Annotated in this window: 101 protein-coding genes and 4 pseudogenes (2 of these 105 running past the window's edge); 58 read left to right on the top strand and 47 right to left on the bottom strand. The window is 40.5% G+C overall.

Features of this window, described 5'->3' with window-relative positions:
• A protein-coding gene (locus tag NDQ71_RS20560) for an IS30 family transposase (RefSeq protein WP_086959932.1) crosses the window boundary here: on the bottom strand, positions 1 to 162 show its beginning. Its footprint begins 807 nt before the window's first position; the window shows 162 of its 969 coding nt (coding positions 1-162); its start codon is at positions 160 to 162; its stop codon lies off the left edge, out of view.
• A 14-nt stretch (positions 163 to 176) separates the two neighbouring features.
• Between NDQ71_RS20560 and NDQ71_RS20565 the strand changes: the two genes are divergently transcribed.
• Complete coding sequence (locus NDQ71_RS20565; protein ID WP_301563052.1) at positions 177 to 3,320, top strand: RHS repeat-associated core domain-containing protein; 3,144 nt, start codon at positions 177 to 179, stop codon at positions 3,318 to 3,320.
• A 526-nt stretch (positions 3,321 to 3,846) separates the two neighbouring features.
• On the opposite strand, the gene NDQ71_RS20570 is transcribed toward NDQ71_RS20565, so the two are convergent.
• A complete protein-coding gene (locus tag NDQ71_RS20570) occupies positions 3,847 to 4,860 on the bottom strand; it encodes a hypothetical protein (protein WP_301563053.1) in 1,014 nt (337 codons plus the stop codon).
• A gap of 180 nt (positions 4,861 to 5,040) precedes the next feature.
• On the opposite strand from NDQ71_RS20570, the gene NDQ71_RS20575 reads away from it, so the two are divergent.
• The 9 genes from NDQ71_RS20575 (at position 5,041) to NDQ71_RS20615 (ending at position 11,179) form a co-directional block, all read left to right on the top strand.
• On the top strand, positions 5,041 to 5,307 hold the full coding sequence (locus NDQ71_RS20575; RefSeq protein WP_301563054.1) for a pyocin activator PrtN family protein: 267 nt from the start codon (positions 5,041 to 5,043) through the stop codon (positions 5,305 to 5,307).
• 265 nt (positions 5,308 to 5,572) lie between these two features.
• On the top strand, positions 5,573 to 7,129 hold the full coding sequence (istA, locus tag NDQ71_RS20580) for an IS21 family transposase (protein WP_301563055.1): 1,557 nt from the start codon (positions 5,573 to 5,575) through the stop codon (positions 7,127 to 7,129).
• Position 7,130: 1 nt separating this feature from the next.
• Positions 7,131 to 7,892 carry an IS21-like element helper ATPase IstB gene (istB, locus tag NDQ71_RS20585; RefSeq protein WP_008137805.1) on the top strand — a complete coding sequence of 254 codons (762 nt, stop codon included), beginning with the start codon at positions 7,131 to 7,133 and terminating at the stop codon, positions 7,890 to 7,892.
• Positions 7,882 to 8,346, top strand: a complete 465-nt coding sequence (locus NDQ71_RS20590) for a hypothetical protein (RefSeq protein ID WP_301563056.1) — start codon at positions 7,882 to 7,884, stop codon at positions 8,344 to 8,346. Before istB ends, NDQ71_RS20590 begins: the two co-directional genes overlap by 11 nt.
• Positions 8,339 to 9,298, top strand: coding sequence for a tyrosine-type recombinase/integrase (locus NDQ71_RS20595; RefSeq protein WP_301563057.1), 960 nt, complete (start codon positions 8,339 to 8,341; stop codon positions 9,296 to 9,298). Before NDQ71_RS20590 ends, NDQ71_RS20595 begins: the two co-directional genes overlap by 8 nt.
• A gap of 150 nt (positions 9,299 to 9,448) precedes the next feature.
• Positions 9,449 to 9,823, top strand: a complete 375-nt coding sequence (locus NDQ71_RS20600; protein ID WP_301563058.1) for a type II toxin-antitoxin system RelE/ParE family toxin — start codon at positions 9,449 to 9,451, stop codon at positions 9,821 to 9,823.
• Positions 9,816 to 10,124 (top strand): DNA-binding transcriptional regulator, encoded by a 309-nt coding sequence (locus NDQ71_RS20605; RefSeq protein ID WP_010553980.1) that lies wholly within the window; start codon positions 9,816 to 9,818, stop codon positions 10,122 to 10,124. Before NDQ71_RS20600 ends, NDQ71_RS20605 begins: the two co-directional genes overlap by 8 nt.
• 111 nt (positions 10,125 to 10,235) lie before the next feature.
• The gene (locus NDQ71_RS20610; RefSeq protein WP_301563059.1) at positions 10,236 to 10,871 is read left to right on the top strand and encodes an RHS repeat-associated core domain-containing protein; all 636 of its coding nucleotides are present in this window, start codon (positions 10,236 to 10,238) and stop codon (positions 10,869 to 10,871) included.
• On the top strand, positions 10,871 to 11,179 hold the full coding sequence (locus NDQ71_RS20615; protein WP_301563060.1) for a hypothetical protein: 309 nt from the start codon (positions 10,871 to 10,873) through the stop codon (positions 11,177 to 11,179). The genes NDQ71_RS20610 and NDQ71_RS20615 overlap by 1 nt, the downstream gene beginning before the upstream one ends.
• A 156-nt stretch (positions 11,180 to 11,335) precedes the next feature.
• Here NDQ71_RS20615 and NDQ71_RS20620 read toward each other — a convergent pair whose 3' ends face one another.
• Positions 11,336 to 11,581, bottom strand: a complete 246-nt coding sequence (locus NDQ71_RS20620) for a hypothetical protein (protein WP_301563061.1) — start codon at positions 11,579 to 11,581, stop codon at positions 11,336 to 11,338.
• An 84-nt stretch (positions 11,582 to 11,665) separates the two neighbouring features.
• On the opposite strand from NDQ71_RS20620, the gene NDQ71_RS20625 reads away from it, so the two are divergent.
• A protein-coding gene (locus NDQ71_RS20625) for an IS3 family transposase (RefSeq protein ID WP_192543254.1) occupies positions 11,666 to 12,846 on the top strand; the annotation gives its coding sequence in 2 pieces (ribosomal slippage) (positions 11,666 to 11,924 and positions 11,924 to 12,846; 1,182 coding nt in all).
• Positions 12,847 to 13,631: 785 nt separating this feature from the next.
• Here NDQ71_RS20625 and NDQ71_RS20630 read toward each other — a convergent pair.
• From NDQ71_RS20630 to NDQ71_RS20640, 3 genes are all read right to left on the bottom strand, one after another.
• On the bottom strand, positions 13,632 to 14,252 hold the full coding sequence (locus NDQ71_RS20630) for a hypothetical protein (protein ID WP_301563062.1): 621 nt from the start codon (positions 14,250 to 14,252) through the stop codon (positions 13,632 to 13,634).
• Positions 14,253 to 14,419: 167 nt separating this feature from the next.
• A complete protein-coding gene (locus tag NDQ71_RS20635; RefSeq protein WP_301563063.1) occupies positions 14,420 to 17,482 on the bottom strand; it encodes an efflux RND transporter permease subunit in 3,063 nt (1,020 codons plus the stop codon).
• Between the two features lie 2 nt (positions 17,483 to 17,484).
• Positions 17,485 to 18,567, bottom strand: coding sequence for an efflux RND transporter periplasmic adaptor subunit (locus NDQ71_RS20640; RefSeq protein ID WP_192541742.1), 1,083 nt, complete (start codon positions 18,565 to 18,567; stop codon positions 17,485 to 17,487).
• 124 nt (positions 18,568 to 18,691) lie between these two features.
• On the opposite strand from NDQ71_RS20640, the gene NDQ71_RS20645 reads away from it, so the two are divergent.
• Together NDQ71_RS20645 and NDQ71_RS20650 are read left to right on the top strand one after the other, a co-directional pair.
• On the top strand, positions 18,692 to 19,585 hold the full coding sequence (locus NDQ71_RS20645; RefSeq protein WP_301563064.1) for a LysR family transcriptional regulator: 894 nt from the start codon (positions 18,692 to 18,694) through the stop codon (positions 19,583 to 19,585).
• A complete protein-coding gene (locus tag NDQ71_RS20650; protein WP_301563065.1) occupies positions 19,578 to 19,892 on the top strand; it encodes an MGMT family protein in 315 nt (104 codons plus the stop codon). Before NDQ71_RS20645 ends, NDQ71_RS20650 begins: the two co-directional genes overlap by 8 nt.
• A gap of 1 nt (position 19,893) precedes the next feature.
• On the opposite strand, the gene NDQ71_RS20655 is transcribed toward NDQ71_RS20650, so the two are convergent.
• Positions 19,894 to 20,523, bottom strand: coding sequence for a hemolysin III family protein (locus tag NDQ71_RS20655; protein ID WP_301563066.1), 630 nt, complete (start codon positions 20,521 to 20,523; stop codon positions 19,894 to 19,896).
• Between the two features lie 250 nt (positions 20,524 to 20,773).
• Between NDQ71_RS20655 and NDQ71_RS20660 the strand changes: the two genes are divergently transcribed.
• The 15 genes and pseudogenes from NDQ71_RS20660 (at position 20,774) to NDQ71_RS20730 (ending at position 32,035) form a co-directional block, all read left to right on the top strand.
• Positions 20,774 to 21,070, top strand: a complete 297-nt coding sequence (locus NDQ71_RS20660; RefSeq protein ID WP_064664998.1) for a hypothetical protein — start codon at positions 20,774 to 20,776, stop codon at positions 21,068 to 21,070.
• A 215-nt stretch (positions 21,071 to 21,285) separates the two neighbouring features.
• A complete protein-coding gene (locus NDQ71_RS20665) occupies positions 21,286 to 21,864 on the top strand; it encodes an LON peptidase substrate-binding domain-containing protein (RefSeq protein ID WP_301563067.1) in 579 nt (192 codons plus the stop codon).
• 66 nt (positions 21,865 to 21,930) lie between these two features.
• Positions 21,931 to 22,553: pseudogene (locus tag NDQ71_RS20670) on the top strand (sigma-70 family RNA polymerase sigma factor).
• Entirely contained in the window at positions 22,546 to 23,208 is a 663-nt protein-coding gene (locus NDQ71_RS20675; RefSeq protein WP_301563068.1) for a ChrR family anti-sigma-E factor, read from the top strand. Before NDQ71_RS20670 ends, NDQ71_RS20675 begins: the two are co-directional and overlap by 8 nt.
• 20 nt (positions 23,209 to 23,228) lie before the next feature.
• Entirely contained in the window at positions 23,229 to 24,182 is a 954-nt protein-coding gene (locus NDQ71_RS20680) for a DUF523 and DUF1722 domain-containing protein (protein ID WP_301563069.1), read from the top strand.
• Positions 24,182 to 25,576 carry a deoxyribodipyrimidine photo-lyase gene (gene phrB / locus NDQ71_RS20685; protein ID WP_301563070.1) on the top strand — a complete coding sequence of 465 codons (1,395 nt, stop codon included), beginning with the start codon at positions 24,182 to 24,184 and terminating at the stop codon, positions 25,574 to 25,576. The genes NDQ71_RS20680 and phrB overlap by 1 nt, the downstream gene beginning before the upstream one ends.
• Before the next feature lies 1 nt (position 25,577).
• Positions 25,578 to 26,009, top strand: coding sequence for a nuclear transport factor 2 family protein (locus tag NDQ71_RS20690; protein WP_064664992.1), 432 nt, complete (start codon positions 25,578 to 25,580; stop codon positions 26,007 to 26,009).
• Positions 26,006 to 26,716 (top strand): SDR family NAD(P)-dependent oxidoreductase, encoded by a 711-nt coding sequence (locus tag NDQ71_RS20695; RefSeq protein ID WP_283709218.1) that lies wholly within the window; start codon positions 26,006 to 26,008, stop codon positions 26,714 to 26,716. The genes NDQ71_RS20690 and NDQ71_RS20695 overlap by 4 nt, the downstream gene beginning before the upstream one ends.
• Complete coding sequence (locus NDQ71_RS20700) at positions 26,713 to 27,969, top strand: NAD(P)/FAD-dependent oxidoreductase (protein ID WP_301563071.1); 1,257 nt, start codon at positions 26,713 to 26,715, stop codon at positions 27,967 to 27,969. Before NDQ71_RS20695 ends, NDQ71_RS20700 begins: the two co-directional genes overlap by 4 nt.
• Complete coding sequence (locus NDQ71_RS20705) at positions 27,962 to 28,699, top strand: DUF1365 domain-containing protein (RefSeq protein WP_301563072.1); 738 nt, start codon at positions 27,962 to 27,964, stop codon at positions 28,697 to 28,699. Before NDQ71_RS20700 ends, NDQ71_RS20705 begins: the two co-directional genes overlap by 8 nt.
• 29 nt (positions 28,700 to 28,728) lie before the next feature.
• Entirely contained in the window at positions 28,729 to 29,991 is a 1,263-nt protein-coding gene (locus NDQ71_RS20710) for a cyclopropane-fatty-acyl-phospholipid synthase family protein (RefSeq protein ID WP_301563073.1), read from the top strand.
• On the top strand, positions 29,969 to 30,487 hold the full coding sequence (locus NDQ71_RS20715) for a DUF2878 domain-containing protein (protein WP_283709319.1): 519 nt from the start codon (positions 29,969 to 29,971) through the stop codon (positions 30,485 to 30,487). Before NDQ71_RS20710 ends, NDQ71_RS20715 begins: the two co-directional genes overlap by 23 nt.
• Positions 30,488 to 30,573: 86 nt before the next feature.
• Positions 30,574 to 31,020: a chalcone isomerase family protein gene (locus tag NDQ71_RS20720; RefSeq protein ID WP_301563098.1), complete on the top strand. Its 447-nt coding sequence runs from the start codon at positions 30,574 to 30,576 to the stop codon at positions 31,018 to 31,020.
• Positions 31,017 to 31,550 carry a DUF3833 domain-containing protein gene (locus tag NDQ71_RS20725; protein WP_301563074.1) on the top strand — a complete coding sequence of 178 codons (534 nt, stop codon included), beginning with the start codon at positions 31,017 to 31,019 and terminating at the stop codon, positions 31,548 to 31,550. Before NDQ71_RS20720 ends, NDQ71_RS20725 begins: the two co-directional genes overlap by 4 nt.
• Before the next feature lie 209 nt (positions 31,551 to 31,759).
• Entirely contained in the window at positions 31,760 to 32,035 is a 276-nt protein-coding gene (locus NDQ71_RS20730; RefSeq protein ID WP_145235830.1) for an HU family DNA-binding protein, read from the top strand.
• Positions 32,036 to 32,102: 67 nt separating this feature from the next.
• Here NDQ71_RS20730 and ilvN read toward each other — a convergent pair whose 3' ends face one another.
• Positions 32,103 to 32,600 (bottom strand): acetolactate synthase small subunit, encoded by a 498-nt coding sequence (gene ilvN, locus NDQ71_RS20735; protein ID WP_064664983.1) that lies wholly within the window; start codon positions 32,598 to 32,600, stop codon positions 32,103 to 32,105.
• Positions 32,600 to 34,324, bottom strand: coding sequence for an acetolactate synthase 3 large subunit (locus NDQ71_RS20740; protein WP_064664982.1), 1,725 nt, complete (start codon positions 34,322 to 34,324; stop codon positions 32,600 to 32,602). The genes ilvN and NDQ71_RS20740 overlap by 1 nt, the downstream gene beginning before the upstream one ends.
• Positions 34,325 to 34,886: 562 nt before the next feature.
• Between NDQ71_RS20740 and NDQ71_RS20745 the strand changes: the two genes are divergently transcribed.
• On the top strand, positions 34,887 to 37,898 hold the full coding sequence (locus NDQ71_RS20745) for an immune inhibitor A domain-containing protein (protein ID WP_301563075.1): 3,012 nt from the start codon (positions 34,887 to 34,889) through the stop codon (positions 37,896 to 37,898).
• Positions 37,899 to 37,959: 61 nt separating this feature from the next.
• Here the strand turns inward: NDQ71_RS20745 and NDQ71_RS20750 are convergent, their stop codons facing one another.
• The 6 genes from NDQ71_RS20750 to NDQ71_RS20775 all read right to left on the bottom strand — a co-directional run bounded on the left by NDQ71_RS20750 (position 37,960) and on the right by NDQ71_RS20775 (position 44,953).
• A complete protein-coding gene (locus NDQ71_RS20750) occupies positions 37,960 to 38,967 on the bottom strand; it encodes an isocitrate dehydrogenase (protein WP_064664980.1) in 1,008 nt (335 codons plus the stop codon).
• Between the two features lie 183 nt (positions 38,968 to 39,150).
• Positions 39,151 to 40,839 (bottom strand): hypothetical protein, encoded by a 1,689-nt coding sequence (locus tag NDQ71_RS20755; protein ID WP_301563076.1) that lies wholly within the window; start codon positions 40,837 to 40,839, stop codon positions 39,151 to 39,153.
• A 10-nt stretch (positions 40,840 to 40,849) separates the two neighbouring features.
• Positions 40,850 to 41,233, bottom strand: a complete 384-nt coding sequence (locus NDQ71_RS20760; protein WP_064664978.1) for a DUF3192 domain-containing protein — start codon at positions 41,231 to 41,233, stop codon at positions 40,850 to 40,852.
• Between the two features lie 69 nt (positions 41,234 to 41,302).
• Positions 41,303 to 42,076 carry a flap endonuclease Xni gene (xni, locus tag NDQ71_RS20765; RefSeq protein ID WP_301563077.1) on the bottom strand — a complete coding sequence of 258 codons (774 nt, stop codon included), beginning with the start codon at positions 42,074 to 42,076 and terminating at the stop codon, positions 41,303 to 41,305.
• Between the two features lie 14 nt (positions 42,077 to 42,090).
• Entirely contained in the window at positions 42,091 to 43,434 is a 1,344-nt protein-coding gene (gene ppnN, locus NDQ71_RS20770; RefSeq protein ID WP_192541755.1) for a nucleotide 5'-monophosphate nucleosidase PpnN, read from the bottom strand.
• A gap of 40 nt (positions 43,435 to 43,474) precedes the next feature.
• Complete coding sequence (locus NDQ71_RS20775) at positions 43,475 to 44,953, bottom strand: GGDEF domain-containing protein (RefSeq protein ID WP_301563099.1); 1,479 nt, start codon at positions 44,951 to 44,953, stop codon at positions 43,475 to 43,477.
• 275 nt (positions 44,954 to 45,228) lie between these two features.
• On the opposite strand from NDQ71_RS20775, the gene NDQ71_RS20780 reads away from it, so the two are divergent.
• Positions 45,229 to 47,013, top strand: coding sequence for a M61 family metallopeptidase (locus NDQ71_RS20780; protein WP_192541756.1), 1,785 nt, complete (start codon positions 45,229 to 45,231; stop codon positions 47,011 to 47,013).
• A 21-nt stretch (positions 47,014 to 47,034) separates the two neighbouring features.
• Here the strand turns inward: NDQ71_RS20780 and NDQ71_RS20785 are convergent, their stop codons facing one another.
• Entirely contained in the window at positions 47,035 to 47,832 is a 798-nt protein-coding gene (locus NDQ71_RS20785; protein ID WP_192541757.1) for a glycosyltransferase family 25 protein, read from the bottom strand.
• A 204-nt stretch (positions 47,833 to 48,036) separates the two neighbouring features.
• On the opposite strand from NDQ71_RS20785, the gene NDQ71_RS20790 reads away from it, so the two are divergent.
• Complete coding sequence (locus NDQ71_RS20790) at positions 48,037 to 50,196, top strand: S46 family peptidase (protein WP_192541758.1); 2,160 nt, start codon at positions 48,037 to 48,039, stop codon at positions 50,194 to 50,196.
• A gap of 146 nt (positions 50,197 to 50,342) precedes the next feature.
• Here the strand turns inward: NDQ71_RS20790 and NDQ71_RS20795 are convergent, their stop codons facing one another.
• Entirely contained in the window at positions 50,343 to 50,522 is a 180-nt protein-coding gene (locus NDQ71_RS20795; RefSeq protein WP_157586616.1) for a DUF1289 domain-containing protein, read from the bottom strand.
• Positions 50,523 to 50,596: 74 nt separating this feature from the next.
• Here NDQ71_RS20795 and NDQ71_RS20800 point away from each other — a divergent pair, with 74 nt between their 5' ends.
• The gene (locus NDQ71_RS20800) at positions 50,597 to 51,637 is read left to right on the top strand and encodes a trypsin-like peptidase domain-containing protein (protein ID WP_192541759.1); all 1,041 of its coding nucleotides are present in this window, start codon (positions 50,597 to 50,599) and stop codon (positions 51,635 to 51,637) included.
• A 31-nt stretch (positions 51,638 to 51,668) separates the two neighbouring features.
• On the opposite strand, the gene NDQ71_RS20805 is transcribed toward NDQ71_RS20800, so the two are convergent.
• Both NDQ71_RS20805 and NDQ71_RS20810 read right to left on the bottom strand, forming a co-directional pair.
• The gene (locus NDQ71_RS20805) at positions 51,669 to 52,181 is read right to left on the bottom strand and encodes a hypothetical protein (RefSeq protein ID WP_192541760.1); all 513 of its coding nucleotides are present in this window, start codon (positions 52,179 to 52,181) and stop codon (positions 51,669 to 51,671) included.
• 160 nt (positions 52,182 to 52,341) lie between these two features.
• Complete coding sequence (locus NDQ71_RS20810; RefSeq protein ID WP_301563078.1) at positions 52,342 to 53,001, bottom strand: hypothetical protein; 660 nt, start codon at positions 52,999 to 53,001, stop codon at positions 52,342 to 52,344.
• Positions 53,002 to 53,139: 138 nt separating this feature from the next.
• Between NDQ71_RS20810 and NDQ71_RS20815 the strand changes: the two genes are divergently transcribed.
• Positions 53,140 to 54,261: an ISAs1 family transposase gene (locus NDQ71_RS20815; RefSeq protein WP_301563079.1), complete on the top strand. Its 1,122-nt coding sequence runs from the start codon at positions 53,140 to 53,142 to the stop codon at positions 54,259 to 54,261.
• Positions 54,262 to 54,472: 211 nt separating this feature from the next.
• On the opposite strand, the gene NDQ71_RS20820 is transcribed toward NDQ71_RS20815, so the two are convergent.
• The 4 genes and pseudogenes from NDQ71_RS20820 to NDQ71_RS20835 form a co-directional block, all read right to left on the bottom strand.
• The gene (locus tag NDQ71_RS20820; protein ID WP_301563080.1) at positions 54,473 to 56,731 is read right to left on the bottom strand and encodes a nitric-oxide reductase large subunit; all 2,259 of its coding nucleotides are present in this window, start codon (positions 56,729 to 56,731) and stop codon (positions 54,473 to 54,475) included.
• Between the two features lie 433 nt (positions 56,732 to 57,164).
• On the bottom strand, positions 57,165 to 58,139 hold the full coding sequence (locus tag NDQ71_RS20825) for a transposase (protein ID WP_192543131.1): 975 nt from the start codon (positions 58,137 to 58,139) through the stop codon (positions 57,165 to 57,167).
• A gap of 132 nt (positions 58,140 to 58,271) precedes the next feature.
• Positions 58,272 to 58,541, bottom strand: a pseudogene (locus NDQ71_RS20830) (peptidase); the annotation flags it as partial.
• A 122-nt stretch (positions 58,542 to 58,663) separates the two neighbouring features.
• Positions 58,664 to 59,191, bottom strand: coding sequence for a helix-turn-helix transcriptional regulator (locus NDQ71_RS20835; protein WP_301563081.1), 528 nt, complete (start codon positions 59,189 to 59,191; stop codon positions 58,664 to 58,666).
• Positions 59,192 to 59,350: 159 nt separating this feature from the next.
• Between NDQ71_RS20835 and NDQ71_RS20840 the strand changes: the two genes are divergently transcribed.
• The 5 genes from NDQ71_RS20840 to NDQ71_RS20860 all read left to right on the top strand — a co-directional run bounded on the left by NDQ71_RS20840 (position 59,351) and on the right by NDQ71_RS20860 (position 65,618).
• Positions 59,351 to 60,427, top strand: coding sequence for a hypothetical protein (locus NDQ71_RS20840; protein WP_301563082.1), 1,077 nt, complete (start codon positions 59,351 to 59,353; stop codon positions 60,425 to 60,427).
• A complete protein-coding gene (locus NDQ71_RS20845; protein WP_301563083.1) occupies positions 60,428 to 63,502 on the top strand; it encodes an efflux RND transporter permease subunit in 3,075 nt (1,024 codons plus the stop codon).
• Positions 63,495 to 63,800: a DUF3240 family protein gene (locus NDQ71_RS20850; RefSeq protein ID WP_214553249.1), complete on the top strand. Its 306-nt coding sequence runs from the start codon at positions 63,495 to 63,497 to the stop codon at positions 63,798 to 63,800. Before NDQ71_RS20845 ends, NDQ71_RS20850 begins: the two co-directional genes overlap by 8 nt.
• Positions 63,801 to 64,211: 411 nt before the next feature.
• Positions 64,212 to 64,634, top strand: coding sequence for a hypothetical protein (locus NDQ71_RS24465; RefSeq protein ID WP_367318020.1), 423 nt, complete (start codon positions 64,212 to 64,214; stop codon positions 64,632 to 64,634).
• An 84-nt stretch (positions 64,635 to 64,718) separates the two neighbouring features.
• Positions 64,719 to 65,618, top strand: coding sequence for an IS982 family transposase (locus NDQ71_RS20860; protein WP_283710313.1), 900 nt, complete (start codon positions 64,719 to 64,721; stop codon positions 65,616 to 65,618).
• Positions 65,619 to 65,781: 163 nt separating this feature from the next.
• Here the strand turns inward: NDQ71_RS20860 and hisIE are convergent, their stop codons facing one another.
• Genes hisIE through hisG form a run of 8 tightly spaced genes read right to left on the bottom strand, consistent with a single transcriptional unit; the run spans position 65,782 to position 72,847 of the window.
• Positions 65,782 to 66,396: a bifunctional phosphoribosyl-AMP cyclohydrolase/phosphoribosyl-ATP diphosphatase HisIE gene (gene hisIE, locus NDQ71_RS20865; RefSeq protein ID WP_192542085.1), complete on the bottom strand. Its 615-nt coding sequence runs from the start codon at positions 66,394 to 66,396 to the stop codon at positions 65,782 to 65,784.
• A complete protein-coding gene (gene hisF / locus NDQ71_RS20870) occupies positions 66,387 to 67,166 on the bottom strand; it encodes an imidazole glycerol phosphate synthase subunit HisF (RefSeq protein WP_064664967.1) in 780 nt (259 codons plus the stop codon). The genes hisIE and hisF overlap by 10 nt, the downstream gene beginning before the upstream one ends.
• On the bottom strand, positions 67,148 to 67,882 hold the full coding sequence (locus tag NDQ71_RS20875; RefSeq protein ID WP_301563084.1) for a 1-(5-phosphoribosyl)-5-[(5-phosphoribosylamino)methylideneamino] imidazole-4-carboxamide isomerase: 735 nt from the start codon (positions 67,880 to 67,882) through the stop codon (positions 67,148 to 67,150). The genes hisF and NDQ71_RS20875 overlap by 19 nt, the downstream gene beginning before the upstream one ends.
• 26 nt (positions 67,883 to 67,908) lie before the next feature.
• On the bottom strand, positions 67,909 to 68,499 hold the full coding sequence (gene hisH / locus NDQ71_RS20880; protein ID WP_192542083.1) for an imidazole glycerol phosphate synthase subunit HisH: 591 nt from the start codon (positions 68,497 to 68,499) through the stop codon (positions 67,909 to 67,911).
• Positions 68,496 to 69,557, bottom strand: coding sequence for a bifunctional histidinol-phosphatase/imidazoleglycerol-phosphate dehydratase HisB (gene hisB, locus NDQ71_RS20885; RefSeq protein ID WP_192542082.1), 1,062 nt, complete (start codon positions 69,555 to 69,557; stop codon positions 68,496 to 68,498). The genes hisH and hisB overlap by 4 nt, the downstream gene beginning before the upstream one ends.
• Positions 69,554 to 70,639, bottom strand: a complete 1,086-nt coding sequence (gene hisC, locus NDQ71_RS20890) for a histidinol-phosphate transaminase (RefSeq protein ID WP_064664963.1) — start codon at positions 70,637 to 70,639, stop codon at positions 69,554 to 69,556. Before hisC ends, hisB begins: the two co-directional genes overlap by 4 nt.
• A complete protein-coding gene (gene hisD / locus NDQ71_RS20895) occupies positions 70,636 to 71,943 on the bottom strand; it encodes a histidinol dehydrogenase (protein ID WP_064664962.1) in 1,308 nt (435 codons plus the stop codon). Before hisD ends, hisC begins: the two co-directional genes overlap by 4 nt.
• Positions 71,944 to 71,947: 4 nt before the next feature.
• Positions 71,948 to 72,847: an ATP phosphoribosyltransferase gene (gene hisG, locus NDQ71_RS20900; protein WP_064664961.1), complete on the bottom strand. Its 900-nt coding sequence runs from the start codon at positions 72,845 to 72,847 to the stop codon at positions 71,948 to 71,950.
• Positions 72,848 to 73,206: 359 nt separating this feature from the next.
• Here hisG and NDQ71_RS20905 point away from each other — a divergent pair, with 359 nt between their 5' ends.
• Positions 73,207 to 73,440 (top strand): hypothetical protein, encoded by a 234-nt coding sequence (locus NDQ71_RS20905; RefSeq protein ID WP_064664960.1) that lies wholly within the window; start codon positions 73,207 to 73,209, stop codon positions 73,438 to 73,440.
• Positions 73,441 to 73,526: 86 nt separating this feature from the next.
• A complete protein-coding gene (locus tag NDQ71_RS20910) occupies positions 73,527 to 74,492 on the top strand; it encodes a diguanylate cyclase (RefSeq protein ID WP_301563085.1) in 966 nt (321 codons plus the stop codon).
• Positions 74,493 to 74,510: 18 nt separating this feature from the next.
• On the opposite strand, the gene NDQ71_RS20915 is transcribed toward NDQ71_RS20910, so the two are convergent.
• Together NDQ71_RS20915 and NDQ71_RS20920 are read right to left on the bottom strand one after the other, a co-directional pair.
• Positions 74,511 to 75,785 (bottom strand): sodium:proton antiporter, encoded by a 1,275-nt coding sequence (locus NDQ71_RS20915; RefSeq protein WP_301563086.1) that lies wholly within the window; start codon positions 75,783 to 75,785, stop codon positions 74,511 to 74,513.
• 185 nt (positions 75,786 to 75,970) lie between these two features.
• Positions 75,971 to 76,309, bottom strand: a complete 339-nt coding sequence (locus NDQ71_RS20920; protein WP_301563100.1) for a MarR family winged helix-turn-helix transcriptional regulator — start codon at positions 76,307 to 76,309, stop codon at positions 75,971 to 75,973.
• Between the two features lie 461 nt (positions 76,310 to 76,770).
• On the opposite strand from NDQ71_RS20920, the pseudogene NDQ71_RS20925 reads away from it, so the two are divergent.
• The 7 genes and pseudogenes from NDQ71_RS20925 to NDQ71_RS20955 form a co-directional block, all read left to right on the top strand.
• Positions 76,771 to 78,372 (top strand): annotated as a pseudogene (locus NDQ71_RS20925) (M4 family metallopeptidase); the annotation flags it as partial.
• 96 nt (positions 78,373 to 78,468) lie between these two features.
• Complete coding sequence (locus NDQ71_RS20930; RefSeq protein WP_301562640.1) at positions 78,469 to 79,686, top strand: IS4 family transposase; 1,218 nt, start codon at positions 78,469 to 78,471, stop codon at positions 79,684 to 79,686.
• 24 nt (positions 79,687 to 79,710) lie between these two features.
• Positions 79,711 to 80,307 (top strand): annotated as a pseudogene (locus NDQ71_RS20935) (PPC domain-containing protein); the annotation flags it as partial.
• 95 nt (positions 80,308 to 80,402) lie between these two features.
• Positions 80,403 to 82,265 carry a M28 family metallopeptidase gene (locus tag NDQ71_RS20940; RefSeq protein ID WP_301563087.1) on the top strand — a complete coding sequence of 621 codons (1,863 nt, stop codon included), beginning with the start codon at positions 80,403 to 80,405 and terminating at the stop codon, positions 82,263 to 82,265.
• A 196-nt stretch (positions 82,266 to 82,461) separates the two neighbouring features.
• A complete protein-coding gene (locus NDQ71_RS20945; protein WP_301563101.1) occupies positions 82,462 to 84,288 on the top strand; it encodes an ATP-dependent DNA helicase in 1,827 nt (608 codons plus the stop codon).
• Positions 84,289 to 84,301: 13 nt separating this feature from the next.
• Positions 84,302 to 85,012: a tRNA (adenosine(37)-N6)-threonylcarbamoyltransferase complex dimerization subunit type 1 TsaB gene (tsaB, locus tag NDQ71_RS20950; RefSeq protein ID WP_192542077.1), complete on the top strand. Its 711-nt coding sequence runs from the start codon at positions 84,302 to 84,304 to the stop codon at positions 85,010 to 85,012.
• Between the two features lie 75 nt (positions 85,013 to 85,087).
• The gene (locus NDQ71_RS20955; RefSeq protein ID WP_192542076.1) at positions 85,088 to 85,417 is read left to right on the top strand and encodes a hypothetical protein; all 330 of its coding nucleotides are present in this window, start codon (positions 85,088 to 85,090) and stop codon (positions 85,415 to 85,417) included.
• Between the two features lie 224 nt (positions 85,418 to 85,641).
• Here the strand turns inward: NDQ71_RS20955 and NDQ71_RS20960 are convergent, their stop codons facing one another.
• Complete coding sequence (locus NDQ71_RS20960; protein WP_192542075.1) at positions 85,642 to 86,931, bottom strand: alkaline phosphatase; 1,290 nt, start codon at positions 86,929 to 86,931, stop codon at positions 85,642 to 85,644.
• Between the two features lie 101 nt (positions 86,932 to 87,032).
• On the opposite strand from NDQ71_RS20960, the gene NDQ71_RS20965 reads away from it, so the two are divergent.
• From NDQ71_RS20965 to rnd, 3 genes are all read left to right on the top strand, one after another.
• Positions 87,033 to 87,884: an alpha/beta hydrolase gene (locus tag NDQ71_RS20965; RefSeq protein ID WP_192542087.1), complete on the top strand. Its 852-nt coding sequence runs from the start codon at positions 87,033 to 87,035 to the stop codon at positions 87,882 to 87,884.
• Positions 87,885 to 88,005: 121 nt separating this feature from the next.
• Positions 88,006 to 89,658 carry a long-chain-fatty-acid--CoA ligase FadD gene (gene fadD / locus NDQ71_RS20970; protein ID WP_064664950.1) on the top strand — a complete coding sequence of 551 codons (1,653 nt, stop codon included), beginning with the start codon at positions 88,006 to 88,008 and terminating at the stop codon, positions 89,656 to 89,658.
• Between the two features lie 50 nt (positions 89,659 to 89,708).
• Entirely contained in the window at positions 89,709 to 90,839 is a 1,131-nt protein-coding gene (gene rnd, locus NDQ71_RS20975) for a ribonuclease D (protein WP_064664949.1), read from the top strand.
• 50 nt (positions 90,840 to 90,889) lie between these two features.
• On the opposite strand, the gene NDQ71_RS20980 is transcribed toward rnd, so the two are convergent.
• The 8 genes from NDQ71_RS20980 to NDQ71_RS21015 all read right to left on the bottom strand — a co-directional run bounded on the left by NDQ71_RS20980 (position 90,890) and on the right by NDQ71_RS21015 (position 99,601).
• Positions 90,890 to 91,711: a sugar phosphate isomerase/epimerase gene (locus tag NDQ71_RS20980; RefSeq protein WP_301563088.1), complete on the bottom strand. Its 822-nt coding sequence runs from the start codon at positions 91,709 to 91,711 to the stop codon at positions 90,890 to 90,892.
• A 74-nt stretch (positions 91,712 to 91,785) separates the two neighbouring features.
• A complete protein-coding gene (locus NDQ71_RS20985) occupies positions 91,786 to 92,754 on the bottom strand; it encodes an IS30 family transposase (protein ID WP_086959932.1) in 969 nt (322 codons plus the stop codon).
• A 218-nt stretch (positions 92,755 to 92,972) separates the two neighbouring features.
• On the bottom strand, positions 92,973 to 93,731 hold the full coding sequence (locus NDQ71_RS20990) for a gluconate 2-dehydrogenase subunit 3 family protein (RefSeq protein ID WP_192542072.1): 759 nt from the start codon (positions 93,729 to 93,731) through the stop codon (positions 92,973 to 92,975).
• A gap of 2 nt (positions 93,732 to 93,733) precedes the next feature.
• Positions 93,734 to 95,413: a GMC family oxidoreductase gene (locus NDQ71_RS20995; protein WP_064664946.1), complete on the bottom strand. Its 1,680-nt coding sequence runs from the start codon at positions 95,411 to 95,413 to the stop codon at positions 93,734 to 93,736.
• Between the two features lie 2 nt (positions 95,414 to 95,415).
• Positions 95,416 to 96,108: a DUF1080 domain-containing protein gene (locus tag NDQ71_RS21000; protein WP_192542071.1), complete on the bottom strand. Its 693-nt coding sequence runs from the start codon at positions 96,106 to 96,108 to the stop codon at positions 95,416 to 95,418.
• Between the two features lie 36 nt (positions 96,109 to 96,144).
• On the bottom strand, positions 96,145 to 97,362 hold the full coding sequence (locus tag NDQ71_RS21005) for a sugar MFS transporter (protein ID WP_064664944.1): 1,218 nt from the start codon (positions 97,360 to 97,362) through the stop codon (positions 96,145 to 96,147).
• A 15-nt stretch (positions 97,363 to 97,377) separates the two neighbouring features.
• Complete coding sequence (locus NDQ71_RS21010) at positions 97,378 to 98,433, bottom strand: sugar phosphate isomerase/epimerase (protein ID WP_064664943.1); 1,056 nt, start codon at positions 98,431 to 98,433, stop codon at positions 97,378 to 97,380.
• On the bottom strand, positions 98,426 to 99,601 hold the full coding sequence (locus NDQ71_RS21015) for a Gfo/Idh/MocA family protein (protein WP_064664942.1): 1,176 nt from the start codon (positions 99,599 to 99,601) through the stop codon (positions 98,426 to 98,428). The genes NDQ71_RS21010 and NDQ71_RS21015 overlap by 8 nt, the downstream gene beginning before the upstream one ends.
• Positions 99,602 to 99,763: 162 nt before the next feature.
• On the opposite strand from NDQ71_RS21015, the gene NDQ71_RS21020 reads away from it, so the two are divergent.
• Positions 99,764 to 100,489 (top strand): AraC family transcriptional regulator, encoded by a 726-nt coding sequence (locus NDQ71_RS21020; RefSeq protein WP_064664941.1) that lies wholly within the window; start codon positions 99,764 to 99,766, stop codon positions 100,487 to 100,489.
• On the opposite strand, the gene NDQ71_RS21025 is transcribed toward NDQ71_RS21020, so the two are convergent.
• Both NDQ71_RS21025 and NDQ71_RS21030 read right to left on the bottom strand, forming a co-directional pair.
• On the bottom strand, positions 100,486 to 101,361 hold the full coding sequence (locus NDQ71_RS21025) for a BadF/BadG/BcrA/BcrD ATPase family protein (RefSeq protein WP_064664940.1): 876 nt from the start codon (positions 101,359 to 101,361) through the stop codon (positions 100,486 to 100,488). The genes NDQ71_RS21020 and NDQ71_RS21025 overlap by 4 nt on opposite strands.
• Complete coding sequence (locus NDQ71_RS21030; protein ID WP_192542069.1) at positions 101,354 to 102,097, bottom strand: copper homeostasis protein CutC; 744 nt, start codon at positions 102,095 to 102,097, stop codon at positions 101,354 to 101,356. The genes NDQ71_RS21025 and NDQ71_RS21030 overlap by 8 nt, the downstream gene beginning before the upstream one ends.
• 394 nt (positions 102,098 to 102,491) lie before the next feature.
• On the opposite strand from NDQ71_RS21030, the gene NDQ71_RS21035 reads away from it, so the two are divergent.
• Positions 102,492 to 103,544: a TonB-dependent receptor plug domain-containing protein gene (locus NDQ71_RS21035; protein WP_301563089.1), complete on the top strand. Its 1,053-nt coding sequence runs from the start codon at positions 102,492 to 102,494 to the stop codon at positions 103,542 to 103,544.
• A 3-nt stretch (positions 103,545 to 103,547) separates the two neighbouring features.
• Here NDQ71_RS21035 and NDQ71_RS21040 read toward each other — a convergent pair.
• A protein-coding gene (locus tag NDQ71_RS21040; protein WP_192543254.1) for an IS3 family transposase occupies positions 103,548 to 104,728 on the bottom strand; the annotation gives its coding sequence in 2 pieces (ribosomal slippage) (positions 103,548 to 104,470 and positions 104,470 to 104,728; 1,182 coding nt in all).
• Between the two features lie 160 nt (positions 104,729 to 104,888).
• Between NDQ71_RS21040 and NDQ71_RS21045 the strand changes: the two genes are divergently transcribed.
• Entirely contained in the window at positions 104,889 to 106,553 is a 1,665-nt protein-coding gene (locus NDQ71_RS21045; RefSeq protein ID WP_301563090.1) for a TonB-dependent receptor, read from the top strand.
• A gap of 177 nt (positions 106,554 to 106,730) precedes the next feature.
• Here the strand turns inward: NDQ71_RS21045 and NDQ71_RS21050 are convergent, their stop codons facing one another.
• Positions 106,731 to 106,871 carry a hypothetical protein gene (locus tag NDQ71_RS21050; protein WP_157586614.1) on the bottom strand — a complete coding sequence of 47 codons (141 nt, stop codon included), beginning with the start codon at positions 106,869 to 106,871 and terminating at the stop codon, positions 106,731 to 106,733.
• 395 nt (positions 106,872 to 107,266) lie between these two features.
• Between NDQ71_RS21050 and NDQ71_RS21055 the strand changes: the two genes are divergently transcribed.
• The 3 genes from NDQ71_RS21055 to NDQ71_RS21065 all read left to right on the top strand — a co-directional run bounded on the left by NDQ71_RS21055 (position 107,267) and on the right by NDQ71_RS21065 (position 114,229).
• Positions 107,267 to 110,248 (top strand): TonB-dependent receptor, encoded by a 2,982-nt coding sequence (locus tag NDQ71_RS21055; RefSeq protein ID WP_192542067.1) that lies wholly within the window; start codon positions 107,267 to 107,269, stop codon positions 110,246 to 110,248.
• Between the two features lie 57 nt (positions 110,249 to 110,305).
• Positions 110,306 to 113,155: a discoidin domain-containing protein gene (locus tag NDQ71_RS21060; protein ID WP_192542066.1), complete on the top strand. Its 2,850-nt coding sequence runs from the start codon at positions 110,306 to 110,308 to the stop codon at positions 113,153 to 113,155.
• Between the two features lie 69 nt (positions 113,156 to 113,224).
• Positions 113,225 to 114,229, top strand: coding sequence for a N(4)-(beta-N-acetylglucosaminyl)-L-asparaginase (locus tag NDQ71_RS21065; RefSeq protein WP_192542065.1), 1,005 nt, complete (start codon positions 113,225 to 113,227; stop codon positions 114,227 to 114,229).
• Between the two features lie 141 nt (positions 114,230 to 114,370).
• Here NDQ71_RS21065 and NDQ71_RS24470 read toward each other — a convergent pair whose 3' ends face one another.
• On the bottom strand, positions 114,371 to 114,574 hold the full coding sequence (locus NDQ71_RS24470; RefSeq protein ID WP_192542086.1) for a DUF2200 family protein: 204 nt from the start codon (positions 114,572 to 114,574) through the stop codon (positions 114,371 to 114,373).
• Between the two features lie 72 nt (positions 114,575 to 114,646).
• Between NDQ71_RS24470 and NDQ71_RS21075 the strand changes: the two genes are divergently transcribed.
• Together NDQ71_RS21075 and NDQ71_RS21080 are read left to right on the top strand one after the other, a co-directional pair.
• The gene (locus tag NDQ71_RS21075; protein WP_301561660.1) at positions 114,647 to 115,105 is read left to right on the top strand and encodes a winged helix-turn-helix domain-containing protein; all 459 of its coding nucleotides are present in this window, start codon (positions 114,647 to 114,649) and stop codon (positions 115,103 to 115,105) included.
• A gap of 25 nt (positions 115,106 to 115,130) precedes the next feature.
• Positions 115,131 to 115,343, top strand: partial view of an IS630 family transposase gene (locus NDQ71_RS21080; RefSeq protein ID WP_301561659.1) — the 5' end (the start) only. The gene runs 321 nt beyond the window's last position; only the first 213 of its 534 coding nucleotides appear in the window; the start codon lies at positions 115,131 to 115,133; the stop codon falls past the right edge of the window.

Raw genomic sequence — 115,343 nt, forward strand, 5'->3', positions numbered from 1 at the left:
GTTAGGCCGATAGCCTTTAAGTCCTTTATTGCGTTTTAGCTCTCTAGAAATAGATGACGGTGAACGAGTTAGTTCTTCAGCTATCTGCTTTTGGTTATTTCCTGCTTTTATTAACGCGTAAATCTGGTATCTTTCTTCTTGTGTCAGCTGTTTATATTTCATTAAAGCAATTTCCTTTGGCGAGAAAATGGCCGAATTATAACAGCTGGCCATCTAATCTGAGAAATTGCACTTATTATCCGAATTTAGGTAATAATTATGAAGCGCCTGAACAAATTAATTTATCTGGCCCATCGGGGCACTTTTATAAGCAACAATTTTATCAACATGATACATCAAATTGGATACTTAATTTACCCACAAAAACTAATGTTTCAAAGGATGGGCAAAGCTATACAGAAGTCAAACTAATTAACTATAGCACTTTTCCAAATAGTTATTTTTCGAATCAGCAATTACCTTCAGAGGTTTATCTGTTTGGTCAACTACAGCGCACATTCACCAATTATACAAATGAAGGTAATGTGGCACGAATAGAATTTAACACCAAGCGTACCGTCGGTAATGAGAATAGATTTATTCAATATGCTAACTACAAGCGCGGTTTACCGCAGCTAATAACGGTGCCAAATAGGTCAACCTCAGGGAGCATGAGTGCGAGTAGGGTTGTTGATAATAACGGGTGGGTAACGCGTACAACCGATTATAATGGCATATCAACTAATTACACCTATGATGACATAGGGCGTATTAAATCCGTAGATTTAACAAATGATGCAGTTAATGGCAACTGGTACGACACCTTATATACTTGGAATAACGATACCAACACACGCACTGTGTCAATGTGTACGTTAGATAGTTCACGGACAGCATGTGCAGGTAACGCTGTATTTAAAACCACAGAGTACTATGACAACTTACTGCGACTGACAAAAACAAAAAGTCAAGATTTAGTTAATAGCACAGCCGCAAATAGTACCCGCTATCAGCGTTTCGAATATGACTACTTGAATAAGCCCACGTTCCAATCTTATGCAAGCGCAAATGTAAATGAAGATAAAGGTACTACAACCGTCTATGACCCACTGGGTAGGCAGCAAAGTGTGACAAAAAGTGGATTAGGCACCGTTAATTACGCTTATCTATCTGATAATCGCATAGAAGTAACGGATGCAAAAAACCATGTAACCACCACAACGTATCAAGCGTTTGGCTCACCAAATTACTCACAAGTGGTGAAAATAGAATCTCCCGAAGATGTAACAACACAAATGGATGTTGATATATTTGGTTTAACACACTCGATAACGCAAACAGCGGCTAATCAACACGGAAATACAGTGAGTGTTACCGAGCACCGCTATTATGATGATACAAAGCAGCTATGTTTAACCACCCGACCAGACGTTGGTAATACAGCATATAGATATAATGCGTTAGGTGAACTGAGTTGGCACAAAGCTGGCGTTAGTAACACCCAATGTACAACAACAAAACCTGCTGGCGCCAGTAATTACACTTATGACAATTTAGGCGGCCTCAAACATGTTAATTATCCAGATAACTCAGGTGATGTTAGTTACGAGTATGATAACAACGGCAATGTGCTTAGCTTAACTGCAGGAGATGTTATTCATCGCTATGCCTATAACAATCAAAACTTATTAGAAGAAGAGCAGCTTTTTGTTGGTAATCAATTACCGTTAATGCTTAATTATAAATACAATGCGTTACAGCAGCGGAAGCAATTAGTGTATCCAGATGGTACAATTGTTAACTTCAAGCCCAATGGCTTTGGCGAGCCAACGGAGGTTCAAACTTATAAAAACGGTGCAGTTGAGCTAAGTTTTGCCAAAGGCACTAAATACTATGCAAATGGCATGCTTGACTCATTCACTTATGGTAATGGTGTAACGCATAAAACCACATTATATTTAGATAGCTTGTTACCTAAGCAGCTAAAAGATACCGGTCCAGCAGGCAGTAATCTACCGAGTACCGTTATGGCATTGACGTATGATTACGACAATAACGCGAATATTACTTCAATCATTGATGGGCAAAACAGTGCACACAGCTTAACTTACCTCGGGTATGACGACCTTGACCGGTTAACCAGTACAACGGGTGGCACAGGTATCGGCTCAAGTACATTACGCTATGATGGTTTTGGTAATATCACTTATTATAAAAATAAGGGTAAAACACTTAACTATACGTATGACTACGCTAAAAATCGTTTATCTAAAGTAACAGGTGTCAGTGGGCGCTATGGCTCAATAGGCTATGATAGCCGTGGTAACATCACCAATAATGGGGCATATAGTTTAGATTTTAATGAAGCAAACCAACTTACCACAGCAAAAGGTAATAGTTACTTATACGATGGCCATAACCGCCGAGTAAAACAAACTGATGGCAATGGCACCAGTTATTCAATGTACAGCCAAAATGGTATGCTGCTGTATAGAGAAAAAGGCGAGAGCATAACAGGCAACGGCACTAACTATATTTACTTAGGTAAAAAACTGATTGCTAAATATGGTGATGTTACACCGCAAACGGTGAATGCAAGCCGTCAGCACACTCGTCCATTTGGTGAATCGATAGAAGCACCCAAAGATGACGTAGGGTACACAGGGCATAAATTCGACACCGATTTAGGGTTGAGTTATATGCAGGCACGATACTATGATCCAGTCATAGGTCGTTTCTATTCGAATGATCCGGTTGGAACTCTAGGGCATTTATATGGAAGCAATGGTATACACGGCTTCAATAGGTATGCTTATGCGAATAATAATCCGTATAAATATATAGACCCAACAGGTATGGCTCCTGAATCATTAGAAGAATGGGGGAATCTTGGAATTGGCGCTTTGGGAGCCGTGGGCGCCTTAGGAGAGGCAGGTGCTGGAGTGGTTTTGACAGGAGTCGGGGCTGTTGATTTAATCGCTGGATCGAAAGTCGGTGGATCGCTAGCGATTGCTGGAGGGATTTATTTAGTCCATGATTCTAAGTACACCTTTGATAACGCTTCAAATAAGATAAAAGATGCATGGAACAATGAAACAGGCTTGAACAAGACTTCAGCTCCTGAGGGACCTTTACAATCCACAGCTCAAGATCTAGGGTGTTCAACTTCTTGTCAGTCTATTGCTGGTAATATCGATAAAGGAATCGAGGTAGCAGCGGGCAGAGGTGCATCTAAAGCAACTAGCGGGATGACTACAATTCAAGTAGCTAACACTGCAGGAGATGCAGCTTCAGCAGCAGATAAATTACAAAAAACCACTGAAAATTTTAAAGAGAGGTAAAGTATAACCATGATCAATGCAGTAATATTAATAATTGTAGCTATAGTAGGTGGGGCGATCTGCCTTGGATACATCCAAATAAAGACGAAATCCTACGTTGCAACTTTTCTAAAAGGTAATAAGTTTATGCTGGTTTGCTTTTCTCTAGTTTTGTTGGTCGGTGTTTTACGGATAATGAAACTAATTTAGTCATACAGACTGTTTTTTAAATCAATAAAAAGTTCGTAAAGGCTTTTACTTATAGTAAGTATCTTCAAGCTGAAATTAGAATAGAAATATGGCATCTATTGTGAGTCGTAAACTAGATCGCAAAGCCATATTTACTATGGGCAATATTAGCAGCAGACTAGGCTGCTTATTTTGGTTGTCGTTGGCAGGTGTTACCAGCGCAGTAGGCAAATGAATGCAGCGCCACTATTTGGTGACACCAGTGAAGCTGCCTACGCTTGCTGTTATTCGTTGCCTATTTAAACCAGTGTTGCCTGCTCAGTAAAGTGCTCTGCTGTGTGATCATGAGGGTTAATATTTATATGTTTAAAAACTCTGAACTATTAATGTGCCTACGTGTATTTGGATCTGAGCAGGCCTTTATTAATTTTTTAATTAATGGAGGTTGTTGCGCTGTTGTTTGAAATTCATTAAATGCACGATGAACTTTTAAAAGGTTATGCTCTGAGACCCAAAACAAAAAATCCAGTTGTGCCTCTTTTGTGTCACCAATATTTATTACTTTTTGTGCATGCAACAACGTCTGCTTTAACAGCCGGTGATAAAGTGAAAAATCGTCAATTAAATTCGGTGATTTAAAGTAACTTTTAAAATGTTGGTAAACATCCTGTTTTTCAATTGAAAAATAATCTGCTGTTATAGGGTTATTTTTAGCTAAAAAGTGAGTATAGATTAGCGCATAGAGTTCAAGGTGTATCGCCGATAAGGGTTTAAAATACGTGAGCCGAATAAACAGGTCATGAACATACCACTTTACCTGAACATAGGTATGCCATTTTTTTAATAGTTCCATTTCTCTTATCAGTATTATTAAGCATGCCAGTGCGTCTAAATTATTGTACATACTGAGCCGCGAAAAGTGCGTTGAGTTTGTCCAATATTTTCGTTTGTATACGTTGCTCGCTTTATTAAATTTGAATAAGCGTGTCTGCATTGTTGGATTTAATGTCTGCATTATTTCCCACAGGCTTGCTATTGACGCGTGTGGGTTTTCTAATATCTGCCATAAAGGGTGACTTAAGATATATTTGCAGCCTTGGTATTGCTCATCTTCCTCAATACGCTCAATTAATGAGTGATCTTTAATTCTGACACTCCCTTTTGCATATTTATAAAATGTCCCTGTGTGGCTTCCCCAATAAGCTTGTTTGGATTGCGAAGGTGCTCTTTTGAAGTGCATTTCTATTGAACCAAATGATAAACCACCTGATTTTTCTTGCAAACAGAGCATGTATAACTGCGTTGCGACGTAGCGAACTCTCTTTAAATTAGCGGCATTTTTTATCATCAACGCTCTCTGAAAATTGTTCATAAATCTGTGCTAAACGATACGGATAAGTGTAAGTTATTGTAATTAATTTGTATTTTAACTTTCTATAATTAAAAACTGTGTCCTAAACCTAAAAAATTAGACACTACCAGATTAGCTGAAAATATGCCTAAAATCTAAACACTTTGTCACGGTTAGTTATAAACATAAAAGGTAATAAAAATGAATGATGTTGAGGTGCTGACAGTTGCTTTAGAAAGTGACCTATTAAAGCTTCATGGCCCTATTATGACAGGCGATCATTTATTGAAAGCCTTAGGGTATGCTTCACAAGAAGCACTGCGACAATCCATTGTACGTAATACCGTGCCAGTGCCTGTTTTTAAAATGGAAAAACGGCACGGGTATTTTGTACTTGTTAAAGATGTAGCAAATTACTTAGCACAAAGGCGATATGCAATAAAAGCGGGAGGGAGTTATATTGATTAAGTAAAACACGTAAAGATAACTAAATTATTTAACAAAGGCCTAGAAAGCAAAAAGCTTTGGACTAAATTGGCAGCAACCAATTCCCAAAGCTCAGTGCGTTGTCGTTTGACGTCGACTAACTCACTATAAACTTTCTGCGTAAAATATCAAGCGCTGACTTAATTTTAGTCAGCGGATAGTTACGTCTGTGTCTTTATTTTTGAATCACATAGTCCATCAATGTAAACGTTGATGGACTATGTCTGAGTTAAAGGTAAACAACACCATGAAAAAATCAAATACAATTAGCATCGTGCTGATCAAAGAAATAGTGAGGCAAATACTCACAACAACCTACTCAAACCATCATATTGCACGAGTGCTCGCGGTAGCACCTAATACAGTGAGGCGTTATAGACAGCATTTGACTAAGCTAAGTTTTGATTGGCAAACATATCAGTCTATGAACGATGCGGTGCTGTTAGCACATTTCAATCGCAGGAAGACCCCAGATAAAGATAAAAGACAACCTGATTGGTCGCATATTCACACACTTATGCAGATGCACAAACATCAAACCTTAGCGCAGTTATGGGAAGAGTATTGTGTTGTAGATCCTGAAACCGCTTATTGCCAATCGCAGTTTAACTTTTATTACCGCCGTTATTTAAAATCAATAGATGTGTCTATGCGCCAAACACATTATGCAGGTGAATGTGTTTATGTTGATTACGCAGGTAAAACCATTGGTTACATTGATAATAATACAGGAGAGTGCAGGCAGGCTCAGGTATTTGTTGGCGTTTTAGGTTGCTCTCAATACACCTTTGCTTTTGCCTCAAAGAGCCAAAAGTTAGAGGATTTTATCGAAGCGCATAATCGCATGTATGCCTTTTTTAGTGGCGTACCACAAGTTGTTGTGCCTGATAACTTAAAATCAGCGGTAACGAAGCCTGGTTCATTGCCGATCATCAATCGTACCTATTTGGAGCAATCAAGGCATTATAACTGTGTGATTGAACCAGCTAGGGTTCGCCGACCACAAGATAAATCACTTGCTGAAATAGGCGTATTAATTGTAACTCGTTGGATAGCTGTAATCCTTCGCAGAAGACAATTCTTTAGCGTTGAGGAGATCAATCTTGCGATTATCGCTTTGTTGGAAAAACTTAATCGACGTCCTTTTAAGCGCATTGATGGCTGTCGTCACTCTCGCTTTATGGCTTTAGATAAACCTGTTTTGCAACCTTTGCCCGAGCACCCCTTTGAGTTTGCTAGTTGGGTAAGCGCTCAACGCGTAAATAGTGATTATCATGTGGCCGTGGAGAAACATTATTACTCAGTACCGTATCAATATGTTGATCGACAGGTTGAGGCACGCATAACATCTAAAAGTGTTGAACTCATTTGCGCTAATCAACGCATAGCCAGTCATGTTAAAAGTGATATCGTAGATGGTTACACCACCAAAAATGCACATCGCCCTTCGAGTCATCAGGCATACGCAGAGCAAAACCTTGAACATTATCTCGTTTGGGCTAAAAGCATTGGTGAAGCTGCAATTGCGCTTGTAGATAGTCAATTTTTAGGTAAGCCGAATTATGCAATGACAGCAAGTAAAGCGTGTTCACAGTTAAAAAGTTTAGCTAAGCTCTATGGAGAAGAACGCTTTGAGATTGCATGCCAATGTGCTGTAGATATTAAATCACTAACGGTAAAAAGTGTTCGGTCAATTTTACAATGCAAAATTGATCAACGCCGTAACGCCTTACCTACACAAAGCGAGCTACCGCTTCATTATAATATTCGGGGTGCTCAATACTATCAACAAGGAGGGTTGTAATATGTTGCTACAACAAACGATAGAGCACCTTAATACTTTAAAGCTCTATGGGATGACGGCTGAATTACAACGACAGCTTAACAGTCCTGACTCATTACGTTTAGTATTTGATGAACGCCTGGCTCTATTGAGTGATGCTGAGGTTAACGACCGTGAAGCACGGCGACAAAACCGAGCAAGAAAAGCTGCCAAGCTAACGTTAACGCATGCCTGCGTCGAAGATATTAACTTTCAGGCATCACGAGGCCTTGATAGAGAGCAAGTAAAATCACTGTTTGACTGTGAGTGGTTAACACGGTCGCAGCATATTTTGTTAACAGGGCTAACCGGAGTTGGTAAAAGTTATATTGCGTGTGCATTTGCGCAACAAGCAATGCGTAAAGGCTATGCGGTCTTGTTTTATAGAACGCCACGATTGTTAGAGGATATGGAAATTGCGCGTTTAGATGGTTCACTTCCAAAATTTAGAATGAGATTGTTGAAGTTTAAGTTACTCATATTGGATGATTGGGCACTTGTGCCTCTTAATGATTATGGTAAACAAGACTTGCTGGAAATTATTGAAGATAGAACAGGGAAAGGCTCTTTAATTATCACCTCTCAGCTGCCCGTTGAAAAATGGCATGAGTACATTGGTGAGCCAACATTTGCTGATGCAATAATGGACAGGATCATTCATCGAGCACATAAAATTTCTATGCATGGTCAGTCCATGCGAAAAGAATTTGATCCCACCACGGGAGTACACTGCGATGGTGAATGACAATCCACTTATAAAGCCCGTCAATATTGATGACAGTTATATCCAGCAGGTTTTTAATTACTACATGCAATGCTATTTACACGATCCTGCAATGCAATTATTTGTTGGGCAGTCATCGCGTATACCCCATGCCTTTCGTTACAGTGCTCATGTAGGTGTATGTAATCGTACACTTGGCAAACACATTTTAGCTATGCGTACATTAACAGGTGGTGCAATGCGAGGCAGCTTAAAGCGTAGCCAACTATTAAACCCAAGTGGGCATGAATTATTTCGCAGCTGCATTATTTTTCCCACAATGGATAAGCACAACCATGTAATTGCAGCCATTGGGTATCGTTATGGTCAACGTATACGCCATTGGCAATCACCTATTATACAGTGGCATAAACCTGAGTCTGATAAGTATATAACCCAAGGTTTCAAATTAATACAGGAGATGATTTATGGATAAGCCAACCAGCAGGCGCATTTGGCTTTGCGTTAAATATTATCTTTGGTTATGCGAGGCTAGAGGGCAATCACCAGACACAATTCGCGGTAAGAAAGCAGGACTTAAAAAGTTTGCTCGTTGGTGCATAGCACAGCGTATTTATAGTGCTGACAAAATAGATTTAGACTTAATGGATGATTATATGGCTTACCTTAATTGCTATCGTAAAGCGCTTGATGGTAACCCGTTATGTTTAGCTCAAAAGCGAAACCTACTTACTTTTGTTAAAACATTTATTGAAAAACTTTATATGAAAGAACTGCTTTCTACGAATGCATTGCAGCATATTGAATTACCAAGCAAAGGACGCGCATTACCCAAAGCGTTGTTCAGTGAAATTGAGATTGAAAAAATACTCTCACAATCACTCCTGTTCGGTGTCTTAGGGTTACGGGATCGCGCTATTTTAGAAACCTTTTATGCCACAGGTATTAGACGAACAGAATTGATGAACTTAGATATTGATGATGTTGATCTAACCGCGCATTTACTTCGGGTTAATCGAGGCAAAGGGAATAAAGATCGTATTGTCCCCATCAGTAAACGAACTTGTGAATGGATCACTCTCTACTTAGGGAAAATACGCATCAACATGGCTAGCCTTAGTACAGGAAGCGCATTATTTCTTGCTAATAATGGTAGGCGTTATTCTGCCAATAAATTATCTGAAATGGTTGCGCGGTATGTCAAACTAGCAGGGCATAAACGAGCTGGAGCATGTCATTTATTTAGACATGCCACAGCGACTATTATGCTTGATAACGGTGCTGAGCTTCGTCATGTTCAAGAAATGTTAGGGCATGCCAATATATCAACAACGCAAATATACACACACGTATCACGGAGTGTTTTAACAAGTACCTACCAGCGCAGTCACCCGTCTGCACTATCAAAATCATCATTTTACTTGTAATAGCGACAGGATAAACCCAAGGCTTCAATGAGCAATACATTGAAGCCTTTGATATTAAGTGAGTAATGCTCTTTTGTTATTAAATAATGTGATTGCACGTGGAAAACTATAACACTGAGTGGTATAGTTAGCCAAGAGTAAGGAATTTAAATGTATATCTTTAAATCAAAATGGTTCAGTAAGTGGGCTGAAAAAGAATGTTTAACCGATCATGCTTTGCAAGAGACGGTACGTGAACTTGGAGAGGGACTTAATGATGGTGAACTAGGCGGCCATGTTTATAAAAAACGAGCTGCAATTCAAGGCCAAGGTAAACGTGGCGGGTTTCGTACTATTGTAGCGTTTAAAGTGGGTGATAAATCATTCTTCATGTTTGGTTTTTCTAAAAATCAACGAGATAATATAGGTAAAAAAGAGTTAAAGACACTGAAGTTGATGGCAAAAGAATTACTTGGTTATTCAGATATTCAACTCAAAAAAGCCATTGAATCAGGTGAATTAATAGAGGTAATAAATCATGAGTAATAGTATTTTAGATGTCATGCACGACACCGCAAAAGGGTTGACTGATGCGGGTGTAATGGATGTGCAAACAATGCGGGAATTTGATGTGTTATGCCTACCAGAAATAGAGCGCTATGATGCTGCACATATAAAAGCGATACGAGAGAGAGCTCATGTTAGTCAAGCCGTGTTTGCTGCTTATTTAAATACAAGCCCTTCGACGGTTAGATCATGGGAGCAAGGTGGGAAATCACCAAAAGGAGCGTCTTTAAAATTACTCAACCTAGTGGCGCACAAAGGGCTAGGTGTACTTGCTTATTAAATTCATTGTACACTGAGCACTTAATATCACTAAGACGTTCATTTAAATCATTACTTTAAATCATTACTTTAATAAGATTGACCCTGTGGATCATAAAGCCAATTACTGTATATGCAGGCACGATACTATGATCCAGTCATAGGTCGTTTCTATTCGAATGATCCGGTTGGTTTTAAAGGTATACACAGCTTTAATAGGTACTCATACGCCAATAACAATCCTTATAAGTATGTTGATCCAGATGGTAGAGAAGTAAAATTACAATGGCATGAAGTTTCAATAGGTCCGTATGATTCTGGTAAAAACCATACATTATTGACAATTACGCCAAACAATCCATCTCATTTTAACAATTATAAACGAGTTACTTCTATTGGGAAATTGACTAATTCAAGTGGTAAAAAGTATGGAACAATGGGAGCAGGCCCTAATGGTTCATGGGATCTTCAAAGTGACTATAATAGAGAAAATGATGCGGCTGAGCATACAGGGGGGATAGTTATCACCCCTCCTAACGGTATGACAGAGGAACAGTTTGTTGATAACCTAATGAAGTTCGATGGAAATTATAAAGACAATAAAGAGTATTCTTTCGATCCAAATGGGAAGGATACTTTCAATTCTAATTCTTACGTTTCTGGCCTTCTGAATGCCGGTGGTGTTGATACAAGTAAGCTGAGTGTACCTAATGCACAAGGGTTTGATAAACCTTTGCCTAAAGAAGCGTTTGAAGAGGAGAAAAAGTAATGAAAACTTTTTTTAAGAATTTTTTTCTCGCATTAACATTGATTAGTTTGATGGCATCATTCTTAATTGATAGCTTTGAGCTGCAATATGATGATGGTGCTATTGGTGGAATTACTGTAGTTGTAATGTTTGTTTTTGGCTTTATAAGACAAATTGTACGAGAATTGTTATCAATACTTAGTGATGGTGGAATTCAACACTGGGGGATATTAATAGAAATAGGTCTATCAATTCTGATTGCTATCATTTTTGACCAAGTTTTGAATCGGGCTAGAAAGTTAATTAAATCTAAAAAGGCTACTAGCTGAGTAAACTGTTTATCTCAATCCAAAGCCCCGCAGAAGTTCCTCAAATTAGTTACTTCACAAGGGGTTTTATTTTTGGCTGCTTTTGAAGTCAAAGGATTGAAAATCAGCCGTGGCTCAATGAAAAAATCCGTTTGGTGCCAAATTCAATTGGGTGATCTACTTAGGTGAAAATCCGTGGCGAAGTAGTTGGAAGTCTTTTAATTGCACTTGAGCAACATCACCACTGCCGATCACATTATAGCAACTGCCACTCGCTGTAATGATTAATCTTTTGTTAGGAAAAATCTTTTCAATCTTTGATGTACTGATATAGCTTCCCGGTGAAAATCGGTAAGTCTCATCTTCTTCGCAAGTGCCCCATAAAATTTTACCGATCAATTCTTCACCTTCAGAAATAGACACGATGTGCTGTAGTGGTACAGTGATTTTGGCCACCCATTAAGAAAGAAATGTTATGCTAATAAGCATACAAATTTGGGTGAAAAAATGACGAAATTAAAACGCGCAACGTATTCTGCGGCAATCAAATTAGAAACGGCTCAGCTTGTAGTCGACCAAGGTTATACGCAAGAAGATGCAGCCAAGGCTATGGGTGTTGGTAAATCAACCGTAAGTAAGTGGGTTACTCAATTAAAGCAAGAGCGTAATGGTCAGTCACTATCGGCTTCACCAATGACGCCCGAACAAATTGAAATTCGTGAACTTAAAAAGCAAATCCAACGCATTGAATTAGAAAAGGACATATTAAAAAAGGCTACCGCTCTCTTGATGTCCGACTCCCTGAACAATTCTCGTTAATCGAGAAGTTAAATCAACGAGAGCATTATCCCATTAGCGTGCTATGTGGCGTATTCGATGTGCATCGCAGCAGCTATAAATATTGGGCTATACGCGATACAACGCCGACACCTGAGCAAGTAAGGTTAGAGGCTGAAGTTAAAGCAATACATAGAATGAGTGGAGGCTCAGCAGGTGCAAGGACAATAGCTACAATAGCGACAAACAATGATTTTGAATTGAGCCGTTATCGTGCTGCTAAGCTAATGGTTAAGTTAAAGCTTGAAAGTTGCCAAATTCCTCAACATTCATATAAGCGCGGTGGTAATGAACACCTTGAAATCCCAAACCTGCTTGATAGGCAGTTTGATGTTATTGAACCGAATACTGTGTGGTGCGGTGATGTAACGTATATTTGGACAGGCAATCGCTGGGCTTATTTAGCGGTCGTTATTGATTTATTTGCGCGTAAAGTGGTTGGTTGGGCAATGTCGTTGTCGCCAGATACTAATTTAACACTAAAGGCGCTTGAACTCGCTTATGAAAGTAGAGGTAAGCCAAGTGGGTTGATGTTTCACTCAGATCAAGGGAGCCATTATACGAGCTTGAAGTACCGCCAACGTTTATGGCGCTATAAAATTACACAAAGTATGAGTCGACGCGGAAATTGTTGGGATAATGCGGCTATGGAGCGATTTTTTAGAAGCTTTAAAACGGAATGGATGCCAAAGGTTGGATATGAAAACTTTAAAGAAGCTAAATATAGCGTAAGCGATTACATAAATGGATATTACAATAATGTTAGACCGCATCATTATAATGCTGGTTTAGCGCCAAATGAATCTGAGGTTAGATACCAAGATTCTAAAACTGTGGCCAAAATTAGTTGACCACTACAGTGCCAGTTTTTAACGACTGTATTCATGATCTGAACTCCATCAATATTTGAGATGATCATAGAAAAAGTTCAGTTAAAAAGATAATCAAAGCGTGGATCTAATCTCGACTTTTTCCTCTAAAATTGGCGTTGGCGATTGACTGCTGCTATGGTCATGATCAGACAGCTGAACATTTTGTTAGTCATTAATTTTACAAATATTAATTAAAATTTCGGTGGTTAAAACATGCCTTGTACCACGATAATACAAATCGTGTTTCAGCTTAAAAATGTCTGTTGTTCCAAAGGGTGATGTTTGGTGTGCCATTCGGATGAGAATTTACATATATATTCCCATTAAAAAAGACAGTTTGATCTTTTAAGGTGTGACAACGTGTTTACTATGGTGGAACAGGAAAAGCATATAAGTGGAACAAACTTAAAATTAGGTATTGCAATTTGAACAACTAAATTGCTTAAGTAATTTTTTTGTAAAAATAAAGGTGGTTAGGTTTTGATAGGATATTTTTTTAAAATAGCTTCACTAACAAATTGATCTAAGTTTTCAACTTTGCTCATCATAAATGCTAAAGCGAGCTGTTGTGATTGAATGATAGTTGCGTTGACGTTTTTCATACCGCAAAAAATCAACACACTCTATTACTAATACGTAAAGGCAAAAAGAAAAACCTTATAATCATATAGAAAAGTTTCTCGAGTTTTTCGACAAAGTTGTATTGGTAAGGCAATTAACTAAACAGCTGTTACGGCGTACCGCTATAGCATATTTTTTATCATTTATCGTAACTGTAATAACCAGTTTTTAAAGCTATAGAGCCAGTTTTTATTCGGCGCCTTGGCGTTTTTTAATAAGCTTTTAATTTTATTATTACGTGCTTTGCTGACGTGTTCACGATGGCAATGTTCGCTTGCCAGTAACCAGTCTTGTTGTTTTATTGCGGTGTGAAAGTCAGGGTATGTGTCGGCAAGCGATTGCTGTTTTAGCTCGTATGTCATATCTAATAAGCTAAGTTGTACTGCTAAGGGTAACTGCTTAAACGCGGGTTTTTTATAGCTGTCTTGCAGCTCAGTAATGAGTGCACTAACACGGTTTGACAGTAACTTAAGTGATTCGCTATGAGGTAAATAGAGCTCACCAAAGGGTTCATAAAAGTTCACTGCATAGCCTTTAGGTAAACGACTGCTACGGATAAATTCTGCTGTTTTTTCATCCCTGCCAGCAAGTTGTTTGGTATGTTTATTGCGTAAGTTTAATTTTGCAAATTCGGTTTTATTGGCGATATGAAAAGCAATGCCAATTAATCCATCCCCGTGCTTGTTGAAGTACAAGTAGGGTATGTCGGCAATGTAGCGAGTAAAATGTTTTTCAACTCGTGCGATGTTTAAGCTCTGTTGCATTTTTAAGTTAGGCTTACTTTTTATATTTCGTTACTACAGTAATAGCGGTTTTTTATATAAGCGCAATATTTGTTGCTAATTGGGGGTCTATCAACCTATTTTCGATAACAAAATAACCAGCGTGAATTGACCTCAAGTAACGGCTGTTACTTGAGGTGTTTGTTACTCTAGGCCTTTTTCGGCACCTTAATTTTAAACAGTACGGTATAAAGCACTGGCACAACAATCAGCGTTAGTATAGTGGCAAAACCTAAACCAAACATAATGGTTACTGCCATGGACTGGAAGAACACATCAAATAACAGTGGGATCATGCCTAAAATAGTAGTGATTGCAGCCATGGCAACAGGACGCACACGGCTGACACCTGAATCAAATACAGCCTGATAGGGGTCTTTGCCTTCACTGAGTTCAAGGTTGATTTGATCGACTAACACAATGCCGTTTTTGATCAGCATGCCGCTTAAGCTCAATAGGCCTAATAAAGCCATAAAGCTAAATGCCGCGTTCATTAGTAATAAACCAGCGCTTACACCAATTATGGCAAGCGGTACGGTTGCCCAAATCACTAATGGTTTTTTAACAGAGTTAAATAGCAACACAGTAACCGCAAACATTGCTAAATAGCCCAGTGGTAATGAGCCAAAAATGGCTTTTTGCGCTTTAGTGGAAGATTCAAACTCGCCGCCCCATTGCAATTCATAACCGTGGGGTAGTGCAATCGCTTCAACCCCAGCTCTTACTCTGGCAAATAGCTTAGCGGGTGTTTCATCGCCAATGACATCGTGATCAGCCATGACGGTGATTGTACGTTTACGGTCACGGCGCATAATCAAACTGTCTTCCCACTCAACAACAAAGTCATCCACCACTTGAGTAACGGGCACAAATACACCTAATACTGGGCTGTAGATTTGTAAATCACGAAGACTTTCAACATTCAAGCGCTCTTCAGCAGGGGAGCGGGCAATGATCGGTAATTGTTGAGTGCCATCTTTATAAACGCCCACTTTCTTACCCGATAAACTAGTTAACAACAGTTGGTCTAAGTCTGTTTTAGCAATGCCTAAACGTCTGGCTTTTTGCTCATTTAATTGTGGCCGAATAAGTTTCGAGCGTTCACGCCAATCATCGCGAATATTGTAGGCCCCTGCATCCTGACTAAATACCTGTTTGGCTTGTTTTGCTAATTGGCGAAGCACGACAGGATCCGCTCCCGAAAAACGCGCTTCTATCTTAGCATCAGTAGAGGGGCCAATTTCCATACGTTTAATTTTAAGCTTGGCATCAAATACATGGCTGTACTCATAGTCTCGTACTTTGGCAATCATGGTTGCAACGGCTTCACGGTCTTTAACTCGAATAATCAATTGGCCATACGCTGGATATGATTTTTCGGGCGCATAGGTCAACATAAAGCGGGGCGCACCTTGCCCTATTGTTGAAGTTACTTCTTCGACCAGCTCATCTTTTTGTAAAAAGGCCTCGAGTTTTGCAACGCCATCTAATGTCGCGTGAATATCAGCGCCTTGCGTATGCCAATAATCAACGTAAAACATCGGGGTGTTAGAGGCGGGGAAAAATGCTTGTTTAATAAACTTGAAACCAAACACGGAACTGACAAGTAGCACCACCATCAGTAATAAAGTGGTTTTACGAAAACGCATTGCGGTACTTAATAGGCTTTTATAGCTGTTAAATATCACACCTTGGTATGGATCTTCAGCGTGACTTTGCTCTGTTAACTCAGACTCTTTAAACATTAGATCAGCAAAAAATGGAGTTAGGGTAATTGCTGTGATCCAACTCAGTAATAACGAGATAAATAACACCCAAAATAAACTACCCGCAAACTCACCACTGGCATCAGAGCTCAAACCAATTGGTGCAAATGCAGTTATCGCAATCACGGTTGCACCAAGTAAAGGCCATTTTGTTTGCTGCACAATATTTGTAGCCGCTTGGACTTTTGTTTGCCCTCGTTTTAGGTTTATTAATATACCTTCGGTGACCACGATAGCGTTATCAACCAGCATACCTAAGGCGATGATCAGCGCGCCTAACGAAATACGCTGTAAATCTATGGCAAATAGCTTCATGAATATGAAAGTACCAAGCACGGTAAGCAGTAAGATTGCGCCAATCAGTACGCCACTTTTAAAGCCCATAAATACCAGTAATACAATGATCACGATAGCAACGGCTTCCAATAGGCTGACAATAAACCCGTTTACAGACTTTTCAACTTCTACGGGTTGGTTGTATACCGTGTTAATTTCCATTCCATGTGGGCGCTGGTATTCAAGTGATGCTAAATGCGAGTGAATGTTATCGCCAACATCCACTACGTTAACGCCGTTGCTAAAAGAGATACCCACCAGCAAAGCTTGCTGCTGATTAAAGCGCATCACATTATTAGGCACTTCTGCGTATTCTCGGTATACCGTTGCAACATCGCCTAAGTAGATAAGTTCACTGGCACCAGGTTTTGAGATCAATAGGTTTTCAAGCTCTTTTACGTCTTTAAACTCCCCCGTTGGGTGAAGGCGGATTGACTCATCACCGACACGTACTTTACCTGCGTTCGATACTGTGTTTTGTGATTGTAATAATTGATAAATTCTATTGGGTGCAATACCTAGTTGGGCCAGTTTACGGGTTGATATTTCCACCATAACTTGCGCTTGCTGTTCTCCGCTAACAGTGACTTTACTGACTCCTTCAACAAGGACTAGCTCACGTTTTAAGAAATCCACGTAATCTTTTAATTCATCGTATGAATAACCATCACCCGTCACCGCATACATTACGCCGTACACATCACCAAAGTCATCCAAGATAGTACTTGGGTAAACGCCGCTGGGCAGTGTTGCTGCGTTATCGTTAATCTTACGGCGCAACTCATCCCAAATTTGTCGTAAGTCTTGTTTGCGATAGGTACTTTTCATTTCAACGGTGATTTGGGATTTACCAGGAGATGAAATACTGGTTACGTAATCAACGTAGGGTAATTGTTGAATTGCATTTTCTATTGGGAAAGTAACTTCTTCTTCCACTTGCTGAGGTGACGCACCGGGGTACAAGGTGATCACCATGGCTTTTTTGAGTGTGAACTCTGGATCCTCAAGTTGTCCAAGGCCAAAATAAGACACCGCACCACCGACTAACAACAGCAGTGCAAACATCCAGCTAACCACTTTTTGTTTAATGGCAATTTCTGCAAAACTCATTGTTATAAGCCTCGCTCTTTTTGCCACGGACGCACTTGCATCCCTTCTTCTAAATAATGTACGCCGGCGGCAACCACAGTTTGCCCTTGTTTAATACCTGAGAGCACTTCAATGCCACTGCGGTGCAATTGCCCTACAGCTACAGCTTGCTTATTAACTTTGCCAGTTTCTGGGTTATATACCCAAACATAGCTGTTATTTGCAGATTCAGTGGGTTCAGAAAACACCGCTTCAACAGGTAATAAAACATACCGAGATTGGGAATGGGTTATCTTGCTCAAATCTATATCGACACGACCGGTCATACCGGCGAGTAAATTAAAATCCTCTGGGACAGGTAATGAAAAAACCACCTTGTACGTGAGTGTGGCTGGATCGGCTTGTGTATCATATTCTTTGATTGTTAATGTGTATGATTTATTGGGAAAACCGTCAAATACAACGGTTGGTTGATAGTTCGCGTCTTTATCTATACGAGCAATCAGCTTTTCGGGTACTTGGATAATAACATCCATTAAATCACGTGTTTCTAAACGTAGAATATTTTGCTTGGCTTGAATATTCTCATAGTTTTTAACAAATACTTTCGCCACAGTGCCGCTAAATGGCGCACGTAACTCGCTATTATCTAAATTTGTTTTAGCAATTTTTAACGCTGATTCTGCTACTTGTTTATTAGCGAGCGCTTGATCAAGCTCAGATTGGCTAGTGATAGATTTATCGAATAGGGTTGCCACGCGCTCTAATTGCGATTGCGCTAATTCAAAACGCGCTTTACGCTCTTCATACTGTAGTTGAAAATCTTCCGGATCGAGCTTTGCAAGGAGTTGACCCTTTTCAACATGTTGACCTGCCAGTGCAGGGAATTTTAATAACTCACCATTGACCCGAAAAGCTAAGTAAGAGCCTTGATTTGCCACCACTTCGGCTGGAAAACTACGAATTGTCTCGTCGGAATTGCTATTTATAGCAAATAATTTTACAGGGCGAATTGGCTGCTCGACCTCTGCATCAGTATTGGCTTCCTTACAAGCGACTAAACTCAGCATTAATGTCGTTATGATTAAAACTGGCGACAGTTTCATGGTCTTCTCCGTGGTTATGAAAACATAAATTGAGTGCAGCATACGCCGCAAACATATAAAATAAAAATTATTAAATTTTAAAAAGATCATAAATAAAATTTATGAAGATTCACGAGAGTCCGCTATGAACCTGGTCCAATTAAAAATGCTTGATGCCATTGTGCGTACCCAAAGCCTTTCAAAAGCGGCGAGTGTATTACATAAGTCACAGCCGGCATTAACGTTAGCAATCAAGAAGCTTGAAACAGAAATTGGTTTTGCATTGCTCGATCGCAATCAATATCGGTTAGCCCTTACTGAAAAAGGTCGGCTATTTCATCGTGAAGCACAACTGTTGCTCAACGCGCAATCTCATTTAACGCAGTTAGCCAATGAATTAGCCCTAGGTAATGAAGCTAACTTTAAAATTTGTTACGAACAATTGTGCCATGCGCCAAAATATAACGATATAATTTGTGACGCTTTTACTCAGTATCAAAGCACAGAGTTTAGCGTAAGCAGTGGAAAACGCTTTACCTCTTTGGAGCAAGTGAATAAATCACAGGCTGATTTAGGGATAGGGCCGTGGTTTGATTTGTTTCATGCCACTGGTGATTTAGAAAGTATGCCCATAGGTAAGCTTGATATTGGTTTGGTGTGTGCTAATAACTTAATGCCAAAGCAACTTAATTATCAACAGCTACAGCACTATCCATGCTTAGCGATGTTTGAAAGTGAGATGAGTTTTGATTCTGAGCGGTTATCATATTCAAAAGGCTCAGCGATAATGAAAATAGATGACATAGCTACGCTAAAATCATTTTTAATTTCCGGTGCAGGGTGGGCGATGATAAGCTTAGCTCATTGCCAAGCAGAGCTTAGATCAGGACTTTTACAACGAGTTGAAGTACTTGATAGAGAGCATACATTTAGTGCTCAAATTAGAGTATTTAGGCAGTACTCTGTACACCATGGGCCAGTTGCACGTGCGATCTGGCAAGGTTTTAAACAAGCAAGTGAACGATTTTTAAATGAATGATAGCCAAGCAAGCAAAGAAGATAAAATTTATACTGTGATGGCGAATATTCCCCTTGGCTGCGTTGCAAGTTATGGACAAGTCGCGGCAATGGCTGGACTTGCAAGTAATGCACGTTTGGTGGGGCGATTGCTTAAATTGATGCCTAAAGATTCAGTTATCCCGTGGCATAGAGTGATCAATAGCCAAGGTAAAATTTCGTTTCCTGAAGGCTCCCCTCAATATCTTAAGCAATACCAATTATTGCAAAGCGAGGGGATCATCTTTAAAAATGGTAAAGTGAATATGCGTATTTATGGTTGGCGGTAATTTAATAAATATATTCACTGATCGCAAGATAATGGCAAACACAGCCCAAAATAACAAATACATGCCATATAGCATGGCTAAACTGGCGTTGTTTCGCACTGTAAAACAGTGTTCCTAGGCTATATAAAATCCCGCCTGCGAGTAACCACCATAATGCATTGATCGGCACACTTAAATACAGCGGATAAATAATCGCCACTGCAAACCAGCCCATTAATAAATAGGTAGCTAGCGACACTTTTTTGTTTTGTTGTACTACAAATAGTTTATAGCACACCCCACCTACTGCCAGAGACCATATAAATATTAAAGGTAAAATAGACCACAGCCCAATCAATGATAAAACTAAAAAGGGAGTATAAGTACCTGCAATTAATATATAAATAGCACAATGATCACACTTTTTATAGATAGCGCGTGCACGCAGGTTGAGACTGCTGTGATAAAGCGTAGACGATAAAAACAGTAAAAATAAGCTCGCACCATATACTAGAGCACTGATGATATGCGCAGAAGTTTGCGATTTTGTCAGCAGTTCCCACAGTACATAAATTGAAAAAATAACTCCAGCACCGTGTGAAAGCGCATTTAGTTGCTCTTCCTTTGCAGAATAAGCAGGTACAACACTCATAGTGTACTCAATGGTAGTAAAAAAGTGAGTTCAGTGTACAAGTGTACGCTGAAATTATCAATGCCAAAAAAATCCTAAATAGTGGTTAATTTGACTAAAATAATTGGTCAAAATAAATGCGTGTGAACATGCGCTGAAATTTTTTTAATAATTCTTTTATTTTTCAATGTGGTACAATTTATTTTTCACTTGGCACAACCTTTGATTAAGTAATAGCGACTAACTTAATAACACAATAAGGAATACCATTATGAAAAGCATTATCAAACTATCTGTTGCAGCACTATTGGTTGTTGGTTCTACACAAGCAAGTGCAAATGACGGTCAATTAGACATTACTCAAACACTTTCAAACAACATCGCGCACTACATTGAAAGTGCAGGTAATGAATTACAAAGTCAATTAAAAGAATCTTTGTTCAATGATTCACAAAAAATGTTAAACGAGTTCTTTTCTGTAAAAAGCGAGCAACTCGTTGAAGCTAACGCTGTTGAAAACACTCCCCAGCTTGTTGTCGCTAACAATGATGCAAAGGTTGAGGGTTAAGACAATGAGCAGTGAACTTGGATTATTAGCTTTAATGTTAGCACCTGTGGTGAGCTTGTTAAGTGCCTATGCATCAGTTGAACTGTTACGTAATGTGGGACAATGGCTAAACTTAGGTTGATTGGGGTATAGCTAAGTAATGATCGGTAACATTGATCTTATTCGCTGCGGTGCACGTAACGTAATGCATAGTTAAATTGATGTAGTAAAGCCTTATGAAACGTGCAATCTTTCCATTACCAGTGTTTATTTTACCTAGCGGGTATACGCGGTTACGTATTTTTGAACCTCGCTATCTTGACATGGTTAAAGAAGCATTAAAGGCCGAGCATGGATTTGTACTGTGCCAATATGATGTTGAGAGTTATCTCAATGTTCCTCAATACGGCTGTTTAGTTGATATTATTGACTTTTCCCAAGACGAGCAAGGGCAATTATTAATTGATGTAGCTGCTAAATCGGTGGTTAAAATTAGTGATGTAAGCCAAAACAAACAGCAACTCCGTTATGGTCAGTTAACGGCAACTGAAGACATTTTTTGGTTTCAACAACCTCGTCAACTAACAGACAAAGATAAATGCTTACAAATGGCTTTAGAGCAGTTATTTGCTAGCAATGTGCAGTTAAATGAACTTTACCGCGAAACTCATTTTGATGAGCTTAACTGGGTTGTTGCTCGCTGGCTTGAGCTGTTACCTATCTCAATTGATAAAAAACAACAACTTGCCTTTAAATCTGACTTTGCGAATATTCACTCTTTCCTCCATACTGTGATTAATAACGAATTTTCCTAATTAATATGATCCCTCTGTATTTTTGCAGCGTATTGCATCTGTAAGAAAACTAATAGGAATATTAAGATGGTAAGTCAACAACCAGCTACACGTTGTGAACCTAACACAGGTAACTTACTGCCATGCCAGAAACGCCGAGCAAAGAGCTCGCAGATGCCTTATCGGCTGTCGCCATTAAGCGCGATAAACAAGCGTTTGCTTATTTATTTGCTTATTTTTCGCCAAAAATTAAACGTTTTGGTATTAAACAATTTAATTCTGATGCGCAAGCTATGGAGCTTGTGCAAGAAACCCTGACCTCAGTATGGCGTAAAGCTCACCTGTATAATAACGATAAAGGTGCAGCAACGACCTGGGTTTATACAGTGATGAGAAATGCTTCATTCGACATGCTCAGAAAAATGAAAAGTAACAAAGAAGGGCATATCAGTGAAGATATTTGGCCATTGGTTGAGCAACACGCTAACTCAGACTACGAGTTTAGTGATCACCTTGAAAATCAACAAATTAAAAATTACTTGGATAAATTACCTCAAGCACAACGAGATGTGGTTAAAGGGGTGTACTTTCAAGATATGTCACAAGAACAACTGGCAGAGCAGTTAAATATTCCTGTCGGTACTGTTAAATCACGTTTACGGTTAGCGTTACAAAAATTACGCAATGAAATGGGAGACCGCCATGATTAAACATCACCCAAGCAATGCGTTATTAGCGCAGTATTGTAATGCGTCACTGCCAGCAAGCCTCAGTGTTGCCGTGGCTATTCACCTAGAAATGTGTGAATGCTGTAAAGCCGAGGTTAAACGCTTAGAAGCACACAATGCAGACGCTATTTTTACTCAAGCTGATCTACCTGTTGATGAAGAGCTGAGTGTTGATGAAATGTCATTATTTGCAGCTATCACAGCCAGCGATGAAGTTGATGAAGTGTACGAAGTGCCGCCGCAAACCATTGCCATAACAAAGCAATATAGTTATCAATTGCCACGGGCACTGGCACGTATTCCACACGGTAAATTTATGCAAGTGGGGAAATTATCACGTTCACGTATTAACCTCGAAGATGGCGCACTGCGCTCTAGCTTATTGCATATCGATGCGGGTGGCGAGATCCCAGAGCACACCCACACAGGTTTTGAACTCACTTTGTTACTTGATGGCGAATTTAGTGATGAAGACGGTGATTATGTTGCTGGTGACTTTATGTGGCTAGATGGCCGTCATCAACATACCCCAACCACGAAAGATGGTTGCTTGTGCTACACAGTTGTCAGCAGTGCACTACACTTTAATAAAGGCTTGAGTAAGTTACTTAATCCAATTGGTAATTTAATTTACTAGGACTATTTACTAGGAATATCATGGCGCAATCGATTATTAAAATAGGTATCAGTGCCTGTCTTGCAGGTGAAAAAGTACGTTTTGATAGTGGTCATAAAAAATCTAATTTTTGTATGGATGAATTGGCAAAACATGTTGAATATAAACGCTTTTGCCCAGAAGTTGCCGTCGGATTACCGATCCCACGACCGACAATTAGACAAGTCAGAGTAGGTGATACCATAAAAGTGTGTCGTCCTGATGGCAGCGAAGACGTGGGCCCTAAGTTGACCGAATATGGTAAGCGTGTTGCTACAGAGCAATCGGCAGAGCTGAGTGGTTTTGTATTTTGTGCGAAAAGCCCGAGTTGCGGTATGGAGCGCATCAAAATATACAATGAGGCAGGCACCGGTAATACCTCTGAAGGGGTTGGTTTTTTCGCTCAGCAAATAATGGCGCATAACCCATTACTGCCTTGTGAAGAAAATGGCCGATTAAACGACATGCATTTACGCGAAAACTTTGTAATGCGAGTGTTTACCTACAAAAATTGGCAATTACTACGCGAACACCCTGTGACGGTTCATCGCTTAACTCAATTTCACGCTCAGTATAAATACTTGTTGATGGCCCACAATTACCAAGCTTATCGTGATTTGGGTAACTTGCTAGGTACTTATGAAGGTCGTGATTTTGAAGCGCTAGCAGATAATTACATCAGTGGTTTGATGACTGCACTGAAACGACCTGCATCACGTAAAAATAATAGTAATACCTTGATGCACTTACAGGGTTACTTTAAAAAACAGCTGTCTAAAATTGAAAAACAAGAACTACGCGATGCGATTGATGAATACCGAGATGGTTTAGTGCCATTATACGTACCGTTAACGCTGTTAAAACATCATTTAAAAGTGCACCCAAATGAATACTTAGCAAAGCAAGTGTACTTTAATCCTTATCCTAACGAATTAAAACTACGCTACGGAATTTAATGAACACTGTATTTTGGTTTAGGCGCGATCTGCGCCTTTTTAATAATCTTGCCCTTTATCAAGCAATCGAAAATGGGTGTAAAGATGCTATTTTTTTTATCACTGAGCAACAATGGCAGCGCCATGATGTTGCACCGATCCAGATTGATTTACTCAAACGCAGGCTCGACTACTTAGGTCAATTATTAGCTGATAACGGCATTACATTACATATTATCGATGGCGGCGATTATCACGGCTGTGTGCAGCAGTTGACGGCATTTTGCAAGCAACATGCTGTATCAAATATCTATGCGAATAAAGAATATGAAATTAATGAAGTTGAACGTGATCAGGCTTTTTTAAAAGGTGCTGATGAAGTTGGCATTTCACTGAGGTTATTTGATGGTGATGTAATAGCGCCACCAGGCACTGTGCTTAATCAAAGCGGTGAAATGTTCAAAGTATTTACGCCATTTAAAAATGCTTGGCTAAAGCAGTATCAAGACACGCATTTTTATTTTCAGCCCCTGCCGACAATGTTCAGCCCAATTACTTGGCAGGGCTGTGCGTTATTAAGCACTGATAACACTTCCCAGAAATGGCCGGTAGATGACGAGTCTCTCAGTCAAGTCTGTAACCGTTTTATCCACGATAAGCTACTCAGTTATAAAGATCAACGAGACATTCCAAGTATTAAAGGCACATCGGGTTTAAGTCCGTATTTGGCATTAGGGATAGTTTCGGTCCATCAATTAATCGCCTTGGTACAGCAACAGCATATTGATGTATTAAGCAGTTCTAAAAGCAACGTATTTACTTGGGTGAACGAACTCGTGTGGCGTGAGTTTTATCGTCATTTAATCGTGGCTTATCCAAAGCTTAACAAATACCAAAATTTTAATGAAAAGTATGATCCTGTGCAGTGGCGCAGCGCTGACGCTGATTTTACTGCTTGGTGCCAAGGTAAAACGGGTTACCCACTGGTTGATGCCGCAATGAGGCAATTGTTACAAACGGGTTGGATGCATAATCGACTGCGTATGGTGGTCGCCAGCTTTTTGACCAAGCATTTATTGATTGATTGGCGTAAAGGCGAGCGCTTTTTTATGCAGCATTTAATTGATGGTGACTTAGCATCAAACAATGGTGGTTGGCAATGGGCGGCCAGTACTGGCTGTGATGCGCAGCCTTATTTCAGAATATTTAATCCCATTACACAAAGCGAACGTTTTGATCCAGAAGGTGAATTCATTCGTAAGTATATACCTGAGCTTACGTCAGTACCGAACAAGCACATTCATTTCCCGCATGCATATTTAGCGCTACAGGGAAGCGAGAAAAATAAGTATTGGCCAGCAATTGTAGATCATAAAGCGGCTCGTCAACGAGCACTTGACGCATTTAAGGTATGACATGGGTAACCACAAAACGGAAAAATTTATTGAAGTTTATCAGTCACTCAATAAAGACAATTTATATTTATTGGATGAGATTTATGATCCGGATATTGCGTTTAAAGATCCTCTCCATGAGGTAAGTGGCTTAACTGAATTAAGCGATTATTTTTCAGGTCTTTATAGCAATCTGAATTATTGTCAATTTATCATCAGTGATACCGTCAGCACGGATGATAGGGCATTTGTGTACTGGACGATGCAATACGCGCACCCAAAGCTCAATGGTGCACAGCAAATAAGTGTTGAAGGGCACAGCCACTTACGCTTTGCTGGCGAGAAAATCATTAGTCATCGAGATTACTTTGACGTTGGTGCTTTGTTATATCGCCAGATCCCACTCCTTGGGTCTGTTATTAAATACATAGACAAAAAGGCAGCACAATCATGATCACCCTGATAACTGGCGCGACCTCTGGAATAGGGGAGCAACTAGCAAAACAATACGCGAGAGCAGGTGATACTGTGATAGCGTGTGGTCGAAACCAAGACAAATTAAATGCGCTTGCACAGTTTGACAATATTGCAGCATGTCAGTTTGATGCCACCGATATTCAACAGATACGTCTTGCTACTGCAGCTTATCCTAATTTAGACCGAGTGATTTTAAATGCCGGTAATTGTGAGTATATTGATGATGCGCGTAACTTCGATAGCAGCTTATTTACCCGCGTTGTGACAACCAACTTACTCAGTATGGGTTATTGCCTAGAAGCACTGTTACCTAAAATTAAAGCCGGTGGCCAGCTGGTGCTAGTCAGCTCAAGTGTTACTTATTTACCCCTGCCGCGCTCAGAAGCGTATGGTGCGTCCAAGGCTGGAGTTAGTTATTTAGCTAAAAGTTTAGCCATTGATTTAAACGATATTGATGTCACCTTAGTACACCCAGGATTTGTTAAAACGCCACTCACAGACAAAAACGACTTCCCCATGCCAATGGCCGTAACAGCTGAAAAAGCGGCTGATTATATTATTAAAGGCGTAGCAAAAAGACGCAAAGAAGTGCATTTTCCTTATCGATTTACTCTTATTTTAAAATGTTTACGTATATTGCCATTACCACTTTGGCTTAAACTTGCAAAAGGATTAACGCGTTGAAAAAAATCGCTATTATAGGGTCGGGAATAGCCGGCCTAAGTTGTGCTCAGCTACTGCATAAGAAGTACGATATCACCGTTTTTGAAAAAAACAATTACATTGGTGGACATACAGCGACAGTCGATGTGCTTGTAGATGGCAATGAATACGCAGTAGACACCGGTTTTATCGTGTTTAACGACCGCACTTATCCCAACTTTGAGAAATTGCTAAAGCGTATTGGTGTTGAGCGCCAGCCCACGCAAATGAGCTTCAGTGTGCATAATGAGCAAACGGGCTTTGAATACAATGGACATACCTTTACCAGTTTATTTGCCCAAAAACGTAATATATTTCGTCCGCGGTTTTGGAAATTACTCAGTGATATTGTGCGTTTTAATAAATTATGTAAATCATTACACGCAGCTAACCAATATCAACAGGGTCAAACATTAGGTGCGATACTTGATCAACACGGCTTTAACGATTTTTTCCGTTATCATTACATTTTGCCAATGGGGGCGGCGATTTGGTCTACCAGCATTAAAGAAATGAGTAATGTGGGGGTTGAGTTTTTTGTAAAGTTTTTCTTTAATCATGGCTTACTAGATATTACTAACCGACCGCAGTGGTATGTGATCCCCGGCGGTTCGCGTGAATACATCGCTCCACTTATAAAAGGTTTTGCAGACAAAATTCAGCTTAATAGTCATATAAAAACAGTAACAAGAAATGAGCAAATGATCACCATTGAGTTTGCTGATGGGCACAGTGAAACTTTTGATAAAGTGATTTTTGCGTGTCATTCAGACCAAGCGCTGACCTTAATCGATGAGCCAAGCGCGGATGAGCAAATGGTACTCGGTGCGATTCCTTACACTGAGAACTCAGTGATCTTACACACCGATACAGGTTTATTGCCAAAGCGAAAAGCAGCGTGGGCCAGCTGGAATTACTTGCTAAATGATCATACTGACAAGGCCGCAGTGGTAACTTATCAAATGAATATTCTGCAGGGTATACAAAGCGATATTCAGTTTTGTGTGACCTTAAATCATCGTGAAGGCATTGATAGAGCAAAGATTTTACGTGAATTTACTTATCATCATCCGGTGTTTAACAAAGCATCAATTGCCGCTCAGCAGCAAAAACCGTTGATAGATGGTGTTAATAATAGCTTTTTCTGCGGCGCATACTGGTACAACGGTTTTCATGAAGACGGTGTCAGAAGTGCGGTTGATGTAGCATGCCAGCTTGGGGTTGAGTTTGACTAGCGCGGTTTATATTGGCGATGTTAAACATCGTCGATTTGCTGTAAATGCACATCAATTTAACTATCCCATTTATATGATGTGGGTTGATTTAATGGCACCGGATTGTTTGGATGGCGTGCACCCTTGGCTTGGGACGAATGGATTTAAGGCACTGAAGTTTTGTCAACAAGACTATCTAGCATACGCAGAGCAACCGCAACACACTATCAGTCAACGTGCATTTACTAGAATTGCCCAACTTGGCGTTTCAGACTCATTTACGGGTGTGTATATGCTAGGGCAATTACGTTGCTTAGGGGTTTACTTTAGCCCGGTAAATTTCTATTTCTACCAAATCGCAACAGGTGACTTTACTCACATGGTTGCTGAGGTGAGTAATACTCCATGGAATGAACGACATTACTATTTAGTACCACTTGAAAAAAAAGTGAACTTTAAAAAGACTTTTTCCGTATCACCTTTCATGGATCTTGATATGAACTATCATTGGCATATCCGTTTTAATAAAGATAACACCATGATACATATTGAAAATAAAAAAGATGACCAATTGTTGTTTGACGCCACACTGAGGCTTGAACGACAAACATTAACTAAGGCAACGATCAGTCGCTTGTTAAAACGGTTTCCAGCAATGACGTGGACTATTTTTAAAGGTACCTACGTCCATGCGTTTAAGTTGTTTTGTAAGCGAGTGCCTTTTATTGGTCATTCAGGTAACGGCAGTTAAGACACTGCAATAAAATTTTAGGTGAAGTTATGGAAAAAGTGTCCAATCTAGAAAGTGGGCAATCGCGCGATTGGCTAGTAAAAGTATATAAAAAGCTTGTATTTGGTGCGTTTAGCAGCCTCAAAGTTGGCCATATTACTTTAGTTCATGGCAATGATATTGTGCATTTTGGTGATCAGCACAGCCAGCTCAAAGTGCAGTTAACCGTAAATGATCCTGCAATGTATAAAGCATTTGCTTTATCTGGTAGTGTTGGTGCGGGGGAGTCCTATATTCTTGGCCATTGGGACTGCGATAATTTAACTGCATTAATTGAAATTTTTGCGATAAATCAGGCAGAGTTGGACGCCTTTGAGAAGAAGTTTGCATTTTTTAGTAATATTTATTTTCGTCTTAATCATTTTAAAAATAAAAACTCGCAGCATGGTTCGAAAAAAAACATTGTTGCCCATTATGATTTAGGCAACGACCTCTATTCATCGTTTTTAAGCACAGAGATGCTGTATTCATGTGCTGTTTACCCGACAAAAGACGCAACCCTTGAGCAAGCGCAAAGTCATAAATTGGATTTAATTTGTCAGCAAGTAGATTTACAACACGGCGATAGCGTAATTGAAATTGGCACAGGCTGGGGAGCATTTGCGATACATGCGGCAACTCATTACGGCTGCCATGTAACCACCACGACGATCTCTGATGAGCAACATGCCTATGTAGCACAGAAAGTAGCCGAATTAGGGCTTGAAGATAAAATCACATTATTGAAACAAGATTACCGCTTACTTGAAGGACGGTATGACAAGCTTGTTTCAATAGAGATGATTGAGGCTGTTGGTCATGAGTTTTTGCCAAGCTTTTTCCAAAAGTGTAATGAGTTACTAAAAGAGACTGGCGCTATGTTGATCCAGGCCATCACTATCGGCGATCAACGCTACCAGCACTATTTAAAAAACTCAGATTTTATTCAGCAATATATTTTCCCTGGTGGTTGTTTGCCATGTATTGATGAGATGAATAAGCAAATCAAACAGCAAACAGATATGGTTGTACACAGTATTAAGGACATTGGTGTTCATTACGCTAGAACGTTGGCGGATTGGCGAACGCGGTTTATTGCAAGCAGGCCAGAGATTGACAAAGTAAAGTTTGATCAGCGTTTCTATCGTTTATGGCTGTTTTATTTAGCATACTGCGAAGGTGCATTTCGTACTCGAGCAACCAGCACAGTGCATTTAGTTGCGCGTAAACCTCGTTTCAGCCACTCGGGTGATGATATTGCACTCGGTTATTAATTTCGCTCTTTTTCAAGGTGTTTGGTTTATGGCCTTACTCCTTGAAGACAGCGCAAATTTAGCTATTGCGGCAGTGGTAGTGCTGATGCTGTTGTTATCAAAACAACGTAAGCAAGACTCACTGCTATTATTGCTCGGCCTTAGTATCGCGCTTGGCTTTGAATACCTTATGGTGCAATTAAATTTCCTTGGCTTTAAATCAAACCCTTATCCAATTTGGTTTGTATTATTGTGGAGCGCACTGCTTTTGACCGTGAATACCTCAATGCAATTTTTAACTCGACTACCTTGGTATTTATCAGTTGTTGTGTGCGCTATGTTTGCACCGGCAAGTTACTGGGCTGGTGCAAGGTTTGAGGTAATAACAATTGCACAGCCATTATGGCTGTTTTGGTTGGTGTATGGTCTTAGCTGGGCACTGATGTTTAATTGCATTATCTTTGTGAATAAAAAAATTGCGACCTATTTTCTTTTAGGCGATCAATCAAAGCAGTGATTGTGTATCAATACCGACTACTAACAGGATCCGTTATGCGTAAATCTATCATTTCTGTACTAAGTATCCCTTTGTTACTGTTATCAATGAATAGCATGGCAATTGAGTTTAAACAGGTAGGGCAGAGCCGTTTTGAGTATTATTTTTGGGATGTCTATGATGCAAAGCTTGCGACTCCTTCTGGTAAATATCAGTTTGGCCAACATCCGAGCAAGTTATCGTTAACTTATTTAAGGGACTTTGCTGCTAAAGATATTGTTAAAGCCACTAATGAGCAATGGCAACATTTAGGTAAAATAAACTTGATCGGCAAGTACGATAAAGAACTGCTTGCTTTATGGCCAGATATTAAAGAAGGAGAAACACTGTCATTTATAACTGATGAGCAAGGTGACGGCACCTTTTATCATAATGATTCTAAGCTTGGTGGAATTGATGACAGTGAGTTTGCTGATAACTTTTTAGCTATTTGGCTATCACCACAAACGTCTGAACCAACAATGCGTAAACAATTAATCGGGGAGCAAAAATGAACAAGCTAACGTCAGTCTTCACACTATTTTTTTGTTTTTTATTAGTCAGCTGTGTTGCTCCTGATGTGGAGCATTATCAAGGCAGTAATCCTGAATTTAATTTTAAGCAATTCTTTAATGGCAAATTGAAAGCTTATGGCGTTGTGCAGGATTACAGCGGCGAATTAACCCGTAAGATGGTCGTTGATATGAACGCTAGCTGGGATGGCAATCAGGGGGTGATAGAAGAAGATTTTGTTTATGATGATGGTGAGACTCAGCGACGAGTATGGAAAATCACCTTAAACGATGATAATACACTTACGGGTACCGCGTCTGATGTCATTGGTATTGCCAAAGGAAGCAGTAATGGTAGTGTATTTCATTGGCAATATACCCTCGAATTACCTTACCAAGACGACACCATCGAAGTTAATTTAGATGATTGGATGTACTTGGTTACACAATCGCGCTTGATTAACCGCACTGCTATTGATAAGTTTGGTATCGAGGTCGGGGAAGTGACCTTAGTTATCGAAAAAGTGGAATGATAAACAAATTGTCATATTGATTTACTAACAAAGTGATTCTATTCACTGTTGGTTAATGTTTAAATCAGTATTTATTTGGGCAATTATTTAAAATTTGCTCATTTTTTAAGAATTTACGTAAAAAAGGCAATTTGCTGTTGCCAATCCTTAAAAAATGCATAAAGATAGGTTTTGCGAAGGCAAAATAATAACGAATAGGAATTTAACAAATGAATAAAGCTCAATTAGTTGAAAAAATCGCTACTGATGCAGAAATCTCTAAAGCAGCAGCTACACGTGCACTTGATGCATTCACTGGTGCTGTTACTTCTTCATTAAAAGAGGGTAATTCAGTTGCACTCGTTGGTTTTGGTACTTTCTCTGTAAAAGAACGTGCTGCACGTACTGGCCGTAACCCACAAACTGGTGCAGAAATTCAAATTTCAGCGGCAACTATCCCAAGCTTTAAAGCGGGTAAAGGTCTTAAAGATCAAGTTAATCCTTAATCGAGTTAATTGATTAATTAAAAAAGGGCTAATTAGCCCTTTTTTTGTGTCCGCGATAAATCTTGATTTAGGCTTTTAACGCTTTATCACCACGACCAATACCAACGGCACCAGAGCGTACAACTTCGACTATGTCTGTTTCATGTCGCAGAGTATCTAAAAATGATTCAATTTTATCAGTGCTACTCACAAGCTGTAATGTATAACTGTTACGTCCCATGTCTAAAATAGCACCTTGAAACACATCAACAACTCGCGTTACAGCGGCACGTTTAGTTTCATCTTGCGCAAATACTTTGACTAATAACAGCTCACGCTCGATGTGTGCCATTTCCGTCAAATCAATAATTTTTAATACATCGACTAACTTATTCACCTGTTTGGTGATTTGCTCCACCACGCGGTCATCCCCCATAGTGGTGATGGTGATCCGCGATAACGAATGATCGTCAGTTGTGCCTACGGTTAAGCTATCGATGTTGTAGGCGCGTTGTGAAAACAGGCCTACGATGCGCGATAAAGAGCCAGGCTCATTCTCAAGTAAAATAGATAATATACGGCGCATTATGCTTTCACTCCTTTACGTAACCACATGTCATCAACGGCCCCAAGTTTAATTTGCATTGGGTAAACATGTTCATTTTCATCAACTAAAATATCTAAAAATACTAAACGATCATTTATCGCCATTGCTTTATCAATAGCAGGTTGTAGCTCTTCAAGCGTGTTAACGCGAATGCCTACATGACCGTAACTTTCAGCAAGCTTGACGAAATCCGGAAGTGATTCCATATAAGAAGATGAATGGCGACCACCATAAACCATATCTTGCCATTGACGAACCATACCAAGCGAGCGGTTATTCAGTGACACCACTTTTACCGCTAAGTTATATTGCAAACAGGTTGATAGTTCTTGAATGTTCATTTGAATCGAACCATCGCCGGTTACACACACTGATTCTTTATCTGGAAAGGCAAGTTTTACCCCCATTGCAGCTGGTAAGCCAAAGCCCATAGTGCCAAGCCCGCCTGAGTTTATCCATTGACGCGGATTTTTAAACGGGTAGTACTGCGCTGCAAACATCTGATGTTGACCAACGTCAGAGCTAATATAAGCATCGCCATTGGTGGCTTTATAAATTGCCTCAATGACCGCCTGTGGCTTAATTTTGTCGCCTTCATGGTTGTAGCTTAAGCATTTTTGCTCACGCCAACTGATGATTTGACGCCACCAATCTTCTTGCGCACTACGATCAATTTTGAGCGGGCTGTTATCGATTGCCGTCTGTAATTGCTCAAGTACCGTGGATAAACAACCCACCACAGGTATGTGCGCTTTAATGGTTTTAGAAATTGAAGTCGGATCAACATCAACATGGACTATGGTGGCGTTCGGGCAGAACTTTTTAACGTTATTGGTTACCCTGTCATCAAAACGCGCGCCTAATGCTAAAATTACATCTGCATTGGCCATCGCTTTATTTGCTTCAAGACTGCCGTGCATACCAAGCATGCCAACGAAATTAGGATGCACACCGGAAATGCCCCCTAACCCCATTAAGGTATTAGTGATTGGCGCATTGAGTGACTCAACTAAGTGAGTTAACTGCTCTGAGGTATTTGAAATAACAATCCCGCCGCCGGAATAGATGACTAATTTCTTTGCCTCTAAAATAGCCGTAACTGCTTTGCGAATTTGTTTTGGATGGCCTTTGGTATTTGGGCTGTAAGTTCTAAGCTCGGTTGTTGCAGGGAAATTAAAATCAAATTTCAGTGCCGGATTTAACATATCCTTTGGCAACTCTACAACTACAGGGCCTGGACGGCCTGTGCTGGCAATGTAAAAAGCTTTCGCTAAAATGGCCGGAATGTCTTTCGCGTTGCGACAGTTAAAACTATGTTTAACAATAGGTCGAGAGCAACCAACAATATCGGTTTCTTGAAACGCATCATCACCAATTAAATTAGTGGGTACTTGACCAGATAACACTACCATTGGAATTGAATCCATATAAGCCGTTGCAATGCCAGTAATGCAATTAGTCGCACCAGGACCTGAAGTGGCTAAAACAACACCTACTTCGCCGGTAGCGCGAGCATAGCCATCAGCCATGTGGGTTGCCGCTTGTTCATGGCGCACTAAAATATGCTCAACATCATCTTGTTGAAATAATGCATCATATAAATCTAATACTGAGCCACCAGGGTAGCCAAATATATATTTTACCTTCAATGCTTTTAATGCCTGAACAACTAGTTCGGAGCCATTATATTGTTGTGTACTCATCCTCATTCCTCTGCGTGCCTAATACCTTTGTTAAAATAAAGAGCAGAGTAGCTTCACTCTTCTCACTATTTAATCGCAATGGCATTGTATTTTAAATGCATAAAAAAACCCCCGCTGAAAGCGGGGGTTTTTAAAAAGCGTGTTCACCTTCTAATACATCCCCGCTGGGCTTAAGACTAAGACCAGTACGAGTACATTGACAAGGTGACGTTGAATATTCATAGCGCTATTTTTCTTCTATTTGTGCTGTTATAAATTATTTAATGACTGATCTCATTGCGCTACTAAAAGAACACAATTCATTCACTAATTTTAATACCCTTATTTTTAAAGCTTTTGCTATTCGATGTCAACCGAGAATCTGCAAACTTGCATTAAATTTGCAAATTAAATGTATTTTTATTTTAAAGTTGCTTTAATTTGTAATTAAAATGACAAAAACAAAAGAAATTATGCGACTTTTCGTAAGTAAACCATTTGTTCGTTCATCACGTAAAATAACATGTGCGTTGTGAAATTGTTCGCTATGATAGCAACAATAAAATGGTAAACAGGTGATAAAGTGAAATACGCCCCATTGTTCCTTGCCTTGATCTTGGCATCGTTAAGTCAATCGACTGTGGCAAAGCCGCAATCAAGTAGTCCAACAGATATTGGAATAATCAATAAAGAGCGGATCCTCTATTGGTTAGATAAACGCGGGCAACTTGATGGCCAGCCAGACTCGCATGTTGTGTTAACTGATTATATTGGTCACGGTGGTACGCACCTTTTTCATCGCCCGCGTACACCAGCAATATTAAATCAGCAGCGAGTTATGCAAAAGCGTATGGCAAGCATGTCTGCACAGCTACCTAATGCGCAAAAAAACACCGTTAAGGTACTCGCTATTTTAGTTGATTTTCCTGATCTGCCGCATGACGAAAACGGCTTAGTGGCTGCTGATACTGATATGTACTATACAGACTACAACATTGATCACTATCAACAAATGTTATTCGCAACCGCTGGCTATACAGGGCCTGAGCAACAAACGTTGCAAACTGCATATCAATATTATCAGCAAGCTTCAGGGCAAAGTTTATCGTTCACAGGTAAAGTGTATGGCTGGGTCAGAGCTGATAATGAGGCTAAAACATACGGCGCACGCCAAGGTGAAAATAATGATATAGATGCCCCCAGTTTAGTACATGAAGCGGTAGAAAAAGCGGTAGCCCAGTTTAACATCAATTTAGCCGATTACGATTTAACAGATCTCGATGATATAGATGGCGATGGTATAACTAATGAGCCTGATGGCATTATCGATCATGTCATGATTTTTCATTCGAGTGTGGGTGAAGAAGCCGGTGGTGGTTTACTTGGCACCGATGCAATCTGGTCTCATCGCTTTTATGTGTACGATGAAAATAATCAACCAACTGCGGTTGCGGGCAGCGCAACACGTTTATTTGGTTATACGATCAATCCTATTGATGCTGGAATAGGCGTGGTAGTGCATGAGTTTGGTCATGATTTAGGTTTGCCTGATGAATATGACTTAACAGGGAGTAACCTTGGTGAGCCGGTGGCGTCATGGTCAGTAATGTCGGGGGGCAGTTGGGCAGGGGCTCCCCGAGGCTCACAGCCTGTGATGTTTAGCCCCTATGCTTTAGAGTATTTGCAAAATCGTTATCAGGGTAATTGGCTTAATCAAAAAAGTATTACCTTAGATGAAGTTGCCACCAATAAACAACAGGTATTACAGCACAGTAGTGGTACATCAACCCAGCTGAATCAGCTAAAAGTAACATTACCCGTTGCATTGGAGCCATTTTATGATGCGGTAGAAGGGCGCTTTCAGTATCACTCTGGTAGCGGTGATAATATTGCTAATAGTATGACGTTTACTATTGAACTACCCGCAAGTTCGCAGCCTACTTATCTTGATTTAACTGCGTATTACAGTATTGAAGTGGATTATGATTATGTTCAAGTACTGGTAAATTCACAGCCAATTGCTTCACAATATACTGAAACGGACAATCCATTTTATGGCGATATTGGACCTTATATCACAGGCTCATCAAGCGCTAAACCAGGTAGTCAGCAGCCGAATAATTATTTACGCCATCGCTTTGATTTGTCTGACTTTGCTGGGCAGACTATCACCATCAGTTTTACATACCAAACTGATATTTATACAAATTATTTTGGCTTTGTGGTTGATGATTTAAGTATTAGCCAAGGTAATACCTTAGTTTGGCACGATAATGCAGAGCAACCATCGTCTGCACAATTAGCTGGTTTTAGTCGTGTTGGTGCTTATATTTATGCCAAGCCACAGCACTACTACTTACAATTACGAAGTTACTTTGGCATAGACAGTGGCCTGCAAGTTGAGCAGTATTCGCCAGGTTTATTACTGTGGTCTGCTAATGAAGCGTTTACCGATAACAATGTTCCGGAGCACCTAGGTGAGGGAATGATACTGGTTGTGGATGCAGATCAAAGTAGCATTAATCGCGGCTCAACCAACAGCCCTGCAAATACTAGCATTCAGTTACGGGATGCGACGTTTGGCCTTTATGAACAGCGCCAAGGTTTAGGTGATCAGCAGCTTAGCGGGATCACCGAGTTTGATGATCGTAATGATTACAGCTTTGCCCCGCAACCGGCATCTGGCGTAAAACTTTCTCCCTATGGTTTTAATTTCTCTATTGTTGATCAAGCTGTTGATAATAGTTCAATTGAATTGAATTTAGGCTATACACCACAATCTGGGATCACTGTGGTAACTAATGATCTTGAAGCGAACTTTGAAATTAATGGCATGACGTTTACCCCGACTGATAGTTTTAACTGGCAGTTTGGAGATGGTCAAAGCAGTGAAGAATTAAGCCCTAGCCATAAATTTGCCGACTACGGTAGCTATACCGTTAATTTTACCCGTACTAACGAACAAGGCCAACAGTTTGCAGAAGTCACGACTTTTCAGTTGTTAGAGCCATTATCGATTCAGAAAATAGAGACTAGTGTAGATAAAGGAAATGTAACTGCACAAGTCACTATTTCTGGCGGGCAAGCACCATATAGTTACAGATGGCAACTTGGTGATGGTTCTACGGCTACTGGACAAAATATTAGTCATAGTTATCAACACAGTGGTGACTACACAATAAACGTAACCGTAACGGATGCTAACGATGCAATGCAGTCTTTTGTAACATTAGTGTCTGCACAGGTTTTATTCGCCGCGCAGGCTCAGTATAGCGCAAACGATTTACGGGTTAATTTTAGCAGTGATGTGCAAGGTGGTTTTAATAACTATGCTTATAGCTGGAACTTTGGTGATGGCAGTGTTGTCAGTGAGCTTGCCAACCCTTCTCATACATATACCCAAGCGGGAAGTTACACTGTGACTCTGACAGTATCTAATACTTCTCCAAGCGGTATTGAAGAAATATTGCCTCCGATTCTGCTTACAGTGACAGTGCAAAAACAAGCGGCTAGTTCAGGATCCAGCGGCGGAAGCTTATTTTGGTTGCTGCTAGTGCTACTGCCAGTGAGCTTCTTGCGAAGGAAAATACGATAAAACAAAGACAAAAAAGCCAGTCGAAACTGGCTTTTTTATTAGCGATTATTGTTCGTTGTAATTATAAACGGTCAATAACAGCTTGTGTGAAATCAGTCGTACCGTGGCTGCCGCCTAAATCGCGTGTAGTACGGTCGCCAGTTCTGATCACGTCAGCAACAGCACTGCGGATACGCTCTGCTGTATCGCCCATTTCTAAATGCTCTAACATTTGGATAGACGCTAGAATTACAGACGTTGGATTAGCTAAATTTTTACCTGCAATATCCGGTGCGCTTCCGTGAACGGCTTCAAAAATGGCGGCATCTTCACCAATATTTGCACCCGGCGCCATACCTAAACCACCAACAAGACCTGCACATAAATCAGATAAGATATCACCAAATAAGTTTGTAGTAACAATAACGTCAAACTCTTCTGGACTCATTACCAGTTTCATACAAGTTGCATCAACAATCATTTCAGTTGATTCAATTTCAGGGTAACGCTCAGCTACTTCACGGGCAACTTTAAGAAATAAACCTGACGTTGATTTTAAAATGTTGGCTTTATGAACTGCGGTTACTTTTTTACGGCCTTCACGTACAGCAAGTTCGTATGCAAACGTAACGATTTTTTCAGCACCTTCACGGGTGATCATAGACATTGCTTGTGCTTCATTACCATCTTCAGAGGTTATTTGGCCTAAACCTGAATACATACCTTGGGTGTTTTCACGTACCGTGATGATATCAATATCTTCATAGCGTGCTTTAGTCCCAACAAATGATTTTACTGGGCGAACATTGGCGTATAAGCCAAATTGTTTACGTAAAGTTACGTTGATTGACGTAAAACCTTCACCAACAGGTGTAGTTAGTGGGCCTTTTAATGTAATTTTATTACGCGCAATTGTATCAATTGTTTCTTGTGGCAATAACTCACCGGTTTTCTCTAGGGCAGCAAGGCCTGCATCAACGAATTCATAATCAAAATCGCACCCTGCGGCTGTTAAAATTTCAAGGGCTGAATCAATAATACTCGGACCGATGCCGTCGCCTTTGATCACTGTGATGGTTTGTTTGGCCATGAACTTTTCCTATAAAAGAGTAGAATTGCACGTAAATGAAGCAATAATGTACTGCAAACGCTTGTTAGAGTATTTACGTGAATGAGTTTGAAAATGTAAGCGGCTTTTATAGCAATTTATTCAACTTTTTGCCAGTAAAACCCGCGAAAATGCGCTAAATTAGTCACAATGTCTAATAAGTATTCATACGCTGTTACTTAAACCTAAGCTGGGTAGCTCGTTATAAAATTGTTCACTTGATTGCCAATCAAGGCGTTTTAGTACCCGCTCTAAAGTATCAGTTTGCCAGCGACTTTGTTTTGCATCGGGTTGAAATACATGAGTAACGATGAGCTTTATGGCAACCCATAGTTGCGCCTCTGCAGATAAATGTTGTTTTTTTTGTTGCTCTGCATCCAATAGCGCTTGTGTCCATGGGTTGTCGCCTAGCAGCTCAAGTAAATAATCAGTTAGCTGATCACTATCATAAGTAGTTACGCCAAATAACCACGCAAATGGCATGCTTACATCACTTTTTAACTGTTTTTCATACAATGTTTTACGGCTGATAGTGGTACTACAATACTCAATTAAATAATTTACATAGCCATAAATGGGTAAGGCAAGATGTTCAAACTGATTATGTTCATCATGACTTATTAGAAGATCTAACAAGCGGATAATTGCCTGTAACCGAAATTGGATATGCTGCATCAGTGGGTGTGCATGGTGACTAACTAGCTGATCAAACAATACTTGTTGAATGATCGCTGGCGCATTATATAAACCAACCATCGATAAACAATGACGTAAATCTTTACCTGGTAGATGCTCTTTGTTGTAAGGTTTTACAGCTTCTCGCAGTAATTCAACGGTTGTAGGGTGATGATTAAGTAATCTAGCAAGTGCACTGTATGAATATTCTTGTTGTACTTTAACTTGGCTTATCAACATTAATAACTGCTGTTTTTCAGCGTTTAGCGCTTCAACAGGTAATGCGAGATGTTCATTAAACCATACGCTGAATAATAATCGCTTATCTTGGCTTGGCCGTTGTTTTGAATTCGATGCTAACTGGGCTTTTACACTATACCATTTAGAGTTGCGTTGCTCATTTAATGCAATTAACAAATGACGTTGCCGTGAGTCCTCGCCAATATAAGTAAGTTGCTGATCATGATAATGTACCAAAGAGCCCGGCAAGTAGGGACCAAGGTGAGCAATTAACGCTTTTAATGCCTGTTGAGCAAAAAGGTTAGGGGTGCGGATATAAATATCAGCCACCGCTTTGTAAATATTAATATGATCATCTTGTGTGCGATAAGTTATGTTCATCGCAATAATATTTGCCAATGCAACTAAGGTAGTGCGTCCATCGTAAATCATAATTTTTGGTGTGCTTAACAACGCCTGCTTATATTTATTTAAACGCGATAAAATACCCGCAATATGCTCTGTGGGTACATTAGCCGACTGCAGTAATTTTACCGCTAGCTGATGACGCGATTGCCACTGTTTTTTCTCTTGTAAATTTAATGGTTGGCGCAGTGCCAATTTATTGGTTTGTGTTTGCACACATAAATAATTGGTTAAACACACACAAATAAGAAGTTGTGTGATTTTACTGTCGTAGTTTAACGAACGGCACAAAGCACTGATTATAACGCATTGATTGACTACTAAATTTGTTGTGTATCCGTGGGTGTCGAGATACAGAGTCAGCTGTGCTTGCATTGCATTTGGATGCGAACTATAGAGTTTATAATACTGCTCAGCGAGTTGACTCAAAAGCGGATAAATCTGTGGCCATTGGCTCTTATTATGATAAAACCGCAATGCTTGATGAGTTTTTTCAAAAAGGCTGGCAAGATCGTGTGCGCAGGGACTATCCATAGTTAATCAATTATCCATGTTGCTCGTATACATCAAATGCACTGGGTCCCCACAAAATTAATTCACCATTTTTAAACAGCAAACCAGTACATTCATCCATTGTAGTGATCCCATCTGACTTGACATGCTGCGTACGGTAAAAAATAATTTGCCATACTTGTTCGTTATCACGTTTAGCGAAAGTGAGATCGGGGCTGCCTAAATACTCTAAAACAGTGTTTAAGGTAGTTGGCGTTTCTATACTTAACTTAGCGATATAACGTTTATTGAATGCTTCTCGGTCTTGCCAGATCATCGCCTGCGGATCATCTTTATAAAATGTAATGACTAACGTAGCGATCAAGGCATATACACCTAAACCTAATATGAGATAGCGAAAAACTTTCTTAAACATTTTACACTCTTACACTGAGACTTAAATTGAGTATACGCATAGTTCAAATTCAGTGCTATGAGAATGCGATTAATTGAGTCTTAACTGCTTTAAACTAAAGCCTAAATTAATATCTGTACGTAAAGCAACCAAATGTTTAGAGGTAATATAGTCAGCCATACCTGCGGCTAACTTTTTACGTACTGCAGGTGATAACGTCTCATCTTCAGTAGCTTGTGTAATATCCGTATGTTTGCTGATAATTTCTATAGCTGTTTTAGTGCCTATGCCTTTAATACCGGGAATATCGTTGGTTTTATCACCGGCCATAGCCCAAAAATCTATTAATCTTGATTGCTCAACACCAAAACGTTGTTCGATAGATGCATGATCTAAATAGTCTTTTTTAAAATAGTCATACACATTAATGTAACTATTTAAGCTAGGTAAAAAGCCCTTATCGGTAGAAACAATAGTGCTATACAACTTATTTTCAGCCATTTTATGGGCTAAGGTTGCAATGATGTCATCTGCTTCATCATTAACTGGCGCAAATACCACAATACCGGTTTGTTCAATCGCTTGTTTAAATTTATCCAATGCGTTTCTTAGTGTAGTTGGCATCGGTGCGCGACTACTTTTATACTGTGCGTAATAATGATAACGCCAGCTTTTATCGCCATCAAATACAGCAATTGCATGGCTTGCTTGGGTAATTTTGATGAGTTTTTCACAGGCATGAGCCACCCGCGCGCAGCAGGTATTGATCATTTGTTCATCACTGCCTTTATTTTGATTACTATCAACTGCATAGATGCACCTAATTAAATTAAGCGCGTCTATTAAAAGTAACTGACCTGACACGACTATATTAGCCCTTATGCTTTAACTTCATAACATGGAACATACTTACTCCCAGGAAGTTTCATTCTTCCTTGCTCAACAAACGCTTGTAGCAGTCTATCCATTGCCTTCATTAAAGCTGGTTCACCACTTATCACAAATCGACCATGCTGTTTAATGGCTTGAATACCTTCGTCTTTTACATTACCGGCAACAATTCCGGAAAATGCGCGCCGCAGGTTAGCGGCAAGCAATTGCTTTTCTTGGTCTAAGTGTAGGTCAAGTCCAGCCATGTTTTCATGGGTGGGAGCAAAGGGTTTTTGAAATTCATTGGCGATTTTTAATGTCCAATTAAAGTAATAGGCATCACCTTGGCTTTTACGGTAATCGCGCACATTTGCCATCGCAGATTTTAGTTTTACCCCAACTAATTCAGGGTTATCAATGATCACTTCAAATTTATCTAGGGCTTGTTTACCAAGCGTCATTTCAACAAATTGACATAGCTCAATGAAGTAGTTCTCACTTTCTTTAGGGCCAGTTAGAATAACCGGTAATGACTGTTTGGCGTTGTCTGGATGCAGTAAAATACCTAATAAATATAATAATTCTTCAGCAGTACCCGCGCCACCGGGGAAAATAATAATAGCATGGGCAGTACGTATGAAGGCTTCAAGACGTTTTTCAATATCGGGAAGTATAACCAGCTCATTGACGATTGGATTTGGTGGTTCTGCTGCAATAATACTGGGTTCAGTTAGACCTAAATAGCGGTTGTTGGTATTTCGTTGTTTTGCATGGCCAATTGTGGCGCCTTTCATTGGGCCTTTCATTGCACCTGGGCCACAACCTGTACAAATATTTAAGCCGCGTAGACCTAATTCATAACCAACTTGTTTTGTGTATTTATATTCAACTTCATTGATTGAATGTCCTCCCCAGCAGACAATCATACTCGGATCGCTATTAACCTGAAGCGCCGCCGCATTACGCAACATGTCAAACACCATATGGGTAATGGCTTTTTGTTCGCTTAAATCTTTTTCATACTTTTGACAGATAAATAAAATGTCACGAATAACAGAGAAAATATGCTCGTGAATACCAGTGATAATTTCACCATCTACAAACGCAGTTGCAGGTGGGTTGAGTAGCTCAATTTTAATGCCGCGTTCGCGACTGAGTAGACGAATGTCAAAATCTTCGTATTTGTTGTAAATCTCTGAGCTTGAATCTGTGTGGCTGCCCACATTAAGAACCGCGAGAGCACAATTTCTGAATAACTTATACCGCTCACTGGTGGATGATTGCTCTAATAAATCAACTTCGAGTTGCGACAGTAAATCTAACACACCTGTCGGGTTTAACTGTATTAACATAGGCATTCTCCTTGCTTTTAAAAGCAGTGGTCGGTCGCTATTATTTATTGACACATAAACGGTCACGACCGGTATTTTTTGCTTTGTAGAGAGCATCATCTGCGCGGTCAAAAGCACTCAATGGCGTGTCGCCTTTTTTAAACTGAGTGGCGCCGATTGAAATCGTTATCTCTACTTGTTTATCTTTAAACTTAAACGGAATTCCTTTCACCGCTTTTCTTAGTTTTTCAAGAGGCTGGCTGGCATATTCTAATGACATACCAGGCATTAATAATACAAATTCTTCACCGCCATAGCGGGCGATAAAGTCAGACTTACGGATCGACATTTGTAACGCTTTGGCGATCACTTGCAGTGTTTTATCACCTGCGCTATGGCCGTATTTATCATTAATCGATTTAAAGTGATCAACATCAATCACAACTAATGTAACATCTGATTCTTGTACTGCAAATAAATGAAACTCGTGATTAAACCGTTCATCAAACGCTGCCCGATTAGGTAATTTTGTTAAGCTATCAATTAAGCTTTTGAAACGCTGTTCATGTAAACGTTTTTTATATTTAGATAACTTAGTTTCCAAGCTATTAATTCGTTGATTGATCCCTTGGAAATTGTGCAATAACATTTCACGGTCTTGTTGCTCAAGACGTTCTTTTTCAATTAAGTCTTGGCTTAACGATTTTAACTCATTATCAACGAGTGCTTTTAATGCTGAAATTGACGTTGCACTTTGAGTTTGTGTCGTTAGATTACTAATTTTACCTTCAATGCGCTTATTAAGTGCGTCAAACTCAGCGCCCATTGCTTCAGAGTGTTTACTCGTAGAAACAATTGAATGATGGAGCTCTTCAAGAGTTTGATTTAATGAAACTAAAAAGCTTTGCGCAGATTGACGTTCTTTACTGATATTCCCCGCAATAATTTTAATAATATCAATTGCAGCAGCCAATAAATCATCGACTGAATCAGTCTCAGAAATATTATTTTTAATTGACTTTACTTGCTCTGCGGCCTCGTCTTCAAACACTAAATCATTGGCTAAATTAAGCAGCTCTTTGGCAAGCGCAGGCTGTACAGGTGCTTGTTGCGCCTCAGGTATCGTGAGTTTTACTTGCAAAGCCTGATGGTAAATAGTTACCAGACGATTTAGCAGTGGGATAAAATCCCGAGTTGATTGGGCGTTATTAAGCTCATGGTCGAGTAAATGGCGTAAAGTCCTGCGCGCATCATCGGGTAAGCCCTTGGTTTTTTGTAGTAACCTACCAGCATCAAGGACGCTATTGTGCAGTTCGCGTTGATGCGTTGCTTGTTGGGCCTCTTGGCTTTTTAGCAGTGCGAGAATGTCATCAATGAGCGGAGCGAATAATTCAAAATCCACTCCTTTAGTGAGGGCGCTACGAAACTTTGCTAAGCGGTTATCAAGTTCGATATCCATGCCTTTACAACTTAACGATAATTTTGCAGCAAAGTTGCTCAGTGTGTCTACTTGATGTTTCCGTGCGTGTTCAACAACCATTCGAGTATCAATGGCTTGTTTAAGTTTTTTATTTAAAACTTCGAGCTGTTGTGACACTAATAGTTACCGCCATTGATTAAAACGTTTTATAGCCCTAAGTTTACAACAAAAATTGCACAAATGTAGTTACTAAGTCAAAAACTTAGCTTTTGTTGATGATTTTTATTCATCGAACCTATCTGGGCGTGAATTTATCGCTTTTAATTCACATTTATCATCATCGTTGTTAGGCTCAAGCACAATAAAATTACTGGATATTAGAATTAAGAGCCTTTATGAAAAAGTTTTTAGCTTTGTCGGTATTTGCCGCATTATCTCAATCGGTATGGGCCGATGTTAATTATTCACTTGCTGTAACTCAGCCTGAGCATCATTTAGGCGATGTGAGTGTTGAATTTCCGCAAACCGCGCAAGCACATCTTGATGTAAAATTACCTGCGTGGCGCACAGGTCGTTACGAAATTTTAAATCTAGCTAATGGGGTGCGTTTTTTTGAGGCTAAAGACGAAAATGGTAAAGCATTAAAATGGGAAAAAGTGGATGCCAGTACATGGCGTGTTCACCTTGATGAGCCAACCGAAGTAAATATTGATTACCAAGTTTACGCTAACGAGCTTGGCATGCGTGCACGTCATATTGATGACAGCCATGCATTTATTGATGCATCAGGCTTTTTTATGTTCAGTGAATCATTCCGCCAAGAACCGGTTACCGTCAAACTTGATGTGCCAAAAGCATGGCGTTCAGTCTCAGGGATGGACAATGCAGGATCAAAACATAGTTTTAAAGCCGCCGACTACGATGTATTAGTGGATTCACCGATTGAAACAGGTATCAACGAACTCCATAAGTTTGCCGTAGATGGCCGAGATTATGAATTAGTGATCTGGGGCGAAGGTAACTACGATGTTGAGCAAATGCTTACTGATCTTAAAAAGTTAGTAACTACCGGCAGTGTTATTTGGGATGACTACCCATATCAGCGTTATGTATTTATGGTGCACGCTACATCAGGGGCTGGTGGCGCAACAGAGCACATAAACTCGACTATTATTCAACGCCCACGGGATCGTTTTGGTTCGCGTGAAGACTACCTTGCGTTCATTAGCACCGCAGCCCACGAGTTTATTCATACTTGGAATGTAAAAGCATATAGACCAGAAGGTCTAGTACCATACGATTATACGCATATGAATTTTGATAAGTTACTGTGGATTGCAGAAGGCTCAACCAGCTACTTTGAAGATCATCTAATGGTGCGTTCAGGTATTTCAACCACGGATGAGTTCCTTAAAACCTTAACGAAAACGGTTAACCGTCATTTATTAACACCGGGGCGTGAAGTCCAAAGTGCCACAGCAACCAGCTTTGATAAGTGGATTGGTCAAGGTGGTGATCATGCACGCAACTACAGCACCAATATCTATTTAGAAGGTTCATTGATTTCAATGGCTTTGGATATCGATTTACTTGATAAAAGCCAAGGTAAGCAAAGTTACCGTGATGTACATCGTGCACTTTATAATAAGTATAAAATGCCGCATGGCTTTAGTGTAACAGACGTTAAAAACATCTTAAAAGACCTAACAGGGCGTGATTACAGCCAATGGTGGGCAACGAATGTTGATGCCCCAGCTGCTATCGATTTTGATGCTTTGTTTGCAAAAGTGGGTTTAGAGTTAGTACGTCCTAAAGGTGCTAAAGCGGTTGCCAGTATTGATGCGAGTGCAAAAAATAGCGGTGAGTTACTCACCTTAACGCATGTAAGACGTGATGGCGCAGCATGGCAGGCGGGTTTAACGACGGATGATAAAATTGTCGCTATTAATAAAAAGCATGTTGGCAAAGATTTAACATCAAGCTTAGAAACCTTCAAAGCAGGCGATAAAGTGACCATAGATTTTATCCGCCGTGATGCGCTACAAAGCAGCACTTTAGTGCTCAGTGAAGACTTTGATAAAGACAAAAAGCTGGTTGCCAATAAAGATGCAACAACACAACAAATGGCGTTATTTAAAGCATGGATGGGTGTTGAGCACCCAAATCTAGCTAAAAAATAACGGCTGTTTTATTTTAAAAAGTTATGAGTAAAAAGGAGCAGTGGCTCCTTTTTTATTGTTTGAAGATAATGTACTTCGCTTAGTGTGTTTAATAAATGCAGCCGTGGCAAAGTGATTATTAATAGCACTGCTTAATTGCTGAACTTTTCGTGTTAAAAAAGATTTTTTAACACGCACTGCACTGCGCGATTTTATATCACTGACTTGCTCACAGTTTTGAGCAAAGGGATAGGGCAGTAACGAATACCCAGCTACTTGTGTTTCCCATATATGCTGTAAGTCACAATCAACAGGGCGGCCAAATGTGTCTGTAGCAGCTAATAATTGTTTGGCGCCTTGATAACTAATAGCAGTCGCACAACAGCCTGTCATCAATTTTTTATGAATGACTAGCTGCTGTTCATGCTGCAAAGGAACTTGGTAGGCAATAGGCCTAGTCCGGTTTTGATAAGCAGAGAGTTTTATCATCTGCCAATCAAAGGGGAGTTGTGCAATGTTTTTAATAGTATTACTGAGATCATTTTCTAAGATAAAGTCATCTTCGAGCACAATCGCGTAATCAAGCTGCCTTTCAACGATTGTTTGCCACGCTTTTCTGTGGCTTAAGTAACAGCCTATTTGCCCAACACTCAGCGGGTAGTGGTAGTTTTGCTTATTAAGGCTGGCGCTATAATGACTGTTTAGCTGCGCCTGGCTAAGTGTTGCGCCATCAACTGCATCGATACGCTCAAAACTTAGCCCATGTGCGGCTAATTGTCGTTGGCTGTTTGCCAATCGCTCTGTTGAGCGAGCGAGGTTTATCACAAAAATTGAAGGCATAACGGGCTACGTTTTTAGTAATAGTAAGTAAACCATAATCATCAATGATGACAATTTGATTGCACTGGCTTACTTACCCGCTAACCATGGGTTTTAAGTTTATATATTTAGTTACATTATAACGCTTACATTAATCGCAGAAATATTGACCCTCACCTGTGTTGCCGCGTAACCTGTTATAGAAACAATAAAAAGGATTAAAAAATGCGTTTAAAACCTCTAATAGCAACCCTTGCTATTGCAGCCTCGGGCAGCTCATTTGCTGATGAAGGTATGTGGCAACCACATCAATTGCCAGCTCTAGAATCAATTCTTAAAGCCAAAGGGCTGGAAATCGATGCTAAATCTATTTCTAAATTAACTGAGTTTCCAATGAATGCAGTGATAAGCCTCGGTGGCTGTACGGCTTCATTTGTATCGCCAAAAGGCCTTGTGGTTACTAATCATCACTGCGCTTATGGCTCTATACAATATAACTCAACACCAGAAAATAATATTTTAGAAAACGGCTTTTTGGCAAAAACACCTGCTGAAGATTTACCCGCCGCACCAGGCTCTCGGGTATACGTGACAGAAACCGTCACTGATGTGACCGACAAGGTGATAAAAGGGACTGAAAAGCTCAGCGCCAAAGCACGTTATGATGCCCTTGAGAAGAACGAAAAAGCGCTAGTCGCCCAGTGTGAAGCTGATAAAAACTACCGTTGTAATGTCTATTCATTTCACGGTGGCTTAGAATTTTATTTAATTAAATCGTTGGAAATTAAAGATGTACGTTTAGCGTACGCACCGGCGATGGGCGTAGGTAAATACGGCGGTGATATAGATAACTGGATGTGGCCGCGTCACACGGGGGATTTTTCTTTCTATCGAGCTTATGTTGGTAAAGATGGCAAACCAGCTGAGTTTAGCGAAGATAACGTTCCATATGTGCCAGATTCATACCTCAGTGTCAGCGCTAAAGGTGTGCAAGAAGGTGACTTTGTAATGGTAACGGGTTATCCGGGGCGTACTAACCGTTATCGCATTGCCGCGGAAGTCGATTATGTATTTAATACCAGCTATCCGAAATCGCGTGAGCATAATTCAAAATATGTGTCTTTGATTGAAGAGAATTCAGAAGACGGCAGTAAAGCGCGTATTGCTTATGAAAGCACCATTGCAGGCTACAATAACTACATTAAAAACTACGGTTCAATGATAGAAAGCTTTAACAAGGGCACTATGTATGAGCGTAAAAAACAGTTTGAGCAAGATTTAACAACTTGGATAAACAGCGACCGTAAACGTAAACAACAATATGGTTCTGTGTTAAATGATTTATCAACACTGGTGGCGCAATCGCAGCAGCATAACCAACGTGATCGTATGCTCGGTTATGTGCACCGCTCGCAAATGATCAGTACTGCGCGCAATTTATACCGCCTTGCTTATGAAAAGCAAAAGCCAAATGAAGAGCGTGAATCTGGTTATCAAGAGCGTGATCTGCCTCGCTTTGAAGCTGGTTTAAAACGTATGACACGTCGTTATGATACAAACGTTGATAAAGCCATTTTATTGCACTTTTTAGAGTTATATGCAGCGTTGCCAAAGCAAGAACGTTTTGCTGAAGTGGATAAAGCCTTTAAGCTAGAAAATGGCTTTGATAAAGCGAAGCATAGCGCATTGCTAGATAAAATGTATGCAAATTCTACTCTTAATGATGAAGAAGTGCGCGTTGCATTATCACAGCAATCATTTGCGGAGCTTGAACAAAATCAAGACCCATTCATTCAATATGCAAAAGCAATTTTTGCTGTAATGAAAGCAGAAGAAGACAAAAACAAAGCACTTGCAGGTAAATTACAAGCGGCGCGTCCACAGCTAATGAGCGCTATCATAGCGTTTAATGAAGCACAAAATAAGCCTGTATATGCAGATGCAAATAGCACCTTAAGGGTAACGTACGGCACGGTCGGTGGTTATTCACCACAGGATGGCTTAGTAGCAACACCATTCACAACATTGGAAGGATTACTTGCTAAAAATACCAATGTTGACCCATTCAATGCGCCTGAAAATCTGCAAAAACAGATCAAAGCAAAACTGTATGGCGATTACACCGGTGGTATGAACACAGTGCCGGTTAATTTCTTATCGAATGTGGATACTACCGGCGGTAATTCAGGCTCACCAACCCTCAATGGTAAAGCTGAGCTGGTAGGTTTATTGTTTGATGGTGTTTACGAAAGTATCATTGGTGATTGGGATTATAACCCTGCACTTAATCGTTCAATCCACGTTGACTCACGTTATATGCTGTGGGTGATGGATAAAGTAGATAACGCACAAAACTTATTAGACGAAATGAAAATCGTAAAATAAGTTATAAGAAAATCAATAGGGCGCTCAGAGTAGCGCCCTTTTTCCTTTGTAAATTATAGCAATCGACTTAAATATCTCAATTATTAAGGTAATAATAAAGATTAGCAGGAGAAGCCAGCGTCGCTTTATAATATGAGTTACACTCTTTAGCCTTTTCTTGGGGTTGCTAAGATCGCTTGTTTTTCGCTATCAGATAAAATAATCCAATCAAAAATTTCATCACTAGTTCGGCCACATCCTTCGCAAATCCCTTTACGACGGTCGCATTGGCCTATGCAGTCTGTTTTATACGCAGATGTTGGTTTTTTAATTTTCTTTGTCGCCATAATAGGAAAGTTCGCTGTACTTTTTAAAGAGTCTGGGGTTTACTAATAATGATTATTCATAAAAGGGTTAAGTAATGAAATTATTCTTTCTAGTCTGCTTAGGCTTAGTTACAAGCTTAGCAAACGCAAAAGATTATAGCAGCTTGTATGAAAAACTCGACCAATCAGTGGTGGTTATTTACGCCGATACGGACTTACAGCGGATTGAAAATGATCGCGCGGTAAAAACGACGTCAAGTAGTTTGGGCACCGGCTCCATTATTAATGATGAAGGACTTATTTTAACAGCAGCACATGTGGTAAATGATGCGGATGAGTTAACGGTTGATGTACCAAATCGTGGACATTTTAAAGCAAAGGTACTAGCCAGTTATGCTCCTGCTGATATTGCGCTCATAAAATTGATCAGTACCGAGACTGATTTTAAAACTATAAAAATAGCGGACTCTGATAAAGCAGCAATTGGCGAAGAAGTGTTTATAATTGGCACTCCTTATGGTTTGAGTCATACCTTAACGGTCGGGCATTTAAGTGGTCGTCGTATTCACCCAAGTAGTGATGAAAATCTGAAACTAGAATTTTTACAAACCGATGCTGCCATTAATCAGGGCAATTCTGGCGGCCCTATGTTTAATCAAAAAGGGCAGCTTATTGGTGTAGTCAGTTATATTCAAACACAATCAGGCGGTAATGAAGGCTTGGGTTTTGCTGCCAGCAGTAACCTTGTTAAGCAAATGCTGATTGAGCGACCGACTATTTGGTTTGGTACTCACTATACAACTTTACCCAGTGGTATTACTGCGGCGTTAAACATTCCACAGCGTTCAGGGTTATTAATCGAGCGAGTCTCTAAGCAAAGTTTTGCTGATCAAGTGGGTTTAAAAGGCGGCTTGGTACAGGCCGTTATTCAAGGGCAACCTTTAACACTTGGCGGCGATGTGATTTTAGCGGTAGGACCGCATGTGATCACTGGAGAAAAGACCAATATTGAACGTATCACCAGCTACATCAAAGAGCTCAAAGCTGGCACCGCTATTGAGTTTACCTTAATGCGGGCAGGGCGCGTCATTAAGTTATCAGCGCCAAAGCCAGCCACTCATATAAAGTTACTTTAAAATAAATAAGGCCACATTGCAGTGGCCATACTTATTTACCTTCGACAGGCTTACCAATTTCTAATGACGTTGACCATGGCGTTGAACGCGATAACGTTTTACCGGTATGAATTGAGATCACAGGCGTTGATTCATCAAGTACGAAGGTCGTACGTAATGACTCTGCAGATTCTTTTTGTTGTTCATGCCAATTGTTTGCAGCTAAGCACTCTCGGGTAAAGTTAACGGCTTTTTGATGAACTGCAACCGCTTGAGTTTGTTCTTTGTAATTATCTTGGCAACGGTAGGTTACAGTATCTGCATCCAGTGCGGTGATCTGACACTGATCACCTACTAAATTATATTTAGCTGTCCAGGTTTCCATGTATTTAGTGTTAACGCGGGTACGCTTTAAACCTTCAAAGCGTTTATCGTAAGAGGCTAATAGCCCATTAATTTTTTCACAAGGCGTAAGATTATCAATTTTTGCTTTTTGCTCAGGCGCTAATGACGTACAGCCTGCTAAAATAACACCAGTAAATAATACCGTTAAAGATTTTTTCATAGTGCGCTATCCTTTTGTAATAGCTAATCCTTCGAAGTTCCTTAAAGGATACCTAAGGGCTTGAAAAAATGCCATTAAAGACTAAAAAATAACGCTATAAATTAAACATTTTAAAAGTGCACAGCGAGACGGCTGCCAATGCACCTTGTTAGTAAATAATTTATAGGTTTTGTTTTGGCACATTATTTACCGTAACAGAGCCAGAACCATCAGATAACAAGGTAAAGCTTGCTGCTTTATCAACGGTAATGCCTCCTGAGCCATCAGAAATACTGACATCGCCTTGAGTATTTTTTACATATATACTGCCAGAGCCATCGCTAATTTTTACGTTCTGTTCACTATTTAACAGTTCAATACTACCTGAGCCGTCATGAATGTTCACATTACCAGTAATATTACGTGCCTCAATTGCCCCCGATCCATCTTCAATGTCTAGATCGCCTGCGATATTACGCACTTGTATTTCACCTGAACCATCGTGAATTGTTGTAGTTGCGGTGTTTTCAATTGCAATTGCGCCAGAACCATCAGTAATATCAAGAGTAAATGCTTTCGGTATTGATACCGTTAAATCAATACGTGTTTGTTGATCATTACTGTTATTACAATTATTTGCGGTGAGCTTTGCTGCAGTGCCTTGTTTCGCTAAATTTAGACAATAATTTTTGTGCGCTTCATATTGATAAATTTCGGCCTTTACAGTGATTGAATCTGTCTCAGTGCCAACAATCGTTAAGAAACCAGCGCCGACTTCGACATTTAATGCCGTTAACGATTGAGTATCAAGTGTCAGCTGTTTTGTGTCTTGTAATGTCATATCGTTATTCCACCAAGCCAGAGCTTGAGCCGAAACTAATACTGCGCCAATCAGTGTTACTCGCAGGGCAAGATCATGAACTTTACCTTGACATAAATTTATGATCTTATACTGCTTTTCAGATTAAGCAGCCCAATTATGTCAGCCAATACATTATTCGAACATTTTTCTTCCATTGATGACCCACGCCAGCAAGGCAAAGTGCAACATCCGTTATTCGATATTCTGTTTCTAACTATCAGTGCCGTAATCGCAGGTTGCCAAAGCTGGGAAGAAATAGAAGATTTTGCCCATGACAAACTATCTTGGTTACGGAAATTTATCGCACTATCGAACGGTGTGCCTCGGCATGACACGATTGCACGGGTCATAAGCCGCATTGATATGACCCAGTTTCAAGCCTGTTTCTCTCAATGGATGCAAAGCTGTAGTGAACTCACAGACGGCAGTGTGGTTGCCATTGATGGAAAAAGACTAAAAGGTTCATTTAAACAACCAGATAGAAAAGATGCTATCCACATTGTCAGTGCGTTTGCCTGTGAAAATGGTGTGACGTTAGGTCAATGTAAGACCGACTCGAAGTCCAATGAAATCACCGCAATCCCAGAGTTGCTTCAGTTACTAGAGCTAAAAGGTTGCTTAGTGACGATTGATGCGATGGGTTGTCAAAAGGAGATTGCGAAGCAAATTATAGAAAAGGAAGCGGATTATTTGCTGGCTCTCAAAGCCAATCAGGGCAACTTATTTGAACAAGTAAAACAGCTCTTACAACCAGAAATATCACGCCAGATAGCGACTGATAGCTTATTAACTGAAGTAGATTATCAGCGAGGTCGAGAAGAATTCAGGGCGGCTGTTGTCTGCCATGATATGGCTCAAATTCCTGCAAGTGCTAGTTGGCCCAATTTACAAAGTGTAGGCGTGATAGTGTCTTACCGTAAAGCGGATAACCAACAGCAAGGTGAATTAACATATAGGTATTACATCAGCTCTGCAAACATGAGTGCGCAAAGGCTAGCTGAAGCTACACGAGCGCATTGGCATATTGAAAACAGTCTTCATTGGTGTTTGGATGTGGCAATGAATGAAGATGGTTGCCGTATACGCCGCGACGGCGCGGCAGAAGTGCTAGCTGGTGTAAGACATATTGCATTGAATTTATTAAAGAAAGAGACATCCTTTAAGAAGGGTGTGCGGGCTAAACAGCTAAAAGCAGCTCGAAACGAGTGCTATCTAGAAAAGGTATTGAATAGCAAGTGATTTTTCAAGCTCTATCACTATTTTGTTTAGTTTATCAAACCTATTTGTGGTTTACATTGACCATCTTGGGGGGAGCGATGCAACCATTAATAGGTAGATTATCGGTTAAGCGCTGAATAACGATTAAGCATAGAACAACTAAATTCAGTTCGAACTAAAGCGAAAAAAGCACCACAGCAAAGCTGTAGTGCTTTTTATTAGTTTGTTTAACTTAGCTGCTAATTTGCTTAGCTGCTTTAGTGTCAAACACCCCTTTAACAATTTGCCAGCTTACCGCTAAGGCACCTATGATAAAGACCACGTCACCTATAGTGCGGATCCAACGTAGTGTATGCAGTAAATCACTTTGCATAAAGGCTTCACTTCGTGCATACCATAAGCCTTCTGTGGCACTAGCATAAAACTGGATAAAGCCTATTGGTAATAAACTAGTGAATAGCATTAATACTAAGCCCACGTTTAACCACCAGAATGCGGTCTTCATTAGCTTTTCGTCAAACTGCAACTGTGGCCGAATGTAGCGCAATATTAATAAACAGAAGCCTAAGGCTAAGAAGCCATAAACACCAAATAATGCGGCATGAGCATGAGTTGGCGTGGTGTTTAAGCCTTGAATATAATACAGCGCTATAGGTGGGTTAATCATAAAGCCAAACACGCCAGCGCCTAACATATTCCAAAATGACACGGCAACAAAGAACATTAAAGGCCATTTTAAATCTGCCATCCAAGGCGCACGGTTTTTCATCCGCCACTGTTCAAAGGCTTCATAACCTAATACCACTAAAGGCACTACTTCTAAGGCACTAAAAGTTGCCCCAACGGCCATAACCGGGGTAGTGGTACCCGAGAAATATAAGTGGTGGAAAGTACCAGGAACACCGCCTAGCATAAATAAGGATGCCGAGGCTAAGCTAGCACTAGTTGCCATAGTGCGTGACACTAAGCCCATACTATGGAAAATAAAGGCTAAAGATACAGTAGCAAACACTTCAAAGAAGCCTTCTACCCATAAATGAACTACCCACCAGCGCCAGTATTCCATTACCGATAAGTTAGTCCGTTCGCCGTAGAATAAACCGGCGCCATAGAACAAACCAACACAGATAGCCGAAGCACCAAATAAAGCTAATAAGTTTTTATCACCTGGGGCTTTAAAGGCGGGCACTATGGCGCGTAGCATAAGCACTAACCAGAATAAAATGCCGATGTATTTAATGATTTGCCAAAAGCGACCAATATCAATGTATTCATAACCTTGATGGCCAAACCAGAAGCTATATTCATGCGGCATAATTTGCATAATGGCAAAGTAGTTACCGGCGAATGAACCTACCACTAAAACCACTAAGGCCCAGAATAAAATATCTACGCCAAGCTTTTGGAACTTAGGATCTTTACCGCCATTAATAATAGGTGCTAAAAATAAACCTGCGGCTAAAAAGCCCGTCGCAATCCAGAACATAGCCGCTTGTAAGTGCCATGTACGGGATAAGCTGTAGGGTAGCCATTCGGTTGTATTTAAACCATAGAAACCATCACCTTCAATGGTATAGTGAGCAGTAAAGCCACCTAAGAACACTTGCAGGGTAAATAGTGCAACTACCACTACAATATACTTGCCCAACGATTTTTGTGAGGGGGTAAGTTTAAGGTTAGCTATAGGATCGAACTTTGGTGACACCGGCTCTTCGTCATCGTGTTTGCGTAAGAATGCCCAAGCCCAAACTAAGGCTCCAACACCAGCAATTAATAAAATAATACTAATTAAAGACCAAATTAAATTTTCAGCTGTAGGCTTATTATCAATTAACGGCTCATGGGGCCAGTTGTTGGTATAAGTGGCTGCATCTGGAGTACGCTCAGTTGAAGCAGCCCAAGCCGTCCAGAAGAAAAACTGTACCATTTGCTCTCTGCGCTCTAGTGAAGGCAGGGTGTTGTTTTTCATTGCATAGTTAGCACGGGTTTCGCTTAACGACGGATCATTACCAAATAATTTAATATAGTGATCAGCAGTTGTTGCAATGGCCTGTATACGGCGACTTGACAGCACTAGGGTGTCAGTGGCTTTATCATAAGTGTTAGTACGATAAGCTTCTTTTAACGCAAACTGTAAGCCATTTTGCTCAGCTGGCGTTAAACTGTCATAAGCTTTGTTATATTGATCTTGAGCGGCAAGCTCTAACCAAGCCAGTAATTCACGATGTAACCAATCTGCAGTCCAATCTGGTGCTTGGTAAGCACCATGACCCCAAATAGAGCCTAGCTGCATACCCCCGACAGATTGCCAGGCAGTTTGACCATCTAAAATACTTTCATTGGTCATGAATACCTTACCGTCTTGGTTAACTACTTTCGCCGGAATAGGTGGAGCAGAGCGGTAAACTTCTGCACCAAAATAACCCAGCACACCAAAGGTAATTGCTAAAACGGTGATTAATACCCACCAGAGTTTACGATATCCAGCCATAATCCCTCCAAAAACTACTAATAAAGCGCCAACAAGCCATTTAAAACTCCTATTATTGTAATAATGCATTAGATAGCTATCTAATACTCTAGTAGCAATACAAGAGTTAGGCCAGTTTTTAACTTTTTATTTTTAATGTAATTTTAGTTATGGTGCTTGTGATTGGGGGTTTTTTTTACCTATTAATGTTTGGGTTTATTTAACCGTTAGGGTTATTTTTACCCTAAATATCAACTAAACTGGACACTCACTCTAATTCAACAAGCAAAGCTCTGTCACTAGATTTATTTTTTTAGACTAATAATTGATTTTTTACGACTGCGTTACTTCATTTCATCCAGTTAATAAGTAATTATCACTATTAAATTCAAATTTCACGCATAGAAATAACTGCATAATTGCGTTTCAAGTTTTCGACTAAGTAATTTAAGTTTTATGCTAATAGCTTTTCACAATTACTTATATTGGCTCGCCGTTTTCTGTTTAAGTTCTCACAATAACTTACTTGTGATGACGGCCGGCCAACTGCGCCATGAAATACGCGCGTGAATTGTGTGGTGAGCTTTAACCAATTTTCTGGGGATATATTGAGTCTTTCAAGTATAGGAAGGTGGTTGTTGTCAATACAGCCGCGTTTGTCTTCCCGCATTATTCGTCCTGTTAGATCAACAAGATCAAGATACGATTTAAGTTCAAACGGTAGCCCTTTTGGCATAATTTGACGTGGCATACCTGCAAAGCGTAATAGCTGTTTAGGTTGCTTACTTATCGTTGCACTGTCTATTCTTTTTTGTACGCTGGTGTGGTCAGACTCTTCTGGTGTTTTGGCCATTTTAGCTCTAATCGGGTTTAAATCCACATACGCCATACACGCTGCAAGTGCTGCTTCATCTAACAAAGCTTGTGATTTAAAGCGACCCTCCCAGAACCGACCTGTACACTTATCTTCTTTGTTTGCTCTTCGTGCAATGTCTTCATTTAACAAACGCATAAACCAGCTTATACTGGATAACCGCTCTCGATATTGTTTCACTGTTTGATTAAAAAAGATACGTTCTGCCTTACTTAACTTTTCACCTTGTATGTATTTTTGCGTGAGTAAAGTGCCTTTACACAGTTTATGCCAACGAATAACAATTGCTTTGTCATTTAATCGATTCACTTTTTTGTCATCAACGTACAGGACTAAATGCGTGTGGTTACTCATTACTGCATAAGCACACACGTCAATACAAAACACCTTGGCAAGCATAAGTAACTTTTCTTCAACCCAGCCTCTGCGATGCGCGTAAGACTTACCTGTAAAACGGTCTTCGCCACATAAGAATGCACGGCGCACACAACGTGAAATACAGTGATAATATTTTGTATCAACCAAGCTTATTTGTCGTTTTCTTGCGACTGCCATAATACACCCCGGCTATTTTTTAAACTAACTAAAACTTAGCCTTTAATTTCATAAAATACAAAATTAAAATGGGTGTCTAGTTTATTCCAATTTCATAAAATACAAAATTAAAATGGGTGTCTAGTTTATTCCATCGTAGCCATGTACGCCGCCAGTGATTAGCACTGTGTGTTTATTTTTATCAAAGTGTTGGGTTTTTAATGCAAACAAAGGGTAACTGTTTTGAGCATAATTAAGTTCACCATATTGTTCTACAACAAGCGTATCTTTTAGCTCATTAATTAGCGTTAATACTTCATCGTTATAACTACGTTTAATTTTCTGGGCTTCAAGCCATTGGAGTTTATGATTGTTATTCCACTTTTCACCAGGGTTGCCAATAGGGTAGGTACTGTTATTCATATTAAACCTTTACGTTGAATTATCTCTGCGGGCTATAGAGCACATAGACCATAATGACGAAAATAAAGCGTTAGCTTAACGCTGACTAAAATAGCGCGCAAGTATATGCGATAGTCACTGCATTAGTTAATGGCTGAGCTTGAATGCGGATAGTGCCTTTGTTGCATAAAGTCTTCTAAAAACCATGCGGCAAACTCATGTCTGCCCTCTACATCGGCTTTACTATAGATGTCTGATGCTTGTTGGCGTACTGTTTTTTCTTTAGTGTTTCTTAGTGCGCTTATTTCTTTAAAGCTTAAGCCTTTAAGTAATAACATCGCGACTTCTTGCTCACTGCGAGTCAATGTCCATTGTGAAAATTGGGTTTGAATAACACCACTGTATTCATGACGCGCGTCTTTCATTTCCTGCGATATGTTGTTTAACTGAGTCACAGAACTGTTTAATTCGCGCTTAAGGTTAATAATTTTTTTAGTTCGCGTGTTAATATCTTTAATTAAATACAGAGCACCCAAGGCAGAAATAATCACAATTAAGCTCTCAGTAAAAATATGCCACTGCGGCACCCCTAATTTTAAATCCATGATCACGTCAAAAAAATTTAACACCATGATCACCAATAGCGTTGCTGCGATTATTTTATCTCTCATTAAGTTCTCTAATATCAGTAGGTTAAATTTGCAATGGACATATGTACTGTACTGCCAAAATCAGGGTTTATAAGCATATTAAGGCGTTTGCCTGATGATTTAACAGTCTAAAAAAGTCATGGTTGATTCTATAAAATTAATCAAATGTGAACAAACTAAATGCTGTTAAATTTTACAAAAAAAATGCGTCATTTTTTGCGTATTCAATATACGTTATTTTTCTTCTTTACGGTGACTTTATTAACATTTAATCCTGTGTTTGCTTCGCAAAATTTAGCACCTGTAGGGCTTTCTTCACTCAGTGGTTTTGATGTTGAATTTGCGCCGATTCAAAAAACAGAGTTTATTAACAGGCAAAGTTTAATTGGTGAAGTTAATTTCAAACCTGGGGTCAATTATACGGTGCTGTTTGCGTTTGATGTACAGCAGGTTCGTTACTTATACCCTAACGGCAGCATGGTTGAAAAGGGCGCCACTATTGCAAGCGTTGAGGGCAGTGATGTACACCATTTTTTAGATGCCTATCAATCAGCAAAAGACATGCTCGCTATTGCTAAAAGCCATTACGACATAAACCAACAACACTTAAAAAACAAAATAATAAGAAGTTCTGAATGGGTTGAAATCACAAAAAGCTATTTTGAAGCCAAGCTAAATTTTGAACATATGCAACATCAAATGGCATTTTTAAACATTGATGATAATGAAAACGTGACCTTAGTGAGTCCAAAAACGGGCATTTTAAAACTCACTAATGAGTCGGGAAACCGTGTGATGGGTGACACCGCGTTTGATATTATCGATGCAAGTAGTATTCGCGTTAAGATTAAAGTCCCTCTTAGTTTTTCCAACACGTTAGCGCATTTCAAGCTGTCAGAAAGTTGCAGCTTAAATATTGAGAGCTATGACAGTATTGCAGATAAATACCATCAAATAGTGTGGGCGTCGCCAAGCTCAAATGAGTGCCAGCTTAGACTGGGGCAAACTATCAAAGTCACACCGGTAAATAAATTAACGGGCTTTAAAATAGCAAAGTCAGCGGTGTTTGAATTTGAAGATGTTAATTACATTGCTTTAAAGTCTGGCGATAAGCTTGAGTTACTGCCGATTGAGCTCAAGGGTACACAAGGCAAAGACTATGTATTTACTGCTAACAAAAACCTAGATAATCAGCAGGTACTAATAAGCTCGGTAAGTGCGCTACAGGGTATGTTGCTTCACTTAGGGAGAGAGTAAATGTTAAACCAGCTTATTAAGTTTTCACTTACTCAGCGTTTGTTTGTTAGTATTTTTGTTATTGTTGCTATGGCCATTGGTGCTAAATCTTGGTTAAGTATTCCGGTGGATGCTTTTCCAGAAATATCGCCCACCCAAGTTAAAATAGTTTACAAATTACCCGGCATGAACGCCCTTGAAATAGAATCGCAAGTAACACGGGTGATTGAAACCGAATTACTGGGTATTCCGTCACAGCAAATGCTGCGCTCTACCACTAAGTATTCTATTACCGATATTACCATTGACTTTGAAGAGGGCACCGACATTTATTGGGCGCGTCAGCAAGTGAATGAGCGTTTATTAAATATTTTGCCCACCTTGCCCAGTAATATTAGTGGCGGCATGGCGCCAATGAGCACGCCTTTGAGCGAGGTGTTCATGTTTACTATAGAAAGTACTCACTTATCGCTGATTGAAAAAAGAGAGCTTTTAGATTGGCAAATTCGTCCATTACTGCGCACTGTAACCGGTGTTGCAGATGTAAATAGCCTTGGCGGCTTTTCAAAAACCTATGAAATACTTCCCAATACTTTATTGATGCAACAGCATCAAGTCAGCTTTGATGAAATGAAGTTAGCAATCACGCAAACGAATCAAAACGGTGGCATAGGGCGCTTAGAAAAAGGCAACGACACCTTAATTTTGCGCACTGAGGGCAAATACACCGATATAACCGCTATTGAAAATACCGTGATTAAGTCCACTCAAAATAAGGTTATTCGGTTAAGTGATATTGCCACGGTACATGTTGGCAGTTTAACCCGTTATGGCGCAGTCACTAAAAACAGTGAAGAGGCGGTACAAGGGCTTATAATTGCGCTTAAAAATAGTAATACAGCGCAAGTTGTTGCAGATGTAAAAGATAAACTTCGCACCATTGAAGCGTCATTACCGCAAGGTACAAAAATTAATGTGTTTTACGACCGCTCTAACTTAATAAATACCGCAATTAGCACCATTACCAGCGCATTAGGTCAAGCGATTATTTTAGTGATAGTGCTACTTGCCTTGTTTTTAGGTGATATTCGCTCTTCATTGGTGGTGTCTTTGTCTTTACCTATGTCGGCATTGCTGACATTTATAATGATGAAACAGTTTGATTTATCTGCTAATTTAATGAGTTTAGGTGGCTTAGTGATTGCCATTGGTATGCTGGTGGACTCATCGGTAGTTATTATTGAAAACATAGTGAATCGGCTGGCTAACAATCAGCACCTCCCTCGGCTGCATGTTATTTATCGCGCCTGTAAAGAAGTCGCGGCGCCAGTGTTCTCAGGCACAATTATTATTATTATCGTGTTTTCACCGCTATTAATGTTAACAGGGTTAGAAGGCAAGTTATTTACCCCAGTGGCGCTCACTATCGTGTTTGCCATGCTAAGTGCGCTGTTGTTGTCGTTAACGGTTATTCCAATTTTAGCCTCATTGTTATTAAAAAATGAACCTGTAACCCAGCCTAAAATGGTCACGCTACTACAAGGTTTTTATACTAAAACACTTGCCCAAGCAATTAAAAAGCCGGTGGCAATAAGTGTTATATCGGTTGCTGTTTTAGTGCTCAGTGGGGTGTTATTTCAGGGGCTTGGTAAAAGTTTTATGCCCGTTTTAGATGAAGGCGACATTATTGTACAACTGGAAAAATCGCCGAGTATTTCCTTGCAAGCCTCGCTGGATATCGATAAACAAATTGAAGATACACTGTTAAAAAACACCCCAGAAATCGTACAAATTGTTGCCCGTACCGGCTCCGATGAACTCGGGCTTGATCCTATGGGGTTAAACGAAACCGATGTATTTATGGAATTAGCGCCAAAAGATAAGTGGCGTTTTGACTCCAAAGTGCTGCTAATCGAGGATATTCGACAAACACTTGCGCAATTTCCAGGAGTAAATATTGGCTTTACTCAGCCAATACAAATGCGGGTATCAGAAATGCTCACCGGTGGCACCGGTGATATTTCGATTAAAGTATTCGGTAATGACATTGCGACACTTGCCTCATTAGCTGAAAAAATCACTGCACTTGCCACTAATATTGACGGCGCAAGTGATGTGCAAATGGCGCTTATTGAAGGGGGGAAATATGTAAATATTAAACTTATTCCTGAGGTTGCTAGTCAGTTTGGTTTAACCACCGAAGGATTAAGCGATTATTTAAAGTCGCAATTAGAAGGCCTACAGGTATCGGCACTGCAAGAAGGAAACCGCGTGATCCCTATTGTGTTTAATGCACAAAAAGACGAAAGAGCAACACACTTTGAGTTATCGTCAATGAGCGCATTAAAGCAAAAGCTAATTTTAATGCCCGATAACAGCCTACTACCACTTGAAGAGGTGGCTAATATTAGCTTTAAAACGGGGCCATTATTAATAGAGCGAGAAAAAGCAAAGCGCTTTGCTTCTGTAAGCGTTAATGTGGATAACCGCGATGTGGTTAGTTATGTAAATGAACTGGAAGCTAAAATTAATAGCAGCATAAAGTTACCCAGTGGTTTTACCTTGTCGTTTGGTGGCGAATTTGAAAGCCAGCAACGAGCAACACAAAACTTGCTGATGCTTATTCCTGTGGCATTAATACTGATTTTCATTATTTTATTTACCACGTTTAAATCGTTATCTAAATCAACGCTGATAATTGCTAATATTCCGTTTGCGTTAATGGGGGGAGTGATTGCCCTGTTTATTAGTAATGAATACCTCTCGGTGCCTGCATCGGTTGGTTTTGTTGCTTTACTTGGCGTAGCGGTACTCAATGGTATTGTGATGATCAGCTACTTTGAGCAAATGAAAATGTTTTCTGCCAATGTAACGCAGCGCATTTTAGATGGTGCAAGCAGACGCCTTCGCCCAGTGTTAATGACAGCCACAACCGCCATGTTTGGTTTACTGCCACTGGTATTTGCCACCGGCCCCGGCGCTGAGATTCAAAAGCCATTGGCGATTGTGGTTATTGGCGGGTTAATTACCTCAACAATTACAACACTTTATTTATTACCTATCTTTTATGGTTGGTTGGAGAAAAAACATGGCTGAACAGTTACTTTTTACCCTAAATGTACCCACAAACATAAAAGATGAAGTGGTTGATATATTAATTGGCATAGACTGCATTACCGGCTTTAACTTAAAAAACATTGAAGGCTACAGCAAGGAGCACAGTGAATTTGATATTGCCGAGCAAGTAGAAGGTCATCGCAGCTTTTATCAGTTTGAGGTGCATATATTATTACCTGAACTTGCCATAGTAAAAACGGCGTTAAGCCCTGTTTGTAAGTACACGCCGTTAAAATATTGGGTTACGCCTATAGTTGAAAGCGGGCATATTGTTTAGCTTTTTGTATCAGGTTTATTTTATAAGCTACTTCAATTGGATTGATATTTGAGCTTATTTAATTGATCTTAACAACTTATCAATGTTTAATGAGGCGATATGTCTTAACTGATTTTTATTATGCACTTTCTCAATAAGTACTTCTTACTTAACGATCATCATACTGCCCATGATGAAGTCGCACACTGGCGGGTGAGTGCACTGCGGATAATTTTAACTCTCGTTACTTTGCTCTGTTTTTTGGTCGTTTGTTATACATACACCCGCGCAATTGAATTTAACCTAATTTACATTGCAGTTATTACTATTAGTTTTTTCACCATTGCTTTTAGTCTTTTATTAGCAAGTAAGCGATTTTACATATTTAGTGCAAATGCACTTCTATTAACTATCGTTGCCGGTAGTTTATCAATGAATTTATTTTTAACTGACTTAGAGCTTGCCAAGGTGGCTTCTATGTTTATGTATTCATGTCCCATCATTGCTCTTATGCTACTCGGTTACAGAACGGCTTTGGCCTACGGTATTTTAAACATCATACCTTTTTACATGATTATTAATAATGTTGATTTATCCGGCTATTCAGAAATAGCAAGCCAATTACCAGAAGCTGACTTATATATTACAGCCCTGATATTTTTATTTTTTAATATTTGTATCCCACTTGCCACTGCGCGAACAATTGTTGCTGCCAAACGTTTAAACAAAACCATGTTAAATGCTAATAGCTTCCTTAAAGATAAAAACGAGCTTTATCGCACCTTATTTACTGAATCTAATAAAGCTAAAATTATTGTCGACGAAAATTTAGTAATTAACCTGAGCTTCGGATAAGAAATTACTAATTTAAAGGAACTAAATGCTCGTTCCATGATCCGATCATTCGACCAAGAGTGATTAGAACAAAAAGGAACGAGCATGAACAAGTTAGTTGAAACGTACTGTGATGTCGATGATTTTTCAACGTTATTTTTCCCAAGCTGGCAGCGTATATTGCTCGAAAATGGTGAAATTAAACGTCGAAGAGCATGCCGCTTATCTCCGTCAGAGGTGATGACTATTATCATCCATTTTCACCAGTCACATTACAGAGATTTCAAAAACTACTATCTTCACTATGTTTGCCGTCAACTTAAAGCCTATTTTCCAGAGTTGCTGAGTTACACAAGGTTTCTCGCGCTTATGCCTAGTGTGGTGGTTCCGATGTGCAGTTACCTCACATCAAAACTTGGCAAGCCCACAGGTATACAATTTGTTGACTCCACTAAAATAGAAGTGTGTCACATCATCAGAGCTAAAAGAAATAAAGTGTTTGAAGGCGTTGCTCATCATGGAAAAGGCACTATGGGTTGGTCATATGGATTCAAACTACACTTAATAATTAATCATTTAGGTGAGATTGTGGCGCTAAAGCTCACAACGGGCAATGTGGATGATCGAGAGCCTGTTTCTGATATGGCGGACTCTATCTTCGGAAAACTCTATGGCGACAAAGGTTATATCAGCAAAGCGCTCTCTGGTGAGTTACTAGAAAAAGGTGTCGAGTTAATCACGACGGTTCGAAAGAATATGAAGAAAAAATTTATTTCATTGTGGGACAGGGCTTTATTGAAAAAACGATTTATAATCGAAACGGTGAATGATCAATTGAAAAACATTTCTTACATTGAACACTCTAGACACCGCAGTATGCATGGCTTTATGCTAAATTTACTTGGTGGATTAATTGCCTATTGCCTAAAAGAGGAAAAGCCGTCATTAGATTTAACATCGCAAGAACTTGAAATTTTAGAGAGTAATAATCTAATGTTGGCTTAACCAGATCTCAGGTTAGTTAGGCGAGGTTACGATCTTGCTGGCCAACAAGGGTTTAGTGAACATGATTTTACCCGTGATGTACTTGCAGCATTAGATGATAAAGCTTGAGCTACAATTTAGTAGCTAAAAAATACTTAGCGCGGCACCAGGGCCGCGCAAAATATTATTTATGACGACCTTGCAGACACGCAACCACGTCTTTTAATTCTAAGCCTTGGCGCTGTAGTAACACGATTAGGTGATATAGCAAATCAGCAGATTCATTAGTCAACTCTTCGTTATCGTGTTTCATCGCAGCTAGGGCAACCTCAACACCTTCTTCACCGACTTTTTGACAGCTACGGCTTAAGTCTTTCGCAAACAAAGAAGCAGTGTAGCTTTGTTCTGGATCGTCGTTTTTACGTTCAATAATCACCTGTTCAAGTTGGGCTAAGAAGCTTAAGGCAGGTTTTGCAGCATCACCAAAGCAACTTTGTGTGCCCAAGTGACACGTTGGCCCAAGTGGATTGGCAAGCACTAAAATTGAGTCATAGTCACAATCTGTATGTACTGACACCACTTCTAAGTAATTCTCAGAGGTTTCACCTTTGGTCCATAAACGATTTTTTGAACGGGAGTAAAAGGTCACTTTTTGCTTTTCGAAGGTGACTTCAAGTGATTCTTGGTTCATAAAACCTTGCATTAAAATAACGCCGGTTCGGGCATCTTGCACGATAGCTGGGATCAATTCGCTTTTTGCAAAATCAACTTGGGTCAGGTTTTGTTTGGTTAGTTGCATAGTCGCGCCGCCACTTGGTTATCGGTTAAATATTGTTTTAATTCGCCAATGTTGATCACATTTTTATGAAATACGCTGGCTGCGAGTGCACCATCAACGTGGCTTTGTTTAAAAACATCGACAAAATCTTGCATGGTGCCAGCACCACCTGAGGCAATAAGGGGAATATCACACAAAGCACGCATTTTAGATAGCTGTTGGTTATCGTAACCATTACGCACACCATCTTGGTTCATGCAGTTGAGTACGATTTCTCCTGCACCTAAGTCTTGCACTCGCTTTACCCACTCTTCGGTTTTATAACGGGTGCGGCTTGATGCATTCGGATCGCCAGTAAGCTGATAAACTAGGTATTCACCAGTTGTTTCATCATAAAAGCTATCAATACCGACCACTACACATTGCTTACCAAACTCATCATGTAGCTCTTTAATAAGCTCAGGACGCGCAATCGCAGGGCTGTTAATACTGATTTTATCCGCACCACGCTCAAGTACGCGCGCTGCATCAGCAACTGATTTAATTCCACCGGCAACACAAAATGGAATATCAATATGACGGGCAATGCTCTCAACCCAATTTACATCGAGTAGGCGTTTTTCAACGCTTGCGCTAATTTCATAAAAAACCAATTCGTCTGCGCCAGCTTCACTGTAAGCTTGCGCAAGCGTTAAAATATCACCAACGATTTCGTGACCTTTAAATTTTACGCCTTTCACTACTTGGCCGTCTTTGACATCTAAGCATGGGATTATACGTTTTGATAACATGCTAACGCCTCCTCAACATTAAATGCGCCATCAAGCAGTGACTTACCTAAAATAACGCCGCCAACGCCCAGCTCTTTAAGCTTTTTAATGTCATCAAGTGAGCTTACGCCACCAGATGCTTGCACTTTAATGTCGCCATTATGATTCGCTAAATCTTGGTACAGAGCGAAAGAGGGGCCGGTCATGGTGCCATCTTTACTGATGTCCGTACATAGAAAATCAATCACGCCCAATGCCACATAAAAATCGACTAATTCAAATAAGCCAAACTCAGACTCACTTAACCAACCGTGGGTAGCAGGGGCCCAGCCGCTTGTGGTTTTATTAACATCTAGGGCGATTACAAAGTGCTTGGCACCGAATTTTTCAATCCAGCTTTTTACTTCATCGCGTTTTTCAACTGCCATAGAGCCAATTACTACTTGATTAGCACCGGCTTTTAGCCAGTCGTTTACGTCTTGTTCAGTACGAATACCGCCACCGACTTGATAGGGTACATTAAGTGCTTTGGTGGCCGCTTGAATGTGTTGCCATTGCTTTTTGCTTGGATCGCGGGCACCTTCTAAATCAACCAAGTGCAATTTACCTGCGCCGCTTTGTGCATACTCTTGTAATCGTGCACCAAGTTCAAAGGGATAAAACTGCGCTGTGTCGTACTTACCTTGGTATAAACGTACGATTTGATTTTGTAATACATCTAATGCTGGAATAATCACGTTAAATTCTCTTTATTAATAGTTGATTAAACTTGCCAGTCTAAAAAGTTTTGTAATAACCGTGTGCCGACTTTAGCACTACGCTCCGGGTGAAATTGCATACCTGCGTAGTTGTCGTTGGCAACAATTGCTGAAAAGGTTTGCCCGTATTCGCCACTCACAAGGGTGGCATCATTTACGGTATGAGCAAAGCTATGCACAAAATACACTTGGTCATTGACATCAAGGCCTTTAGTGAGCGCATGCGCACGGTTAACGTTCAGGTTATTCCAGCCCATGTGCGGCGAGGTTAAATTGCCAACATCCAGCGCTTTAACTTGTCCTGGGATTTTACCTAAGCACTGTACATTACCTTCTTCAGTGCTGTCGCATAAAAGCTGCATACCTAAACAAATCCCCATCAGCGGGCGTTGGTATTCATTGATTGCCTGTTGCCAACCGCCTTCTACCAAGCGTTTCATGGCAACAGAGGCGTGGCCTACGCCCGGTAAAATGGCGCGTTCAAAGCTTTTAAGCTGCTCAGGTGAAGTGATCACCTCTGGCGTTTGGCCTAAACGCTCAAATGCAAAGCGCACTGAGTTGATATTGGCACAACCGGTATTAATAATGGCAATCATAAACACCCCTTAGAGCTGGCTGTTTGTTGGCTAGCATCAGCCGCAATGGCCATACGTAGCGCGCGAGAAAACGCTTTAAACAAACCTTCAACTTGGTGATGACAGTTACCGTTGCTCACAGACAATATTAAACTAATTGCAGCATTGTCGCTTAAACTTTTGAAAAAGTGCTCAACCATTTGCACATCTAGATCACCGGCTTTTTCACGGCTAAAGTTGGCGTTTAGTACAAACGAAGCACGCCCTGATAAATCGATTTGCGCTTCCGCTTTGCATTCATCCATTGGTAGCGCAAAACCATAACGAGCAATTTGCGATTTAGTACCTAGTGCTTCTTTTAATGCAAGGCCCAGCGCAATACCAATGTCTTCAACTAAGTGGTGCTCATCAATGTGTAAATCACCTTTAGCTTGAATATCTAGGCCGATGTTGGCGTGAGTACGAATTTGATCGAGCATGTGATCAAAAAAGCCAAGGCCAGTGCTTATCTCACCATTTTTACTTTGGTCTAAATTGAGTTTGACATCAATTTGCGTTTCTTTGGTATTGCGGGTAACACGGCCTTGGCGATCTGCAGTGGTGAGTTTGGTGACAATCGCGTTCCAGTCACCGTCATACAAAATGCCTTCGCAACATAAGTTTTGCGCAAGACCAATATCCGTTTGGCGGTCGCCAATCACAAAAGAGCGACCTAAATCAACTTTACCAGAGCGCATAAGCTCGGTGAGTAGGCCGGTTTTCGGTTTACGGCAATCACAGTTTTGCTCATCAAAGTGAGGGCAAATTAACACGTCGTCAAACTTAATCCCTTGGCTTGATAAAATATCCATCATTTTATCTTGAGCGATATCAAAGTCAGCGGTTGGAAAGCTGTCTGTGCCTAAACCATCTTGGTTTGATACCATCACTAAACGATAACCCGCAGCTTGTAATTGTAATAGTGCAGGGATCACATTGGGCAAAAACGCCAGCTTTTCTAAGCTGTCTACTTGTTTGTCTGTGATTGGCTCTTCGATAATCGTACCGTCACGGTCGATAAATAAATACGGGTTACTCATGATACTTCCTGCTCTTTTTGCGTGGTAGATTGGCTTAAGCCATCTAACCAAATTTTTACTTGTTCTAATTCTTGTTCATTACCAATTGAAATGCGTAACCAATCGTTTTCACCGTATAAAGTAAATGCACGCATCACTAAACCTTGCTCAAGTGCAACGTGAAAGCTGTTTTTATCGGCAAGCTTAAGTGTGACAAAGTTACCTTCACCACTGAGCACGTGTAAAACCGCAGGAGACGCTGCTAACCATTGCTTAAGCTTAACTTTTAGGGCGTTTAAAATGGTGACTTGGCGACGCATTGAGGTAATTGCATCTGGGCTTAGAGCGCTTGCAGCAATACTCGCGACCACAGTTGACACTGGATACGGCGCGATCACTTTACGTATTGGCGCAAGTACCGACGCTTGGGCTAGGGTAAAGCCAGTACGAAGGCCTGCTAACGCAAACGCTTTTGAAAGTGTACGCAGCACAACTAGGTTGGCAAATTCATTAATAAGGCTGCTTGCGCTTTGCTCAGGGCAAAACTCAATATATGCTTCATCAACAATCACCAAGGCTTTATCAGTTAAGGCTGTGGCAATGGCTTTGATTTTATCAAGCGATGTTAAACTGCCAGTTGGGTTATTGGGGTTGCAAATAAACACTAATTTACTATTACCAACAGCTGTGATTATTTCATCAACTGAGCCATCTAACAGCAGCGCTTGGCTTAAACCGTTAATCGCTACATTGTGAGTATCTGCCGTTACTTTATACATACCATAAGTTGGTAAGAATAACGCAACTGAATCTTGCCCTGGCTGGCAATAGGTGCGAACCAGTAGTTCAATACCTTCATCTGCACCGCGGGTCATCAATACGTGCTCAGGTGTTAATTGCGCGTAAGTTGCATAACTGTTTATCACAGTTGCAGGCTGCGGATCTGGGTAGCGGTTTAAATCTTCAATACTGATATTAACGCTTTTTACATACGGACTTTCGTTGGCATTTAGCCATGTTGTGCCGGTAAGTTTTTCACTTTTTGCTGAGCTATATGCTGCTAATGCATCAATATTGGCTGGTAATAAGGGGTTATTACTCATTGTTCATTACCTCTATTCATGGCCTCTAAACGTACCTTTACAGCATTTGCGTGGGCATCAAGTCCTTCTGCATCAGCCAGAGGTAATATTGCTTTTGATAAGTTTCTTAACCCATTTTGGGTGATTGTTTGTACGGTATAAGTACGGAAAAAATCCAGTAAATTTAAACTTGAGTACGTGGCACTGTAACCATATGTCGGTAACACGTGATTCGTACCCGAGGCGTAATCACCTGCGGACTCTGGCGTGTAGTCACCCACAAAGACAGAGCCGGCATTTTTTACTTTAGCTAAATACGGGTTCGCGTCCGCTAATTGCAAAATTAAGTGTTCAGGGCCATATTGCGCTGATACATCAAATGCTTGCTCGATTGAATCAACCAAAATAAGCGATGAATTAGCCAATGCTTTTGCTGCAATATCTTGTCGTGATAGTTTGGCTAGCTGACGCTCAATAGCTTGTTCAGTTCGGGTGATAGTCAATTCACTGTTACTCAGTAAAATAACTTGTGAGTCTGCACCGTGCTCTGCTTGAGATAATAAATCTGCGGCAATAAATTCAGGGTTAGCACGCTCATCAGCAATCACCAATACCTCAGAAGGGCCCGCTGGCATATCTATTGCCATACCAGGAATTGTTTGTGCAACAAGTTGTTTAGCCATAGTCACAAAGCTGTTACCTGGACCAAAGATCTTATTCACCTTAGGCACAGAGTCTGTACCATAGGCCATTGCGGCGATTGCACCGGCGCCGCCACTTTCGACGATTGTTTTGATACCGCATAATTTAGCCGCATATAAAATTGCTGGATTGATTGGTAAGTCGCCTTGTACTGGTGTTGCTAACACTACAGTACTTGCGCCGCTTAACTGTGCAAGCACACCTTGCATAATCACCGACGAAGGTAAAGGTGCACTACCACCAGGTACGTAAATGCCAACCGCTTCGATAGCTTGATATTTTAGTTCACACAACACGCCAGGTTGAGTGGTCAACTTAATATCTTTAGGTAGTTGTGCTTGGTGAAAACGTTTCACATTGGCATAAGCCGTATCAATCGCATATTTAAGCTCAGGACTTAGCTGTTGCACAGCATTATTTATCTCGTCTTGTGGCACTAATAACCGTGGCTTTTCACGGTTATCAAATTGCTTCGCCATATCGAGTAGGGCACCATCGCCTTGCTCTTTTACATTCGCCATAATCGTTTGGCAAATGTCTTCAACTTCAGCACTTGCACTGACAGCAGGGCGCATAAGCGCCGCACTTTGTGCATCTGCGGATACCTCATTCCAGCGCAGCATTGAGTTACTCCATCATTTTTTCAATTGGCATAACTAAGATAGAGTTTGCGCCTAGCGCTTTTAATTGCTCCATCGTTTCCCAGAATAAGGTTTCGCTGCTCACCATGTGCAGTGCAACGTATTCATCAGAGCCTGCTAGGGCTAATACCGTTGGTTGGCCAGAGCCTGGTAAAATATCGCAAATTTCATCCAGTTTATCTTTTGGCGCGTGAAGCATGATGTATTTGCTTTCTTTGGCTTGTCTCACACCGCGTAAGCGTGGCATAAGTTTGTTGATAAGCGCTAGTTTATCCGCATCTTGTAGGTCTTTGTTTTGGATAAGGCAGGCGTTTGATTCTAAGATAGTATCGCCTTGCATTAGGCCGTTCGCTTCAAGTGTGGCACCGGTAGAGACTAGATCACATATTGCATCAGCTAGGCCTGCACGAGGAGCTACTTCAACAGAGCCAGTAAGCATAACAGTACTGGCGTTAATGCCTTCACGTTTTAAATATTGAGTTAATATTTCAGGGTAGGTGGTGGCAATACGTTTGCCTTCAAACCAACTCTTATCTTGCTTACCGAGTTCTTGTGGCCATGCAAGGGCTAAGCGGCAGTAACCAAAATCAAGTTTAGATAATTTAGTGACTTCACTTGGTACGCCTTGACGCTGACGCTCAGCTTGTACTTCAACAAGTACGTTTTCACCTACTATGCCTAAATCACACACGCCGTCCATTACAAGGCCCGGAATATCGTCATCGCGCACACGTAATACATCAATTGGCATATTAGTTGAGTGGGCGATTAAACGTTGCTCACGTAAATTAAGTTTAACACCTAATTGTTTAAGTAAGTCTTGGCAATCTTTAGAAAGGCGGCCACCTTTTTGGATGGCGATACGTAGACGGTTGCTGTTACTCATTATTCATTTTCCTTTAATTTAAAAACTAAAAACCCCGAGGGAACCTCAGGGCGAAAATGAATCTTTATATTTTGATTCGCCAGAGGTTCCTTTTAGGAATAACCTCTCAGCGAAAGACCTGACAGGTTATTCCGGTGAATGGTGGTGATGATGTACTGTTGTCAGGTTTAAACGCATAATACTATTTCCTAAGTAACTTTCGTTTAGTCATTGTTGTATGTAAACAAAAGTGTGTAATATGTTTAAGTAAATTTCACATATAGAAAAACATATTTTAATGAGTACTGGCAAGTTTTTTTTGCATAAATTAAAGAATAAGCTATAACCGCCGATACTAAGAGTATTAATAGGAGGTACTTATGGATATGATGATCCCGTATTTAGGGCAGATCACACGTCTGCAGCTCGAGTCTAAAGGCGCGTTTTACATCGCGGGCCTAAAAGATTCGAACACGTCGCGAATTGAACGCGAAAAGCGCAGAAAACGTGAGTTTCTTCAGAAAGGATTGTTGCCCGATACCGCAACTCAACCTGATAAACCAGCCATATCAGAAGATGAAGATGGCGAAAAGCACCTTGATACATGGGCCTAAAAAACTCAATACATTAATAGTATTTATTAAATCTGCTATATTAGATATACACAAAAAACTAATAAATATGTACGTTGAGGTACTTAATGGATAAGCCGTTATTCCCTGACAATGAAGACGTGAGGCTTGCCGCATTAAGAGCGCTCAATATATTAGACACGCAAAGTGAAGAGTCACTAGATCGAGTCACACGTCTAGCTAAATATTTATTTGATGTACCAATCGCGTTGATCAGCCTAATTGATGAGGATAGACAGTGGTTTAAATCATGCATTGGGCTGGATGTTAAAGAGACTCCTCGCGATATTTCTTTTTGTGGTCACGCTATATTAGATGATGATCCGCTAGTTATTGGTGATGCATGCAATGATCCTCGTTTTGCAGACAACCCATTGGTTTTAAATGCACCAAACATACGATTTTATGCAGGATACCCAATTAAATTATCGAATGGGCTGTGTATTGGTACGCTGTGCATTATTGATATAAAGCCACGTGAATTCTCCTTTGATGATACTCAGGCATTAAAAGATCTCGCGTTGATAACGCAGCGTGAGATATCAATTCAGCAGTTAGCAACTCGTGATGAGTTAACAAATATCCCTAACCGCCGTGGCTTTACTTTAATGGCTGAACGTTATTTAGATCTATGTAATCGACAGCAATTAAACGCCATCGTAATTTTTATTGATCTAGACTCATTTAAGCCAATCAACGATAAATATGGGCATGCTGAAGGTGATCGAGTGCTGAATTTATTTGCCAGTGTAATAAGTTCTTCATGTCGTAAATCAGATCTATTTGGTCGTTTTGGTGGTGATGAGTTTGTACTGATGTTAACACAGGCGACATTGCGTGAATGCCAGCTTCTTATATCGCGCATAGAAGAAAGTGCCAGTAAACTGAGTCAGTCGCTACCTAACTTAGCAACATTTAGTTTTTCGTTTGGTATAGCCGAATTTAACCCTCAACACCCGTTAGAGCTCGAAGCGTTGTTGCAAATAGCAGATGCAGATATGTACAAAAATAAAGCGGCTAAAAAGGCAAGTTAACCTTTTTAGCCCAAGCAATTATTTAGCGGAGTTAATACTGCTATGGATGAGTGGCGAAATAGTAAGGCCTTGTACAATGATGGAAAATATCACCACCACATAAGTAACAATTACAATGAGATTATGTAAGTCAGAGCCACCTATAAATACTTCATCGCGAGGGATTGCAGCCGCCATTGCCAGCGCAAGGCCACCACGCAGCCCACCCCAAGTTAAGATTTTCACTGTGTGTTTGTCGTATTTTCGAAATTTCTTAAACAATACAAATGGCGCGCCAACACTGATAAAACGAGCAAATAACACCACTGGCACCATCAGTAGACCTAAGCCGATTTCAGCTAGGCTGATAGGCATAGTGACAATCAGCATACCGATGATCAAAAATAACAGCGCATTTAAAAAGCTATCTGTGGCATGCCAAAAATCTTTTACATAGCGTGTATCCTCAGGCCCCGTTCTCTCTGTTGCTTTACTACGGGTAATATTACCAAGTAATATACCACTGGTGACCATTGCCAGTGCGCCTGATATCTCCCAAATATTGGCTGCAGCAAATCCCGCGGTTGGAATGGTTAACGTCAGCAATAAACGAATATTCACATCACGACTATTAATTATTAAGAAATGACCAATTAAGGCTATTACTAAACCAAATACAATGCCACCAATGGCATCAACTAAAAACAACTCGCCAATATCAGCTACAGTTGCTTCAGTACCGTAAAATGCCACTGCAAAAATAGTGGTGAAGATCACTAAGCCAATACCGTCATTAAATAACGACTCACCTTCTACCTGAACCGAAATTCCCTCAGGTGCGCGCATTTGTTTGATGATGGCAAGTACAGCAATAGGATCAGTAGGGCTAATTAATGCACCAAATAATAAACAATAAATAAAAGGCACTGACCAGCCCAGTAGTGCAAATAAGTAAAAGCTTAAGTAACCGATAATAAATGTGGAGACCAGAGTTGAAAACAATACTAAGGCGGTTATTTCCCAGCGCTGCTTTTTAAGCGCGGCAAGGTTGATTTCAAGTGCTCCCGCAAACAGCAAAAAGCCTAACATCCCTTTGAGTAATAATTGATTAAAATCAATGCTTGAGACGATTTTGGTTATCTCAAGAGCGGTCGAATCCCCTTGTAATTTAACCGCTAAAATTAATAATAATGAGATCACCACAGAGCCTGTTGTTATGGCAATGGTTGTTTGCATCTTGAGTATGTATTGGTTAGCAAAAGCAATAAAAATAGCTAATGCAGATAAAAAACAAATGAGGTACCAAGCATTCATTGATTGACCTTAATAATGGATTGAAAATAATGTGCTTTCATATTTATATATCTTACGCCTGAGACTGTGAAATGTCACCGTCGCACACCGCTCATAGTGCAGGTATTAACACCATGAGAATAGTGCGTTTTAATGGCATTTTTACAGTAATTGTTAGTAAATATGCCGACATAAAAATTCCTAAATTACTTCTCAGCCAATAGGGTATTACGAATAGTCTGTAGTGAGGCAATAAATTGTGCTGACTGATTGGCAGTTAATCCGCTCATGGCTGCTGTAATTACTTGTTTGCTAACATTGTCAATTGCAGCGATATGTTCATCTGCATGCTTTGTTAAATAAATTAAGTACGCACGTCGATCACTGGGATCAGCTCTGCGCTCAACAAGGTGGAGTTTCTCTAGTTGGTCAATAAGTCGCGCTAAAGTGATTGGTTGTATTTCTAACTTGTCTGCAAGCTCAACTTGTCTAACTCCTTGCTGGCGAGCAACATACTTAAGTGCTTTTGCTTCGGCGAGTGTCAGCGGTGAACTTGTTAGCTGCTAGGTAAAATTACGCCGCATAAGTCGTGTTACATCGGCGAGTAAAAAGCTGCAATTATCTTGAGTCATGGTTAATTGGCAAGTTAGTAACGTATGCTTATTATATGCTTTGCTTTTATAATTTCAAGTTTTGAGATGCTTAATAAAACACGAATGCGATGACAATTTGCTAAGTGTGATTAAAAATACCTAATTCATGTTATTTGTTAATTTATTGTAATTATATATTTACGTTTTTCATATCTTATTTTAATGATTAATTAACATAAATCCTGCATCCACCTGATTTTTATAAGGTTAAATAAATTTCAATCCTCCCATTTGTTAATTTTATGTTTAATTTTCCTTTTTTGGAAAAGCCGTATAGGCTGAACTTGAATCGGGAACAGGCAGTGCCGGTTAATACAAAAATATTAAATATAACAATCTAACGGAGCGTAAACGTGAATTTATCTAAAATCACATTAGCAACTATTGGTGTTCTGGCTTTAACACAAGCATCAACCGCAATGGCTGCGAGCAAACAATACCTAAATGAACAGATGGGCTTAAATAAAGCATTACAAACGAGTGCCTCGGCGGTTCTTTTGGCAAGCCCAAAGCAGTTAATAGGCTTAGAAGATGGCAGCGACTTGGTCGTTTTAAAAGAAGTAAAAAGTAACAACGGTGATACCACTCGTCGTTATCAACAACAATATAAAGGGTTACCAGTCATTGGTGACACCGTGAGTTTAACTTTTAATAGTAACGGACAATTAAAGCGTGCCCATGGCGCTGCGGTTTATGATATTAGCAGCGATATCGATACTGTTAAGCCGAAACTAGCTAAAAAAACGGCAATCGCACGTGGTCAGCAACATTCACCTGCTGCGGCAAAAGCTGTCGGTCTTAAAAAACACAACGAACAATCTCGTTTGGCAATTTGGATTGATGAAGACAATATTGCCCATTTAGTCTACGAAGTAACTTATGTGACCTATGGCGCAGAGCCTGCTCGCCCATATCAGATCATCGATGCCCATTCAGGTGAGTTGCTACATAGCTTTGATAATCTTCAACATGCTAGTGCAACAGGCCCAGGCGGTAATTTAAAAACAGGTAAATACATTTATGGTACTGACTTTGGTAGCTTAGATGTCACGCAATCTGGCAATAACTGCACGATGAATAGCGCCAATGTGAAAACCATTAATTTAAATGGCGGTACTAGTGGCTCAACAGCGTATTCATTTACCTGCCCAGAAAACACTTTTAAGGAAATTAACGGGGCGTATTCGCCACTTAACGATGCCCACTATTTTGGTAATGTGATTTATAACATGTATAACGATTGGCTTGGCACTGCGCCACTTTCGTTTCAATTAAAAATGCGTGTTCATTACGGCAATAATTATGAAAATGCATTTTGGGATGGCAGTGCAATGACATTCGGTGACGGCCAAAATACATTTTATCCTTTGGTTAGTTTAGATGTCTCTGCCCATGAAGTAAGTCATGGCTTCACAGAGCAAAACTCAGGGCTGGTATACAGTGGCAAATCAGGTGGCTTGAACGAAGCATTTTCTGATATGGCTGGTGAAGCTGCTGAGTTTTACATGAAAGGCAGCAATGATTGGCTAGTCGGGCAAGAAATCTTCAAAGGCAATGGCGCATTACGTTATATGAATAATCCGACCCAAGATGGCAGCTCGATTGATAACCAAGCAAATTATTATTCGGGCATGGATGTTCATTACAGCTCAGGTGTGTTTAATAAAGCGTTTTATAACCTAGCAACCACAGCTGGTTGGGATACCAAGAAAGCATTTGTGGTCATGGCTCGGGCTAATCAACTGTATTGGACTGCCAGTACCAATTGGGATTTAGCGGGGAATGGCGCAATGGACGCTGCCTGTGATTTAAACTATGACCCAGCGGATGTACAAAGCGCGCTTGCTGCGGTGGGTGTTACTTCGAACCTCAGTTCAGGCAGCAGCTGTGGTGGAACAAACCCACCACCAGCTGATGAGCAGCTTACCAATGGTGTGCCGCGTACTGGTATTAGTCTAAAGTATCCCCAAAATTAGCCTTTATATATCAATGAACTAATAGTGTTAAAAAATATGGGTAGTGAGGGAACATTCATGGTGTTTTGTGATCTTATGAATCGCTTAAAAACAACAGAACTAAACACCATGAATGCGTCTACTATTTTGCACAATATGCTCCGCGCTGTCACCCCTAACTCTATTCATAAAGCCAGATTTAATACTCTAGTCGCTGCCGTTAAATCTCTTTTGCACTGTCAGCAATGCACCTTGACATCTATTGGTCGCAATTTGGATTCAAAAACAACTGAAAAACATGATATTAAACGTATTGATCGACTACTCAATAACCACGAGCTTTTGCGTGAGTCGACATCGGTTTATGTTCGCTTAAGCCGTTTTGTGGTCACTGAAAAGCATCCCGTCATTTTGGTTGATTGGAGTCATGCAGATACACAAACCAAATACTGTATTCTGCGTGCCAGCATTGCCAGTGAAGGTCGTTCTTTGACCCTGTATCAGGAAAGTGCATTCAGTTTTCAGTATCATTGCCCAAAAGTTCAAAAACGGTTCTTAAAGATGCTCAAACTGATTTTGCCGGGTGACTGCCGGCCCGTAATTGTGACGGATGCGGGCTTTAAAGTTCCTTGGCTCAAAGCCGTGCGAAACAATGGCTGGCATTATATTAGCCGTGTTCGAGGTACGGCACATTTGAAAACGCAGGGCAGCGATGAGTTTGTTCCATGCCAGTCACTATTCAAGAGCAATCAACGTAAGAGCCAGTATCTTGGCGCGACCGAGTTGACCAAAAGTGCAAAATATCAAACTCATGCAGTGCTGGTTGGCAAGGGACATAAGTTATTAAAAAGAGATAAAAAACGTGGTTATAAGGAGCCTTGGCTACTCGTTTCTTCTCTTCCAAAGAGGCACCACTTTCTCGAAAAAGTACTCAAATTATATGGTATGAGAATGCAGATAGAAGCAGGATTTCGAGATCAAAAAAGTGTTAGGTTCGGCTTAGGCTCAGATCTGCACAGGACAAACAAACTCTATCGATTAGACATACTGTTGCTGCTTGCCACACTGGCTCATTGGTTCTCAATGATGCTGGGTGCAGTGATAGACAAAGCAGGAAAGACAGGCGCTTTTCAAGCTAATTCAACCAAAAAAAGACGAGTAGTGTCATGGGCATTTGTTGGGCTGCGATACTTCAAAAAACAGTCCATTAAACTGCGACGGCGAGATTATTTGGCAGGACTAGCCTATTTCGTACAGGTGGTAGTGCAACTCGATTGGAAAAATATGGATGTGAGTGATGTAATTGAAACTTAATGATTATTTCTGGGGATCCCTTAGGGTATTAGTGGTAGTGAAAAACAACAACTGTTTTTTACTTTAGATGTACCAGCCAATGCGACTAACCTACAGTTCAATACTGCGGGTGGCACTGGTGATGCGGATCTCTATGTTAAGTTTGGCTCTAAACCAACACTCACTACTTTTGACTGCAATAGTACAACTTCAACAAGCACTGAAAACTGTGCTATTAGTAATGTTCAAGCGGGTACTTACTATGTAATGGTTGAAGCATGGAATCAAATATCAGGTATATCACTGACGGGGAGTTTTGACGGCGGCAATGGTGGACCGACTCCCATTAACCGTACAGAATCTAATCTTAGTGTAAGCCAAAATGGTTGGACTCGATTCAGCCAAGATCTTGGCGCAGGGTACTCGTCATTAGATGTATTGATTGCTGGTGGCTCAGGTGATGCAGACTTGTATGTTAACTTTGGTTCACCATCTTCAACGTCATCTTATCAGTGTCGCCCATATAAAAATGGCAACAATGAAAGCTGCAACATAGCCAATCCACAAGCTGGTACTTGGTATGTAGATTTAAGAGGCTACAGTGCTGCCAGCGGCGTAACCTTGACTATATCTGCTAACTAACCAACCCCTCACCAAAGGGAGCATCCGCTCCCTTATTTATCTGTTTATTTTTTTGCACATAAATTCAATAAACACAGATTAAAAAGGAAATCTTTATGAATATTTTTGCACCCAGTGCATTGCTTGGCATCGTGTCACTGTTGGTAAGTCCGCTGAGCGTAGCACAAGATGTTGAGAAGATTTGGGTCACGATAGACCCTATCGCCGCTAAGCATTATAAGTTGAATCAAACAGCTCATCATCACAATGCAGAACGTCTTACTGTACAAGACTCTCGTTTAGAAACCGTGAATTTTATGCGTATCAATCAAGCTGAAGTCGCCAGTTTAAGTGAGTTTATGCATGATAATTATCATCGCTGTGGTGGTTTTGTCGCACATGATTCATTGGCTGAAGCAGAGCTTTATACTGAACAATTAGCAACAGTGCAAAGCCTGGCTACGAATACCGTTGCAGCTACTTACAGCATCGATAATGGGCAAACTGTTCAACAACTTATTAATACGATTAGTGCCAATGATTTAACCAATACAGTTAATTCTATGAGCAATTTCCATAATCGCTATTACTCAGTGCAAAGTGGCGTTGATGCATCGCAGTGGTTAAAAAACTACTGGCAGCAGTTAGCCAGTAGCCGTACGGATATTAGTGTTGATTATTTTAGCCATAGTTGGGCGCAGTCATCGGTCATTGTAACTATTGCTGGTAGTGAAAAAGCGGACGAAATAGTGGTTATTGGTGGACATTTAGACTCTATTAACCAATCGGATCCAAGTAATGGCCGAGCACCTGGTGCCGATGATAATGCCTCTGGTATTGCCGTGTTATCTGAAGTACTACGCGCCATTGTGGTCAACGACTATAAACCACAACGAACGATTAAAATAATGGGGTTTGCTGCGGAAGAGGTGGGGCTGCGTGGTTCTAAAGCCATTGCCTCTGCGTATAAATCGCAAGGTAAGAATGTACTGGGCATGGTGCAATTTGATATGACCGGTAACCATGGTAGTAGCGATGATATTGTGATGATGACAGATTACACAAATACCGCCCAAAATCAGTTTTTAGGACAGTTGATTGATACTTACTTACCAGCGATTACATATGGCTTTGACCAATGTGGTTATGGTTGTTCAGATCATGCCTCGTGGTATCAGCAGGGGTTCGCGGCTTCTATGCCTTTTGAGTCGCGCATGGCTGATATTAACCCGCTGATCCATACAGCAAACGACAGTAGTTTTGATGCTGATCATGCGACTAAGTTTGCAAAATTAGCTGTCAGCTACCTTGCTGAAATGGCGAAAAATGCTGGAGATATTGACCCTCCAGCTAACAATGAATTAGAAAACGGAGTGACAGTTACCGATATCAATGCGCTGGCCAAACAACAAGTTTTTTATACTTTGTCGGTACCAGTGGGAAGCAGTAACTTAAGTTTCACCACAACCGGTGGCAGTGGCGATGCAGACCTTTATGTGAAGTATGCAAGCCCTCCGACTTTGCAAGACTTTGATTGTAAAAGTACCACCGCCACAAGTAATGAAACATGCGCTATTAATAATCTACAAGCAGGCATTTACCACGTTATGGTTGAAGCTTGGAGTCAGATCACAGGGGTATCATTAACGGGTAGTTACACAGCAACATCCGAAGCACCGTCTATTAATAGGGTTGAGAGTAATGTCAGTGTGGCTACAGGTGAGTGGATGCGCTTTACTCAGCAGTTACCTAGTGGTTACAGCGCGCTTGATGTATCAATAGCCGGTGGTAATGGCGATGCAGATTTGTATATGAATTTTGCAGCACCGTCTTCAACGACCACATATCAGTGTCGACCTTATAAAAATGGTAATAATGAAAGCTGTACAATTACTAACCCTCAAGCAGGAACTTGGTATATTGATCTACATGGCTATAGCGCAGCAAGTGGGATCACTTTGGCTATTACTGCGCAGTAATGCTAAGCCTTAAATAGCAAAGGTAAGCTCCTTTGCTATTTGCTTTGCGTATTCACTTGCTCTAGCTACTGCGCTTGCGTAAAATCTTGCCATTATTTTTAGTTAAGCGATCGTTATTATCAAACAGCTTTTTAGTGCAGATGGGCCATTGGCGTTGTCATTGGACGGTTATACTCCGCGTCAGCCGCAAATTGACATGGCGGTGGCGGTCAGTGAGGCATTGAAAAACCGCACCCAGCTCGTGGTCGAGGCGGGCACAGGTACAGGTAAAACCTATGCTTATCTTGCTCCAGCATTAAAATCTAAAGGTAAAACCATTATTTCTACCGGTACAAAGGCGCTGCAAGAGCAGTTGTATCATAGAGATCTGCCACAGTTAGTAAAAGCACTCAACGCCAGTAAAAAAACCGCCTTACTAAAAGGGCGTAGTAATTACTTGTGCACCTACCGGCTAAACCAGCATGTTGCCCATGTACCGACTGATGACTCTGACGTGATGCACCAACTCGCTATGGTGGCTAAATTTGCCAGTGAAACCCACACGGGTGATTTAGCTGATTGTATTGGTATTGAAGAAGACGCCAAAGTTTTACCTTATGTAAGCTCTACCGCTGATAATTGTTTAGGTAAAGAATGCCCCGATTTTCAAGATTGCTATATTCGTAAAGCGCGCCTAAAAGCTATGGATGCCGATGTAGTAGTGGTTAATCACCATTTATTTTTTGCTGATATGGCAGTGAAAGACACCGGATTTGCAGAGCTTATTCCAACCGCTGACGCCTATATTTTTGATGAAGCACATCAGCTGAGCGAAATTGCCAGTGATTATTTTGGTGAAAGTGTCAGTACCAAAAAGCTGGTGGATCTAATTAACGATTTGCGCGCCATTTATCGTGCCGACATCCCCGATATGCTGCAATTAGGTAAAACGCTCAATAAGTTAGAAACCAGTGTTGCTGATTTACGCTTGCAGTTTGGTCTTGATGGTAGTCGTGGAGATTGGCGGCAAATGCTGGCAAGTAAAGAAATTTGCGCCGCATTACATCGTGTTATTAGTGATCTCGATTTTTTATATCAAGTGCTTAAACATTGCTTAGATAGAAGTGAAAAAATAGAACACCCATTTGAGCGCACCCTTGCGTTCAAATGCCAATTAGAACGGGTGTTTGATATTAGCCAAACCGGCTACAGTTATTGGTATGAAACAACTCGCCGTTATCTAACCGTGCATGTTACGCCACTTAATGTGTCAGTTAAATTTGCACAAATGATGAAAGACACCGGCGCTGGGTTTGTATTTACCTCTGCGACTTTATCTGTCGATAATGCCCTTGATCATTTTAATGCAAGCCTTGGTCTCAAACCTGCTAAAAGCATGATGGTAGACAGCCCGTTTGATTATTATCAGCAAGCACTATTATGTTTACCGCGCTACTTACCAGAGACACACGCGGCAAATATGCCGCATGCAATCGTTAAACTTACCTTAGATTTAATAAAAGCAGCCAAAGGGCGCTGTTTTGTATTATTTACTAGCTATCGGATGATGCACTTAGTGGCTGAGGGGTTAAGTACACAAATTGATTATCCAATCTATATGCAAGGGCAAATGTCTAAGCGTATTATACTTGAAAAGTTCACCCGTCATGGTAATGCTGTACTCCTTGGTACGGCTTCATTTTGGGAGGGGGTTGATGTTCGAGGTAGTGCGTTAAGTTGTGTTATTATTGACAAATTGCCTTTTGCGGCGCCGGATGATCCATTATTACAAGCTAAAATGCAGGATGCACAATTACAAGGCCATGACCCGTTTGCTTATATACAATTACCGCAAGCCGTGATTGCGTTAAAACAAGGTGTTGGTCGTTTAATTCGTGATAATAAAGACAAGGGGGTGTTGGTCATTTGCGATAACCGCCTAGTAACACGTCAATATGGCCAAGTATTCTTAAAAAGCTTGCCGCCGATGCGCCGTACCAGAAGCTTGGCTGCTGCCAGCGAATTTTTAGAACATATTAATTAGAGAAATAACTTCCATGAATACGCAACTAACTGCGAGCAACATAAACATACTGGCGTTTGATGCCTCTACCGAAGCATTGTCATTAGTGCTTAGTTATAACGGTCAACTTTTTCACCATTTTGAAGAGTGCCCGCAGCAACATAGCCAAAAGATTTTACCACTAGTAGATTCATTGTTAGCGCAAGCAAATTGTAAATTAACAGATTTAGATGTCATTGGTTTCGGCCAAGGTCCGGGGAGTTTTACCGGCGTACGTATTAGTGTTGCGATTGCACAAGGTCTCGCTTATGCCTGTAAATTGCCGCTGGTTGGGGTATCAACGCTGCAAATGATGGCACAACAAGCGTATCAGCAAACCGGTGAAACACATGTTTATAGTGCCATTGATGCGCGTATGGGCGAGGTTTATTTTGCTCACTATACGCTAAATAATATTGGTATTATGGCGTTGCAAGGTGAAGAGCAAGTATTAAAACCAGCATTGCTAAGCCTTGCAGATAAGCATGGCATTGCGGTTGGAACGGGCTGGCAAAGCTACCCAGACATACTGCAAGATAATGCTAATATTGTGGTTAACAACGAGATCACATTACCAGATGCAGGCTTTATGTTAGCCAATGTTAGCCATGAGTTTACAGCGAAACGGACTGTGTCTGCGTCGCAAGCTCAGCCAAAATATGTACGTGATACAGTGACATGGAAAAAGCTTCCAGGTCGCGAATAAAGCGATTGGCAAAGCAACTTGCAAGGTTATTAAATATGGCACATAATTTAATAACCTAAATAGTGAGACGTGATTGTGACAATACCCATTGGCTCAGGTTTTTACACGGGAGACATCCCCGGTAAAATCACCTCAAAACAGACTATACCTAATAAACCTCAAGGCTTATTAAAGCAACCTGTTGCCGATAATAAAAAGTCTGCTGAATTTGTAAAATCGAGTCAAGCAGGTATTGCGCTTGCTGATAAATTTCAGAGCGAAACCGTACCGCCGAGCTATCGACAAACTATTTATGATCAACCTACTGTAAAAGTAAGTCGCGCTATTTCTACATATACCGAGTTTGCAAACTTAGAGCGTCGAGCTGAAGTACAAAGCTTGATCGGTGTTGATATATACGCCTAATAAACCCCGTACTTTAATAAACCAGTTTTTATTAGTTAACCTGTTATCACTCTCAATTTAAAACATTTAATAAAATATTATAAGGTAGTTAGGTTTTTCAGCGCGCATAGCAAAGTTGGGCGGGAATTAAAAAAGCCCTACTATAATGTAGCAGGGCTGTTTTTTATAAGGGTGCATTTTAAATTGTTGCTACTTTTCATAAAAAATAACTTAAACACGCAAGCTTATTTTTTTTCGATAAAACTAATCAGCTTATTTGCTATATCAGTATTATTTTGCGAGCCGATAAATTGCTCAGCACCTTTACCATGAGCGAAAACTTGTACGTCAATTGCGGTATGGCCGCCTGTTGTCCAACCAGTAAAACTGGCGTTACTGATAATATCTTTAATGGCTAAGTTTAATGCTTTGTCACCTAACTTTTTCGCTTGTTCAAGCTTAGCTTGGTTTACCGGTGTGTAGTCAATATTTGTATTAGCGGTCCAAATCGTTTTTAAATCATCCGAGGCTAACATTTGTTCGGTTAATTTAACGGCAGTAGCTTTAACGCCTTTAACAACCTCAGTTTCCCATTTATATTGACCATGAGCACCTAATGTTAGTCCGCCAGTAGAGTGATCAGCTGTGATCACTAGTAAGGTATCTGGGTTGTTATCAACGTAGGCTTTTGCTTGCTCAATTGATTTAGCAAAGTCATCCATTTCAGCCATCGCACAGGCAATGTCATTAGCATGTCCACACCAATCAATCTGGCTGCCTTCGATCATCACAAAAAAGCCGTCTTTTTTGTTTTTATCAAGCAACTCAAGTGCTTTATTGGTCATTTGAGTTAATCGAGTTGGATTGTTATCTAACGCAAAATCAAGGCCAACTGGGGCAAATAAACCCAAAGCAGGAATTTGCTTGATGTCTTTCAAAGTAGCAAAGTCATCACTGTATTGATAGCCAGCCTGTTTAAACTCTTCGACCAAATTACGGTCTTCGCGGATATAATATTTAGTGCCGCCACCAAGCATTAGATCGACAGGTAATTTACCCGCTATTTTATTATCGATGTAATCATCGGCAATTTCATCATAGTTACGACGTGATTCATTATGAGAGGCGAAACTAGCAGGGGTGGCATGGTTAATTTGCGAGGTGGCAACAAGTGCAGTGATCATGCCTTGTTGTTTGGCGATCTCAAGCATGGTTTTAAGTGGTTTTTTATGAGTATCAACAGCAATAGCACCATTATAGCTTTTATGGCCAGAGCTTAATGCGGTTGCACCTGCGGCACTGTCAGTTACATAGGTATGATCGTCAGGATAGGTGTGGGCCATACCCGTAAGCATAGTGTCAAATACAGTACTTTCTATTTCTTTAGTTGCTGGGTCATCTTTAAAATAACGGTATGCTGTAGTATAAGCGGGCCCCATACCATCACCAATCATATAAATAATATTTTTCGGTGCTTGCTCTGCGTATGCAGTTGCAGAGCATAATAATGCCAAGAGGCTAATGTGTTTTTTCATTTTTGTACCCTGTTTATTATGTGGTGTTATTGTATACCCCCCTGTATGATAAATAAATGTCTTTTACGGTAAACAACCCAAAAATAAAGAGGAATTACCAAGTGCATCCATTTTCAGTACAAAGTGGCGAATTAACACTTCATGGCCTAACCTTTGGCCAAGGCGATGAAGTTGTGATTGGGTTGCACGGCTGGTTAGATAATTGCCATACATTTTTACCAATGCTAGAAAACAGCGCATTATCTGCAACTTGGTATTGCATTGATTTACCAGGACACGGTAAGTCTGATTGGCGAGGGGCTGATGCCCACTATTATTTTATAGATTATATAGATGATATTTATAATTTAATTGATAAACTTGGGGTTGATAAAGTACATTTGGTTGGCCACTCGATGGGGGCTATGGCGGCAGGGCTGTTTGCCAGTTGTTTTGCTGAAAAAGTAAAATCAGTGACTATGATAGAAGGGCTTGGTGTGATCACGACCCCAAGTGAACAAGTTGTTGAGCAACTGCGCAACGCAATTTTAAACCGACATCGTCTCAAGCAAAAAAAACCAAGACATTACGACTCAAAACAAACAATATACCAAGCGCGTGCGCAAGTTAGTGACATACCATTTGATTTAGTGACAGTCCTTATGGAGCGAAATATAATCAAAAGTGATCAGGGTTGGATGTTAAGTACTGATCCAAAGCTTAAAAATCATTCAGGTTTTAGGTTTGATGAACAACAATGTATAGCGGCAATAAGCGAAATAAATGTACCTTGCCAATTAATATTAGGACGTCAAGGTTATGCATTTGTGAATCAGAATTTAGATAAATACCATCGTTATTACAAAGAGTTAATAGTAAGCAAGGTAGAGGGAGGACATCACTGTCATATGCAAAGCCCGGCACAATGTTTACAACAAGTTCAAGCATTTATGCTGCAAACTGGTGCATGTTAATTGTATATTTGCACAAAATGTGGGAATATTTGCAAAATTAGAGTTATTGCTCAATTGTGGAATTGCCTTACTTAGTTTAAGGTTTAATAAAAATAAATTATAAATAGAACAGGAGCTAAGAGTGGAAAAAATTTGGCTGAAGCGCTACCCAGAGGGTATGCCTGAAACAATCGATCCTGAGCACTACAACTCGTTGTTAGAAGTGTTTGAAAAAAGCTTCACTGATTACAAAGATTTGCCTGCGTTTACCAATATGGGTAAAACATTGAGTTATGCTGAAATGGACAGCGCGACCAAGCGAGTCGCAGCTTACATTCAAAATGATCTTGGTTTGAAAAAAGGCGATAAAGTCGCTGTGATGATGCCAAATTTATTGCAAACTCCGGTTTCAATATTGGGCATTTTACGTGCCGGCTGTGTGGTGGTTAATGTTAATCCACTTTATACAGTTCGCGAGCTTGAACATCAGTTAAATGATTCACAAACGTCAGCAATTTTCATTCTTGCTAACTTTGCGGACACGCTCGAAAAGGCACTGCCGAATACGAATATAAAGCACATTGTTGTTACCCAAGTGGGTGATATGGTGGGTGGTATTAAAAAGCATCTAGTTAACTTTGTTGTTAAGCACATAAAAAAAATGGTGCCAAGTTATACACTGCCTGAGCCAATTAAGTTTGAAGCTTTACTTGGAACCAACGAATCTGATTACAGTAAACCGGAAGTGTGTTTATCTGATCTTGCATTTTTGCAATACACAGGTGGTACAACGGGTGTTTCTAAAGGCGCAATGTTAACCCATGGCAATATGGTGGGTAATTTAGAGCAAGTATCGGGTTGTTTAGATAAAGTATTAGTGAGCGGCAAAGAAATTGTTGTCACTGCGTTGCCGCTTTATCATATCTTTGCGCTAACGGCTAACTGTTTAACATTTATGAAGTATGGTGGATTAAATTTATTGATCACTAATCCACGTGATATGAAAGGCTTTGTAAAAGAGTTAAGCCAACATAAATTTACCGCGATTACCGGTGTAAATACATTATTTAATGGCTTACTGAATACTCCAGGCTTTGCTGAACTTGATTTTTCAAGTCTGAAAATGTCATTGGGTGGTGGTATGGCTGTGCAACGTCCTGTTGCAGAAAAATGGCAAAAAGTCACTAGCAGTAAATTAATGGAAGGCTACGGGTTAACCGAGTGTTCGCCATTGGTTACTGTCAGCCCTTATGATTTAGATGCATACAATGGTTCGATCGGTTTACCTGCGCCAAATACTGAAATCAAACTAATGTTAGATAACGGTGAAGAAGCGGCTAAAGGTGAGCCGGGTGAATTATGGGTAAAAGGTCCGCAAGTCATGGTTGGTTACTATAACCGACCAGATGCGACCGCTGAATGCCTGCAAGATGGCTGGTTTGCAACCGGTGATATTGCCACCTATGACGACGAAGGATTCTTCTACATTGTTGATCGTAAGAAGGATATGATCATCGTATCTGGCTTTAATGTGTTCCCAAATGAAATTGAAGAAGTGATAGCAATGCATGATGGCGTGCTTGAAGCTGCCGCAATTGGTATCCCACACGAAGTTAGTGGCGAACAAGTTAAAGTTTTTATTGTTAAAAAAGACCCATCTTTAACTGAAAAAGATATAATAAACCACTGTCGTGATAATTTAACTAATTACAAGGTCCCCAAACTGGTTGAGTTTAGGGATGAGTTGCCAAAAACGAATGTTGGCAAAATACTCAGACGAGCCTTGAAAGATTAGTAAGCTAAAAAGCCGACATTATTTGTCGGCTTTTTACTGTAGGAGATTAAGTGCAATATCAATTGATCCAAAACCAAAATCAATTAAATGAGTTTGTTGAGCAAATTCGTAACAAACCTATCTTAGCAATTGATACCGAATTTATGCGCCGTCGTACTTTGTATCCTGAAGTGGCACTCATCCAAGTGTTCGATGGTGAGCATTTAGCGCTTATCGACCCCCTTGCTGAATTATCGCTCTTTGATTTTTGGGAAATTTTACGCGATCCCACCGTTCTAAAAGTGTTACATTCGCCTTCTGAAGATATTGAAGTATTTCAAAAATATGCTGGCTTTGTGCCGATGCCTTTATTTGATACGCAATTTGCATTGCAATTATTAGGTAGCGGAAACTGCATGGGCTTTGCGCATATGGTTAAAAATTTACTGAATATTGAAATAGATAAAAGTGAGTCGCGGACAAATTGGTTACAGCGTCCGCTTACCGAAAAGCAGCTTGATTATGCCGCAGCGGATGTATTTCATTTATTGCCGTGTTTTGAGATTATTATTAAGCAAATAAATGAAGCTGATTTCTTTGATATTGTGATCAATGAAAGTGAGCTCGTGGCCCAAAAACGCGCTTATCAAATCCCCGATGAACATCTTTATCAAGATATTAAAAATTCATGGCAATTAAAACCTGCCGATCTCGCTGTGCTAAGAGAGCTTGCAGCATGGCGGCGTAATAAAGCGATTCGTAAAAACTTAGCGCTTAATTTTGTTTTAAAAGAACATAACTTGGTTGAAATTGCGAAACGTAAACCAACCAGTCTAAATGCACTGCGCAACATTCCAGAAGTTGAAAGTATTGAAGTTAATCGCTCTGGTGTGGAGATTTTAAAGTGCATAGAAAAAGCAAAAGTAGTGCCGGTTTCAGATTTTCCTGAGCCATTAAAACGGCTTATCGACTTTCCTGCTTATAAAAAAGTTGCTAAAGAGATCAAACAAAAGATTACTAAAGCTGCGAAAGAGCAGGGCATACCTGAAGATGTACTTGCATCTAAAAAGCAAATTAATCAGCTAATAAGTTGGAATTGGAAGTTAACTGCAGAGCAACGAGCGCAGACTCCTAAACCTGATCTGCTTAACTCATGGCGCTACGTTTATGTAAAAGATGCGCTGACCGAGTGGGATGTGTAAATAGATTGCAGGAACTCGTTTATCATTAAGCGAGTTCCTAGCGTACAGTATTACATGTTGTGAAGTATTTTATCTAAGTTAGCTTTTGATTTAGCAACGCTTTGTAAAGGCGTTAATCCAGCAGGATACTCTTCTTGCTCTACAACCAACCATTTTGTGCCACCGTCAGTAATGAGCGACTGAATTATTTTACGCCAAGGATAGTTATTTTCACCGAATATCGGGCTTAAGCCGTCATTTTCGTGGGTGCGAACTTTTAAATGTGTTGCGTAAGTTCTACCAGCGTATTTCTTTATGAAATATAGCGGCTCTTTGCCAGCGTAATGCACCCAACCAATATCTAGTTGCAGTGGCAAATTAGTGGGGGTATTACTGGCAATCGCATCCCAATAGGTCGCATTTTTAAATTGTTCAAACTCCCTATTATGATTGTGAAAGCCAATTTGCATCTCATATTTTTGTGCAATGTTATTAAGGTCTGTGAGTTGCTTTGATAGTTGCATCACACCTTTAGGATCCCAAGCACGTTCATCCCACGGCACGAATATAGTAGTTACTCCGAGTGTTTTATAAAACAGCAAGGTTTCCATTAAGTGGCTATCCGTTAATGCATCAAAACTAATATGCGCACTACTGGCCACTAAATCTAAGCTTGCCAGTTTGTTTTTAAGTGCGCGAGGGTTGTCCTTATAAGGGCCAAAATCACCTGCAAATTCGAGCCCTTGAAAGCCCATGTCGGCAAGTGCTGTGATGGTTGCATCAAAATCAGCTTTTAATGCATCTTTAACCGACCACAATTGCACGCTGACTTTAACAGGCTCACTAGTAGTTGCAGAGGCAGGAAAAGAGTGCAGTGCAAGTATGGCTAGCATACTTACGATAGCTTTAAAAAATGGTAAATAGCAGGCTTTAAACATAACTTGAATTCAAGTATTAAGTGCAATCATTATGCAGCCACCAGAACTTCTGATTGCCCCGTAAATAATTCATGAGGGGTTTTATACCCTCTTGTTTTTCTTGGCCGATGGTTGAGCTTATCAACTGCCGCCTGTATCTCTGCTTCACTTAGCGCCATAAAGTCAGTTCCCTTGGGGAAGAAGCGTCTAAGTAAGCCGTTGGTATTCTCATTTATGCCCCGCTCCCATGATGAATAGGGATGAGCGAAATACACATCAGCTTCTAATTTTTGTGCAACATGCTCATGGTGAGCAAACTCTTTTCCATTATCTAACGTCACGGTAATAACCTTACCTTTATATGGTGTCATACACGTGATCAGCGCATCGGCTGTTATTTTCGCATGCTTGCTTTCAATTCTGTGAACGACTGTATATAACGTTTTACGTTCAACCATTGTGACAAGCGCATTTTTACGCCCTTTACCTATCACTGTATCGCCCTCCCAATCACCAATCCTAGACTTTGAATCCACAATACTTGGGCGTTCATCAATGCTGACTCGATTAACTATCTGTCCACGTTTATCATAGCTTCCATAGCGTTTTTTATACTTTTTACATGCACGAGTGAGTGTCTTATGTAGCTTGCCACCACGAGCCTTGTCTCTGTAAATATATTGATAAATTGTTTCATGATGTAAAACGACCTGTTTCTCTAAAGCTAAGCGGCCTGCCACTTGCTCAGGGGAAAGTCCGTCATGCAACAATTTATTAATCCAGTGAGTGACGTCCTCTGTTAACTTACTTGCTTTGAAAGATGACTTACGTCTTTGTTCAGCAAAGTTATTGGCTTGGTTAGGCCGATAGCCTTTAAGTCCTTTATTGCGTTTTAGCTCTCTAGAAATAGATGACGGTGAACGAGTTAGTTCTTCAGCTATCTGCTTTTGGTTATTTCCTGCTTTTATTAACGCGTAAATCTGGTATCTTTCTTCTTGTGTCAGCTGTTTATATTTCATTAAAGCAATTTCCTTTGGCGAGAAAATGGCCGAATTATAACAGCTGGCCATCTAATCTGAGAAATTGCACTTATTATCCGAATTTAGGTAATAAAATACCTAAAAAATAAGCAGGGAATAAATCCCTGCTTTGGTCTGGGCAAATAGCATCTTAACCATTTTAGCACGCTAATAAATGGTTAGAGACTAAACTTGATGGGTAAAACTCTATGTTGTGATCACAGCTCCTTATAAGCGAATTCACTTAAACCAAGCTCATTTAAAACAGTATCTAAATGGGCTTTTGCTTCATTAGATGGTCCAGGGTAATCACCAGCAATCGGTACATTGCCCAGATAACCTATGTCTTTACAGCCTTCAGGCGTGCAGAAAAAGGCAGCGAGCACTAATTCTTTAAAGCGTAAAAATGCTTTGCCAATACGCTTGAACTGCGTGGGTGTTTGCTCATTCAAAAAGGCAATATCGTCTAAGATTGCACGGTGTTGTTGCTCATTAAGCGCAACAAATTGCTTTTTAAAACGCAGCTGCGATTCGTCATTAAGCCACGCGAGTGAATTTAAGATTTTAATTCGGTCTCGTTGCTGCCCTTCATAAGGGGCACTAACCCATTCATTGATAACCGCGGGTACTTGTAACTCGCTGGCTGAAGGAATAGCCCCTTCACGGGGTACAATGTAATCAGCTAACAGGGCAACTAAGGTAAGTTCGTCTGCTGTTAATGTCAGCGGCCAAGGTGATTCTGGAGGCATCACCAAATTAGGATCTTGGCCATAGCCTTTAGCTGTCACAGGTTTAATATCTAAATCAGGCCAATGCTCTTTTGCAGAAACTGGCACGTCATCTTCAAGTGCTTTTGTACAGCCAGCAGTTAAACCAACCGCAGAGCCCGCAGCTAATAAACCAAGCCATTTTAATGACTCACGGCGGCTCATGTTAGAAACATAGTTATATGAGTCGTGTTCGTTACGATGATGCATAATTAAAGTACCCCGTTATCAATTTGTTGAGCAAGCCAAGTTGAATTACGCATTGCCAGTGTCATGATGGTGAGCGTACAGTTTTTGTGAGGGTTTGACGCAAATACCCCCGCATCCATAACAAAAAGATTGTTACAATCCCATGTTTGACCCCATTGGTTTGTTACAGAGTCTTGCTTTGAGCTACCCATTCGGGTGGTGCCCACTTCATGAATAATTTCGCCGCCTTTTGAAATCGCTTTTTCAGCAGGTGGCAATTCACCAACGGTTGCACCCATATTTTCTAGGATTTGCTTCGCGGTTTTTAAGCCATGCTCAATTTGCTTTAATTCCCTGTCTGACCACTTAAAGTGGAATTTTGAAACCGGAATACCCCATTTATCTTTGACGTTTTCGTCTATTTCCATGTAAGTATCTTTGTTAGGTAACATCTCGCCACGTAATGCAAACCCTACATACGAGCCATAGGCATCACGTATTTGTTGTTTAAGGGCAGGGCCATAGCCTTGTTTATCTCCCGATACGCCAGAGCCCGGTTGTCCAAACCCTGTTCCTAGTTCAAAGTGATAACCTCGGGGGAAATCAAGTTCATTGTTTGCTTGTGCTTGGTGACCCCACCACGGAATAAATAAGTGATTGGCGGTATGGCCATCTTCGTTATAGCGTGGGCGACCTTTAAGTGCTGGAATTTGTGCGCCTAACCATGCACCGGTCGAGTCCATTAAGTTTCGGCCAACTTGACCACTTGAATTAGCCAGCCCCTTAGGGTGCTTTTTATTCTTTGAGTTTAATAAAATACGTGCTGATTCACAGGCACTTGCAGCTAAGATAACCACATCAGCATCAAGGGCATGCTCTGTTACTGTGTTTTTATCAACATAGGTTACGCCAGTTACTTTACCTTGCTCATCAACTTTCACTGATTTAACCATGGCGTCGGTTATTACTTTTAAGTTACCGGTGGCTTTTGCCATTGGTAGCAGCGATGTTGTGGTTTGGAATGCTGCACCTATCGAGCAACCAGAGCCACAAGGTGTTGCATAAAAACAGGCCATACGGTCATCTTTCGGGCGTGTTAATACCGCACGGTGCATAGGCACAGCATCAATGCCTAGTTTTTTAGCCGACGCTGCTATTAATAGCTCTGGTACCCGTGGTTTAGGTGGTGGCTGTAAAATACCTGGTGATGAATTAGGCATATCTTCGTGGCCGGTATTGGTACCACATATGCCTACAAGTTCTTCAGTTTTATCGTACCAAGGTGCTAAATCAGTATATTCAAATGGCCAGTCTGCACCATGACCATCACGGCTTTTACCTTTAAAATCGTGCTCACTAAAGCGTAATGAATAACGTCCCCAGTGGTTAGTTCGACCACCTAGCATACGCGCACGCCACCAATAAAAATCACTGCCTTTAGCACTGGTATAAGGCTCATCTGGTACTTGCCAGCCGCCATCAACGGTGGCATCGTAAAAACCAAAATTTTTATCTTTGTTACCTGCGCCCATCAGGGGCGCTTCGCTGTTACGGCGAAACATTGGGCTTTCTGTTTTAGGGTCGTAATTACGGCCTGCTTCAAGTAATAAGACTTTGTGGCCAAGTTTAGTAAGCGTATATGCTGCCATGGCACCACCGGCTCCAGAGCCGACAACTAGCACTTTATGATCAAATGTTGACATACTTACAGCTCCTTAATTTTTATGTTTTTGAACCAGACTTTATCGCCATGATCTTGCAAGCCAATACGTCCTTGTTTTGCGGTAGCAAAGTTAGACCATGTTGCAAACTTACTGTTTTTTACTAAGGTATTCCACGTACTGCTGCCCACAACAATGCTTGCCGTGCTAACCCCATTTTGCCAAACCTGTAAATGGTTGTTGAGCATCTTGATGCGCACAGTATTCCATTGCATTGCAGGTTTATGCGCTGCAGTCGGCGCCGTTAGCAAGTCATAAATGGAACCTGATAAATGAGAGTCGATTTTGGTATCTGAATGGCGCTCATTATCGATAATTTGAATTTCCGGTGCATGCGAGTAGATATACTTACCCAGTTCATCAGCGAGAACAAAAATGCCACTATTACCAACTTCACTGATTTTCCAATCAAGTTTTAAGTCAAAGTTTTCATAGCTCTTTTTCGTTAATATGTCACCACCGCCTTTGGTAAGTAACATAGCGCCATCGTCAATTATCCATTTTGAGCTGATCGAATCGCTTTTAAAATTACGCCAATGCGACATGTCATGGCCATTAAACAGTAATTGCCAGCCAGCTTTTTGTTCTTCTTTGCTTAGCTGGTTATCAGCTGTTTTGGCAAATGCAGCGCCGCTAAATGCCAGTGCAATTGACAAAACCGAGATTGATTTAAGCATGTAATACCCCTTATTTTTGTGTGCTACTTATTACTATTAAACGTATTTTTCTACATTTTTTTGTTTTGTTATAAACAGGTGAAGCCCTATAAAGACAACTATCAATACAATTGGAAAGATCAATAGGTTTTGTAAAACTGCCTGTCCAGCGAGCACTTCTATTTGCTCTGCTGAGACTTGTGTTTGTTGAGCTTGCTGTTTCGCAGTGTCAATCCAGTAACCTATAACTGGATTCCACAAGCTCATTGCAAACATGCCCGCACCACCTATCAATGACATGCCTAACGCGCCAGTTTTTGGCGTGTATTCAGCAACACAGCCAATCATGGTTGGCCAAAAATAGGTAACGCCGATGGCAAATAGTGCAGCGGCAAAATAAATTGCGCTGCCTTGCGCTTGGCTCATTAAAAATATGCCAATGGTTGAAAACACCGCTGAACCTAGTAGCACGCCCGATGGGCTAAAGCGATGCACAATAGGCCCTGCAAAGAAACGCCCTAGTGCCATTAACCCAGTAATAAGCGCGAGAATAACCATAGGCGAGGCACCTGATGAGCCGAGGATTTGTTCTATCCATTGCTGAGTACCAAACTCAGTAACTGCGGTTAGGGTCATGCAAATAATTAAAAACAGATATAAAGGTGACAGTAAGTGCTTTAAGTTACTGGTCGTTGAGTTTTGTTGAGCATCAAATTGTGGAAACTGTGCTTTGACCATCATTAAGCCATAGATAACAGTTGGCACTAGAATTAACGCCACTTGCCATTGCCAGTTCAATCCAAAAGAGGTCATTGCGTTTGACGCCAGTGCACCGATGACAATGCCGCCAGGGAACCAAACATGGAAGCGGTTTAGCATAGTAGTGGTGTTTTTCGGATACATTTGCGCAATAAGCGGATTACAGCCGGCTTCAACAGAGCCATTAGCAAAGCCGATTAAAAAGGTTGAGATAAGCAGCCCCCAAAAGCCTTCTGCCATAATAGTTAAAAGCAGTCCTGCTAAGTGACAAACAAATGCCAATGCCACTAGTTTCTTCGCGCCAATGGCATTGTATATGATGCCACCGAGCATAGTCGCAACCGGAAAACCGAGAAAAGCCATGGCATTGACCCAGCCTAGCTGAGCGCCAGTTAAACCAAACTGCTCGCCTAATTGCCCTAAAATACCGGCTCTTATTGCAAACGTCATTGATGTAACAATCAGTGCGATGCAGCAAAGCCGAAAAATAATACGGTGATTATTGTTATTATTCATTGTGTGTGATCCTGTTTATTTAATGCCTAATATCCGCTTATTTCGATCATCATTGGTTGCCATCGCACTAAAGTCATCAAATGCTTTAGCTGTGGGGCGGATCAGATGATCTTGTATAAATTTAGCGCCTTCACGCGCGCCGTCTTCAGGGTGCTTGATACAGCACTCCCATTCTAAAACGGCCCAACCATCAAACTCATATTGGGTTAATTTGCTAAAAATACTTTTAAAATCAATTTGACCATCGCCTAATGAGCGAAACCGACCTGGTCGGTCTTGCCAATTTTGATAACCACCATAGATGCCACTGCGGCCATTTTGATTAAATTCAGCATCCTTGACGTGGAATGCTTTTATACGCTTGTGATAAATATCAATAAACGAAAGATAATCAAGTTGCTGTAATACAAAATGGCTTGGATCATAAAGAATATTTACCCGAGGATGGTTATTAGTCGCGGCTAAAAAGCGCTCGAAGGTAATGCCATCATGTAAATCTTCACCTGGATGAAGCTCGTAACAAACATCCACGCCCATTTCATCAAAGTAATCTAGAATAGGTAGCCAGCGCTTAGCCAGTTCAGTAAACCCAGCCTCGACTAGGCCTTGTGGTCGTTGCGGCCAAGGGTAGAAGGTATGCCAAAGTAAAGCGCCTGAGAAAGTAACGTGGGTGGTCAAACCTAACTGTTTGCTGGCTTTGGCTGCCATCATCAATTGCTCAATCGCCCATTGGGTTCTGCCTGCAGGGTTACCGCGTAATTGTTCTGGTGCAAAGTTATCAAACATTTCATCGTATGCTGGGTGTACTGCAACTAATTGACCCTGTAAATGCGTTGATAGCTCTGAAATTGTAAGCCCTGCTTGTGCTGCAATACCAGTCACCTCATCGCAGTAAGCTTGGCTTTGAGCGGCTTTTTCTAAGTCAAACAGCTCGGGATTTGAGGTGGGGAGTTGAATTGCTTTATAGCCTAAACTTGCCGCCCACTGGCAAATACTTTTAAAGTTGTTGAAAGGGGCTTCATCACTGATGAATTGGGCTAAAAATATTGCCGGGCCTTTTATTTTATTCATAGTTTACTAATCCAATTTTAAATGAGTGCCATTTAGTGTCTAGGCTTGATGCTTCGACAGCATTTTCAATAAATGCCATGCCACGAATGGCTTCTTTAATACCTGGTACGTCATAATCAGCGTTACTCGCTAAGCTACCCGCTTTTTTCGCTTCAATCTGCTTAGCAAAATTGACATAGATATTTGCAAATGCTTCAAGGTAACCTTCTGGGTGACCCGCCGGAGCACGTAAAGCCCCTTGAGCTGCTTGGCTTTTTAGTGCGACCCCTGCGCGTAGTAAGGTCGTCGGCGCATTATGACTTTTTAGCCATAAACTATTGGGTTCCATCTGCGACCATTCGATGCTGGCTTTATCGCCGTAAATACGAATATTAAGGTTGTTTTCTTCGCCAAGTGCAACTTGGCTTGCCATTAACACGCCTTTACAACCTGTGTTAAAGCGCAGTAATACAGTGCCATCGTCATCGAGGGGTCGCCCTGGCACAACCTGATTTAAATCTGCGCATAACGCAGTTATCTCTAAGTTACTGACATATTCAGCTAAGTTTGCAGCATGGACACCAATATCGGCTATGCAGCAACTAATACCAGCTTGTTGTGGATCTAAACGCCATTTAGCTTGTTTAGCTTGCTCGTCTTCGCTACTCGAAAGCCAACCTTGACTGTATTCCACAACCACCTTGCGAATAGCCCCCAGCTCGCCTTGAGCAATACGGTGACGCGCTTCTTTGATCATCGGGTAACCCGTATAAGTGTGGGTTAAGCCATACAAGCAATCACTTGATTGCAAGGTTTGCTCTAATAACAAGGCCTCTTGTAAATTCAAGGTCGCAGGTTTGTCTGATAAAACATGAAAACCACTTTCAATGGCCAGCTTTGCGATGGGAAAATGCAAATGATTAGGGGTAACAATGGCGACAAAATCAATGCGTTGATCTGCTGGTAACTTAGCTTCCTCGATAAACATTTGCTGATAACTGTCATAGCAACGGGTTGGATTGATACCTAACATCGCTGCTGTTGCTTGGCTGCGTGTTGGATCTGAACTAAAAGAACCCGCGACTAACTCAATTAAGCCATCTAAACGTGCTGCAATACGGTGAATAGCCCCTATAAACGCGCCTTGTGCACCACCGACCATGCCCATACGGACTTTTGTTTTACTCATTAAAAGTTCCATTTCAGTAACAGACAACTGAAGTTGGTTAATATCATGTTATTAATAATAGGGAGTGCTGCGCATTAGGGCTAATATAAATTCGGTTGACAATGCAATAAAATCGGCGTTTTATATATTATTAATAAATTCTGGTTTATAGAGATTTATAGTATGGATGTTGAGACGATTATTGATAAAGCTGGTGTAAAGCAATTGATTGCTGCATTTGATTTGCTGCCTGATATTCTATTTTGGGTAAAAGATACCGAAAGTAGAATTTTGCATGCTAATCAGCACTTTATTGAGCATCAAGGGTATAAATCATTAGAGCAAATTTTGCTTAAAACGGATTTCGATTTTTCTTCAAAGCATCTTGCATTTCAATATGTGAATGACGACAAACGGGTTATGAACGGCTATATTGTGACGGACCGATTAGAATTAAATCAGACATCAAATGGTGAATTAGCTTGGTTTTCAACATCGAAAAAAATGATTTGTGATGATCAGGGTAATCTACTTGGTACGTATGGGATTACACGCCATTTACAGAAAACCTCCAAGGCGCTTTCTCATGTCAGAGCCATTGAAGGTCCGGTTAATTATATTCGCGAGCATTATCATAGCAATATTTGTATTGAAGAATTAGCCGAACTTGCGCACTTATCCGTAAGTGCACTAGAGCGGCGTTTTAAAAAACATTTGGCAAAAACACCGAACCAATTTATTAATGAAATACGCCTCGAAAATGCCCGTAAGTTACTGGTTGAAACGCGTTTACCGATTTCACAAATAGCCTATCAATGTGGCTTTGCTGAACCTAGTTATTTTAGTAAGCAATTCAGACGCTTATTTGGTGAAATTCCATCACAGATGCGTGCTCATATTGAACGTTAGAGGTGCAATTTAGCTAATTGAATTGCACCTTGCTCAGGCGAGCGTTGTGCATCGCATAAATAGCTTTGTGTTGTGTATGATAACCAAGGCGTAATTGCTTTTGCGGTACCGCCCATCAATGTAATCCTTTGATAGCCAAGCTTAACTAAATGTTCGATATAGCGGGTAATAAATTCGGCTGCTTGGGTTAATATCATATGTGCGACAGGATCCCCTTGCATTTTGAACACCAAAGGAGCAAAACTGGCAAAGTAGGCAGGTTTTGCATTATGTGCTTGCTCAGTCAGCGAACTACTATTGTCGCAGTTAAGCTCTGTTAATAAACATTGGATCAGCGGACTTAAAGGCGACATTTCGTCTAACACTTCTAATGTGTATCTAAATAAACTTAAACCGATCCAACTTCCGCTTGCACCGTCACTTAATAATAAACCATGGCCTCCTAATTCAATAATTGAGTTACCTTTTATCGCACCGGCACAAAATCCAGTACCTAATATAATAATTGCACCGCTACCATCACCATGCGCACCTTGACAGGCTATGTGCAAATCAGTCGAAAAATTAAATTGTGCAAAGGGGTGTTGCCATTGCGCCATGGTATTTTTTGCACCATTTAATCCCGCACCAGCAAGACCTGCAAAAGCATTAATTCTAGAAATAGCACTGGCTGGAAGGTTCGCTTTTTGTAAGGCAAGTGCAGTGGCCGCAAGAATAGATTGTTGGGCAACCGTCACTGAGGTGGCAATATTAGCTGGGCCACTTTGTGCTACCGCAAGCAATCCACCACGGTCGTTTTCAAGTCTTACTAGGCATTTGGTGCCGCCGCCATCGATACCTAAAAATAACGGGGAATGAGGTTGATTAGTCATGTTTGCTCTGCTCGTTATCTGATCTTTGTAAAATAGCGTTTATTAATAATGGGTCTACTAAACCAGCACTATTAAGTACCCCTGAATAAGCATGTAATGATATTAAATGTTCGCTGCCAAGCTGCCACAAAATGTGTGCATTGTTAGCAGTTACACCGCCACCGATAACGATCTCAATTTGTCCATTCGCGTCAGCAATGATGCTCTGTAGCTGTTTCAGGCCATGCATTACATTGCTGTTATCAGCCCAGTGTGTGCCATTACTAAGAATACGATCAACCCCTAGATTAGTTAACATTTTAATCGCGCTGCGGCTATTAGTAATACAATCAAAGGCACGGTGAAAGGTTGTTGCGAGTTGATTTCGTTGAGCGCATTCAACCAGTTTAGCTGTGGCTGCTACATCAAGCTCATTGTTTGCAATAGCGCCAAATACCACACCAGTGGCACCTAATTGTGCTGCGCGTGTTATCTGACTAGTCATGGTTTTCAGTAATGCGGCATCAACATTAAAGTGCTCCGCGATTGGCCTTACCATCACCAGCAACTCGCCATTTGAGGGTAATGCTTTTGCTGCAGTTTCAATTTCACCTGGCGTAGGACTTAGTCCAGCAAGATGCATTGCACCGCACAGCTCGATGCGACTTGCACCTGCTTTGAATGCAGTTTTTACATTATTAATGAGATTAATATGATCATCTGCATTTAAGCAAATTTCTAAATTTTTACCCATCATGTAATTCCTTAATCTTAAGGCGACTAATTTCAATAAATTATTTAATATTAAGGTCGTTACTATAATAATAAAATATACCCTTTATATTCAGTGGGTTAAATTTTATTGCTGCGTGTTTTTTATACTAAAAAACGTCAGATTAACTTCCTCTTGAGTTTTTCACTATAAATGAGGTAACTATTAAATGGATCTATTTTTAAGCTAAACGCCGATTTTGTCCTGCTAGCAACCGAATTTCTATTATCACTTTCTTTAACAGAACCCTATTCTGGAAATGCACTTTAACAGGCCATTAACCCTCTGCGAAATGATCTGAGTATTACAGATTCGTTTTGTGAAGGGCTTTAATGTGAATAAATATAACCAAGCACACACAATAATAAAGGAAATTGGCATGAGCAATACTAGAACCAGTAATGAAGCGCGATTTAGTGATAATTTTAAAAAGACAGCACTGTGCATAGCTGTATTGGCATCAAGTAATATAGTAATTGCTCAAGAGCAACAAGTTGATAATGAATTTGAAGTAATTGAAGTTCGTGGCATACGCTCATCAGCAGCGCAAAATCTTGCGATTAAAAGGCTATCTACAGCAAATGTTGATGCAATTACAGCGGAAGACATTGGCAAATTCCCAGATAAAAACGTCGCAGATTCGTTACAGCGAGTTCCAGGTGTACTTATTGACCGTGATGGTGGCGAAGGTAGTCGAGTAAGTATTCGTGGCACATCTCCAGATTGGACACTAACCCAACTCAATGGTAATTACCTTGCTTCATCAGATACAGGCGTACCGAGTAGAAGCTTCAATTATGCATTATTACCATCAAGCATGATTAGTAGCGTGGAAGTTTATAAAAGTGCAGAAGCTCGCATAGATGAAGGTGGTATTGGTGGGACTGTTATTTTAAACACTCGCAAGCCGCTAGAGATGGAGCAAAATTCAGGCGCTTTAAGTGTCGAAGCAACTTACGATGATGTTTCTGAGGACTTACAACCTCAACTTAATATGCTTTATTCATGGAAGAATGATGATGAAAGTTTCGGTATTTTAGCCGGTTATACACGCCAAGATAGAACTGTTACAACAGTCTCTAATGTTGCGTCAGGCTGGCGTTTTTACTCAGATACAGTTGAAGGTGCAGACCAGCCAGCAATTGTAGATCAAGCAACAGGTGAGGTTTATAACAATGTATGGGCACCATCGGGTATGCATGTAAAAAATGCCAACCAAGATCGCACGCGTGATGGTTATCAGCTGGCGATCCAATGGATGCCAACCGATAACTTAGACCTAAATTTTAACTATTTTGGCGCTAAACTTGGTTATGATCAAACAGGACAAGAAGTGTTTTTCGCGGAATGGAATGATAATCACAATCCATATTTCGGGGTTAAGCTAGATGGAGACACTGTTGTTGCTTATGGTAATGCAGATAATGTGTAGTGGTCAACTAATTTTGGCCACAGTTTTAGAATCTTGGTATCTAACCTCAGATTCATTTGGCGCTAAACCAGCATTATAATGATGCGGTCTAACATTATTGTAATATCCATTTATGTAATCGCTTACGCTATATTTAGCTTCTTTAAAGTTTTCATATCCAACCTTTGGCATCCATTCCGTTTTAAAGCTTCTAAAAAATCGCTCCATAGCCGCATTATCCCAACAATTTCCGCGTCGACTCATACTTTGTGTAATTTTATAGCGCCATAAACGTTGGCGGTACTTCAAGCTCGTATAATGGCTCCCTTGATCTGAGTGAAACATCAACCCACTTGGCTTACCTCTACTTTCATAAGCGAGTTCAAGCGCCTTTAGTGTTAAATTAGTATCTGGCGACAACGACATTGCCCAACCAACCACTTTACGCGCAAATAAATCAATAACGACCGCTAAATAAGCCCAGCGATTGCCTGTCCAAATATACGTTACATCACCGCACCACACAGTATTCGGTTCAATAACATCAAACTGCCTATCAAGCAGGTTTGGGATTTCAAGGTGTTCATTACCACCGCGCTTATATGAATGTTGAGGAATTTGGCAACTTTCAAGCTTTAACTTAACCATTAGCTTAGCAGCACGATAACGGCTCAATTCAAAATCATTGTTTGTCGCTATTGTAGCTATTGTCCTTGCACCTGCTGAGCCTCCACTCATTCTATGTATTGCTTTAACTTCAGCCTCTAACCTTACTTGCTCAGGTGTCGGCGTTGTATCGCGTATAGCCCAATATTTATAGCTGCTGCGATGCACATCGAATACGCCACATAGCACGCTAATGGGATAATGCTCTCGTTGATTTAACTTCTCGATTAACGAGAATTGTTCAGGGAGTCGGACATCAAGAGAGCGGTAGCCTTTTTTAATATGTCCTTTTCTAATTCAATGCGTTGGATTTGCTTTTTAAGTTCACGAATTTCAATTTGTTCGGGCGTCATTGGTGAAGCCGATAGTGACTGACCATTACGCTCTTGCTTTAATTGAGTAACCCACTTACTTACGGTTGATTTACCAACACCCATAGCCTTGGCTGCATCTTCTTGCGTATAACCTTGGTCGACTACAAGCTGAGCCGTTTCTAATTTGATTGCCGCAGAATACGTTGCGCGTTTTAATTTCGTCATTTTTTCACCCAAATTTGTATGCTTATTAGCATAACATTTCTTTCTTAATGGGTGGCCAAAATCACTGTACCACTACAATGGTTTATTAAATGATAATAACTGGGGGGATGCGGATGTCAACAATGGCGTTCCAGTACGGCGCGGGCTTTTATCACCTCAATTGACCGCAAGAGAACGTTTTGGTGAATCACAATCAAACTCTTTTGATTTTGATGCGACTTATTATGGAAATGGTTATTCGCTTTCAGTCCAAGTTGGTCATACCGAAGCTAAAGGTGGTACATCAAAAGAAACTTACGCAAACATAGATGCTCGTCAAGGCTCTGTAAACAGTTGGTTTTTTAATATAGAAAATGGTAGGCCTAGCTACGAAGTTTCCACAGATTTATCAAAAGATAAACAAGCATACCAATACTATGATTGGTTTGATTCTTATTCATCAGAAAATAAAGATTCTGAAGATTACATTCAATCGGATCTTAAAATAGAGTTTGATGGTGATTTTTTTACCAGTTTTTTTGTCGGAGCAAAGTATCGACAACATGAAATTAAAGGTATAAGAAATGATTTTCGTTGGGATGATGGCATCGCTGATAACGGTGGTTACCGAGGTTATTTACCTGGTACTGAATGGTTCCACAATCCTGACTTTCACCCAGACGCAGAAAGTTTAGTAAGTGACACCATTATTGATAATAGTGCCGGTAACACAGGTGCTTTTGATTTCCTTGCTTTTGATTTCGCTGCTTTAGACCAGTATCTGCTAAATAACTTTAGTCCTACTGTAGTTCCAACATTATCTGGAACGTATACCTTAGAGGAAAATATTTGGTCGGTCTATGCACAAAGCAATTTTCAATGGCGTGATCTGAGAGGTAACTTTGGTGTTCGTTACGTTAATACTGAACTAAGTACACTAACCTATGATGATGTTATAGGCCAAGATAGCAATGACACGGTTCCTAATGAGCGCTTAAGTGACGATGGGGAGTGGCTCCCTAGCTTGAATTTAGCATGGGACGTGAACGATGATATTGTTGTGCGTTTTGCAGCAGCACGCGCTATGTCACGTGTTAGTTATTCTGATTTGAGTCAAGCTGAGTCCTATGGGCCACCGGTTAATATCAACTCACCCGATTCGTGGACTGGTCGCGGTAGAGGTACTTCGGTTAATACAGGTTTAGATCCTATGCTGTCAGATCAGCTAGATTTAGGTATTGAGTGGTATTATGGCGACGGCTCTGCTTTAGGCGCTACTTTATTCAATAAAGATATTTCTAATTTGCCGATTTCTTCTCTCGAAATTGTACAGCGTGAGCACGATTGCTGTAATGGACCGATTGAAGTAGAAATGAATACTAAAGTGGGGGGAGGTGAAGCCCAGTCAACAGGTATAGAGCTTTTTTTCCAGCATTCATTTGAAAGTGGATTTGGTGTTTTAGCTAACTACACCTTTACGGACACTAGCACCAGTGAAGTTACCAATGAGGGTGAAAAAACAGAGGCTGAAATCCCTGGGACTGCTAAGCATCAATACAACATATCAGTTTATTATGAAAATGATGACTTTAGTGTTCGTGCCTCTTATAACTGGAAAGATGATCGTGCTAATGGCATTCATAAAGGTTACAACATGTATACGAAAGATTATGGCCAGTTAGATTTGAACGCGGCTTATAATTTAACTGAACAACTGTCATTAATAGCCTCTGTGGTTAATTTAACTGAGGAAGTCGAAGAAGGGTATTGGAAACAAGAGAATAGGTTTACCTATAATCAGTATTCAGGAAGAAGGTTTTATTTAGGTGCTAATTATAATTTCTAAATAGCTTAATTAAGATTATAAATCTGACAGGGCATTCTTTAAAAAGAATGCCCGTTTTATTTATATTTCTGATACTTAAAGCAAACACAAGGAGAGTTGGCTTTGCAATTAATCTTCGCGATTGGCCTTATTATTACAAGTAACTCGCCGTTTGAGGACAATGTTGTTGCTGCAGTTTCAATTTTGACTCACTTCGACAAAATACATTGCACCGCACAGCTCGATGCGACTTGCACCTGCTTTGAATGCAGTTTTTACATTATTAGCTAAATTTATATGATCATCTGCATTCAAACAGATCTCTAGATTTTTACCCATTGCGTAATTCCATAATCTTAAGGCGACTAATTTCAATAAATTATTTAATATTAAGGTCGTTACTATAATAATAAAATACACCCTTTATATTCAGTGGGTTAAATTTTATTGTTGCGTGTTTTTTATACTAAAAAAACGTCAGATTAACTTCCTCTTGAGTTTTTCACTATAAATGAGGTAACTATTAAATGGATCTATTTTTAAGCTAAACGCCGATTTTGTCCTGCTAGCAACCGAATTTCTATTATCACTTTCTTTAACAGAACCCTATTCTGGAAATGTAGTTTAACAATATATTAACCCTGTTCTAAACCATCTTAACAATAAGCAGTTGCTAACATGTCTGGGTTATATAGCAAGCACAACAAAAAACGCACACAAAACTGGAGATAGACATGAATAATAATAACAGCCGGGGAGCTTCAGGTCTTTCAAGGCGCTTTAAGAAATCAGCACTATTACTTGCGGTTATGGCAAGCTTTAACACGGTAGCTGCCAATGATGAGCAAAGTGCTCAGAATAATGATTTGGAAGTGATTGAAGTACGAGGTATTCGCGCTTCAATGGCGGAGAATTTATCAATTAAGCGCCTTTCTAATTCGATTGTAGACGCAATCACAGCAGAGGATATAGGCAAATTTCCCGATAAAAATGTCGCTGACTCATTGCAACGTGTTCCCGGTGTGGTGATTTCACGCAGTGGTGGTGAGGGCGAAAATGTCAGCATTCGCGGTTTGTCATCTGATCTAACGCTTACACAACTTAACGGAAACTTTATTGCTTCATCACCAGGCTCACCATCTCGCTCTTTTAGCTACTCTTTATTGCCTTCGACTATGGTGCAATCGGTTGAAGTTTTTAAATCCTCTGAAGCTCGCTTAGATGAGGGCGGCGTGGGTGGTACGGTTATTTTACATAGTCGCACTCCCTTAGATATGGAAGCAAACTCTGGTGCATTTAACGTTGAATATACATATGCAGATGTGACTGAAGAATATGAGCCTAATTTTAGCGGCGTTTACTCATGGAAAAACGACGATGAAAACTTCGGTCTATTACTAGGCTATACAAAGCAAGACCGTACAAATCGTACTCTCATAGGTGATATGTCTGGTGCAGGAGGTTGGCGCTGGGCAACAGGTAGTGATTTACCGGCAACGGATACAAATGGTAAAGAAATAACTGACAGTACCCGACGTTTTGATGCATTAGAAGATGCGTATGGAAATGTTTATGATGGCGTTTGGGCACCTCAAGTTGCTGGGGTCGGCGTTACTAAAGAAAAACGTGAACGGGTTGGTATACAGGCTACGCTGCAATGGCGTCCAACAGATAATTTAGAGCTCACATTTAATCATTTCCATTTTGAATTAGGTCAAGATCGCACGACTTCTCAACTGATGATCCCTGAGTGGAAATATAACCCTGATTATTTAACCGGTGTCACCCTTGATGAAACCGGTTCAATTGTGACTGGCATGGACTTTACCAGTGGCGCAAGTGGCAGTGAAGGTAATTTAGAATTTCCTTGGATCGTAGGTGGTTACACAGAAGAAAAAGACACCTCAGATACCTATGATTTTGCATTTGAATACGCTGGCGATATGTTTGACCTTAAAGGTAAATTTGGTCGTACAGAAGCAAGCGGTGGACCGTCAGAATCATTTAATGCGGCATATAAAAGTGGCCAGCCTGGCAGTCGTAGTGATTCAGGTAAAAATGAAAATGCAGCCTCATTTGCAGGTTGGCGCTTAGGCGATCGTGTTTCTATGTATGCAGATCCTGCATTACTGGCAAATTTACAAGCAGGCATTGCTGGCGATCCCGATCCAGGTTCAACAGGTTCAAGTTTTATCGTCAGTGATTTAAAAGAAGATTATGGCCAACTTGATTTAGACTACCATATTGCTTATGGCATTGTTGATACATTACGCGTAGGGGTTAAGCATCGTAAAGCCAGTTTGCACCGTGAAACTAATAACACATTCTTTATTACTCAAGATGGTGCGGATCGTATTGCCAGTGGTGATCTAGATCCATTTAGCCAAGGGGCAATAGATGAAGTGGCTTATCAATGGATTGGCGGAATGCCAAACCTTGAGGATATATTAAACAAGGAGTCTGAAAAGAATATTGCCGGTGGCTTTGAAGTCAATACTATGCCAACCATCAATTGGCAGCAGTACCGAGATATTGTCACTAATGAATATGTTAAATATACCCGCCGTGAACCTGATTTTGTTTTTGATATCGAAGAAGAAATTACAGCCGCTTACTTACAAGCCGATTTTTCGTTTGGCGATTTTCGCGGCAATGTTGGTGTACGTTATGTAGAAACGCAAACACAAATAATGTCATCAGACAAAATTAACTACTTCTTAGACGATATAAATGATGCCACGGGAGAGGATATTTTAGGCGATGAACGTTTAGTTGATGTTGAAACTACTACATTACGCTCTGTTAAAGACGATCGTTTTCTACCTAGCCTTAATCTTGTTTGGGAAGCCAGTGACTCACTTGTGATACGTGCTGCCGCGGCCAAAACAATGTCACGGGCTCCTTTTAATGATTTAGGCGCGCCTGAACAACTCACTTTTATTTCACAAGAGTGGGCTGACGACAGACTAGAGTTTAGAGGAAACCCAGTTGATCAAGGTTGGAGTGGCTCTGGTGGTAATAAAGCATTACAACCGTTTGAATCAGTACAATTAGATTTGTCTGCTGAATATTATTATGGCATGGGCTCTGCTGTAGGGATCGCATTATTTAACAAGGACGTTGATAACTTCATAGTGCCTTTGATCATTACCTCTGAACGCCCATTTGATGGTTTTACAAACCCTTATACAGGTGAAGAAATTGTTCCGTCAGGACCTATCACTGTATCGCCATTTACAACCACAGCTAATGGCACGAATGCAACCTCACGCGGCATTGAATTATTTGCTCAGCACGCATTTGAGAATGGCTTTGGTATTAATGCCAATTACACTCTCAATGATACCAATCAAGCAGACGTTAGTGTTGATGGTGAAAAAGTCGGTGAGTCAGCTTTAGTAGGCAGTGCTGATGACCAATTTAACTTTTCAGCTTATTTTGAAGACGATAATTATAGTGTTCGCGCATCGTATAATCGTCGTGGAAAAATGGCTTTAGGGTTAGCTGATGGCTTAACCGTATCGCAAGAGCCTTATCAGCAAGTTGACTTAAATGCGTCATTCAGTGTGATGGAAAATTTAGTGCTTTCAGCATCCGTCATCAATTTAACAAAAGAAGAATCACGCACTTACTACGGTGACGATAGCGAGGCACGGCTTCGCAGCAGTAGCTACAGTGGTCGTCGTTATTATGCTGGGCTTACCTATCGATTCTGATCATTACAAAATTTGATAAGTAATTAATATCGGCACCTGATTATTAAAGGCAAAATTATGTATAAATTTAATCTATTTCAACTTGCAGGAACCTCGTTACTTGCAGCAAGTTTACTGAGCGGATGTGGTGGTTCGAGCAATGATCCGCAAGCAAACAATGTTCCCGTCACGCCAGACATAACGCATGCACAAATCGCAGGAACCATAATCAAAGGCGTTGTCACCAATGCGGATGTATCAGTCATAGCACTTAATGGCAGTAATCTGGCACAAGGCTCGGTTAATAAAACAGATCAACAAGGTGACTTTTTTATTGAGCTGACTAGCGACGCAGGTTTTGGTATCAATGCCACTGTTAAACTGACGATTGCTACAGGGGATGGCGCTACAATGCTTTGTGATGCTATGCGTTGTGGTGATGCAGAATTCACACAAGCAACCAGCAGTGCAGCAATTGCAGGAACCGAATTTTCAACATTGGGGTTATTGCAAGTGCCCTATGGAAATAATGCGGATGCAGTTGCAGATACTAACTTGCAAGTGAACGCGTTAACTACACTAGCAACAGAGCTGGTTGAACAGCAAATTGCACAAGGGCGTAATGTATCAACGCCTGAGCTAATGGAGTTGGCAAAAGCGCAGATGTCAGCGTTATTACTTCGGGCTATGGGCTGGCAAACCGGTAATACCAATGTTTTTTCGATACCAGTGATCAGTGCCGATAAACTTGAAAACTTCATCAGCGATGAAACGTGTGAAGATAGCGACAGTGCTGAGCAACAATGCCCGCCTCAATATGCCGATGAAGCAACGATTAAACTTTCGCTGTTAAATGCGTCATTTGCTCAATTTAGTGAATCTGAAAGTCTAAAATTGATAATGGACAACGCAAAACAAAATATCAGCGCTGCACTTTTAGAAGATAGCGAAGCATTAGAAGCGTTTCGCCAGCGTATTTATGATGCCATCAGTATTCATCCTTTAACAACTGAGTTGGGTTTGAGCGCAGATTCAATCGTTGATTTGTCTTTGCCATTGTTCGATGAAGCGCTTTCAACCGGCCCACTGCAGGAAGTGACAACGTCAGCCAATTTAGTCGATGCTGTTTATTCAGCAAGAAATGCAATCAGTGATGCAGAAAGCGCGAGTAAAGCATTTGATAACAACCTTGACACTAAATGGCTTGACCATAATGACTGGCTTGGTGCCCCAACAGAGGCAGAACCATCTTGGATACAAGTTGATTTTGCTACGCCACAGGCGGTTAATAGTGTGTTTATTACCAGTGCCAATGACGCTCCTGAGCGTGACCCTGAAAACTTCACTGTAGTTGGCTCTAATGATGGCGGAGAAACTTGGCTAACACTTGCAAATATCGTAGGTGCATCATTTGATGAGCGCCTTACTCGTCAAGAGTTTAGCTTTATCAATGGACAAAAGTATTCGAGTTACCGCCTCAACATTACTAAAAATAAAAACAATGATGGCTTAGTTCAATTGTCAGAAATTCAAATGGTTGGCCCTGTTTTTAGTAGTGTGGATCATACCGATACAAGCAGCGGTACAGCTAGTGCAAGTAACAGTATTGGCGATGCTGAAAATCACGATAAAGCATTTGATAATGACGCTGCAACGAAATGGTTAGACCATAATGATTGGCAAGGAGCGCCAAGTGAAGAGAAACCATCATGGATACAAATGGACTTTGCAAGCCCTGTCGCGGTTGATCAGTTAATGATTATTAGTGCAAATGATGCACCAGAGCGTGACCCTGAAAACTTCGCTATTTTAGCTTCAAACGATGCCGGTACAACATGGCAAAAACTTGCAAGCTGGGTGGGTGAATCATTCGAAGAAAGAGGTCAGAGGAAAACATTCTCTTTTCAAAACCAATTGGCTTTTGATAGTTATCGATTAGAAGTGACCAAAAACAAGAATAATGATGGTTTATTACAAATCGCTGAAGTTGGTTTAATTGGTCCTGAATTACCTGGAGCCGATCACAGTAAAATGTCAGGCGCAAGCTATAGCGCACGTTTTAGTATTAGCGATAGCGAAGGTGCCGCTCAGGCATTCGATGGTGATTTAAATACCAAATGGCTCGATCATAATGACTGGCAGGGTCCACCTACAGCTGAAGATCCTGCTTGGATACAAGTGATGCTGCCACAAGCAAAAGCAGTTAATACGTTAACACTAACCAGTGCCGGTGATGCTCCCGAGCGTGATCCTGATTCATTTATGTTATTAGCATCAAATGATGGTGAAAACTGGTCTAGTATAGGTGCTTGGGTTGGCGAAAGTTTTGCGCAACGACTTGAACAAAGAAGTTTCCCGGTAGCAAATGCGCTAGCATATAGTTACTATCGATTAGCCATTAGCAAAAATGCTAATAATGATGGGTTAGTGCAACTAGCAGAAGTTGGTTTGGTTGGCCCTGATTATGCATTTAGCGATCTCAGCACACTAGCTGGCAATGTTTTTAGCGCCCGCTATAGTATTGGGGACGCAGAAAGTGCAGATAAAGCATTTGATCATGATAAAGAAACCAAATGGCTTGATCACAACGATTGGCAAGGTCCGCCAACAGCAGAAGATCCTGCTTGGATCCAAGTTGACTTCAGCGAAGCTCAAACGGTTAGTGGACTTGCTATCACCAGTGCTAATGATGCACCAGAGCGTGATCCTGAAAACTTTAGTTTATTAGGCTCAAATGATGGTGGGCAAACATGGACACTCGTATCGAAGTGGATTGGTGAAAGCTGGGATGAACGTTTAGAGCGGCGCTCATTTGAGTTTAATAATGGTTTTGCTTTTTTAAGCTATCGTCTTAGTGTCAGTAAAAATGCTAATAACGACGGCCTATTACAAATAGCTGAAATAGAGTTACTCGGACTAGAAAAATAGTTTTAACAGACCCAAGGCCAGCAGTTTACCTGTTGGCCTTTATGTTTCAAATTACATAAAGATTTAGCCATGAATAGTAAAAGAGAGTTTTTAAAGCAATCACTCACAACGATGCTTGCCTTAGGTGCAAGCGCTTTGACTGCTAAGGGATTTGCTCAAAAACAGCCGTTAAATAAACCTGCAGCTGTTGCAAACGTACAGGTTAAACCGATTGTAGTATCGACATGGCAACATGGATTAGCTGCCAATCAAGAAGCCTGGGGTATTCTCGTCAAGCACGGCAAAGCAATTGATGCAGTGGAAGCGGGTGTGCGTATCCCTGAAGCGGATCCAGATGTGATGACGGTAGGTTATGGTGGTTACCCGGATCGAGAAGGTAATGTAACGCTTGATGCTTGCATTATGGACGAAAATCAAAACTGTGGCTCTGTGGCATTTTTACAACATATTAAGCACCCAATTTCTGTTGCCCGATTAGTGATGGATAAAACCCCGCACGTAATGCTAGTGGGCGAAGGCGCGCTGCAATTTGCTAAATCTCAGGGTTTTCAAGAGCAAAACCTATTGACTAGTAAAGCCAAAAAAGCCTGGCAAGATTGGTTGGTGGAATCAAAATATGCACCTGTGATCAATATTGAAAATCATGACACAATCGGTATGTTAGCCCTTGATAGTAATGGTGATTTGTCGGGTGCCTGTACCACTAGCGGCGCGGCGTTTAAAATGTCTGGCAGAGTGGGGGACTCACCTATTATCGGCGCTGGACTGTATGTTGATAATGAAGTGGGGGCTGCAACAGCCACAGGTATGGGAGAGCTGATGATCAAAACGGTGGGCTGTCATTTAGTCGTTGAAATGATGCGCCAAGGCATGACTCCCACGCAAGCGTGTAAGGCCGCAGTTGAGCGCATTGCAAATAAACTAGGTGATTATAAACAGTTTCAAGTAGGGTTTTTAGCGTTGAGTAAATCCGGTGAATATGGCTCATTTTGTATTCAGCCTGGTTTTAACTATGCCGTGACATCAAAAGCTGGGAGTCAACTACTTGATGCGGCGAGTATCCTTAAAGTTTAAATAAATAATTTATTTCATTTATACTCAAATACTTAAAGTAAAGACAAGGAGAGAGCGTTGGTTTTGGAATTTATACAAGCAGCTTGGTTTTGTTGTAACGGGGGATGATCAGTTTGAATACCATATGCAATGGTGTAAAACTTAAGCTCGTAGAATCTTTTCTAGAGCTTTGCCTTTGGCAAGCTCATCAATTAGTTTGTCGAGATAGCGAATATCTTGCATGGGGTTTTCCGTTATCTCTTCTACGCGTACACCACAAATAACCCCTGTAATCAGCTTACGTGCAGGGTTTAGTTGTGGGGCTTGTTGGAAAAATGTTTCAAAGTCATACCAAACATATTTAATTTATGATCTATTTTAATTACCTTCTTTTTATGATCTAATACCCATACATTTGTCATTATCATTGAGTTTAGCTTGTCTACTATTCCTAACTTCCCGTATACCAGAGATGCCCGATTAAAAACGCGTTATGAAGTTATTCGCCTCTTTCTCGAAGTAAAAAATCGTACTGTTGTCGCCAAAACCACACGCGTTAGCCGTAGACTGGTCAATGAGTGGGTTACTGCATACTTATCCGATGGACTTAAAGCGCTTGATATTAAAAAACAATCAGGTCGCCCTTGTGGCTTAACATTAAAACAAAAGTGCCAGCTTAAAGATTATATCTGTGCGCACGCAGTGAAAGAAGAAGGTGGGAGGTTGATAGGTGAAGATATACGCAAATACATTTACGATACATTTGGTGTCCAATACAAACTCAATAATGTCTACCGTTTGATGTGTGAGCTTAATCTTTCATGGATAACGTCTCGTTCTAAACATCCTAAACAGTCAATTGAGGCACAAAAAGACTTTAAAAAATTTCCATTATAATACGATCATCACAATTCCAGGCCACGTGGCGCTTGATAGAGTGGATGTGTGGTTTCAAGATGAAGCGCGATTTGGGCAACAAAATACCACCTCAAAAATTTGGGCTAAAAAAGGCACTAGGCCACGTGTTGTGAAGCAACAGCAATTTCTATCCACTCATATTTTTGGTGCAGTATGCCCCGCAACAGGGCAAACAGAGGCGATTATAGCCCCTTATTTGAGTAAGGATATAATGAAA

Origin of the sequence: Pseudoalteromonas sp. KG3, assembly GCF_030436385.1 — a bacterium.
In the GTDB taxonomy this organism is placed as follows: Bacteria; Pseudomonadota; Gammaproteobacteria; order Enterobacterales; family Alteromonadaceae; genus Pseudoalteromonas; species Pseudoalteromonas prydzensis.

What these genes read in the sequence shown, in the direction of transcription:
- NDQ71_RS20570 (WP_301563053.1), bottom strand. Translation starts at nt 4,860, where the DNA reads ATGAACAATTTTCAGAGAGCGTTGATGATAAAAAATGCCGCTAATTTA.
- NDQ71_RS20575 (WP_301563054.1), top strand. Translation starts at nt 5,041, where the DNA reads ATGAATGATGTTGAGGTGCTGACAGTTGCTTTAGAAAGTGACCTATTA.
- istA (WP_301563055.1), top strand. Translation starts at nt 5,573, where the DNA reads ATGAAAAAATCAAATACAATTAGCATCGTGCTGATCAAAGAAATAGTG.
- istB (WP_008137805.1), top strand. Translation starts at nt 7,131, where the DNA reads ATGTTGCTACAACAAACGATAGAGCACCTTAATACTTTAAAGCTCTAT.
- NDQ71_RS20590 (WP_301563056.1), top strand. Translation starts at nt 7,882, where the DNA reads ATGGTGAATGACAATCCACTTATAAAGCCCGTCAATATTGATGACAGT.
- NDQ71_RS20595 (WP_301563057.1), top strand. Translation starts at nt 8,339, where the DNA reads ATGGATAAGCCAACCAGCAGGCGCATTTGGCTTTGCGTTAAATATTAT.
- NDQ71_RS20600 (WP_301563058.1), top strand. Translation starts at nt 9,449, where the DNA reads ATGTATATCTTTAAATCAAAATGGTTCAGTAAGTGGGCTGAAAAAGAA.
- NDQ71_RS20605 (WP_010553980.1), top strand. Translation starts at nt 9,816, where the DNA reads ATGAGTAATAGTATTTTAGATGTCATGCACGACACCGCAAAAGGGTTG.
- NDQ71_RS20610 (WP_301563059.1), top strand. Translation starts at nt 10,236, where the DNA reads ATGCAGGCACGATACTATGATCCAGTCATAGGTCGTTTCTATTCGAAT.
- NDQ71_RS20615 (WP_301563060.1), top strand. Translation starts at nt 10,871, where the DNA reads ATGAAAACTTTTTTTAAGAATTTTTTTCTCGCATTAACATTGATTAGT.
- NDQ71_RS20630 (WP_301563062.1), bottom strand. Translation starts at nt 14,252, where the DNA reads ATGCAACAGAGCTTAAACATCGCACGAGTTGAAAAACATTTTACTCGC.
- NDQ71_RS20635 (WP_301563063.1), bottom strand. Translation starts at nt 17,482, where the DNA reads ATGAGTTTTGCAGAAATTGCCATTAAACAAAAAGTGGTTAGCTGGATG.
- NDQ71_RS20640 (WP_192541742.1), bottom strand. Translation starts at nt 18,567, where the DNA reads ATGAAACTGTCGCCAGTTTTAATCATAACGACATTAATGCTGAGTTTA.
- NDQ71_RS20645 (WP_301563064.1), top strand. Translation starts at nt 18,692, where the DNA reads ATGAACCTGGTCCAATTAAAAATGCTTGATGCCATTGTGCGTACCCAA.
- NDQ71_RS20650 (WP_301563065.1), top strand. Translation starts at nt 19,578, where the DNA reads ATGAATGATAGCCAAGCAAGCAAAGAAGATAAAATTTATACTGTGATG.
- NDQ71_RS20655 (WP_301563066.1), bottom strand. Translation starts at nt 20,523, where the DNA reads ATGAGTGTTGTACCTGCTTATTCTGCAAAGGAAGAGCAACTAAATGCG.
- NDQ71_RS20660 (WP_064664998.1), top strand. Translation starts at nt 20,774, where the DNA reads ATGAAAAGCATTATCAAACTATCTGTTGCAGCACTATTGGTTGTTGGT.
- NDQ71_RS20665 (WP_301563067.1), top strand. Translation starts at nt 21,286, where the DNA reads ATGAAACGTGCAATCTTTCCATTACCAGTGTTTATTTTACCTAGCGGG.
- NDQ71_RS20675 (WP_301563068.1), top strand. Translation starts at nt 22,546, where the DNA reads ATGATTAAACATCACCCAAGCAATGCGTTATTAGCGCAGTATTGTAAT.
- NDQ71_RS20680 (WP_301563069.1), top strand. Translation starts at nt 23,229, where the DNA reads ATGGCGCAATCGATTATTAAAATAGGTATCAGTGCCTGTCTTGCAGGT.
- phrB (WP_301563070.1), top strand. Translation starts at nt 24,182, where the DNA reads ATGAACACTGTATTTTGGTTTAGGCGCGATCTGCGCCTTTTTAATAAT.
- NDQ71_RS20690 (WP_064664992.1), top strand. Translation starts at nt 25,578, where the DNA reads ATGGGTAACCACAAAACGGAAAAATTTATTGAAGTTTATCAGTCACTC.
- NDQ71_RS20695 (WP_283709218.1), top strand. Translation starts at nt 26,006, where the DNA reads ATGATCACCCTGATAACTGGCGCGACCTCTGGAATAGGGGAGCAACTA.
- NDQ71_RS20710 (WP_301563073.1), top strand. Translation starts at nt 28,729, where the DNA reads ATGGAAAAAGTGTCCAATCTAGAAAGTGGGCAATCGCGCGATTGGCTA.
- NDQ71_RS20715 (WP_283709319.1), top strand. Translation starts at nt 29,969, where the DNA reads ATGATATTGCACTCGGTTATTAATTTCGCTCTTTTTCAAGGTGTTTGG.
- NDQ71_RS20720 (WP_301563098.1), top strand. Translation starts at nt 30,574, where the DNA reads ATGAATAGCATGGCAATTGAGTTTAAACAGGTAGGGCAGAGCCGTTTT.
- NDQ71_RS20725 (WP_301563074.1), top strand. Translation starts at nt 31,017, where the DNA reads ATGAACAAGCTAACGTCAGTCTTCACACTATTTTTTTGTTTTTTATTA.
- NDQ71_RS20730 (WP_145235830.1), top strand. Translation starts at nt 31,760, where the DNA reads ATGAATAAAGCTCAATTAGTTGAAAAAATCGCTACTGATGCAGAAATC.
- ilvN (WP_064664983.1), bottom strand. Translation starts at nt 32,600, where the DNA reads ATGCGCCGTATATTATCTATTTTACTTGAGAATGAGCCTGGCTCTTTA.
- NDQ71_RS20740 (WP_064664982.1), bottom strand. Translation starts at nt 34,324, where the DNA reads ATGAGTACACAACAATATAATGGCTCCGAACTAGTTGTTCAGGCATTA.
- NDQ71_RS20750 (WP_064664980.1), bottom strand. Translation starts at nt 38,967, where the DNA reads ATGGCCAAACAAACCATCACAGTGATCAAAGGCGACGGCATCGGTCCG.
- NDQ71_RS20755 (WP_301563076.1), bottom strand. Translation starts at nt 40,839, where the DNA reads ATGGATAGTCCCTGCGCACACGATCTTGCCAGCCTTTTTGAAAAAACT.
- NDQ71_RS20760 (WP_064664978.1), bottom strand. Translation starts at nt 41,233, where the DNA reads ATGTTTAAGAAAGTTTTTCGCTATCTCATATTAGGTTTAGGTGTATAT.
- ppnN (WP_192541755.1), bottom strand. Translation starts at nt 43,434, where the DNA reads ATGTTAATACAGTTAAACCCGACAGGTGTGTTAGATTTACTGTCGCAA.
- NDQ71_RS20775 (WP_301563099.1), bottom strand. Translation starts at nt 44,953, where the DNA reads ATGGTTGTTGAACACGCACGGAAACATCAAGTAGACACACTGAGCAAC.
- NDQ71_RS20780 (WP_192541756.1), top strand. Translation starts at nt 45,229, where the DNA reads ATGAAAAAGTTTTTAGCTTTGTCGGTATTTGCCGCATTATCTCAATCG.
- NDQ71_RS20785 (WP_192541757.1), bottom strand. Translation starts at nt 47,832, where the DNA reads ATGCCTTCAATTTTTGTGATAAACCTCGCTCGCTCAACAGAGCGATTG.
- NDQ71_RS20790 (WP_192541758.1), top strand. Translation starts at nt 48,037, where the DNA reads ATGCGTTTAAAACCTCTAATAGCAACCCTTGCTATTGCAGCCTCGGGC.
- NDQ71_RS20795 (WP_157586616.1), bottom strand. Translation starts at nt 50,522, where the DNA reads ATGGCGACAAAGAAAATTAAAAAACCAACATCTGCGTATAAAACAGAC.
- NDQ71_RS20800 (WP_192541759.1), top strand. Translation starts at nt 50,597, where the DNA reads ATGAAATTATTCTTTCTAGTCTGCTTAGGCTTAGTTACAAGCTTAGCA.
- NDQ71_RS20805 (WP_192541760.1), bottom strand. Translation starts at nt 52,181, where the DNA reads ATGAAAAAATCTTTAACGGTATTATTTACTGGTGTTATTTTAGCAGGC.
- NDQ71_RS20810 (WP_301563078.1), bottom strand. Translation starts at nt 53,001, where the DNA reads ATGACATTACAAGACACAAAACAGCTGACACTTGATACTCAATCGTTA.
- NDQ71_RS20815 (WP_301563079.1), top strand. Translation starts at nt 53,140, where the DNA reads ATGTCAGCCAATACATTATTCGAACATTTTTCTTCCATTGATGACCCA.
- NDQ71_RS20820 (WP_301563080.1), bottom strand. Translation starts at nt 56,731, where the DNA reads ATGGCTGGATATCGTAAACTCTGGTGGGTATTAATCACCGTTTTAGCA.
- NDQ71_RS20825 (WP_192543131.1), bottom strand. Translation starts at nt 58,139, where the DNA reads ATGGCAGTCGCAAGAAAACGACAAATAAGCTTGGTTGATACAAAATAT.
- NDQ71_RS20835 (WP_301563081.1), bottom strand. Translation starts at nt 59,191, where the DNA reads ATGAGAGATAAAATAATCGCAGCAACGCTATTGGTGATCATGGTGTTA.
- NDQ71_RS20840 (WP_301563082.1), top strand. Translation starts at nt 59,351, where the DNA reads ATGCTGTTAAATTTTACAAAAAAAATGCGTCATTTTTTGCGTATTCAA.
- NDQ71_RS20845 (WP_301563083.1), top strand. Translation starts at nt 60,428, where the DNA reads ATGTTAAACCAGCTTATTAAGTTTTCACTTACTCAGCGTTTGTTTGTT.
- NDQ71_RS20850 (WP_214553249.1), top strand. Translation starts at nt 63,495, where the DNA reads ATGGCTGAACAGTTACTTTTTACCCTAAATGTACCCACAAACATAAAA.
- NDQ71_RS24465 (WP_367318020.1), top strand. Translation starts at nt 64,212, where the DNA reads ATGAATTTATTTTTAACTGACTTAGAGCTTGCCAAGGTGGCTTCTATG.
- NDQ71_RS20860 (WP_283710313.1), top strand. Translation starts at nt 64,719, where the DNA reads ATGAACAAGTTAGTTGAAACGTACTGTGATGTCGATGATTTTTCAACG.
- hisIE (WP_192542085.1), bottom strand. Translation starts at nt 66,396, where the DNA reads ATGCAACTAACCAAACAAAACCTGACCCAAGTTGATTTTGCAAAAAGC.
- hisF (WP_064664967.1), bottom strand. Translation starts at nt 67,166, where the DNA reads ATGTTATCAAAACGTATAATCCCATGCTTAGATGTCAAAGACGGCCAA.
- hisH (WP_192542083.1), bottom strand. Translation starts at nt 68,499, where the DNA reads ATGATTGCCATTATTAATACCGGTTGTGCCAATATCAACTCAGTGCGC.
- hisB (WP_192542082.1), bottom strand. Translation starts at nt 69,557, where the DNA reads ATGAGTAACCCGTATTTATTTATCGACCGTGACGGTACGATTATCGAA.
- hisC (WP_064664963.1), bottom strand. Translation starts at nt 70,639, where the DNA reads ATGAGTAATAACCCCTTATTACCAGCCAATATTGATGCATTAGCAGCA.
- hisD (WP_064664962.1), bottom strand. Translation starts at nt 71,943, where the DNA reads ATGCTGCGCTGGAATGAGGTATCCGCAGATGCACAAAGTGCGGCGCTT.
- hisG (WP_064664961.1), bottom strand. Translation starts at nt 72,847, where the DNA reads ATGAGTAACAGCAACCGTCTACGTATCGCCATCCAAAAAGGTGGCCGC.
- NDQ71_RS20905 (WP_064664960.1), top strand. Translation starts at nt 73,207, where the DNA reads ATGGATATGATGATCCCGTATTTAGGGCAGATCACACGTCTGCAGCTC.
- NDQ71_RS20910 (WP_301563085.1), top strand. Translation starts at nt 73,527, where the DNA reads ATGGATAAGCCGTTATTCCCTGACAATGAAGACGTGAGGCTTGCCGCA.
- NDQ71_RS20915 (WP_301563086.1), bottom strand. Translation starts at nt 75,785, where the DNA reads ATGAATGCTTGGTACCTCATTTGTTTTTTATCTGCATTAGCTATTTTT.
- NDQ71_RS20930 (WP_301562640.1), top strand. Translation starts at nt 78,469, where the DNA reads ATGAATCGCTTAAAAACAACAGAACTAAACACCATGAATGCGTCTACT.
- NDQ71_RS20940 (WP_301563087.1), top strand. Translation starts at nt 80,403, where the DNA reads ATGAATATTTTTGCACCCAGTGCATTGCTTGGCATCGTGTCACTGTTG.
- NDQ71_RS20945 (WP_301563101.1), top strand. Translation starts at nt 82,462, where the DNA reads ATGGCGGTGGCGGTCAGTGAGGCATTGAAAAACCGCACCCAGCTCGTG.
- tsaB (WP_192542077.1), top strand. Translation starts at nt 84,302, where the DNA reads ATGAATACGCAACTAACTGCGAGCAACATAAACATACTGGCGTTTGAT.
- NDQ71_RS20960 (WP_192542075.1), bottom strand. Translation starts at nt 86,931, where the DNA reads ATGAAAAAACACATTAGCCTCTTGGCATTATTATGCTCTGCAACTGCA.
- NDQ71_RS20980 (WP_301563088.1), bottom strand. Translation starts at nt 91,711, where the DNA reads ATGCTAGCCATACTTGCACTGCACTCTTTTCCTGCCTCTGCAACTACT.
- NDQ71_RS20985 (WP_086959932.1), bottom strand. Translation starts at nt 92,754, where the DNA reads ATGAAATATAAACAGCTGACACAAGAAGAAAGATACCAGATTTACGCG.
- NDQ71_RS20990 (WP_192542072.1), bottom strand. Translation starts at nt 93,731, where the DNA reads ATGCATCATCGTAACGAACACGACTCATATAACTATGTTTCTAACATG.
- NDQ71_RS20995 (WP_064664946.1), bottom strand. Translation starts at nt 95,413, where the DNA reads ATGTCAACATTTGATCATAAAGTGCTAGTTGTCGGCTCTGGAGCCGGT.
- NDQ71_RS21000 (WP_192542071.1), bottom strand. Translation starts at nt 96,108, where the DNA reads ATGCTTAAATCAATCTCGGTTTTGTCAATTGCACTGGCATTTAGCGGC.
- NDQ71_RS21005 (WP_064664944.1), bottom strand. Translation starts at nt 97,362, where the DNA reads ATGAATAATAACAATAATCACCGTATTATTTTTCGGCTTTGCTGCATC.
- NDQ71_RS21010 (WP_064664943.1), bottom strand. Translation starts at nt 98,433, where the DNA reads ATGAATAAAATAAAAGGCCCGGCAATATTTTTAGCCCAATTCATCAGT.
- NDQ71_RS21015 (WP_064664942.1), bottom strand. Translation starts at nt 99,601, where the DNA reads ATGAGTAAAACAAAAGTCCGTATGGGCATGGTCGGTGGTGCACAAGGC.
- NDQ71_RS21020 (WP_064664941.1), top strand. Translation starts at nt 99,764, where the DNA reads ATGGATGTTGAGACGATTATTGATAAAGCTGGTGTAAAGCAATTGATT.
- NDQ71_RS21025 (WP_064664940.1), bottom strand. Translation starts at nt 101,361, where the DNA reads ATGACTAATCAACCTCATTCCCCGTTATTTTTAGGTATCGATGGCGGC.
- NDQ71_RS21030 (WP_192542069.1), bottom strand. Translation starts at nt 102,097, where the DNA reads ATGATGGGTAAAAATTTAGAAATTTGCTTAAATGCAGATGATCATATT.
- NDQ71_RS21035 (WP_301563089.1), top strand. Translation starts at nt 102,492, where the DNA reads ATGAGCAATACTAGAACCAGTAATGAAGCGCGATTTAGTGATAATTTT.
- NDQ71_RS21050 (WP_157586614.1), bottom strand. Translation starts at nt 106,871, where the DNA reads ATGGGTAAAAATCTAGAGATCTGTTTGAATGCAGATGATCATATAAAT.
- NDQ71_RS21055 (WP_192542067.1), top strand. Translation starts at nt 107,267, where the DNA reads ATGAATAATAATAACAGCCGGGGAGCTTCAGGTCTTTCAAGGCGCTTT.
- NDQ71_RS21060 (WP_192542066.1), top strand. Translation starts at nt 110,306, where the DNA reads ATGTATAAATTTAATCTATTTCAACTTGCAGGAACCTCGTTACTTGCA.
- NDQ71_RS21065 (WP_192542065.1), top strand. Translation starts at nt 113,225, where the DNA reads ATGAATAGTAAAAGAGAGTTTTTAAAGCAATCACTCACAACGATGCTT.